The organism is Marinomonas sp. PE14-40 (genome assembly GCF_051623805.1).
Taxonomy (GTDB): domain Bacteria; phylum Pseudomonadota; class Gammaproteobacteria; order Pseudomonadales; family Marinomonadaceae; genus Marinomonas.
This window is the reverse complement of record NZ_CP130700.1, coordinates 3,772,672-3,888,014: the sequence shown is the minus strand read 5'-3', so window position 1 is coordinate 3,888,014 and position 115,343 is coordinate 3,772,672. Positions and strand designations below refer to the sequence as shown.

Below are 115,343 nucleotides of genomic sequence, written 5' to 3'. Positions count from 1 at the left end.
TAACTGAGACGTCATTAATCATCCTTACTAATCATCTCTGCCTATAAGCTTTACGCTATCGCACTTCGACCATTTTTATCTTATTAAACCCAAAACAAAAAGCGACTAACTCGCTTTTTGTTGCTTCATCGCCTGCTTTTCTGCGGTTTGTTTTTCCCTTTGCTCAATTGCTAATGAGGATACTGTCATTTTCAGCCCCTTACCTAGTTCAACCTTAGCTTCTATATTCAAACCAACTTGCGCCTTCTTAGGTAGCCCTAGCGAGGTAAAAATATCACCTGACCTTGCTGCTTCAAATTCAATTTGTGGCGGTACACCCGATACAGCAAATAAGGTTTTCGCCAGTTGTAATATGGATGTGGAATGTCCTGTACATACGTTAAAGATCTCGGCATTTTCCGTTGCTCGGCTCATTGACCTTACGAGGTGCCTGACAACATCTCCTACATAAACAAAGTCTCGCGTTTGCCCTCCATTTCCATAAATAGTGACCGCTTGTCGCGCTAAAATTTTATCGATGAAAATTGAAATCACCCCTGAATAAGGTGACTTAGGATTTTGTCTTGGCCCATAGACATTAAAAAACCTCATACCAATCGTAGGCACACTATGATTTAACCAAGCAACCCTAGCATGCAGTTCACTGCCAAGCTTATCTGCGCCATATGCACTGATTGGCGTTGGTGTGGCCTTTTCACTTAAGGGTAGAGTTGCATTATCTCCGTAGACAGCTGCTGATGAGGCATAAACAACGGGAACAGCGCCGCGCATTTTATTCGCTCTAGCAGCATCGAACACATTGATTGAGCCAGTTTGATTTATGCAGTGAGTACCAGACCAATCAATATTTGATTGCTCAACAGATGCCACTGCGGCGAGGTGAAAACAGCCATCTTTACCCTGCATCGCATTCACAACCGCTTCATGCTCTGAAACATCAGCAATAATCAGCTCAGCTTTAGCTGACAGATTTTTTCTAAACCCTGTAGAAAGGTTATCCAATACTGTGACCTCATGGCCTAATTCAATCAATGCATCACACAAATGTGATCCAATAAAGCCGCAACCGCCTGTTACTAAATATTTCATTGTTGTCTCCTAGTGTCTAAAAATTAGATTCACTAAGAAACAGCAAAAACAAAGCCAATTATTTATCTGTTAAAAATCAATAAGTTAAATAAAGACATTAAATACTAAAGTAAAAATGACTCGCAAAATGCAAATTTTTATTCATTTTGAATTTCAGCAGTATGAAACCCTCCTTCTTCTATTAACTAAACAAAGCAAAAACAAAATAAACAGACTTAAAACTTATACTAAAAATCATAAGCCACTGTTTTATAAAACGTTTAATTATATTGGCAAATTTATTGCTTATTAAAGTAGGAATAAAACCAATAGATACTAAGAGGATATGAAAATGGAGATTAACCAAACAAGAATATATCAACTGGTAGACTCGCGCTCTTGTGGCGGTATTGAATCTCACATCCTTGAACTCTCTAGCTGGCTTGTCAGTCACCAACTCAATGTCGAGATTATCTTCTTACAAGATCATGGCGAGCATCCCTTAAAGCAACAATTAGCATTGGCTAATGTGCCATGGAGTATCAAATCATCCTGGCCCTCTTTGATGAAAAAAATCAAAGCCAATCATGGTTTACTCGCTACCCATGGATATAAAGCCGGTATTATGGGCCGAATCATGGCAAAGATTTATCAAATACCTGTTGTTTCCACTTACCATTCAGGTGATTTAGGCAAAGGAAGACTCTACCTTTACAGTAAGTTAGATGACCTTACCGCAGGTATGGCAAATGAAGTTTTTTGTGTCAGCGAAGAAATTCAATCTCGCTTACCTGTGAAATCGAATCTCATTGCTAATTTCACTCAATTGGCGAATCCCCCTAAGCATCTTGGCTCTAAAATAGCCTTTGTCGGCCGACTGTCCCAAGAGAAAGGCCCTGATAGCTTTGTTCAAATCGCTCAAGAGGCCTTATTGAGAACCAATACAAAGCTTAGCCATGAACAAATTTGCCTTTACGGGCAAGGCCCTATGCACGAAGAGCTGGCCTCTAACTACCCAAAAGACTGGTTTGCAGGTTATAGCAGTATGTCTGAGCACTGGCATGATATTGGCCTACTTTGCATTACTAGCCGTCATGAAGGCTTACCCTTGGTTGCACTTGAAGCTATGGCCCATGGCATTCCTGTCATGTCTTTTAAAGTTGGTGCATTGCCTCAGTTAATCAGTGAAGGAAAAGACGGTTGGATCATTGAAAATCAGAACAAGCGAGACTTCATTGAAAAGCTAGTGGAATGGAGCCAACTAAATGACGATAGAAAGTGGGAGTTTAGTCAAAACACCCGTCAAAAAATTCAAACTCAATTTAGCAGCGACACTCTCATTCCACATATTTTGTCTGTTTATAACCAGGCATTACAAACTCATTAATCCAGTTTAAAGATTATGAGAGAGACGCATCAACAAGAGTCGAGGGATAGAATGATAAGCCAACAGGAAAACGTCAAAACAGAGCTAAGTGCCCAATTTAAAACCCACATAATGGCTTTAAACCCATTATGTTTAGTGGCCATATTAGCCATCATAAATGCGATTTTACCAGCCATGTTATTAAGCTTAAAAGACATGTCATTTGTTGACGCTTTTTTATCAGGCTTTGGACAAAGCTTTATCATTTGGTTTAGTTTATTTGTTTGCTTTCAGCTTTATTTCAAAGCACTTGGAGCATCCCCAGAAAGAGGCTCTTTTTCCCATTGGCATTACTTTTTTGCTTTCCTGTTAAGCTTAGGACTTATCTTACCTTTCTCTTTAAGCAGTTGGTTATGTGCCACACTAGCCGCACTCACTTGGCAATTTTCTCTCACACCAAAACGACGAAAAGGAACGCTCGGCTATGCCGCTATTTTAGTCTTTGCACTTGCGATTAGAGAGCCGAGTGCTCAGCTATTCTTACAAGTCATGGCCGAGCAGGTATTAGCGATAGACGCAAAGTTAGCTTTTTTGTTATTGGATTTATTTTCCGATCAAGTTAGCTTACAAAATAATATCATTGTGAATAATGATGGCACTAACCTCATCATACTCACTGGCTGCTCAGCCTTTGGGAACTTATCTCTGGCCATGCTTTTATATTTAAGTTTAAAGCTTTTCTGGTTCGAAAAATTAGCTCAAAGAGACATGTTTAACATTGCGCTATTAATCATACTCGTCCTCTTAAGTAACTCTTCTAGGCTCGCATTAATGACATTGTCTAATGAAGCTTATCACTTTATACATGATGGATTAGGCGCGGACGCCTTCGACTTAATTGTGTTATTTCTCCCCGTGTTAGTCCTATTAATATCAACACCAAAAAGGGCTTAAGCTATGAATAAACATTTACTTTGGCTCAGCCTCATTCTGATACCTGCAATCATTGCAGCACCTGCCAGCAGAGTTTATAAAAACAACCATTATATCTCTGAGGAAGTTGGTCTTAATAAACAACTTGTGATTCAAGGTCTTAATCAGATTAATGCGTTTAACCCAACCAACGCAGGCCCCTATCAGGTTCAGGAGTTTTCACCCCAATATTGTGATGGCAGCATTTTATTATTACCTGTGTACCGTAATGCGGAAGGCACTCATATTCTCAAGCATTTTGTCGATAATAATGCCTCCTCTCTAGAAGCATTAAAACTCAAGCAAGGCATTATTTTTCAGAGAGAGATTTTTACGCAATTACCCCAGTGGCGCTTTACTCTTTTTCAAGCAAAACACAAATTACAGCAAGTTTTACAGCTGCCACAAAACGACTTACCAGCGCTCGTTTATGCTGAGAAAGGTGAATGCGACATTGCCAATTATCTCGCAAATAACTCAGTGATAACTTTCTCAAAATAAGAATATCTCTGAGAATAAAAAGGGATTTTCTCATTCTGAGAAAGCATATTTCCACCTTAATCCTATTAAAACAATCATTTAGCTTTTGGCCCTTATTTTGCTTTTCTATAAAAAGGAAAAAGTGAGGTTAATAACATGAATATTCAACAGAAGTTTTGTCTTGCATTATCAGTCAGTCTCTTGCCTAGTGCTGCACTTGCAGCTGACGACGAAACAGACAATAGAGTCATGATTACGTTAGAAGATGGCCTATTGGATGACATGAATGCTGCTTTACCAGAAAGCCAAGTCGCCAACCAAGAGTTTCTTGATTTTAACTACAACCCAAATATAGAGCTACAAGATAACAGCCAAGTCGGTGTCACCTTTCTATTAGAAGGTGCAGGTTACAAGAACTCATTAGGTTACTTTACCTTCGAAGACGATACCTTTACTGGCGCAACCTTTAGCGACTTTGATACCGACTCGTCCGGTAATGTCGGCATTCAAGAGCTTAATAGTGTCGATGGTATCAGTGCCGGTATGATCTTTAATAACTCTTCTGCTCAAGGTAGCGGCGGTGTTTTACAAGCTGGTGATACTGTCGTGTTAGGGGGAGGTACAGCGAGTCTAGATGAAAGCGGTGAGTTTGGAATGGAAGGCGGTACTGTATTTGAAGAAGGTACCAATGTTGGCTTCTTCCTCATTCAAAATGCATATAACTCAAGAACGGATACCGTTAAAGGTTGGGATGACAACCGTGACCCTCTTACTTTTTACTCTGTTGATTTCTTAAACCCTGAGAACTTAGCTACCGCCTCATTAGAGGCAATAGATGGTGACTCCCGTCATGTTGCCATGATGTCTGATGCCAACGATGAAGGACTTATCTTAGGTTTTGAGGACTTACTAAGACCTTATGGTGATAACGACTTTAACGATTCCGTATTTCTCATCCGAACTGACCCAGTTGAAGCCTTATATGCAGATGTTCCGGGTGTCGAAACCGTTATTTCGTTACAAGCAGCACCATCAAAAGGAGCAGGATCCGGCATAGTGGGTGCACTTGCCTTGTTTATTTTCCTTATGAGATCACCACAAGTTAGACAAAGAAAAAGCATGATTAAATCTGACTAAATTCACTTAACCCTATGAAGAGGGACAAGGCTGTCGTAGCAGCTGAGAAAAACTAAGGAGAGCAAAATGATTAATAAAATTGCGAATCTACCTAAGCCTTTAAGAGACAGCTTAATTTATGCCTCTGCGCTCGCTTTCTCTAAAGGTCTTGCTCTTCTCATGGTGCCTGTGGCGACAAATTATTTATCCCCTCAAGATTATGGTCGCCTTGATGTATTACAAACCCTTGCTGATTTGCTTAGTATCATCATAGGCATGGGACTTGCCGAATCCTTGTTTCGCTTTGCAGGCAGTGCCGCTAATACCGAAGAAAGAAAGTATGCTGCAGCCAACCTATTTGGCATGTCTATCGTTTCAGGCTTACTCACTCTCATTATTACTCAAGCCTGCGCTCCTATCATTGCGAACGCTCTGCCCGGTGATGTGAGTATTTTAGAGGCAAGACTCATACTATTTAGTCTTGCTCTATGCAGTGTTGTTCTCGTTCCACTTGCCTGGTTAAGACTAGAAGAAAAAGCGGGGTTATATTTCTTAGGATCAGCTGGCATGGTGCTACTGCAAGTCAGTATTGCTATCCCTCTATTAATTTTAGGTCTAGGCGTTAACGGCGTATTAATTGGCACGCTTATTAGTACTTTAACCCTATCGTTTGTACTCATTTACCTGCAGTTTAAGGACACAGGGATAGCCTTCGACTTCGCTCGCTTTAAAAGCTATAGCTGCTATGGTGGCCCACTTATTTTTGTAGGGGTGGCTGGCTTCATTCTTGGTAGCTTTGATCGCTGGATTCTAGCGGATGAAGTAGGTACAGCCGCCATGGCAGAATACGCACTTGCCGCAAAATTCGGCCTAATGACAGCCGTACTGATTCAACCTTTTGACCTTTGGTGGCATGCCCGTCGTTTTAGCTGTTATAAAGAAGTAAATGGTGCTGAAAATTGCGCACGCTATGCCAGTCTAGGCATAGTCTTAGCCTTATTCTCCTGCCTACTTATCAGTATGTTAGGTCCAACCTTGGTAAGAATACTGACGCCAGAAAGCTATTATGGCGCTATCCAATACATTCCTTGGCTCGCACTGCTAGCGGCGATTCATAATGCGACTTCAACATTGGCCTTTGGGGCAATGAGTGCAACCCATACAATGAAACCAGCTTTAATTGACTGCAGTGCTGCGGCATTAGCGCTTGTCGCCTACTTAATACTTATCCCGATTTATCATGCTTGGGGCGCAATTGCTGCAACCTATATTGCTATGCTAAGCCGCTTATTTGTCATGTACCTAGTCAGTCAGAAAGAACGTTTTTTGCCTTTCCCGCTACTCAAACTCATGAGTTTAAGTCTGTTCAGCTTATGCCTGCTGATTTTAACCCCAACCACAGAGCTAAGCTTAAGCGTTTTCCTTCAAAGCCTGTTATTACTGCTATCTTTTGTAGGGGCTGCAATATTTTTAGGTTTTATCCCAGTTAATAAAATCCAACTGGTCCTACTTAAAAGACAAAGGAAATAGCAAACTCATAAAAAGTTTTTGCTCTGTTTTAGGAGGGGAACCATGCCAACCGACCAACAAACCGCGAAATTTAAACAGGCGATGATCGCCACGATCGCTTGCTTAATATTGGCTAGCATTTGGTTTTTCATTCCTCACCCTGCTGTTGCTGCCATTGCTATTTTACCTGTGCTTGTTGCCCTCACTCTTAAGCTGCCTTTCTTAGTATGTTTAGGGTTTATTGTATTTTCTTTTTTCCGTTTACATGAAGTCTTTCCGGCTATTTACCCATTACGCATACCGCAATTATTAGCGTTAGGCACTCTCGCCTCTTTGTCGATCAACCTTGTAACTAAGCGCCTACCTATGTTTTGGAGTAAAGAACTTTCAACCTACGCCATTTTTTTTATCCTTGTGGTTATCGGTGCCTTCATGGCCAGTAACCGTGGAGAAGCCATGGCCGCTCTCACTGGAACCTATGTAAAAATAGCGATTATGGTGTTAGCCATTGCTTGGTTAGTGAAGGAGGAAGGGCAATTTAAATTCTTACATCTTGCTATGGTGATTTGCGGAGCCTGTGTGGGCTTAGTCGCTTTGTACAACAAGAGCATGGGGCTTGAGTTAGTTGAAGAAACCCGTGTCACGATAGGGAGAAGTATTGGCTCAATGCTAGGTGATCCAAATGACTTATCTCTCGTACTTCTTTTCCCTACCAGTTTTGCTGGTGCCTTGTTTTTAACCCCAGGTTATAACCGGCTTTTAAGACTCCTAGGTCTTATTGTTTTCTGTGTAGTCATCGCTGCCATTATTGCGACTCAAAGCCGTGGAGGATTGCTTGGCATATGTGCTGTAACAGGTATTTTTGCTTGGCGCAGGGTAGAGAATAAATTCTTATTAATCAGTGTCGGTGTTTGCGCGCTTATGTTGCTCATGGTATTGGCGGGAGTGAGTGACAGAGCCTCTGGTGGCGCCCATGAGGAAGGTATAGATGAATCAGCAATGGGTCGAATTTATGCTTGGCAAGCAGCATTTGGAATGGCCTTACATAACCCATTTACAGGGGTAGGTATCGATAACTTTTTATCTAATTATTACGCTTATAGTCCCCATTGGGACGGCCAAAACCACTCAGTACACAGCACTTGGTTTGGTGTAATGGCTGAAACAGGATTCTTAGGCCTGATTGTCTTTATTTGTCTAATCGTCCAAATTGCCCGTATTGGCATGCAGAGCATTAAACGCTTCTCGCCAGAAGTGGCTGGCGAACACTATTCACCTGTGCTTTATGCTAGCGCTCAAGCCTTAGAAGCGGGGTTAGCTGGCTTTTGTATTTCAGGTACATTTTTGACCATGGGCTTTACTTGGCCTATTTATATTTTGCTCGCCATCGCAGTCGCTACCTCTCAATATCAACTCGTACCAACCACCAGCAAGCCCTCTTTATTCAGGTTTAAAGATAGACCAACACCTTCGTCCAAACTTTCTCGCAACACGCCTCGCAAATTGAGAGAAAAGCAAATTATAAGCAGCATAAACCGAGACAAAAACGCTAACTAGCTGATATTTAATATCTTTTCAATTGGCATAAGGCGTGCAAACAAAAGACATAGCAACGAACAAATTATTGGAGAAGAACATGTGCGGAATCGTCGGATCAATTAACAAAGAAAATGTGGTTCCTGAATTATTAAACTCTTTAGGCAATATAGAATATCGAGGTTATGACTCAGCTGGCGTCTCTGTTTTAACAGGCTCAGGTATCGCGACTAAAAAACGTCCTGGTAAATTAGAATCCTTACGTAATTCACTGCATGAACACCCTTTATTCGGCACGATCGGTATAGGCCACACACGTTGGGCTACTCATGGCGAGCCTAATAAAACCAATGCCCACCCACACTCTAATGATGATGTGGCGGTGGTCCATAACGGTATTATTGAAAATCATCGCCACCTTCGTTCATGGTTAGAGTCAGAAGGCTTTATCTTTCAAAGCCAAACAGATACCGAGGTAATTCCTCACTTAATCAGCCATTTCCTAGCTCAAGGCTGCGATCCAGACCAGGCAATGCACAGAGCATTACAGCACCTAGAAGGGGCGTTTGCATTAGGGGTTTTATTCAAACTGGATCAAGATCATCTCTATGCAGCAAGACGTGGTAGTCCACTCGTATTAGGCAAAGGGGATTTAAGCGCATGCCTAGGGTCAGATAGCATGGCTCTTACCCAATCAGCACAAAAAATTCTCTATTTAGAAGAAGGTGATCAAGCCCGAATTGGTATCAATACTATGGAACTGGTGGATCTTAACGGTCATAAGGTAACACGAGAATTATTGGATAATGAGGATGCTCTACTCGCTGCAGATAAACAGAATCATCACCACTATATGCATAAGGAAATCCATGAACAACCCATTGCAATTAACAAAACCCTTTTTCATACCCAGCAACAAATGCATGATATACCAGTAGATTTCACCAATATTTCAAGGCTCAGTATCATCGCCTGCGGTACCTCCTATTATGCCGCTATGGTAGCCAAATATTGGTTTGAGCAGTTTGCACAAATTCCTGTCGATGTGGATATTGCCTCTGAATTCCGCTATCGCCAACCAATCATGGCTAAAGACGGTTTATCACTTTTCATTTCTCAATCAGGAGAAACGGCAGATACCTTAGCAGCACTCAGTTATGCTAACTCAAAATTTCAAAAGACCTTCGCCATTACCAATGTGGCAAATAGCAGCATTGCCCGCCTTGCAGACCATGTTATCCAAACTCAAGCAGGCCCTGAAATAGGCGTCGCCTCCACCAAAGCCTTCACTACACAACTTGCCGTCCTTGCCACTTTAGCAGTGAAAATTGGCTTCAAGAAACAGCTCTTTGATCTAGTTAAAGCGTCTGAGCTCTGCCAAAGCCTAGCGGAAGTCCCAACCGCTATAGAGTCAGTCCTTAACCTTGAGGATGAATTTAAAGCCGTAGGCGATAGTTTAAAAGACTGCCGGGATGCTTTTTTCATTGGTAGAGGCAGTAGCTATCCTATCGCGATGGAAGGAGCTTTAAAGCTCAAAGAAATCAGCTATATACATGCCGAAGGATTTGGCGCGGGTGAGCTTAAGCATGGTCCCATCGCCTTAATTGAGAAAGATGTCCCCGTATTTGTGATTGCACCTAATGATGGACTCATCGAAAAAACGCAGTCCAATATGGAAGAAGTCATTTCTCGCGGCGGTCGCTGCATTTTAGTGGGAGATGAAGCCAGCACCCAAGGTTTAGCAGACGATAATATTCGCTGCCTCACTCTGCCCAATTCTAATGAGCTGATCAGCCCAATCATCTACGTAGTGGCCTTACAGTTAATCGCCTATTATGCCGCATTTGCCAAAGGTACAGATGTTGACCAACCTCGTAATCTTGCTAAATCGGTGACTGTAGAATGAACAAATTGCAGCAATTTAAACAATGGGTTAAACAAAGCAATAACCCATTGGCTGCCACCATTAAAAAAAGCTTTTTTGCGATTAAGTCGATTGAAGTGCCTGCAATTTCTCTCTTTTATACTCCTTTAAGAGTGGTGTATCAGCTTATTCGCAGCAGTATATCCAGTCTGACACGCATTCTATTTTGGACTCCCATGTTCAAAACCCAACTAAGACAGGTTGGTAAACGTCTATATCTATTTGGCGGTATGCCATTAGTACAAGGCGCCTTACAGATTGAGATAGGTGATGATTGTCGAGTATCAGGTCAAACCACCTTTTCAGGCCGCTGGGCAGGAGATAAAACGCCACAACTTATCATAGGAAGCAACGTCGACATCTCTTGGCAAACCACCATAGCCGTGGGCTCAAAAGTGGTACTAGGAGACAATGTCAGAATTGCCGGCAAAGGCTTTTTAGCTGGCTATCCAGGTCATCCTATTGATGCCGAAGATAGAGCAAAAGGCCTGCCAGAATTAGACAGCCAAGTCGGCGATATCATCTTAGAAGATGATGTCTGGCTAGCTTCAGGCGTCATGGTGATGAAAGGCGTCACTATAGGCAAAGGCACCATAGTAGCGGCAGGCAGCGTGGTCACCCAAAATTTGCCCAGTGGTGTCATCGCCGCTGGCGTTCCTGCCAAGGTAGTTAGAAAGATTGATCCATTAAAAGATAAAGGCGCTAAGGCGAGCTCTCACCTACACTCGGTTAAAGCCACAAAAGTGACATCTATCCACAAGGAGGTGAACAATGAATGTTGATATGTTGGTATTTGGCGAAGACTGGGGAGCATTACCAAGTAGTACCCAGCATTTAATCCGACATCTATTACCTGAGATGAATATTGTATGGGTTAACTCTTTAGGTTTACGTCGTCCCAAGTTGTGTAAAAGGGATATGATAAGAGCGGCTAAAAAATTAGCCCGCATGGTATCTAAAAGTAATGCCATCGCCACGGATTTTGAAGCAAGCGGACTTAAGCCACATATCGTGAATCCTAGAGTGATTCCTTGGCCCGGAAACCCGCTTGCAAGAAGGTTAAATGAATCTTTACTCACCAACTTACTGCAACCTATTTTAGCCAGTAATGATACTCGCCCTATACTTTGGACATCACTGCCTTCAGCGGCCGATGTGGTGGGTAAACTCGGCGAAAGAGCCTGCATTTATTATTGCGGAGATGACTTTAGTGCTCTTGATGGTGTTGATCATGAGCCAGTAGCCAAAATGGAACAAGACTTAGTAAAAAAAGTAGACCTTATTATTGCAGCAAGCCATAAGATCGCCTCTAAGTTTCCGCCACATAAAACCTTAGTACTACCTCATGGGGTCGATTTTGAGCGCTTTTCAACCCCATCAAACAGAGCGGATGATTTAGGGTCAGGGCCTGTCGCAGGGTTTTATGGCTCGATTGCTGGCTGGTTTGATAAGGAACTCATGTTAGAAACAGCCAAAAAGCTTCCCCATTGGCGCTTTGTTCTCATTGGCCCTGCACACACCAATATTAAAGAGTTAACTGATCAAGCTAATATTGAATGGCTAGGCCCTAAAGCTCATAAGGACTTAGTTCACTATAGTCAGCACTGGGATGTGGGCATATTACCCTTCAAAAACAATGCTCAAATTCAAGCTTGTAACCCATTAAAATTAAGAGAATACCTTGCAGCAGGTCAACCAATTGTAAGTACTCAGTACCCAGCAGTTGATGACTATTCAAGCTTAGTTTCTATTGCAGGAGAGTCTGCCTCACATTTTGCAGACAAGATAGAAGAAGCCTATAAATCAAACAATAAGGGAGATAATCAAAAACGCCAAGCCAGTGTCGAACAAGAAAGCTGGCATATTAAAGCGCAGCAACTAAAAGACATACTCCTGCACCTCTAGATAGCGTGAATCATTTATTCTTGATACAGGAGTCTTACAAGATGCCATCTAGACTTAGCTTCAACCTACTCAGCATTTTATGCTTTCTAATCCTGTTCATGAACAACAGGCTTGAAGCACAGGTTTTATTTGAAGGAAAAATACATTTCCCCTCGGAAGAAGTCGTATCGCATGCAAATGAAACATCACGTGATGACACCTCTTTAAGCCAGAATAAAAAGCCGCTTAAAGGCTTAATTCCAATCATTAAAGCGGATACGGTTTGGCAGCTCACTGGTATCAATACCAGTCATAAAAACACATTAATTATTATCGAAATTGGTAAACATAAGGCGGCTTACCGCAACCGAATCAACCAAGAAAGAGGTGTATTGCCAGGGCCTTTTAGCATCCAAGTTTATCCCTATGGTTTTAGAACACCGAAAGGCAATAAGCTCACTTTTAGCGCGCAGACACGGGTTAAAGTATTTACCCTAGATAAAGAAGCAGAAATTGCCGAGTTTAAACTCAAGCAGCTCAACGCTTCAGCATCTAAAGCCTTGTACGCTTTTGACTTAGGACCAGAAGATCAAACAGTTTTACAAGGGTTTGAGTCTATGACGCCTTCACACCCATTATTAGCCCACACGCTAAAAGTACGACAAAAAAAACTTAATCCTTTTACCCGCTTATCTCTCGATCCCCTAGTTCGTGATGGTATATCAGGCATAACAAGCCTCAAGCTTCCCTTACCAGCAGGCAAGTGGCGTCTACATCTTTGGACGGAAGATGTGGGCTATTGGCAAACCCTGCCAGAGCAAGTTGAAAGGCGTATCAGAATTAATGGCCAAGACAGGGAATATCAGCACAACCCGCCTTGGTACTGGGTTAAACAAAGGTACACACAAAATAAGTTTCGTCTAAGCCAGTTTGGTCAATTAACTAATTTAACGAGCTGGCGTGCGATAGGCCAATACCGTGGAGGTTATAAAACCTTTGATGTCGAGGCAGAAAATGGGGATCTCATCATCGAACTTGCTGGGGCGAATAAGATGTCGACCACAATCACAGGACTTATGATTGAAAAGCGTGAACAGCACTATCTCACTGACGTTAATTTTACCCGAGCACAATGGTTTAATGCTCGCTGGCCGCTTTTACCTTTCTCTCAAACAAAGCAACCCAATTCACCTCGCCATTATCGTATCACTAAAAATAACCCCTTGTTCATAGCGTTACCGCTCGCTCAAGGGATGTTACTCGATAATCTTAGCTGGCGAGCATCTCCTCTGATTATTGAAAAGCGCTTATACCTACCCCAGCTTGAAAGAAATCTAGGTTCTTTTAACGCTAACCCAGCTGGCTCTTTTTTAGCCATTAAACCCTTACTTATCACGGCCAGTAATATCTATAAACAACACTTAGGGAAGCTACATTTAACAATCAAAGCACCTAATTATTTAGCGCCCGGAACCTATAAGATTCAACTGATAGATAAGCTATCGCAACAGATATTACACACTCTCTCGATTCAATTATTAGATATCGATTTAGCAGACTTAAATAAGCCTATTGGCGTTTACCTTGACCTCGCCCCTCACCTATTCCTTAGCTATGAAAGAAAAGGAATGGCGGATAAGCAATTACAGTGTGACCTGGAGACATTAGCCAATTTAGATTTCACTGGTGTTGCCCCTCATTTCCCAGTCCCCAAAAACGAGGTCTTGCAGCAGAGCTATCAAACACGTATTCAACGCTTATTAAGCCTAGGATTTCGGCCCCCCTTTTTAGATTATGCAGGACTCAAAAACTTGCGATATCAATTCGGTCAAGATGAAACAAGCCAGAAGCTTAAAGCGCTTAGCCAAGTAATTGATCACAAACCCAGATCCTTAGCCATTAGCATTGCAGATGAACCCTCTAATGCTAGTAGTAAAGGCTTTGCCCTTACTCAGATGGCCTCCTTGGTCGACAAAAGTTATGTACAGACAGAGCAAGCTCCGGCCTTATTAAAGGCAGCCCATCTGAATAATCCCAAAGATAGGCGCTGGCTGGGGGAGTTAGACATTGCTTTAATTAATCATGGCTATGGTGTTACCCGTCAAAGTATTCAAAATATTCGTAATCAAGATGTGCAAGTCTGGCTCTACAATATGACTAACAAGCGTTTGGCTGCCGGCTTCTTTTTATGGAAATACAAGCTAAATGGTTATTTGCAATGGCACGCACGAATGCCAACTGCTGACCCTTTTGATCCAACCGATGGACGAGAGGACGATCAACAGCTTCTCCCTGTTATGGCAGAACTTTGCGCCAAGGTAGCTGATCTTCACCCAGATCTGATTGAAATTGCCGAGGGCATTACCGACCACAAGTGGCTCAACTGGTTAGATAAAATGAGCAAAACCTCACCCCCTGCATTCAAGTTACGCCAGCAACTTCTGCAAAAAGTTCCCAATAGCTGGCAAAGAGCTGAAAATCTTACATCACAACAACTACAAACTTGGCGGAATGAGATTGAGGAACTAGCTTTATCTATAACAGAAAGAAACTAGCCACTTTTATGGCGGTCGTTTGTATTTGTCATACTGGTTTTTAATTTGGATGATTTACAGGGAATTGTCAGGGAAGCTTACTCTTCACACGGTTGTTTTTTATACATGTTTTTAACTCGCATTTTGCGACACAAAATCATAAAAATACAAAAAGCCTGTGATCAGGGATAATTTAATGCTTTTTGGAAAGCTGTAAGCTACTAATTTTTATAGCTTTAATTTTCTTATTTTGCATTGGTCTAAAGCTTGCTAAATACCTTGTATCAATCGTATTTAGAGGTAATTGATAATGCCAATGCTAAGCAATAAGTACTTCTCATTAAAAATAATATGCTTATTAAATGTAAGTATCTTATTAAGTGCTTGCAGCCAAATACCTCAAATTAATAATGCCAATACTGCGCATTATGACTCAGACACAAGCCAAGGTATTAGCATTGAAGAATTATTAGCTAATGCGCGAAACAATCAGGTCGCAGCACCGACTTATTCTGCTCCTACTCCTCAAAGCGCTAATAAAACTCAGGAAACGCAAACCAATTCAAACGAAGAAAAATTCGCTCTCGCATTAGAAAGAGAAAAAATGCGAACCTTACTTAAGCAAGCGGAACAAGGCGCTATCAATACAACGCCCGTCGAAGCCTATAACCCAGACATAACACACACTCAGCAAGCACCGGCAAAACAAGAGCAAGAAAATACTATTTCAATTTCAAATCGCGCAGAAAGAAACACGCTATGGTCTCCCTATGCTGATCGAGATAAAGGCTTAAATCTTTACCATAGGCAAAGAAAAGCCAAGGAAGAGGAGCTTAAATCCTTTTTAATTACCCTGAGTTTTCAAACTAATAGTTCCTCTATTGACAAGATTTTAGAAGAGGAGTTAGACCTTTTCTCTCGCTTACATAGGCGAGAACAGCTTGTAATTAATTGCGCTATATCGAATGAAGCAGATGCACAGCTTGCTTATGAAACCGCTATGATTCGCTGCCTAAGTATTGAGACCTTTTTCAAACAAAGAAACCACGTGACCATGTCTCAGGTTCTTAGAGACATAGAGCCAAACCAAGTACTTATTTTTAGTGATGGACAGGGCTTCTAGTCATGACTCGTAGCATGCTAGTCAAAAACGTCTCCTATCTTTTATGGGCAGCTTGGCGTCGTCGCTATCTCATCATTATTCCGATTTTTTTAACGCCAATTCTCAGTATCAGTATTGGTCTGATTTCGCCTAAGAAATATGAAGCGTCAACGACTATCTTGTTTCAAGAGTCATCTCAACGTAACCCTTTTTTAGAAGACCTATCCATAGATACTAATTTAAAAGAACGTATGCCTTCCTTAACCGCACTCCTTCATAGTCGCCATATTTTGGCTAACGTGGCTTGGAAGATGGAGCTGATTGATAAAGAGATGCCAGAAAAAGAAAAATCTTACATTATCAGTCAATTGTCTAAAGCTCTTTCCGCTAGGTTAGTGGGAGATAACTTGATCAAAATTGCCTACCGCGCGAATGATCCAAATAATATGGCCGCCTTGCTTAACGCCGTCAGTATTCATTTTGTTGAACGTGTACTCGCGCCACAACGCTCTTCCATTATTCAATCTGAAAATTTCCTAGGTCAAGAACTAGAAAGTCGTAAAGCCAGCTTGTTAGAAGCAGAAAAAGCACTGGCTATTTATAAGGATAAATTTACCAATGAATTGCCGGTTGTTCATTCAAGCAATATCTCACGCTTATCCCAACTGCACTCAAAGTTAGCACTGAGTAAGATTGAGTTAGAAGGTGCTATTGCTGCCCATGGCAGTTTAGCAGGGCGCTTATCTCAAACGAATCCCGTCATTGGTAAAATGGAAGAAAGTATTGTGTTAGTCATGGCGGAGCTGGCTCAACTAAGGGCGAGATACACAGATGAACACAGCCGAGTTCAGTATGTTTTAGCTCGTCTCAATGCGCTTGAAGGAGAGAGAAATCGTCTTTTAGCCGCTGCGCCGCAGTTCGATGCTAACAATTTAGATCAAGATCAACTAAAACGTTTATGGGCAATTGCAGCAAACTCAACTCAAGCCAGTGATCAAGCCCCAAAACAGCACCCTCTTCTCGTCTCTCAACTTGAGCGTTTACAAAAAAGTGACGATCAAATTCAAAAGCTAAAAAAAGAAGTGGAATCCCTACAAAGTGAAATGAGTAAGTTACAAAAAAGAGTTAATGGTTATGGCCAACATGAGCAAAAACTTAACGAGCTTAAGCGTGAAATTTTGGTCAGAAAGAAAATCTTTGAAGATTTATCCGAACGACATGAGTTGGCCAGCGTGACTGGCTCTCTCAGTAAAAGTGAAGAAAATGAAAGTGTTAAGTTGATTGATGCCCCTTTTGATCCATTAGGCCCTATTAATATTCCGCTCATCATTTTTGCAATAGCAGGTGTGTTTGGTGGCTTTGCATTAGGTCTAAGTTTGGCATTTGTGGCTGAGTTACTCGACACCAGCGTACGCCGTAAAGAGGCTGTTTCAGACATTATTAATGCCCCTGTATTGGCTCGTATCCCCCCTTTTCCTTTAGCAAATAACAAGGAGTCTGCACAATGAAAAACGTCATAGTTCAGGTAGTACAACATTTACAGCCCGGCGGTATAGAAACTATGGCGCTGGATCTAATGCAGGAATATTCAAAACACAGTGATGTACATATTATTTGTCTAGAGGGAAACAAGGATGAAGCTATTAAAGCTTGGCCCCGTTTGCAAGAGTGGCAGAGTAAATTACATTTTTTGAATAAGCCAGCTGGCCTTAACCCACTACTTATTTTTAAACTGGCGAAACTACTTTATAAATTAAAAGCGAATATTCTTCACTCACACCATATTGGTCCCCTCTTGTATGGTGGCTTAGCAGCTCGTTTTATTGGCATTAAACACCTGATTCATACTGAGCATGACGCTTGGCATTTATCACAAACTGCTCGTCGTAAACTTCAGGGGCAACTTCTCTTTTTAGTCCGCCCTATCATAGTCGCTGACTGTGACGATGTGGCTTCTGCCTTATTAGAAGCATTCCCTAATAGCCGTCCAAATGTGATTCTAAATGGCATAGATACGCAAAGGTTCACGCCTGTAAACGATCAAAGAAAAGCCATTTTGCGTCGTCAATTTAACCTCCCTGAGCAAGTGTTTTTATTAGGATGTGCAGCTCGATTAGAAGCAGTGAAGGATCATAACAGTTTACTTCACGCCTTAAGTTTATTGCCTGAATATGTTTGTTTGGCTCTGGCAGGGCAAGGCTCTCTTAAAGACCAGTTAGTACAGACATGTGCACAGCTTGGTATTCAAGATAGAGTTTTTTTCTTGGGAGCACTGGACAATATGGCAGAGTTTTACCCTTGCATAGATGTCTTTTGTTTACCCTCGTTAAATGAAGGTTTACCACTATCACCTTTAGAAGCCCAAGCATGTGGCATCCCAGCCATTGTTAGTAATGTAGGCGGCTGCCGCAATATTGTTGACCCTTCGACCGGCATACTGACCCCGCCAAATACCCCAAGTGCCCTATACGAAAGCATCTTAAAAATAATGAGAATGAACCATAAAGGCAGTCCAAGAGAATTTGTTTTAAATACAGGAGACTTGGTTAAAACAGCTAAGGCTTATCAAGCCTTAATGGCACCAAGCAGAAATCTAGGAGCTTAATATGATATTTTCAAATTTACAGGGATGGCTACTTATACTTTTCGGGCTCACTTGGTTTTTGATTATTTATCATCATCTGGTGTACCCCATTATTTTAAAGCTTGTTTATCGTGAACCAGCAAACGACAAACAAGCAGCACCTATCAATTCAGGTGAAGATCAACCACTGCCTAGTATTTGCATTCTAGTGCCTGCCTACAATGAAGCAGATGTGATTGCGGACAAAATTCGAAATGTCGCATCACTTGACTACCCTAAAGATAAGTTATCGCTAGTCATTGCCTGTGATGGCTGTTGTGATAATACAGCCGAAATTGTCAGACAAACCATGCTTGAGACTGAGGTGAAAGAGCTAGACCTTGATCTCATTGAATACTCAGAAAACAGGGGCAAGGTCGCGGTTCTTAATCAAACTATCCCTAAGATTAACTCTGACCTAATCGGCTTAAGTGATGCATCCGCCCTGATATCCTTCGATAGTCTTATTATTTGTGCTCGTCAGTTTGCCGATGAAAAAATAGGGGTACTTGCCGCAACCTATAAGCTCCTCAATCCAGGTAGCCAAGGTGAAAGAAGCTACTGGAACTATCAAACCAAAGTAAAGCAAGTGGAGTCTAGTTTAGGCGCTCCCATTGGCGTGCATGGGGCTCTCTATTTTTTCCGTAAGCACCTTTTTACGCTGCTTCCATTAGACACAATTAACGACGATTTCATTATTCCAATGGAAATCGTCGCCAAAGGCTATAAAGCAGAATATGACACCAATATTATTGCCCTAGAGTTAGAGCAGGCCAGTAATGAGATGGATCAAAAAAGACGCATTCGCATTGCTGCTGGTAACTTCCAGCAAGCTGTTCGCTTAACAAAGCTATTACACCCTAAGCATAGAGGCACGGCTTTCACCTTCTTCTCGGGGAAAGCGATGCTAGCACTCATGCCAATTATTTTAGCCTTACAACTGGTCTTAAGTTTTGCATTATCAAGTGTTTCTCTGATGTTTTTGGGGTTTGCGTTATTACAGTTAGCTTGCATTGCACTCGCTCGTATTAGTAATCGAATTCCCAGTAACAAGATACCCAAAATATTCACTGTTATTTTTTATCTTATCAATGCCTATTTTAGTAGCTTGATTGGCGTCATGAGTTACCTACTGGGCAAACAAAAAGGCGCTTGGAAGCCCGTTTCCACTAAGGAGAATCATCATGAATAATCCAAATCAAGATATACCAATGAATACCAATGAAAACTATATTCCCATCTCTGTGTTAATCACTAAGAGACTATTAGACATTAGTGCAGCAATACTCGGATTAAGTATCGGCCTGTGCTTATTGCCCATACTCGCCCTACTTATCAAACTTGATTCTAATGGGCCTATCTTTTTTAGTCAGTTGCGCGTGGGACAAGTTACACCCGATACCAGCAAGATGTTCTCCATGTATAAATTTAGAACCATGAGAACAGATGCAGAAGAAGCGACTGGCGCGGTATTAGCCACTAAAAATGATCCACGCATTACTCGCATCGGTCGCTTTCTTCGCTTAACTCGATTAGATGAAATTCCTCAGCTGTATAACGTTCTTAAAGGAGATATGTCGCTCATTGGGCCACGTCCAGAAAGACCTGACTTCTACAAAAAACTTGAAGATGCTATTCCATTTTTTACGGAAAGAACATGGGGCTTAAAACCTGGTATTACAGGTCTAGCTCAAGTAAATCAGGGATATGACGAATGCATTGAAGATGTACGTAATAAGGTTTCCTATGATCATGCTTATGCCTTGAGCCTCAGTAGCTTTATTTCATGGCTAAGAGCAGATATAGACATTGTCTTTAAAACTATCGTCGTCATGGTTTGCGGTCGAGGCCAGTAATCAAGGTAAATAATACAGCGGTACAAAATAATCAGTGTGAGGCTTTTTATTTTGTATCGCATTTTGAGAAAGATGCATTTTAAAACGTAATTATTCTATTAAAGAAACAGAAAAATTCAGCTAAAACATTAAAAATCAATAAGTTACCTATTGGCATATGACTTGCTCTATCTAGTTATAGCAAACAAACTTTATAGGTAACGCCAATGTCATTATTTAACAGCACATCTCAAGAGCAAACCATCCCAACCCTCAACCAAACCGTCATAAAAACAGACCTTCACCTTGAAGGTGAGCTAGATGCCCTCGCGATAGAGTCAATAAGAAGTGAATTAGAGCAGCTTGGTAACAGAGCTCAAGATGTCGATTTAGACTTCACTTCGGTCACCTTTATCGATTCCTCTGGCATTGGCGCTTTAGTGTTTTTATTTAAACGCTTGAGAACCTCAAACTGCACCTTAAGACTCCATCAGGTGCATGGCCAGCCACTTGAGCTTATCCAATACCTTCGTATTGATAAGTCCATTCAGGTGAATGGGTAGTCCTATGAATAACATCATAAAGCTGTCCTTAACCTTGCTTATTCTGCCTTCTTTGACAGGTTGCTTTTATATGATGAAAGAAGGTTCTGGCGGTGCAGCAGAGCGTTATGCCTTAGCGCCTGAATTAGATTTAGCTAACACTAAAGCTGATTATTTTGATGCCGCACATATAGAGAACAATAAACGTTTTATTGCCCGTATTAAGGAATGTGACCGAGTTATTTTAAATCACACAAGCGTGGGTTTAAGCCAGATGTATCCCGCTCTATATGTGGAAATAAAAGACTTATTAATTGTCAGCCAAAGACAAAAGGTTGGTGAGTTCGAAGATCAAGCAGAGGGAGCCTTACAAAGAGCAGAAAGCCTGCTAATGCTGATTGTACACCGCCATCCTGAAATGGAGCTTTCTGTATTAAGGAATTGTTATAACTTGAGAAATTGGGAGTTATGCACATGAATATTCATTCTTTAGCCAGTATTGCATGCTTAACTTTAAGCTTAAGCCAGTTAAATAGTGCCGTGGCAGTAGAGTACACATTAAAGCCAGGCCAAGTAATTAGTATTAAGCCCTCTTCAGGTCAAGCAACCTACCGTTTTGATTCAAATGGTATCAATGAAAGCTTTTTACGCTCAGGCACTAAAAGCAAACAAAATCTGCAAAAACGCATTCATAAATGTGATCGTTTGTTATTAGCCCATCAAGATGCAGGCCTACATAAGCATCACCCTGAACAATACTTTCAGGTGGAGAAACTCTTATCGGTAAGTAAAAAATACCAATTTAAGCAGTATGAAGAAAAAGCAAAATCTTCAATCTTCCAAGTCGAAGAAATTCTTAGAGATATTGAAAGCAATTACCCTGAACAAAATTTTTCATCCATAAGGAACTGCTTTAATTTAACACGCTGGGAGCAATGCATATGAAATCTTCAATTAAACTTTGGCTGATCCTAATCATAATGACTATTAGTCAAGCCGTGATGGCCAACTCTCAACACACACTTCGCCCAGGTGATGTGCTTAACCTTAAATTCCCAGGTGAAGCCGAGTTTAATGATACATTTCAGCTAGATCCTCAAGGCTATGTCACCTTACCTGAAGTAGGCAGCCTTTTTATCGAAGGGATGAACCCTCCTCAAGCACAAGCATTTTTAATTCGACGCTTATCCGTTGTTTATCGTGACCTATCCAAGTTCGAATTATTTTTAGTTGAAAGACGCTTATCCGTCATGGTACTAGGCTTTGTACAAACCCCCGGAGAAATCGACTTACCTCAAAACTCTAATGTTCAAATGGCAATCAATAAAGCCGGTGGACTTTCACAAGGGGCGCAATTAGATAAACTCCAGATTCGTCGCGGAGAGCAAACGATTCAGTTCGATTACAAACAATACTTGGATACGGGTAATCAAAACGTATTACCTGCACTACAACCTAAAGACGTTATTTTTGTTCCAGCTTCTCCTTTAATTGGTAATGTACAGGTGGATTTCGATGCAAGAACATTAACCGCAGCAGGTGATGCTAGCGGACAAGAATCTATTAAAGTATTTGGTGAAGTTCATCGCCCTGGTACTTTCTCTTATAAAGGCAAGCCATCTGTATTAGACATGCTAATGCGTGCTGGTGGTGTTACACGTTATGCGGGTATTGAGCAGATTCGAGTCATTCAGAATGGCGAACCCTTCCCTTTTAATATGCGCGAGTTTTTAGACACAGGCCAAACAGGCTTGTTACCTGAAATTAAACCAGGTGATGTTATTTTTGTCCCTCAAGCATCTGAGCAAGTGGAAAAAGGGTCTCGTACTGTTTACATCATGGGTGAAGTATTTAAACCCGGAGCAATGGAAATGAAGGATGACACAGGGTTTTATGACATTTTAGCCACTGCAGGTGGACCAACTCGTTTTGCGGAGACCCGTCAAATTCGGATTATTCGAGCTGATGGTCAAGTCTCAGCCTTTGATCTACAAAGCTATGTAGATGGTAATAGTGATCAAGGTTTACCGACTATTTTTCCAGGAGACGCTATTCTTGTACCTGAAAAAACGGATATGAACGAAAAAAGCTGGTTGAAAATCCACCCTAATCGTTCGATTCGTATCATGGGAGCCGTGAATCGTCCGGGTCGGTATGAATGGGCAGATGAAATGGGCTTGATGGATATTATTGCCCACGCAGGTGGTCCAACCGCTAAAGCGGATACATCACACTTACAAGTACTCTCAAGTGATGACACACAACAAGTCAGTTCCACAGAGTTTGATTTAAAACGTTTCCTAGAAAGAGGTGGAGACTTAAATTCACTGCCTAAACTAAAAGCAGGGGATACGGTAGTCATGCCCGAATTACCACAAGACCCTAACGACAACCGTTCACAATGGACGCGCCAATCTAGCAAAAGCTCAATCTATATTTTTGGCTCTGTTGGTGCTCCCGGCCGTTATGCTTTTAACCGTGATTTGAATTTGCTGGATTTGCTTTCTGCAGCACAGGGCCCTACCCCCTCAGCAGACCTAACTAATATACGTATTGCACGCCGTGGTGGAAACGAAGCAGATGTTACCAAGCTAAACTTGAATCTTTATTTTGAAACCGGTGATGAATCCCTATTGGCTAATATCCAAAATGAAGACGTAATTTACGTACCTAGCTTAAATAAAGAATGGTTACAGAAACCAAAAGAGAGAGTTGTTAGGGTATTAGGAGCGGTAAATCGCCCTGGTCGTTACACCTTTAATGACAGCATGACAGTACTGGACTTACTGGCTGAAGCCGGCGGACCTACCGTTATGGCACTTCAAGATAGGATATCGGTTGTTAATCGAATTGATGGTGAGGTCCATGCTCGTCGCTTTGATCTAGTGAAGTTTGCAAAGTCAGGAAACTTTACTAACCTACCCGTTATTAGAGCAGGCGACACTCTCTACATTCCAAGTAAAGAACAAAGTGCTTGGTATCAATTCTTAGAAGGTCTAAAAGATTTGGTAACCGTGGCATCCTTTGCTGTTCTCGTTGGCTTATAGAGGGGAGAATCATTATGCGTAGCATGGAAAAAACATCCGCGGTGGAAGCGATTTACTCCACCATAGTCAGAGAGTCTATACAGCAAATATGTATTACTAGTCTTACTAAAGATTCAGGCAATACCAGCCTTTGCCACACTTTAGCCACACGTGCGGCGCAAGCAGGTAAACATGTATTGCTGATGGAGCTAAATTTAGAAAACCCAACCTTGGACAAACTTGAAGATATTCAACAGAACCAATGGTTACCTCTCACAGGTCATTGGGAACAAGCGGTACAGGACAGTCAGACACCGGGGCTAAAGCTATTATGTGCACCAAGTGAAACAGGCCGTTGTATTGAGTTTAGAGACATTGAGGTCATGTCCTTATTTTTCCAAAACGCCATGACTCAATATGACCTTATCATCTGTGATGTGTCGCCACTTCTATGCCAAGAAGCCAGTGTTATCCCAACAGAAGCATTGTCATTTACCAGTCAGCACACTTTTTTAAATGTATTAACGAATGTCACCACAGAGAGCCAACTTACTGAAGCGAAGGAAATGTTAGAGCAGAATGGCGCAAGTATCTCAGCAGTCATTATGAATGATAGGTTCTCACCTTCGTTAAAAGATGAACTCATAAGGGAAACTCATAGGTTTGAACGCTACTTACCAAAAAGCATGGCATTTTTCAGAAGGTTAATCGAACGCTCCCTATTACTTAATCAAGACTTATAAGTTCCGCACTAAAGTCTTGATTCTCAGTGCCACTATTTTCCAGCAGGATAATGGTACAGTCATCACGTCTTTTCTCTTGCTGGCTTTTGGCAATAAAGAAGGCCATGAGATTATCCGCTAAACTGTTTAAACTTAATTGATTACCCGCTAAAAGTAGCTCTTCAAGCTTCAAAGGCACCTCTTCTACTGCATCTAACAGGCCATCTGAATAAATTAACAGTCTTTGTTTTGGTTCTAAATAAACAGAGTTTGCTTGGTACATATGGTAGCTCAAGCCAGGCAAAGCCCCATCAACATTGACCTTAGACACACAAGAAGCACTAATTAATAAAGGCTTAGGTTGCCCTGCATTAGCGATTTTAAGTTCATTTTGATCAAGATTAATGACCATCACAGTAGCTAATGTTCCGGCGAGTACTTGATCGGTTTCAAAGCCTTTTGCGACTAATGTAAGTAACTCTTCAGCGGGCCTTAATGCTTGGCTTAGCCCACTAGATAATCCTCTTAGATAACCTGCTAGCGCAAACACATAGGTTTTTGCCATCAAGTCATGGCCCATTAGATCTGCAAATACAATCTGCTGCCTTTGCTTTGCCTCATCTTGATTAAGTAATACAAAGTCCCCTCCGCCTGCTTGCGGAGAATGATGACGAACAGCTGAATTAAAAGCACCTAGTTTTTTGGGCAATCTTGGCGTTAGTCCTAGTGAGGCTTTTTGATAAATTTCTCGCTCTACCTGATCAGCGAGATAATGACGACGCTGCAATGTTTGTCGAACTACTTCTAACAGCTTTTCTTTACTAATAGGCTTATGTATTAGTTCATCAATAGGTCGTGATAAGGCGTTCGTTAACAAGGCCTTATCTGTTAGGCCGGTTAAGAAAATAAAAGCGATTTTAGCAGCTTTAGGGGTTTGCCTTATTTGATCAAAGAGGACTGGCCCATCTGCATCTGGCATCTTAATATCACAAATCACCAAACTTGGGTTATGTCTAAGCAATGCATCATATGCCTGGCCAACTGAACCTGCTTCAATAACCTCAAAATCAGCTTTTAGGTATAGGGCGATTAACTTGCGATAAACTTGATCATCATCGACTAACAGTATGGTTTCTTTGGGCTCTGTGGCTGATATCGCTTTACGCACCAAGGTTAAGTTCTGTGCGTCTTCTCGATAACAAGCGGGAATATAAAATACATCATCAAATTTATCTCTTAAGAGCTTAAGCCCCATACCGCTTTCATCGGCTAGTAAGGGATCAAATTCATTCATAAAATGACTAAATGAGCGAAAGCTACCACCGTTATCTAAGATTTCTAAATTCAAAAAATAGTCACTTTGCTTTAACGCCAATTGAACTTGATTTGGTTTGGGGTCAGAGTGACGACAAAGATTAACAATCAACTCTGTCACTGCTAATAAAAAGTCCGCAGGGTTAATTTCAAGCGAGCTTGTCGCAAAAAACTGAGTAAGGTTTTGACGTGCAATTGAGGCACTTGCCAACTCAGGTTCAAGCTGCCACTGGGCTAATAATCGCTCCATAAATACTCCCTTTACTTATCTAGCTTAGTAAGACATGACTAAATATCACGAAAAATTACCCTATTGAAGAGAAAAAAGTGTTAAATCTATTATGAATATAAAGTCTCTAGATCAATGTCTTAAAGTACTTTTTTTAGAATAGTCTAAACTTAATATTAAGCACACATGGAACCATTCAATATAGGATATTTCACTATGCAGCCCAATACATTCACTCAAGTACTCCTAGTTGAAGACGATGCTTCTATGGCCGCGGTGTATCGCAGTTACTTAAATGGCTTGCCTTATCACATTACTCGTGCCGAAACTGGCAAAAAAGCTCTAGAGCTTCTTTCTAATCAAGCCTTCACTGGCGTATTACTCGATCTTAACCTGCCAGATATGCATGGCTTAGAAATCTTAGCTCATATTAAAGAGAATGAAATTGAGACAGAGGTCATAGTCACAACAGGTGATTGTTCTATGCAAACAGTGATAGATGCAATGCAAGCTGGAGCAAGAGATTATCTAGTAAAACCCTTTAACAAAGACAGACTTGTCACTACCCTAAAAAACTTTCTAGAAAGCCAAGAGCTAAAACGCAAACTGCAAACCTATCAAGAAGAAATCGACCGTAAAGAATTTTGCGGCTTTATTGGCTCTTCTTTAGCAATGCAAAGAGTCTATCAACTGATTGATAGTGCTTCGGCATCAAAAGCGACCATTTTCATTACGGGAGAAAGCGGCACAGGTAAAGAAGTCTGTGCTGAAGCGGTTCATCAAACCAGTGATAGAGCTAATGGCCCTTTCGTGGCACTAAATTGTGGGGCAATTCCTAAAGACTTGATGGAAAGTGAAATTTTTGGTCATGTAAAAGGTGCTTTTACTGGTGCCATTGGTGAGCGAGATGGTTGTGCAAAAGCCGCACACAAGGGCACGTTATTTCTCGATGAAATATGTGAAATGGACATGGCTCTACAATCTAAGTTATTACGCTTTTTACAAACCAGTACCATACAAAAAGTTGGCAGTGACAAGACAGAAAAAGTCGATGTTAGAATTGTTTGTGCGACTAACAAAGACCCTTTAGAGCAAGTACAGGCAGGTAACTTTAGAGAAGACCTCTATTACCGCTTGCATGTATTACCCATACACTTACCTTCATTACGAGAGCGAGAAAACGATGTGGTTGAAATCGCTAACTCCTTCCTCAATCAGTATTCAAGAGAAGAGCAAAAAGACTTTATTGGTTTTGATTCCGAGTCAGAGCTCATCCTTAGTCAATACGAATGGCCTGGAAACGTAAGACAACTTCAAAATGTAATTCGTAACATAGTCGTGCTGTGTAACGGTGAATCCGTCATACCTTCCATGTTGCCTGCGCCTTTAGACTCAGATCTGAGTAATATGAAGGTAAAAGCGCCAGTTCATACAGAAAGCAATCAAAACACAGCGGCGGCTCCTCATGAGCAAAACATGAATATGCCAATGGACCACTCTAGTAGTCAGGTGATCAGCGAACTTATTCGCCCTATGAGTGAAGTCGAAAAAGAAGCAATCGAGAGAGCAATCGATTTATGCGGCGGCAACATACCGACTGCAGCACATTATTTAGGCATCAGTGCAGCGACTATTTATCGTAAAAAAAATCAGTGGAAAGAAACGAGCCTATAACGCTTTCGCTTTCTTCTCAGCCAAAGCATGTAATGCTTTTACACTATCGAGAGAAAGCGAAACAAACACATCAACTTGAGTCCTAACCTTAGCCATATTTTGCTGACACAAGGCCTCAAGCTCCCTTCCTTTGAGATGCATAGGTTGTAAACCATAAATGGCACAACTGCTACTTAAAGTATGTAGATGGCGCTCAATCTCTTGATCTGCTTCATCGTCTTCTTGCTCAACGAACTCAGTTAATGAGCGGGTCCTTTCCATCACATCCTGTTCAAATATAGCAATTAGCTCAGGTAGCACTTCCATTGAAGTATCATTGATTAATTGCTGCAACCCTTGATCTTCGATAAGTGGCTGGTCAGGTGTATCAGATTGAGTGACAGTTGCTTCATTATTTGACTCAGCATGAGTGACTACTTCAGGGCGAATATAATCAGCCACACAAGCGAGCAATTTGTGTTTTTCAATCGGTTTATCTAGGTATGCATCCATCCCTTTTGCTAAGAAACTATCAGCATCATCTTTTAAAGCATAGGCAGTCATAGCAACAATTGGCGTCTCAGAATTTAGACTCTGGACTCTAATTTTTGCACTTGCTTCTATCCCATTCATTCTTGGCATAGAAATATCCATAAGAATCAGATCGTAAGTATTTGCTTGGCATATCTCAACCGCTTCGACACCATCATTAGCCGTTGTTACTTCAAGCCCTGCTGATTCCAACATAACTCTGGCAACTAAACGGTTAGTTTCTCCATCTTCGACTAATAAAACACGGCCATTAAAACGGCTTTGCTCTGTTACTAGGGGCAAGCATTTCGCATTAGGTAGATCCACTTCATGCAGGTATAAATCAAACCAAAACTGACTTCCTACACCTTCTTGGCTGGAGAAGCTTAACTCTCCTCCCATTAAGCCAGTCAGGTTTCGACAAATAGCCAAGCCAAGGCCAGTCCCTTCTGTGGGTGCTCGCTTAACATTAGAGGTGGTGAAGAACTCTTCAAATAAGTGAGCTTGATCCTGCTCATTAATTCCTTCACCTGTATCAGTTACGCAAAAACGTGTACGTCCATCTTCACACTTTTCCGCCTCTATGATGACTTCACCTTGATGAGTAAACTTAAGCGCATTACTCACTAAGTTCATCAGCACTTGTCTTAGCCTTTGGCCGTCTGCATAAATTCTATCTTCGACTTGCTGACTAATTTTAGTTTTTAAAGCAATCGACTTCTCATCAGCCCTTGGTTTGAAAAGTAGCTGAACACCCTGAACAATTTCTTGTAGCGAACAAATTTTAGGGCTGATGTCTAACTTATCCGCATCAATTTTCGAGAAGTCCAATATATCTGTAATTATGGTCAATAAGCTCATACCTGAACTCAAAGCGACATCAGCAAAGTGCTGCTGCTCTTGATCAAGCTTAGTATCTTGTAGCAGTTGTAACAGGCCTAATACGCCATTAAGAGGAGTACGTATCTCATGACTCATCATAGCCAAAAAGCGAGCCCTTGCTTCACTGGCTTCTTTAGCAGAGGCAAGAGCATCCCTTAAGCTAAATTCGTTTTTCTTTTTTGCTGAAATATCAATATGAAAGACGATAATACAATCATTCTCAGCTCGAGTTTCATGCACTTCTATCCAACGCCCTGGCTCTATTTCATATTCAGCTGACGTCTCATTCTTCGTATAAATAAGAAAGTATTCTATCCAGTTATTTGGGTCTGATTTGGCCTCAGCAAAAAGTCCGCTCGCAATGCAGTCTTGTAAAAAATCACGATAACTAACCCCCTCTTTCGGACCAATAGAGCAAGCTCGATAAAGATCTTGAAACTGCCTATTGCAACGAATCAAACGACCATCAGAGCCAAATAGAGCAAACCCATCTTTACTGCAATCTAAAGCTCTTAAAAGCTGTTTATTATCACTTTCCGCTTGCGCCCATGCTGTGATGTCGCGAAACATATAGATATAAAGCTCATCGTCTCCTGCCAATCTGTGAATATTCAATTCAACGGGAAAGGCATCGCCACTTTTACGACGGCCAACAATTTTTTTTGCATTCCCCATAGAGGAGGTATTTAAATAACCTAGTTCTCTAATTCGCTCTTCTCTTGATTGACCTGTATTTCGTGTCGGCATCAGCATATTGACATGCTGACCGATAAGCTCTTTACCCTGATAACCAAATAAGTCCACCATGGCGGGATTGATACTTAACAGTTCACCTTGGGCATTTAAAGTGGCTATACCATCTTTAATAGAGTCGAGAATGGTTTGATTCAACGCTGGATTATACTCACCCAATACTGCGATTTTTTCTGGGACAGGAGCAGAAGCGTCAGTTACATTTGTAGCCTTTTGGTTCGAAGTGTTATCCCCTTCATGTTCCAATAAACTATTTATTTGCTCGACTAAAACAGAATTAGTCCAAGGTTTCGCCAGATATCTATGCACAGAGCCAGAGCGAATGGCTTGAGTGACAATATCAAAATCGGCATGAGCACTTAAAATAATACGAATGGCATTTGGTTGGAGTTTTTCGATCTGGCTAAGTAACTCTATCCCTGTCATGTGAGGCATAAGATAATCAGAAATGATCAGATCTACGCTACGGTCAGCTAAAATCGCGAGAGCATCTCCTGCTGAATTAGCAGTTAGAACAGTATGGCCAGTGCTTCTTAAAGTCCGTTTAAGCGCGAGTAGGATGTTAACTTCATCATCAACAAGTAAGATAGTGCTTGGCATCTGCTCTATTCCTTTTTATCAGTTTACATCCTAATAACTTATCGTCAGGTTGCCAGCTCTTACCAACCTATTTAACGTGGCCAGATAAAGAAAACGTCATATCTATAAAAGGCTTAAACTACCCATCTCCCTTTTGGGTAATATTATCTAGGCTGGACAATATTTTGCTGCCCGATTCAAGAACATTATCAAGATGGTTTTTTTGATCCAAGTCTAACTCAGTACTTTTCAGCTGCTCTAACGGCTCCATCACATCATCTTTCATAGGTGTCAGAATGTTATTTTGAACACTGTTTAGTACTTCTGCTTTCTCATCTTTAGCCTGTTTGGCATCAATTAACGCTGCCTGCAATGAAAGCTGCATCTGCTTTTTCTCAGTAATATCAAAATGCAATAAAATTTTAGCGCCTTCTGGTGCTCTTGTGGCTTTGATTTTGATCCAACTATCATCAACTAAACGATGCTCATTACTCCCCTCATCAAAGGTGTAAAATTTATCAAACCAAACCTCTTCTTCGCCCACTGCATCAGGGAAAGCACCATTTTCGATACAAGTATTAATGAAGTCTTTAAAAGACTGGCTCTTTTCTGGTTGTGAAAAGGTTTGATAAACATCTAGTAACTTGTCATTAAAGTTTCGAATATTGCCTGACTTATCAATCAGTATATAGGGCCCTTGTATACTGTTTAAAATCGAATCTAAGCCTTTTCCTTTATGGGCTATTCCTTGTAGTGGGGTAATAGAGCAAATGATTTTTTCAGCAGTAAATGCCATAGCAAGTTCAATAGAGAGAAAAGAGTTATGCTGTGTTTTACCAATACGCTTTTTAACAGGGAGCTGCCAATCAGATTGACTAGAAATATTTTCTTCAATAAAAATGAGATGCTGCTGATAGGATTTCTCTGTAAACAAAATAGCAATATCTTCTCCACAAATATCGTCAGCATTATATTCAAATAACTCAGCTAACTCAGGTGCGATACTTGTGATTTTATTATCTAGGGTTAGAAAAATGTCAAATGTCTGATTAAAGGCTGACCCTGTTACTTTTGGTTGAGCTTTATCATTCATTTGGGCTTTATCTTGTCCATCATCTGTACAAGAGCCCGTATCTAATGCCTTATTAATTTGTTCAATCAGGACGTCATTGGTCCAAGGCTTAGCTAAAAATTTATGTACGACACCTTCTTTAATCGATTCAAGCACGGTTTGGAAATCAGAATGCCCACTCAAAATAATACGAATAGAATTAGGCTGAATTTTTTCGGCTTGAGTTAATAGCTCAGTACCTGACAAGCCTGGCATCATATAATCAGATAAAATTAAGTCGACTTCATGCTGCTTTAAAATATCTAATGCTTCATGTCCATCATTGGCAAATAAAATTGAGTAACTCTGCTTGCGTAAAGCTCGCTTTAAGGCACTTAAAATTTGCGGTTCGTCATCCACTACTAATATGCTTTTATCCATACATTTGCCATCACACTCTTTTAATGTCTTTATGAATCTGTTCTAACAGCCTCATTCGAGGATATGCATTTATCTTAACGATTAATCTAACCTGAATTACTAATACAGTATAGTCATGGGATTCAGCTTGAGTCGATAATCTCTTAAATATAAGAAAATATTTATAAGCAAAACAAGGATTAAAAAATTTAGACATAAAAAAAGCCAGCTTATCTTAGATAAGCTGGCTTTTTAAATTTCAAATGTCTTGCCTAATTAAAGATGCTCAACACTTTCAATTTCATAGACTACTTCACCACTTGGAATCTTGATGGCAACTTCGTCACCTTCATTCTTACCAATGAGTGCTTTAGCAATTGGCGAAGCATAAGAGATTTTTTTATCTTTCACTTCTGCTTCGTCATCACCCACAATGCGATAAGTCACCGTTTCTTCTGTGTCCACATTAAACAAGGTAACTGTACTGCCAAAAATAACCTTGCCAGTGTGTGCAATGGCTTTAACATCAATTACTTGAGAATCCGAAAGCTTACCTTCAATCTCTTTAATGCGGCCTTCTGCAAACCCCTGCTCTTCACGAGCGGCATGGTATTCAGCATTCTCTTTCAAGTCGCCATGTTCACGCGCAATTGCAATATCATTAATGATACGTGGACGCTCCACAGATTTAAGGTGACCCAGCTCTTCACGTAAACGTGCTTCGCCTTCTACCGTCATTGGTACTTTTCTCATTATTTCCCCTGGTGCAAATCTTGTAATCTACGAACTTTCGTTTCTTCATTCCAGCCCAGCGCATAGCTAGTCGCTTCAGCGCCAGTTAATGTTGTAGTGTAACAAACCTTACGCTGTAATGCTGTACGTCGGATCACAGAAGAGTCAGCGATTGCTTGAGTACCTTCGGTCGTGTTGACAATGTAATCAATTTCGCCGTTTTTCAACATATCAACGATATGAGGACGACCTTCGTTTACCTTGTTAATCTTACGAACGGCAACACCTTGCTCTGTTAGATAACTCGCTGTACCGCTTGTTGCTACCAACTCAAAACCATTTTCAATCAAACGTTGTGCCACAGAAACCAGTTTCGGCTTATCCATGTCACGCACACTGACAAATGCAGTACCACCGGTTGGCAATACAGTACCGCCACCAAGAACCGCTTTACCAAAGGCTTCAGCGAAAGTATCACCCACCCCCATGACTTCACCGGTAGATTTCATTTCAGGCCCAAGAATTGGATCAACACCTTGGAACTTATTGAATGGGAAGACAGCTTCTTTCACACTTACATAAGAAGGAATAATTTCTTTAGTAAATTCTAGTTCAGCTAATGTCTTACCAGACATAACTAAAGCAGCAACTTGAGCCAAAGAACGGCCTATGCATTTAGAGACAAAAGGCACAGTACGTGATGCACGAGGGTTAACCTCAATCACATAAATTTCACCATCTTGAATCGCTAACTGTGTATTCATCAAACCAATAACACCTAACTCTAGGGCCATTTTCGCGATCATCTCACGAATATCGTCCTGTTGTGTTTGTGTTAGAGAGTGTGGAGGCAAGGCGCATGCCGAATCACCAGAGTGAACACCTGCTTGTTCGATGTGCTGCATAATGCCGCCAATCACAACTTGCTCACCATCAGAGATACAGTCAATATCAATTTCAATCGCTGCGTTTAGGAAGTGATCTAAAAGCACAGGGCTATCGTTAGACACTTTAACCGCAGTTGTCATATAACGAGTTAATTCCGATTCGTTATAAACAATCTCCATCGCACGGCCACCTAGTACATAAGATGGGCGAACAACCAGAGGGAAGCCAATTTCAGCGGCTTTAATAAGCGCTTGATCAGTACTACGTACGGTTGCGTTGTTAGGCTGTTTGTAACCTAGACGCTGGATCATGCTTTGGAAACGTTCTCTATCTTCTGCACGGTCAATCGCTTCTGGTGTTGTACCAATAATTGGCACGCCTTCAGCTTCTAATGCACGCGCAATTTTAAGTGGTGTTTGTCCACCGAACTGAACGATAACGCCTTTTGGCTTTTCTTTACGAACGATTTCTAATACATCTTCAAGCGTTACCGGCTCAAAGTACAAACGATCAGACGTGTCGTAGTCAGTTGATACTGTCTCAGGGTTACAGTTAACCATGATAGTTTCAAAACCATTATCACGTAATGCTAGCGCAGCATGTACACAGCAGTAATCAAACTCGATACCTTGACCGATACGGTTTGGACCACCACCTAAGATAACCACTTTATCTTTATTACTTGGCTCAGCTTCACACTCATCTTCATAAGTAGAGTAAAGATAAGCCGTATCCGTTGCGAACTCAGCCGCACAAGTATCAACACGCTTGTACACTGGGTGTACATTCATCAAGTAACGGCGTTCACGCAATGACTTTTCAGTCACATCCATTAATTGAGCTAAACGTGCATCAGAGAAACCTTTACGCTTTAGACGACGGATGTAATCGTAATCAAGATCCGCTAAGCCTGCTTTCGCTAAGCCAGCTTCTTCTTTGATTAGATCTTCGATTTGTACTAGGAACCAATGGTCGACACCGGTTAGTTCATACAATTCATCGACAGACATTCCCATACGGAATGCATCACCTATGTACCAAATACGGTCAGCACCTGGCGACTTAAGTTCGTGAATTAGTTTGTCTTTGCTGTTTTCTTCGGCAAAGTTTAGCTGAGGATTAAAGCCATCAGCGCCCACTTCTAGGCCACGTAATGCTTTTTGTACTGACTCTTGGAAAGTACGGCCAATTGCCATCACTTCACCCACAGATTTCATCTGTGTCGTCAGGCGATCATTCGCTGTTGGGAACTTCTCGAAGGTAAAACGAGGTATTTTAGTTACAACATAGTCAATCGCAGGCTCGAAGCTTGCTGGTGTACGACCACCTGTAATGTCGTTTTGCAATTCATCTAAGGTGTAGCCAATCGCTAATTTAGCGGCGATTTTTGCAATTGGGAAACCCGTTGCTTTTGACGCTAGCGCTGAAGAGCGAGAGACACGAGGATTCATCTCGATAACAACTAGACGACCTGTTTTAGGGTCCATACCGAATTGAACGTTAGAACCACCAGTTTCAACACCAATCTCACGCAATACTGCCAAAGAGGCATTACGCATGATTTGATATTCTTTATCTGTCAGTGTTTGAGCAGGAGCAACTGTGATTGAGTCACCTGTGTGTACGCCCATAGCATCAAAGTTTTCGATGGCACAAACAATAATACAGTTGTCTTTCTTGTCACGTACCACTTCCATCTCATACTCTTTCCAACCGATCAAAGATTCATCGATTAGCAATTCGTTGGTTGGAGATAAGTCCAAACCACGAGTACAGATTTCTTCAAACTCTTCCGTGTTGTACGCGATACCACCACCAGTACCACCCATGGTGAAAGAAGGACGGATAATACAAGGGAAACCAACTTCACGCTGAACACCGTGAGCTTCTTCCATATTGTGCGCAATGCCGGCACGAGGACACTCAAGACCAATGGACTTCATTGCTTGGTCAAAACGGTTTCTGTCTTCCGCTTTGTCGATCGCATCCGCAGTTGCACCAATCATTTCCACGCCGAACTCAGCCAATACACCGTGACGCTCCAGATCAAGCGCACAGTTCAATGCTGTTTGGCCACCCATCGTTGGCAATATGGCATCTGGGCGTTCTTTTTCAATGATTTTAGCAACGGTTTTCCATTCGATTGGCTCAATGTAAGTTGAGTCAGCCATCGCTGGATCAGTCATGATGGTTGCTGGGTTAGAGTTAACCAGAATAACGCGTAGACCTTCTTCACGAAGCGCTTTACACGCTTGCGCACCAGAATAGTCAAACTCACAGGCCTGACCGATGATGATCGGACCAGCACCTAAGATTAAAACGCTTTTGATATCAGTACGTTTTGGCATAATAATTTGTTTCCTGCTTAGGCTTTAGTGGCTTTGATAGAGTCAATGAACTGATCAAACAAAGGTGCAACGTCATGAGGACCTGGGCTAGCTTCAGGGTGTCCCTGGAAACTAAAGGCTTGCTTGTCTGTTCGTGCGATACCTTGCAAAGAACCATCAAACAATGATTTATGCGTCGCTTCCAAGTTACTTGGAAGGCTATCTTCATCAACCGCAAAACCATGGTTTTGACTCGTGATCATCACAGTGCCAGCTTTAATGTCTTGCACTGGGTGATTAGCGCCATGGTGACCAAACTTCATTTTCTTAGTTTTAGCACCACTTGCTAATGCCAATAATTGGTGGCCTAGGCAAATACCAAATACAGGAATATCTGTGGTTAAGATTTCTTTTATTGCCGTGATCGCATAATCACATGGCTCTGGATCACCAGGTCCATTAGAGAGGAAAACACCATCAGGATTCATGGCTAGAACATCAGCGGCAGGTGTCTGTGCTGGTACCACGGTCACTTTACAACCGCGCTCAACCAACATACGCAAGATATTACGCTTCACACCGAAATCATAAGCAACAACATGGAAATCAAATTCACTTGGTGTTGTGTGACCTTTTACTAGGTCCCAAGTTGATTCAGTCCATTCACATTGCTCTTTAACTGTTACTTCTTTGGCGAGATCCATGCCTTTAAGTCCAGGGAAGGCACGTGCTGCAGCTAAAGCTTTAGCCTGAACTTCTTCAGATAAAACGTCATCGCCCGCCATAATGCAGCCAGCTTGAGCGCCTTTTTCTCGTAAAATACGAGTTAGCTTACGCGTATCTATGTCAGCAATGCCCACAACGTTTTTACGTGTCAGGTAAGCATCCAAAGTTTCTTGCTTACGCCAGCTGCTTGCAACAAGTGGCAAGTCACGAATGATCAAGCCGTTACACCAGATGCTATCTGATTCTTCGTCTTCTTCAGTCACACCAGTATTACCGATATGAGGATAAGTCAAAGTAACGATTTGTCGAGCGTAGGAAGGATCTGTAAGAATTTCTTGATAACCGGTCATAGAGGTATTGAATACCACCTCGCCAGTTGAGGAGCCATCTGCCCCGATCGACACGCCTTTAAATATAGTGCCGTCTTCTAGAGCTAGAATCGCTGATGTTGCCAAAGGAGCCTCCCGTTTTATGCCTATCTGGTTGCAAAAAAGCGAGACGCTCCATAAGGTGCATCTCGCTTTTCTGAATAGCGGTTTAATTGGACAATCCCGCAATGAGAAACTGCCCAAAAATCTGAACAATTTTACTCTTATCTGGCTCAAGGGTCTAGCAAATAACCAATTTAATCCCAGTTATTTCAACTCTTTTTTAAAGATTCTATTGACCTTTAGGTCAAGATTAGTATACACCCCATTGTTTTAATAATGTACAACTCTAAAGAGCGCAAAACCTGAGTAAAGCTTGATTAACACAGAAGACCAGCAGCCACTTCTTGCGTTTCTTCATAGCCGATCAAGTTAGCTAGCAAACTTAATGAAAATACCATAGCTGTCGCAGGCCCTTGGCTTGTCATAATATTCTCATCCATCACCACAGGTTGATCTGCAACATACTGAGCGCCTGTTAAACCTTCTTCAAACCCAGGGTAACAAGTAGCCTGTTTATCCATGACAAAACCATGAGTTCCAAGCACTAAAGCAGGTGCCGCACAAATAGCCGCTAAAATCGCATCATGAATATCATGTTTTTCTAAAATATCCACCAACAACTCAGAATCTCTTAAATGTTCAGCGCCTGGTAAGCCACCCGGTAAGGCAATGGCATCAAACATGACATTTTCATCCAGTGCTTCACCCACACTGTAGTGACTACCATCAGCAAAGGTATAGGTTTCCAGTTCAGACAAAAGCACATCAGCTTCTATCTTACTACCTCTTGCTGCGGTTATTTGTAGACTGTCATGCACGCTGGCTACAACCACTTCCACACCGCCACGACGTAATACATCAATAATCGTAATAGCTTCGATATCTTCACTACCATTAGCAATGGGCACTAATACACTTGGCATGAGTTAATCCTTCATTAAATTTAAATTCATTAGAATGGCGGCTTCTTTACCGCTCTTTGTGGCGTAATAATTTTTACGCAAGCCCACTTGAGCAAAGCCGAGTTTTTGATATAAGGCTAAGGCAGCTTGATTGGACTCCCTGACTTCTAACATACAAAGATGAACAGGTATTGATTCTATGCTCGCAAACCAAGCTTGCATCAAGCCTTGAGCTAAACCTTGCCGTCTAGCTTGAGGAGAGACCATGATAAGTTCGAGTTCTGATTCGTCAAAAAGCGTTGATGCAGTCAGCCAGCCACAAAGTGTTTGAGCCTGATCCAATACCAGAATATTAATACGTTTTTGAGGCTGATCAAAACTTTGAGTCACTAGCTTTTCACCCCAAGGATGAGGGTTCGCGATTTGATCGAGTAACAGGATATTCGCTAGATCATCCCTAGAGGCTGGACGATAAACATATGTCACTGAGCTATTCCGCGTCTTTTTTCAAACAAGCCACTAGGCCTTCAACCAATATGTAGCCCATATTATCAAATATGTAATCAATTGATTCTTGGCTTTCCATCGAGAACACCATTGGCCAACGTTCCGTAATACAGGCGGATTGATTCATTTTCTTGGAAGAAAGCGCAGTCACCCCATGACTAAGACTCCACGCCATAAAGGTGCCTAAGGCTTCTTTTTCATTTGTCAGAGGAATACCACGCTCAACCAAAAGATCCCGGATAACATTACGAGTTGTTGCTTCTGCCAACATGCCGGCTTCGATCTGTTCAACGCCCACATATTCCGGCGGTATCACATAGTCGAACAAAACACCTGCCATATGAGGGAATTCACAAGTGAAGGAATAATAGGCTTTACCTAAACTAATCAGCTGATCAATCGGCTTAGCATTCTCATTATGTCCTTCTTCAAGGTATCTAGCAAAACGCTTCAGACATTCAACAGATACTGCGGCTAACAAAGCGTGCTTATCAGCAAAGTGGTTATATACTGCAGTAGGAGTAACCCCTACATGCTTGGCCAATTTGCGTAACGAAATCTCTTCTAATGTTTGTACTTCTAATAAGGACAACATTTCAACCACTAGGGTTTCTTTCAGATTTCCATGATGATAGGCGACTCTTTTGTTCACAGGATTCCTTGCTTACCTTCTGCGGGTAATGTCTTTAATTGAGTTAAAAATGATATGAATAACGCAACTTTACCACATCTTGCTCACGATAAGCATATAAGTCATCTGACTCAGAATCCGCACGATAAACCACATATTCTGAACCAATACTCATTCCATCTTGAATATCATAGTCTGCACTTAGCCGATATATTTGCCCTTCTCCTCCCAAGAGGTTTAATACACTAAATTGACTCGTTAGTTGGTCATTGAGTGTGGTCCACCTTGCTCTCGCAAAGTAGCCAGTTGTGTGCTCCTTTGCCGCAATCGTATCTGAGTAGTCATGGGTATAACTTGAATCTAGTTCGAAAGTAAGCACCCACTCATCAATACCTGAATATTCAAGAATCAAGGCTGCTAAGGTTTGGTCATATTCCTGCCACGGAGCCGAAGTCACACTATCTGGCTGTAAAGCCTTATCCCAATGTCGAGCAAGATCATATTTAAATAAATAGTCACCTTTTACCCAACTACCAGATACCCCCAACACCTTTACTCTTGAAGACTGAAACACCAACTCATTCATATTGATAAAGGCAGCGCCACTTACATCATCCCAGTTCACATCTGCCAAAGTAATGGCAAAGTCACCACCATTAAAACTTCGATATAAACGCCCTACGAACTCCAAGGATTGATCAGGCTCTTTCTCGCTAACCTTCAAGCCTGCATTGGTATAATTAATGTAAGGATCAAAAGCCTCACCTGATGCAGCCGTTTCATTCGCATCTGCATCATAAACAAGAGCAATTTCGGCCTGCATACCTAACCAAGGGTGAGAGGCGAATAAAACAGGTGCTTGCAGTCGAATATCTTCTAAATCGGCCTGCCCTAATTGCGTGAGATCCCTTGGGTTCACCACATCCGTAATAGCCAAAACCTCCGACTCCCCCCAAGCAAGAATTTGATTACCCGCCCTTATCCATAAATCATCTTCAGCCCAATCTAGATATAGGTCACGCCAGACAAAATCAGTATCATCACTATTGTAATTAAGCTCACCTGTTTGCCAGTTAGTCCAATCAAGAGACAAATCAAATGAGGCTTTTATCAAAACCTCATCAGACACATCTTTTTCTAATGCTAAATAAAGGCTGGTATCTAGCTCTTCAACGCCTTTGTCATCACGATCAAACCCCGAAGTAGAAGGTTTTTGCAGACCATAACTTAAACCCTGTTTAAAATGCCCTGTAATGTAATAATCATCAACAAGAGACGATTCCTCATCTTCATATTCAACGTCTATGTCTGCAAAAAAATCATCATTGGCATAAACAAGATTTGATGAGCAAAGTATCAAGCTGGTTAAACAGGTCAAGGCATGCCAGCTGACCTGCTTGTTTAATACGAGTCTCTTCATTATAAACCTCGCTGTAAGCGATTATTCTCAAACATCTTGTCATCAACCTTGGTTTGATAATCCACTGCATTAATTTTTAATACACTAGAGTGCTCAAGTTTATTGCGCTTAGTCGTCACCATTTGTAAGGTTTTCGCGGTCCAGATACCCTGAATTTGCTCTATATCCTTGGCTTGAAAGTATTTCACTCGCTTGCCTTTTTTAACCTTAATAATGGCCTTAACCTGCATAAAGATATCTTTACGTATCCAAGAGGTTGTCGTGAGGTACCCTGTCTCTTTAATAACGACTTTACTCTTGGGTGTCGACTCTATCACCCAGCAGTCATGACCATTTACCTCTTCACTTTCTTTCACTAAGCGATAGGTAAAATCTTCCACCTCTACCCCGTCAATATCCGCATAAGAAAAGTCACTGCCCATAAAGGCGCCCGACTTATCGCTGGCAGCAATTCGATTGGTCTTTTGCAAAGCGGGTAAATAAAGCCAAGAGTCATCTTCTTTAGCATCGTCATCCCAATCAAACGACATATAAGCAGTATCTTTCACATCGGCTGGCGACATAAAAAAAGACACACTCTTATCCACTTGCTCGTACTCTTTAGAAAAGAGCTTAAGCTGCCTAATTCTTTGGCGCTTTTTCTTATCAATTAAAATCAAAGCACTTTCGGACACTATGGTTTCACCTGTATCCCTATCATCTACTTTTTGCATGATTTGCTTAGCACTAAGTTCAAGAGCAGACACAGGAAAGCTGGTAAGACTCGCAGTCAACAACCCAATACCAAAGACTTTCAACATCGCTTTGCTCTCAATTGCTTTGTAATTAAATAGTTTCATTTCAAATAACTCCTAAGTATTAAATAAGCGGTTTAGATAAAGGTCTCACTATTTAGATAAAGGCTGAGACTGGGTTGGATTTGATATTTTCGCGGCCAATGCCTGATCTTTTTTGCCATCTATCATGTAAAGCAAAGCAGGTAAGACGATAAGATCCCCAACTAAAGCAAGCCCCATAATGATGGCGGAGAATAAGCCGGTGTTGATGTAAGGAATAAAGGAGCCTAGCAACATAACACTAAAGCCAACCACTAAAATGAGAGAGGTAAAGACAACCGCACGACCCGATTCATTCATGGCACGCCCTATCGCCTTATTCACATCTGCTCCTTGGGAGCGGGCAAGTAAATAACGACTCACCACATGGATTGCATCATCTACAGCTATCCCCATTGTCATAGCGCCCACTATCATGGTGCCGAGATCGAGTGAGATTCCCATTAAAGTCACGACGCCACCCGCCATCAAAATCGGCACAACACTCGGAACGAGAGCAATCAAGCCATATTTCACCGAGCGAAACAGCACAAAAAAGCTGAGACCAATGAGCAACAGCGCTATGCTAAAGGAGTTAAACATACCTTCATTAATGTATCTGTCCTGCACGTTATACATCACCATAGGGCCTGTAATTACTACTGTAAGGTCTGGATATTCAGCTTCTAACTCAGTATTGATTTGCGTTAATAAAAGTGTCATCTGACTAGCTGACATATTGATAACTGGCACGGTTAACCTTAGATGCCTTTGGTCAAAGTCTTTTAAATCAGATAAGTCTTCATCTGGGCCAGAGTTTTCATAAAGTAATAAAAGTTGAGCCGTCATTTGTGCAGAGTCAGGCAGAATAAAAAACGCAGGATCATCTTCAGACACGGCTTGGCGAATTTGCTTTAAGAAGTCCAATAATGAATTGGCATCCCCCGCGACTGGCAAACCTTCTAAATAATCTTGTAAGGATTCAACTCGTCGTAAAAATTCAGGTTCTTTGACGCCACCTTCGATGCCGGAGTCGATCATAATCTCTAGATTAGAAATCCCTTTAAAATGCTCATCGAAATAGTGCATATCTTGGGTAATCCAACTGTCCTTCTTAAAGTAAGTAATAAAGTTGGAATCCACTGTTATCTTACTGACAAAGAACAAACTAAAGAGTAAGGCGAGTGCGCCAAACAGCACGATAGGTAATCGTCGACGATAGGTAAACCCGGGGATGCTTTGAGTAATTCGCCCGACTAAATCGTTTTCAAACGCGGCTTGCGTTCTTTTAGGCAACCAAGGGATAAAACTTAATAAAGCAGGCAGGCTAGTCATCGAGACTAAGAAGATAGTTAATGGCCCCATTGCCGCTAAATAAGCATATTGTTTCACTGGCAATAGCTCGGTAATTGCCAAAGCAGCAAAACCGATTGAGGTAGTTAAAGCGGTAAATAAAACCGGCTGAAATAGATGAACTATGGTTTCATAAGCTGCCTCTTTAGGCACCAAACCCTTAGCTCGAAAATGATAAAACTCCACCAATACATGAACGCTTACTCCCATCCCTATAATAATAAGCGTCGGTACCAAGGCAGAATTGACCGCCGTAAAAGGCCAAGCAAAATAGGCTTGTATGCCAGTAATACTAACAATGGAAAAACCGATGACCAGCCAAGGAACCAATGTACCAGTAATAGAACGGAAGGTGACAAAAAGGATAACCAACATAACCAAAGCCATTGTTGGATTTATCCAAGCCATATCCTCTTTGGTTAAGGTTTCAAATCGCTCACCTATGACTGGGTTACCCGCTAAACGTAGCTGATAACCTTGCTCCGCAAAGTTTTGCGTTTCAATAAATTGAATAAGATCAGTAACAATTTTTACCTTATGAGAATTATCGCCTGCTCGGTATTCTGTTCGCGCTAATACCCTAGTCTGCTGAAAGTCCTCTGTAATCAAGGTGTTTAGGGCTAAGGTTTCACCTGTCATGACATCTCTGGCATTTAACAAATCTGCCTGAGTTACCGCATCTGGTTCTTCAAACAGATCATCGGTTGCCAAAATACCCTCATCATTATGGGTATATTGGTATTTAGACAAACTTCTTACCTGAGTCACCACTTCATGCTCTTCAAGCATTTGAGTTAATGAATCAATTAAATGAATCGTGTCCTGACTAAAGACATCTTTATCTTGATCTCTAGCTTCTATCCCAATAGAAAGGTATTCCGAATCGCCAAACAGATCCGTTAATTCATTGAAAGCCAATAGGCTTGGATCATTGGGTAAGAAGTACATTTCATTAGAGTTATCATAAGGAATTGGCTTATTCACAATTGACATAATTGCCAATCCTAATAGCAATCCAGTGACAGCAAAAATAGGCCAAGGTCTATTCACCACGAAGTGTGCCCAGGCTAACTTAAAACGATTCATTCCAGTCTCCTTGAGAAATTAAAAACAAATATTTACATCGTTTATTTACAATGAATATTTACATCGTATATATAAAATTCACACTGTCAATATAAAGATTAGGAATAACTTAATTAAGTTTTTGGGCATATCTTGGGCTTGACGTAAAGAAGCAAAAGAAATCAATCGGTTAGATTAATGCTTATGGTTAAAAGGAGACGTTAAATAAATAAAGAAGGCAGAAGTAAAGGCATGATGAATCAGCGCCCAATACAGTGAATGAAAAAGTGACAACAAGGCATTTTCTTTTTAAGAGGTCTAAAAAGGCAAGAAAAGGAACAGTTTAATAGCCACTAACTAAGGCTGAATACTTAGACAAGTAAACCTTGCAGAGCTTTCCAAGCGTCTGCTTTTAACTCTGGTATACGGTATAACTGAGGTAAGCTAACAATACTGGCTTGTTTAGTATTGGAGAATAAAGGCTGTGTAGAAATTTCAGCAAACACTTGCTGAATATTTTGCCCTGCTAGCACAATCCACAAAGGGGAGTCTTTATCGAGAGAGTGATCACCTAAACGCGCTTGTATATGGCTTTCAAGTGCACCTAATAACCAATCACTTCTATCGGCAAAAAAAGGATTCCGCAACTGGCCTGGCCAATTAAAGCTGCCTGACTGCCACTCTCCCACTGTTTGCTTAAGTAAGGCCTGGGCCATTTTCATCGCCAACTTTTCAATCTCTACCTGATCATGGAACCCCATAGGCACATCAGAAAGAATCAAAAGCTTATTTTCGATGAGCAAACTAAAACAATGCAATTGCTGAGGTAAGCCTTCTACTATGACAGGGGCAGGCTCTATGGCAACAGATAGCTCTTCTATCGGCTGTAAGTCTTCAACTATGACACCCGCTTCCGCTTCAAGCTCCTGTTTTAAGCCTGCGACGGTTTTATTCTGACTATCAGAATCAATTTTTGCTTTCGCTTGAGCAGGTGCAAAGCCACCATCATGGCTAGGAGAAAGGCCTAATTCTTGAGAGAAACTATCTCTCTGACTAGTCTCTTCTTGGTTAACGTTGAGATTGGGGATTTGCCAAGGATTAAGCGGACGATGAACCACAAAGGTATGTTCAGTTACGGGTGTTTGCCACCGCGAGATTCCCATCTGATCTAAGCAATAAGCTTGCTCTGACGATAAGTTTGCAACTGATTTCATTCAATCGTAATCCACATAAAGAAGTAAATGCCTCTGTTTAATGCGCTTTAGCATTAAACAGAGGCAAGTCTATCATAAATGGTGCGGCTGAGGATGGGCCTTATCAACTTCATTCCAAAGTAGATTCAAAGCATTAATATACGCTTTAGCAGAAGCGGCTATCACATCCGTATCGGCACTCATACCATTTACAATACGACCATCACGTTCTAATCGAACTGTCACTTCCCCTTGAGCTTCTATTCCTTGGGTAACGGCATTCACCGAATACAAGCTCAGCTTTGCATGAGAATGCGCTAAGGACTCAATACTCTTAAAGAGAGCGTCTACTTGTCCATCACCTGTCGATTCAACACTGTGTTCTACCCCATCAACATTCATAACGATACTCGCTTTGGGTAAAGAACCTGTCTGAGAAGACGATGTCATAGACACGAACTTAAAGTGATCTTCATTATCACTAAAGCTTCGCTCCGCTGACATAAGCGCCGTTAAATCCTCATCATAAATATCATGTTTTTTATCTGCCAACTCTTTAAAGCGAGCAAAGGCGGCATTTAATGACTCATCTGATTCAAAGGTTATATCCAGCTCTTCCATCTTTGATTTAAAGGCATTACGACCAGAGTGCTTACCCATGACAAGTTTGTTGTTTTTCCAACCCACATCTTCAGCACGCATAATTTCATAGGTTTCCCTATGTTTTAAAATACCATCCTGGTGAATACCTGACTCATGGGCAAAGGCGTTGGCTCCCACAATAGCTTTGTTTGGCTGAACGGGAAACCCCGTCACACTGGAGACTAAGCGAGATGCTGGCACGATAAAGCTCGTATCAATATTAGTCTCAAGTTCTAGCAAATCATGGCGCGTTTTTAGAGCCATAACCACTTCTTCAAGCGATGCATTCCCTGCTCTTTCACCTAAACCATTAATCGTACATTCGACTTGGCGCGCCCCATTGGCAACCGCTGCAATTGAGTTCGCCACAGCCAAACCCAAATCATTATGACAATGCACAGAGAAGATGGCTTTATCTGCATTGGGGATATTATTAAGTAGGTATTTTATTTTATCGCCAAACTCATGGGGCAAGGCGTACCCAACCGTATCGGGAATATTAATTGTCGATGCGCCAGCATCAATTGCCGCTTCAATGATCTGACATAAAAAAGGAAGCTCAGAACGCCCAGCATCTTCACAAGAAAACTCAACATCTGCCACTAAATTACGTGCACGTTTTACCGCATGTACCGCTTGTGCAACCACGTCTTCTGGTTGCATTTTTAACTTGTACTGCATATGAATCGGAGAGGTTGCAATAAAGGTATGAATTCGCCCTGAATTGGCATTTTTAAGTGCTTCTGCAGCACGGTCAATATCTTTATCTAACGCACGAGACAAAGAGCAAATGGTTGAATCTTTTACACTATCTGCAATTGCCTTTACTGATGCGAAGTCTCCAGGACTTGCAATAGCAAAACCCGCCTCGATAACATCCACTCGCATTTTTTCTAATGTTTTCGCGATACGCAGTTTTTCTTCTTGCGTCATAGATGCGCCTGGACTTTGCTCACCATCACGCAAGGTTGTATCAAAAATGATTAAATTATTATCTGCCATAATACTCCACCTTCATCTAGCCTTTTCCTACCCGAAAAAAGAATAGCCTGTCTGTTTTTATTCTAGTGCGGTTTGATTAACCCATGTCAGATTAAATCTAACACAATGAATAAAGTAATATTCTCTTTAACGTGAATATTTATCTAGTTGGATAAGTTGCGATGGCCATTGCAAATGGTTACTCTCTCGCATAATTAAACTCATAAACGAGTTTATCGCGTTAGGTGCTTTAAGTTTGAATCTAAAAATAAGATTTTATTATCTGATTTAAACAAAAGTTAAACGGGAAACAGGTGCACTTCAGGAAGAAGTAAAGCCTGTACTGCCCCCGCAACGGTATATAAGAGCAAGTAGCACTGTTCAATTCCACTAGCTAGATTAAGTAGCTTCTATTTAATCTAAACTGGGAAGGAATGAACCTATCTTATAAAGTCCGGAGACCGGCCTATACGTACTTCAGGGCGAAATTCGCCACCCTTTTAACATCATACGGGTGTGTATGATCATGATAATTGGAGATGCAAAGTGCATATCGAACCAGAGATAGTGACAGGAACAAAACTGCTTCTTAGCTACGCTACCGCCACAGTTTCCTTTGGCTTAGTTGCTAAATCAGCCTATCAAAGTATTAAAGAAAGTGGCTTAAATACACTGATAATCAGAAGCATGCTAGCCATTCTAGCGGTATTCGTCTTTTTCCAAGTCTTCCCGCACCATCCAGTGGGTGTTTCAGAAGTTCACTTAATTTTAGGCTCAACCCTATTTCTTATTCTAGGCCCAGCAGCTGCCGCTATTGGCCTTATTGGTGGTTTATTAGCACAAGGGGTTTTCTTTGCCCCATTCGACCTTCCTCAATTTGGCATGAATGTCACCACCCTGCTATTGCCACTCTTTGCTATGTCTATCGTCGCTCGTAAAATTATCAGTGACAATACGGCTTATGTGGACATCAAATACTCTCAAGCATTCAAACTGTCTCTCACTTATCAAGGAGGCATTGTCGCTTGGGTCGCTTTCTGGGCATTTTACGGTCAAGGCTTTAGTGCCGAAAATTTAGCCTCTGTTGGCGCGTTCTCTGGCGCTTATCTAACGGTTGTGTTACTTGAACCTTTTGTCGATCTCGCTATCCTAGCGGCGACAAAAGCAATGAATGCGCTACAAGGCTCTGCCTTGGTCTATAAGCGCCTTTATCAAGCAAATTAGTCGCTAAGTATCTATTTGATGATTGGCAAATGTTAGGCATTGCAATTTGCTTTGCCTAACCCCTTACTCACCTTAGCGAAGCGATTATGTCCTTTATTAAAGCAGAGCAAATTAGCTTGACCTTAGATAATGGGAAGACCCTATTATCCGATGTCAACTTTGAACTTGCCAAGCAGCAAACCCTCGGCATAGTTGGCCCTAACGGTGCGGGTAAATCATCACTCATCCACTGTCTTCTTGGGCTTAATGCCAATGCGACTGGGCAGATAAGTATCCAAGGCAAAGTACTTTCTTCTTTTAAAGAAAAGTCACGTGCAAAGCTCATCAGCGCTGTAATGCAAGAGATGCCAAGTGATATTTATCTAACCGTCGAAGAGGTAATTGAGTCAGGTCGAACCCCCTATCGCCATTGGCTCTGGGGTCACGATGATGATGCTCAAAAGTGGATAGAATACGCGATCAATAAGCTTAAACTGGATAACCTTAGGCATCAGGTTTTTCACACACTATCTGGTGGTGAAAAAAAGCGCGTCTTAATCGCTCGTGCCTTAGCCCAAAACACCCAGATTTTAGTCTTAGATGAACCCGCCAATCATTTAGATATACAGCATCAAATAGAGCTTATGTATTTACTTAAGTCCTTACCTATCACCTTAATCATTAGCTTGCACGACATTCAATTAGCGGCAAGATTTTGTGACAAGTTACTGGTGATGAGCCAAGGTAAGGTAATACAGCAAGGTCCTGCTAAAGACATATTAACCCAGTCATTGTTTGAACAGGTTTTTAAAGTGAAAGCCACTACCTATACCAATCAACATGACTGTTTAAGCATTCACACAGAGCCACTCAATAGTTATTAACCTTTGACTCTGTTTATATTTTGGATACCTATGAAATCGTTTAAACTGCTAAAACTACCTCTCCTATCTATGGGAACACTTGCCCTAGGAATAAGCTTCCAAGCACAAGCTAGTGACTTCCCTGTCACAGTAACCAGTTGTGATAGAAGTATTACCTTTGATCAAGCACCAACAAGAGCCGTCATTCATGATCAAAACATGTCTCAAATGGCTTTTGCACTTGACCTTCAAGATCAAATTGTGGGGCTGACAGGCATTACGGGGTGGTACAAAACCTCTCCTAGTTTTGATAAAGATCGCCAAGGTATTCCTGAGCTTGCTAGCAAGAATCCAAGCTTAGAAAATATCTTATCGGCTAACCCTGACCTCTTTTTTGCCGGCTGGAATTACGGCATGCGTATTGGCGAAGATGTGACACCACAAGGGCTTGAACGCTTTGATATCAAAACCTTAGAGCTAAGTGAGTCTTGTGTTCATTTAGACAAACAAGGTGAAGATGCAAAAATGGCACTTTTATACGATGACATGATTCGTTTAGGCGCCGTTTTTGGGGTACAAGAAAAAGCAGAAAAACTGGTTAACACTTGGCAGGATGAAATCCAAGAAATTCAAACGTCAGTAAAAGACAAACCACCAGTTAAAGTCTTTTTGTATGATTCAGGAGAAGATAAAGTATTTACTTCAGGTCGATTTGGTATGCCTACCGCGTTAATCAGAGCGGCAGGTGGTATCAATGTGATGGATCACCTAGATACGAGTTGGGGCAAGGTGAGCATTGAAGCTATTATGGACACTAATCCTGACTTCCTGATTTTGGTTGATTATGACAAAGGTGGTTGGAAACAATCTTGGAACTTCTTACAAAACCACCCATTACTGTCTCAACTAAGTGCGGTTAAAAATGAACGTTTCTTACCACTTGAATATGGGGAAATCACACCAGGGCCATTAAACATTGGCGCCATAAAAAAACTTTCTCAACAAATGTTCGCAGAGTAACTTAGTGTGAGCTTAATTCAGTCTCAAGGATCTCACCCTAACACAACGATAAGTAAACACTTACTTATCGTTGTGTTACTGGGACTGCTATTACTCGGGCTCTTTTTGAATATCAGTGAAGGTGTTTCTAATATCACCTTCACTGATATTGTGAATATTTTTAAGATCAAACTGTATCACTTACTTCAGATTCCAATAGACCCAGAACTTGCCTCTGCTGTTAGCCCTATACATACCAGTATTATTTGGCAACTAAGACTACCTAGAAGCATACTAGCCATACTAGCCGGCGGTGGTTTAGCGGTAGCAGGTGCCGTATTGCAAGCCGTTACACGCAACCCTTTAGCTGATCCTTTTTTATTAGGAGCCTCTTCAGGTGCGTCTTTAGGAGCGGTAATAGTCATAGCTCATATAGGCTTATTTGCAGGTATTTACTCTCTCACCATAGCAAGCTTTTTAGGCAGCCTATTATCCCTTCTCTTCCTCTTTGCACTACTTAGCAAAAAGACCAACCAATCACCAGATAAAATCATTCTAGCTGGTGTCGCTATTTCATTTTTACTCATGGCTGGAACTAACTTTTTGATCTATCTAGGAGATCAAAGTACGGCTAATTCTATTCTTTTTTGGATGTTAGGTGGCCTTGGTCGTGCTCAATGGGGGAACTTGTTATTACCCTGTATCACAGTCATTAGCACTTGCCTCTGGTTAATTTGGCAGGCCCCAGTACTTAACACTTTAATGATGGGTAGCCAAAGCGCTCATACCTTAGGCATTCCGGTAAAACGTTACCAGATCATTTTCTTATTATGCACAGGCCTACTTACCAGTGTTATTGTCTCTTTAACTGGCTCAATTGGCTTCATCGGGCTAGTCATACCCCATATTTTACGTCACTGGATTGGTGGCAATAACCGTACACTGATTCCTCTGAGTTTCCTCGCTGGTGCAGGCTTCTTACTTTATATGGATCTATTAGCCAGAAACCTCACAGCGCCACAAGAACTGCCCATCGGCATCCTATCTGGTGGCATAGGTGGAGCCTATTTTTGCTACCTGATTTTAAAGAAGGATTAATTTAGTTTCAGGTTAATGAGTTAATAACAATTACCTTGACTTACACTCCTTTCTCTAGCAATGTCCACAAGTCAAAATAATGTCAACAAAATGTATAGGATATACCTTTTATGAAATCGCTTTTTAATATGGCATTGACCGCTGTTATTGCTATTACCCTAGTTGGTTGTAAAACTGTGCTCCCGTCTCCAACGGGATCAAATTCTACGCTTGTTTTAGCTCCATTTGCTGCTGATACTTCATCAAAAACCTCTAGCGCTTGGATGTATGAGTATGTACTAAACAATGATATTGAACAAACAATACGCTTTAATCCTGAACGTATAAGAGGCTCATTCTCTGTAGTAACAAATTTAGCCGAAGGCGAATATAAAGTTACTGGATTAAAATCAGTTGCTCATAACAAAGGTAGAACAAGAGCTATAGGTGAAGGGCAGCACTACCAATTTGATAAGGATGAGTATGTATCTTTTACTGTAAAAGCAGGAGATATCACTCTAATACCTGCTATTTTCACCATGACCAAAGAAAAAAGAAATCGTGAATATTACTATATTCGCCCACATTACGCTCCGTTAAATATGGAAGAGCTCCAGGAATTTAAAACGAAAGTTGAGCAACTAGAAGGGTATGATAACTGGGCTAATTAAGGTTAGTTTCATCTAAGGTTGGTTGTTTTATCTGCCAGCCTTACCTCTATAACATAAACATTTTCAGTTACTTCACAAAGATAAACTCAATTTCAATTTCAATTTCAATTTCAATTTCGATTTCGATTTCGATTTATAATAATGCAGAATCTTGCGTTTCAGCGTATTATTCCTCACCGAATTTGAACCCTCTTACAATGTCGATAGGAAGATTATGATCACTATGCCATTTAAACGTCTTTTAGCACTTACTCTCGCCTGTGTACCGACTGTCTTGATGGCAAATGATTTGCCTGATTTGAATGGTCAAACCATAGTAGCAGTCACTGAAAATGCCTACACGCCGCTTAACTTTGCTGACCCAGAAACGGGCAAAGGCATAGGTTGGGAATATGACGCCTTTAATGAAATTGCGCAGCGCTTAAATGCTAACGTAGATTGGCAGCTCAGTAGCTGGGATACCATGATACAAGCCGTCAAACAAGGCCAATTTGATGTGGGAATGGATGGCATCACTATCAATGAAGAGCGTGAGCAGCAAATTGACTTTACTGATGCTTATCTTGTATCTCAGCAATACATGCTAGTTCGTGCTGATGAAGACAGATTCAATAATGCCGAAGAGTTTGCCAAAGATGATGATTTTTTATTTGGCGCACAACCTGGCACAACAAACTTCTATGTTGCGGTATACAATGTATTAGATGGCAACGAAGCTAACCCTCGTATTGTCCTTTTTGACAACTTTGGACCTTCTGTTCAAGCCCTAAAAACAGGTGATGTTGATTCTGTGTTAATGGATTCCACGTCAGCACAAGGCTATATGGGTGCTAACCCAGGTACGTTTAAAGTGGTTGGCGGCCCACTAGGGACGGAAGAGTTTGGCTTTATTCTAACACCCGGTTCTGAGTTAAAAGGCCCTATCAATGCAGCCCTTGCTAGCATGAAAGCCGATGGCACATTAGAAGCCTTGAATAAAAAATGGTTTTTTGATTACAAGAACAAGTAATTAAAAAGAATTACACTAGCGCCCCTCTGTCTAAATACGTTTAGAGATTGGGACGCTACTTGTTTAGGTTTAAGGCCTCTTCATTTAGCCAATAACATCATTCTATATATGACATCTAAATACTCATTCAGCCGTCTACCCTGGTGGTTACTCGCAATCATTGTCAGTGGCATCTTACTGACTTGGAATATTGCAGCCGATACGGGCTACCAAAAAATCTTTAACACCCTAAGCCAAGGAGTCGTGACAACCGTCACGGTTACCTTAATTGCTTTTTTTATAGCCTGTGCCATTGGCCTTGTGATCGCACTTGCGGGCTTTTCTCGTTATCGATTAATCAGGGAAGTGGCGCGTTTTTATGTGGAAGTGATTCGTGGCGTACCTGTTCTCGTACTGCTTTTTTATATCGCTTTTGTGGGAGCGCCCGAGCTAGTCGACTTTTACAACTGGGTAATGCAAAAACCGATTGAGTGGCAGTGGCTAGATAAAGCCCGGACGCGAGATTTCAATATGGTTTGGCGTGCTATTTTAGCCTTATGTATAAGCTATAGCGCCTTTATTGCAGAAGTCTTTCGTGCGGGGATCCAAGAAGTCGATAAAGGGCAAATTGAAGCAGCTAAAGCGCTAGGCCTTAATAGTTGGCAGAGATTTCGTTTTATCATTTTTCCACAGGCTTTTCGAAAAATATTACCACCGCTAGGCAATGACTTTGTTGCCATGATCAAAGACTCTGCCTTAGTGTCTGCCCTAGGCGTACAAGATATTACTCAACTAGGTAAAGTCTATAGTTCATCCAGCTTTCAGTTTTTTGAAACCTATAATGTGGTGGCCTTTGTTTATCTTTGTCTTACCATCACACTGTCCTTGTTAATTCGGGGGTTTGAGCAATATCTAAACCGTAAACAGAAACAAGTGCTTTGACCTAATACGTCCTATTTTAAATCCCTAAGATAAAATAGGACAATAGAACAGATACCCGTATAATTAACACTCACTTTCAATCACTATTTAGTAGACAACCTCATGACAAATAACGACGTAATTCGCCGTATCCGCTACATCCTTGATCTTAACGATAACAGCATGATTAAAATTTTTGCACTTGCTGAACATACGGTAGATCGTGCTGAAGTGAGTAGCCTACTAAAGCATTATGCAGATAAAGACTTTAAAGCCTGTAATGACAAATTATTAGCCTACTTTCTAAATGGCTTGATCGTGTTTAAACGTGGCCAAAGAGACGGCCCTAAAGCGCCAGTGGAAAGTAAATTGAATAACAATATGGTATTTACCAAACTAAAAATCGCTTTTAGCCTGACTTCTGACGATGTTATGGAATTGATGGCATTAGCCAACTTTAAATTGAGTAAACATGAGTTGAGCGCTTTTTTTAGAAAGCCTACTCACCAACATTTCCGTCCTTGTAAAGATCAGATCTTAAGACAGTTTGTGAAAGGCTTGCAGATCAAACATCGCGGCCCCATTACTGACAATGAGTATGACGACTAGGGAACCTGCTAATAAGTTCTCCCGCCTCAGCGTGTGGATAAAAGAAGGCCTATTAGAAAACTAATAGGCCTTCTTTGATACACATCCTTTAATGGTCAACTCAGTTTTAATCCACTTCACTGACCCAAAGAACGCCCACCTCAATTTTATCCACTTTTACCAAGGTGCCCTTGCTAATCTCATGCTGACTTTTTAGCTGCCACATGATGCCAGAGTATTGATATTGACTCTCACCCTTAATATCCACATTTTGCTCTAATACAAACTCTTTATCATTAAACTCAGTCTTACTCTCACTCACTTCTACCTTATTTTGCATCGCCTTAAGTGGCTTCCAAAATAAAACAGAAAGCAGAAAGGTAATAGCTGTAGTAGATGAAAAAGCCCAGATCCAGCTCGTTTCGATCAACTCAAATACCATTAAGCTACCTGATAAAATCATAGCAACACCGGCAAAGAGTAAGACAAAGGTTGATAGCCCTAACACCAAAACCTCAACCGTTATCAGAATAATTCCCAAGATAATAAAACCTTGAGCGAGATATTCGAGCATGCCTAATCCTTTTTATTTAAGGTATTAATAATCGTCATCGCTGATGCCACCATACTTGTCGCATCTGTGCTTGATTCTGGCAATAATACGACGGAAGACTCTTTAGCAATGGCTTGCTTAGCTTCAATGGCTTTCGTTGCAAGGTCCAGCTGAATCGCTTTTTGACCCGGTGTGGTATTGGCTGATTCACCGACAAGCTGTAATGCTTCAGCTTGTGCTTGAGCAACCGCTAGAATCGCTTTGGCTTCACCTTCTGCTTTTAGTACTTGTTCAGCTTTATCCGCTTCTGCAGCTAAGACCTGAGCTTGTTTCTGACCTTCTGCAACGTTAATCGCCGCTTGCCTATCCCCTTCGGACTCAAGAATTTGCGCACGCTTCACACGCTCCGCTTTCATCTGAGCTTCCATGGATTCCATAATAGAATTAGGCGGTACGATATCTTTAATCTCATAACGCAGCACTTGAATACCCCAAGGCTCAGCCGCTTGGTTTATGGCAGTGACTATGCTGGCATTCAGTTGATTTCGCTCTTCAAACGTTCGGTCTAATTCCATTTTACCCAGCTCAGAACGCATGGTTGTTTGCGCAAGTTGAGTAACAGCAAAGGTGTAATCATCAACCCCATAAGTGGCCTTATACGGATCTAACACTCGAAAATAAAGCACACCATCAACCGCTAAAGAGATGTTGTCTTTGGTAATGACAGACTGACTCGGCACATCTTGGGCCTGCTCTTTCAAACTGCGATCCGCTGAAACTGCATCTATAAAGGGAATAATAAAATTTAAACCTGCTTCTTTGGTTGACTGATATTTGCCAAAACGCTCAATCACCCAAGCACGGTTTTGCGGTACAAACTTAATACCACTTTTTAGCACCACTAATACAAAGATAAATAAACAAACACTGATAATCGTCGACAACGACAAATACATTTCTAATTCTTGCACCTTAAATTTCCTTTTATTAACTATCCATAGCGTTATTTGACATAATGTCACGTGACATTGTTATACGTGAATTTAATGACAATAACACTTTCTTCACCTGAATAACTAACCAAGAACCAGTAAAAAGGAGTGTTTCAGAGTGAGCAATGTGAGCGAAGTTAAGCCATTTCTTCTCAGCCTTATCAGATGCCATAACCAACAGCCTTTAACTCACACTTTTCTTAGGGGCTAATCCGCCTTCCTCATTAGTCTGCTTCTTATTAATCAATAAAATAGCAGCGAGAATCAAACCAGTTGCACCAAGTTCATAAAGACCAATCGCCTCTCCAACAAAAGCGCCAATCACTAAAGCAACTACGGGTGGAATATAAGTAACTGACGAGGCTACAACAGCCCCAGACTTAGCAATAATAAAATAGTAAATAAGATAGGCTAGCCCAGTACCAAGCAAGCCTAAACCAATGATTAAGCCCAAACTTGCATGCAGATCACCAACTATCTGGCTAATACCCTGAAAAGGAGTAATAACACTTAACATAATTAGACTTAAAGCTAGCTGATAAGTAGTGAGTGATGCCGCTGGAATGTTCAGCGGTAAAATGAAACGTTTGGCATAAATAAAGGAGGCACCTACGCTTATAGAGCCCAGTGTCATATAGAGCACACCTTCAAGATTGGTCGCAGCAATATCACCGGCAAAAGGCTTAGCGATTAAAATAACACCCACCAAACCAGAAACAAGTCCTAACACTCGCATTAAACTGGCTTTTTCCTCAGCGAGAAATAAAACACTAAACAGCAAAGCAAAAAGAGGTATGGTGCCACTTAGTGCCCCAGCGATACCCGAAGGTAATAACGAAGCACCCTTAGCAAAGCTAAAGTAATATACACTGGTTGCTAACAAAGACATGACAACAAAGTGAGGCAAATGCTTAATGTGAGCGAGCTTTAACACACCCAAAAAATAAGCGTAAATAAACACAGGCACAAAGCCAAACGCCACTCGTAAAAAAACGATCTGCAATGGGCTAAGGTACTCAGCGGCCATCTTCATATAAATAAAATTACTGCCCCAAATGATACCAAGGAGCCAAAACGCCATTAGGGGTAAATACTTCATCTTCTTTCAACCTCACAATCAATCAGGCTCAAGCACTTTGCGCCTATAAATACTCTCTTCATTATTGAGATTAGGCCCCTGAGTACAAACGATTTATCTTGTCTTATAGAATAGATAAACTATTGTATAAAAATATTTTAATGAAAGAACTTGATGAAAGAGGCTTTATGCAAAAACCACTTCCACCCTTAAATGCACTCATTGCTTTTGAAGCTTCCGTGCGTTTTGCTAGCTTTAAACTGGCAGCCCAAGAGCTACATATCACACCGGGGGCGGTTTCTCAGCAGGTAAAAAAATTGGAGGATTGGCTAGGTTATACCCTATTTAATCGTCAAGTTAGACAACTAGTGGTAACAGAAAAGGGGCTGACATATTTCGCCCAAATTGCGCCTGCCCTAGAACAGGTTTGTGCAGCGAGTCAAAACCGTAAAACGGATAAAACAAACTCTGTTTATTTATCTCTTACCCAGACTTTAGCGGCAAAATGGCTAAGCCCTAGACTGAGCCATTTCATGACAAAATACCCAGACATAGAAGTGCACATCAATGCGTCTAACAAGCCAGTGAATTTTCAAAACGAAAACGTTGATCTCGCGTTACGTCACTTTGATGGAAAAGATAATAATCTAGCGGTACAACTCATACTCGATGATGAAATTCGCTTATTTTGCGCCCCAAATTATTTAACACGACGTAATATCAAAGAAACCAAACAGTTAACTAGAGCAACGCTCATCTTCAATTCTTTGCATCCTTGTTGGGATGAATGGCTAGATCACTTTAGTGAGATTAACCAAAGTGAGAGACAGGCTATTACCAAAATTCATTTCGACCAAACGTTACTGGCTATCGATGCCGCCAAACATGGCCAAGGCGTAGTTCTAAGTAATAGAGCACTAGTACAAAAAGAATTAGAGCAGAAGGAATTAATTGAGCCCTTTGGTCATTGCCTTGCCAACAATAAGAACTTCTATCTCGTTCATCCTAAGCAAACAAAACTGAGCCCAGCGGCACAACAATTAAAGGCTTGGTTATTAGATGAGTTTGAGCAATCGAAATACATTTGATAGATAAGAGGAAGAATGGCTGTCAAAATGTCAATTGACGCTGACAGCCATAAAGATCAAAGCCCCATTTGAATCAAGCCCTGCAAGGCTGCGAAGGCAAGAATGCCCGCCAAGACATCATCTATCATGATGCCAAAACCGCCATGAACATGCTTATCGACCCAAGAGATAGGCCAAGGTTTTAAAATATCGAAAATACGGAATAAGACAAAACCTACGATTATATATAACCAGCCAGCGGGCGCTAAAAACATCGTAATCCAATAACCGACAAACTCATCCCAAACGATACCTGGATGATCATGTACTCCTAGATCTTTACTGGTTTTATCGCAAAGATAAACACCAACAATAAAACTGGCTAACAAGAGCCAAAAATAGAGCTGATAATCTAGGTTTTGCATTAATAAGTATGCAGGAATCGCCGCGAGCGTACCAAAAGTACCCGGCGCTTTATCAACGGTACCTGACCCACAACCAAACGCTAAAAAATGTATTGGATTACGCCATACGGACTTAGGGACATCATTTGCCATTTGTTCTTTACCTTAAAAAATGATCAGTATTGTTATTTGTATTTATTCGTGGGGCTCTTAAACGCACCTTTTTATACACACTTAAAGCCTAGAAGTGCTGCCAACCTTCAAACTCACCCTCATAACCCTGTACCACAAAGCCAGAATCCGTGATCTGGCCAATCTTTTTACAAGGTAGATGCAAGGTTTGTGTGATTAAAGCAATCTCTTCACGTGCAGACTCTGGCGCAGTAAAGCAAAGTTCATAATCATCTCCTCCTGTTAAAGCTAACTTAAGTGCGGAGCTTGGTTGCCATTGTAATAAAGCCTCAGACACAGGGATTAACCCCGCATCAATTTGTGCACCGACAGAAGAGGCTTTAAGAATATGTTGAATGTCTTGAACCAATCCATCTGAGACATCTAGCATGCTAGAGACAACACGCTTAAGCGCCATAGCGGCGATAAGGCGTGACTCTGGGCGCCAATAAGCATCATAAAAATGCTCATATATATCACCTTTAACCATCATTTCGCCCGTCATGATGGGTACCGCAGCCGCCGCATCGCCTAAAACACCTGTGACATAAATATCATCACCTTGTTTTGCACCCGCTCGACTGATAGCAAACTCTGGCTCGATATAACCATGAACTTGTAAGCTAATAGTTAATGGACCTTTGGTAGTATCGCCACCCACAAGCACCAAACCAATTGGCTCAGCTAATTCAGACATACCTTGAGCAAAAGCAGATAACCATTGTGGGTCTGAGTCAGGTAAAGTCAAACCTAACGTAAAAAAGGCAGGTTTGGCCCCCATAGCAGCAAGATCACTTACGCAAGTCGCAACAGCGCGATAACCTATAGCAGCAGGATCCGCATCAAAAGGAAAATGACGCCCTTCAACCAAGGAATCCATTGAGAAAACAAGATGCTGACCCGCGGGGACTTGAACTTGCGCACAGTCATCCCCTATACCTAAAATCAGATCTTGGCGGCCCGCTATACTTGCCATTTGGGCATTCTTAAAAATATTTTCGATTAACTCAAATTCTTTCACTCATGCCACCTAAAGATCGAATCTGTTAAAGCACTAAACCAGATAAAAATTCATGACGCAGTATATTTTCTTTGAACCTAATTAACACCCTTTGTTAGGGCTAAATTGGAGTGAATAAACAGAGTAAAGCCAAGATAACCCACTAAACTTAGGCCGTGATGGAACATTTTTGCAATTTACGCGTCTGATAAATTTATTAGGAATTTGGTTATTACTATAAGAGGTGAGTGTGAAACATTTAATTCTGAGTTTTATTCTGTTATTCGGTTTTACATCCGTCAATGCAGCCGACAAAGTGCTTTTTTGGGGAGAACTAGAAGCAGACTTTCGCTCTTGGGGGTCTGATGCTGTCGAAGGAGATTGGCGAATTAGCGAAAGGGGTGGCAAGAAATACATTCAACTATTAGACAATTTTGAAGCTAAGGAAGGTCCAGATGTTAAAATTTTCTTATCCAAGCAAGATGCAGCCAGTGTCAATGGCAATAACGCCACGGACGATGCGGTATTTATTTCTTTAGTAAATACCTTTGAAGGTGGTAGTGAGTATGAAATCCCTGCTGATATTGATGTGAATAGCTTTAAGTCTTTGGTCTTTCATTGCGAGGCATACAGCAAATTATGGGGCACTAGCCAAATACGCTAGCGATAAAAATTCACCATAAAAAAAGCCCCTACTGCGAACAGTAGGGGCTTTTTAACACGCAACTTATAAGTCAGTTTTACTTATTCGCTCTGCGCGCTGCAATCTCTTCACGACGAACTCTTTGCGCTAGCTTGTCTAAAATACCATTAACGTATTTATGACTTTCAGATGCGCCAAAGGACTTCGCAATTTCAACAGATTCGTTAATTGCGACACGGTAAGGCACATCTAAACGCTCAGCTAATTCGTAAGAACCAATACGAAGCGTTGCTAATTCAATCGGGTCTAGCTCAGCTAGCGGGCGATCTAGTAACTCTTCAAATAAATCATCCAAACTTTTAGCTTTTGCCGTCACACCTTGTAGCAATTCACGGAAATATGCTTTGTCACAAGTGCCAAGGTCGTGGTCAACCGCAAATTGCGCTTCAATTTCATTTACTGGAGCGTGGTTCATTTGCCATTGATAAACAGCTTGTAATGCGAAGCTACGTGCTGCACTACGTAATTGAGAACGTGAAGGCTTCTTCGCTTTACGCTTAGGCTGCTTTTTCTGTTCCGATGTTTTATCCACTTCGCTCATTTTTGCCTCAATATTGCAAATAGATGTACACCTAATGCTTTAAAATGAAAGCTAGGTCTACATCAATACTTGTCTTAGTCTATTCGATTTTTCTGTTTGTGCTGCAAGAATTCACAGCCCAAGAAAGAAGATGGGCGATTGTAGCAATTTTCATGAGACATTTCTTGGAAAATTGCTACAAAAAACGATAAATCTGAGTAGATTTATGAATATTTTTTAATCAGCAGAAAACGAATACACTTAGCCCTCTTCTTCATCTTCATAACAGGGCTTAAGAGTTAATTTAATGTCCTTACCCAACTGGCTTAAATTCACCATCTCAAAATCCACTGCCTGATCCATAGAATCTAATGGCAGCTGCATTAAAGGTCGCGCATTCGAGCCCAATAATTTAGGTGCCATATAAAGTACAACTTCATCCACCAGCCCTTCTTGTAAGAAAGAACCAGCCAAAACTGCGCCTGTTTCCACTAAGACTTCATTAATGCCTTGATCAGCAAGGCTCTCCATCGCAGCAACAAGATCAATACCACCCTCTTCAGCCTCTTCAGCATAAGTAACCTCTACTCCTTTTTTGACAAGAGACTTTTGGTGGTCTGCTTCGACAAGATTTTCAAGGCAGAATATTTGAACCTCATTGCTCGGATACAAGATCTTAGACTCAGGCGGGATAGATAAAGCCGTATCCATAATAATACGTTTAGGTTGGCGCACATTTTTACTTTTCGCAGGGAGATTATCACTGTCGATACGCACGGTCATACTCGGATCATCAGAGATAACTGAACCTATTCCCGTCACAATCGCATCACTTTGTGCTCTCATTTTTTGCACGTCAAGACGAGCATCTGGCCCGGTAATCCATTGGGACTCACCCGATTCCATTGCCGTTCGTCCATCAAGACTCATGGCAAGCTTTAAGCGCACATAAGGAAGGCCATCTGTCATTCGCTTGATAAAACCAGGATTCAAAGCCAGTGCTTCAGCTTCCATAACAGGACCAATAACCTCAATACCCGCTTCTTTAAGCATAGCTAATCCACGACCAGCAACTTCAGGATTTGGATCCTGCATACCATAGACAAGTCGGCTTACTTTTGCCTTGATTAAGGCTTTTGCGCACGGGCCAGTTTTACCCTGATGACTACAAGGTTCTAACGTAACGTAAGCAGTACAGCCTTGCGTATCGCCATTCGCATTAGCGATGGCATTCACTTCAGCATGCCCTTCACCAGCAAACTTATGATAGCCCTCTGCCACCAATTGAGAATCTCTCACCAACACACAGCCAACCCTTGGATTTGGGTGAGTGGTATAAAGGCCTTTTTTAGCCTGTTGAATCGCCTTAGCCATCCAATAATGATGGTTGTGTTGGGGTGCAGTGCTCATAATTCACCTAATGGAAGTTAACTTTTTTTATGGCTTGAAAGGCTCTCTTGAGAGTCATTTTCAAGGCGTTCAATTTCATCTTTAAATTCGCTGATATCTTTAAAACTACGGTATACAGAAGCAAAGCGTACATAGGCGACTTGATCCAGTTTTTGCAGTTGTTTCATCACAGCTTCACCCACAGCACGGGAAGACAGCTCCCTTTCACCAGTCGCTTGTAAGGTTTCTTTAATTCGAATAATCGCTGTTTCTATATTTTCTATACTGACCGGCCTTTTTTCTAAGGCTCGTTGAATGCCACGACGCAGTTTTTCCTCATCAAAAGGTACTCTACTGCCATCGTTTTTGATTAATTTAGGCATTTGCAGTTCAGCGAACTCAAAAGTAGTAAAACGTTCTTGGCAGGCATTACAAGTACGACGGCGTCGAACCTGTGCTCCTTCAGATACCAATCTGGAATCTAAAACCTTAGTCTCTTGAGCGCCACAAAAAGGACATCGCATGACTCATCCTATCGATTTTATTGTAGGGTCTGGCTGCTTAAAAAAGTGAATAATCACAACCATTTAATTAAGATTGATAATATCAACCCCAGCATCAGATAGCTACTAGATGGCCGCTCTCACCTAGGCTAAAACCAGACAGATAAAAACCTAGAAATTAAACTTCGCAATTGCTACCTTGGACCAGTCATCAACGGCTTAAATAAAGGAAACGGAATGTCATTAGTTGAGCTATCAGGTCTTGTCGCGGCGTTATGTTGGACCATCACCAGCCTAATGGCCCCCAAGCTCATTATCGAATTTGGCATATTCCGTTTTAATACACTGCGTATTGTCATGTCCAGCATTGTGCTTTTGCTCATAGCTATGGTAACGCAAACCTTTGACGCCAGTTTATGGGAGCACAAGGGGCAACTGATAATTTCAGGGCTCATCGGCATATTTATCGGTGACACCCTACTTTTCAGCTCGGTACATAGACTCGGACCAAGACGTGCTGGCGTCCTATTTGCCACCAATGCCCCCATGTCCATCATCATTGCTTGGTTTATATTTGACGAATCCTTGAGCTATATAGAGCTATTTGCCTGTGCACTGGTGACCTCTGGTGCCATGATTGCCATTCTTTATGGTAAACGTAAGAACCTACTGGAAAATAGCAAAACGGCCTCTTTAGAAGAAACAAAAGGCAGTTTATGGGTTGGAGTGGCAATCGCCCTGAGTGCGGCTTTATGTCAGGTATTTGGCGCCATTTTAAGTAAACCTGCCCTCCTCGCAGGCGCCGACCCTCTGGCTGCGTCAGCCGTTCGATCCACCGCCGCGGCTCTTGCGCTGCTTGTTGCTTACAACCTTTATTTTCACAAACAAAATAAAACTGCATTGTTTTCTTGGAAAGCCATTTCGTTTGCTTCTTATTCAGGTGTCTTTGCCACAGGGTTTATTGGCATGGTGATTGGTATGAGTGTGTTAGTTTGGGGCATAGGTAACGGCGATGTAGGCATAGTCACCACTTTATCTGCCACAGTCCCTGTCTTAGTCTTGCCAGTGCTCTGGGTTACCACACGACAAAGACCCGCAATAGGCGCTTGGATTGGGGCCAGTTTGGTTGTCATTGGCGCGGCTCTTATTGTGCTTTATTAAGGAGCCTGCGATTAAGTTGCGCTACTCGCCATAAATCTAGCGGCTTTTATCCACACGCTGAGACGGAAGGACTTATTCGCAGGCTCCTTAACCTTCAAATTACAGGCTTTCACAGATTATTGCGGTTAAAATATTTTGACCGCATTGCCCCTGTGCTATCCTTAGTCCACTTTCATATTTGCAGCGGGTTCTCGACCTTTCAGATAACTTCGAGAACACATATCAACCCATTAAAAGTAAGTATTCACTCATGGCTCAATTCGTATATAGCATGAATCGCGTAGGTAAGATTGTTCCACCTAAACGCGAAATATTAAAAGACATTTCTCTTTCTTTCTTCCCAGGTGCAAAAATTGGTGTTTTGGGTCTAAATGGCTCAGGTAAATCCACCTTACTACGCATTATGGCAGGTGTTGACCAAGAGCACGTGGGTGAAGCTCGCCCTATGCCAGGCATCAAGATTGGTTACCTAGAACAGGAACCGAAACTTGATCCAACAAAAGATGTTCGCGGCATAGTAGAAGAAGCTTTCGCCGATGTAATCGAAGCCATGGCTCGCTTGGATGCCGTTTATGCAGAATATGCAGAGCCAGATGCTGACTTTGATGCCCTAGCCAAAGAACAAGGCCAACTTGAAGCCCTAATCGAAGCAAAAGAAGGCCATAACCTTGATCGCGCTTTAGAAGTTGCGGCAGATGCTTTGCGTCTTCCTGCTTGGGATGCGAATGTCGAGCACCTTTCAGGTGGTGAACGTCGCCGTGTTGCCCTATGCCGCTTACTACTAGATAAGCCAGACATGATCCTTTTAGACGAGCCTACTAACCATTTGGACGCAGAATCTGTGGCTTGGTTAGAACGTTTCCTAAAAGATTACCCGGGGACCGTTGTGGCCATTACCCACGACCGTTACTTCCTTGATAATGCAGCAGGTTGGATTCTAGAACTTGACCGTGGCCATGGTATTCCATACGAAGGCAACTACTCTTCTTGGTTAGAACAAAAAGATGCTCGTCTTGAAATGGAAGCTAAACAACAAGCCTCCCATAAACGTGCTATCAAATCTGAACTTGAATGGGTTCGTCAAAATGCGAAAGGACGTCAGTCTAAGTCTAAATCTCGTTTAGCCCGTTTTGAAGAGATGAACTCTAAAGATTTCCAAGAGCGTAATGAAACTAACGAACTTTACATTCCACCTGGCCCACGCCTAGGTAGCAAGGTAATTGACATCGAAAATGTCAGCAAAGGTTTTGATGGCCGAGTACTCATCGAAGATCTAAACCTATCTATGCCACAAGGTGCAATTGTTGGGGTTGTGGGTGGTAACGGTGCCGGTAAGTCGACTTTATTTAAAATGATCACAGGCCAAGAGCAACCAGACTCAGGCACAGTGACTTTAGGTGAAACCGTACAGCTTGCCTATGTCGATCAAATGCGTGAACTAGATGGTGAGAAAACGGTATGGGAAGAGATCTCAGACGGTTCTGACATGATAATGATCAACAACTTTAAAGTATCATCACGTGCTTATATCGGCCGTTTTAACTTTAAAGGGTCTGATCAGCAAAAATTAGTGAAACACCTATCCGGTGGTGAGCGTAACCGTTTACACCTAGCAAAACTGCTAAAAGAAGGCGGCAACGTTTTGCTATTGGACGAACCGACCAACGACTTAGATGTGGAAACATTACGTGCTCTGGAAGACGCTCTACTGGCTTTCCCAGGCGCAGCGATTGTTATTTCCCACGACCGTTGGTTCCTAGACCGTATCGCCACTCATATTCTTGCATACGAAGGTGACTCTAAAGCAGTCTTCTTTGAAGGTAACTATGCTGAATACGAAGTTGACTACAAACAACGTACTGGTAACGAAGCAACACCAACTCGTATCAAGTACAAGCGTATTGATGCTTAAGCCACTTTGAAATCACAGCTAAGTCGCTAGATTAAGCCCTCAAACATGATATGTTTAGAGGGCTTTTTTTATTTTGGCATTCAGTAAACATTGATATTCATATACTCAAACACCTTAGTTCGTTTTTTTGAAAAGGATTTTTATGCAGCTATCCGCGCAAGAAGTTAAAGCAGCACTGCCATGGCAAGATCTTGTTGAAGCCCTAAGAGATATTTTCACTCGCAAGGTTACCTCACCTGTTCGTCATCACCATGTGCTTAATGTGCCTCAAGAAAAAGACGCCATGTTATTGTTAATGCCCGCTTGGCTTGAAGGTGAATACTGCGGAGTGAAACAAGTTTTTGTTTTTCCCAGTAATAATGATAAAGGGCTACCGGGTCTTACCAGCAATTACTTATTGAGTTCAGGTAAAACCGGTGCCAATCTCGCTCAATTAGAAGGCAACGAACTCACCTCACGTAGAACCGCCGCCGCTTCGGCGTTAGCCTCTTCCTATTTATCAAGACAAGATGCATCCCGTCTGCTTATGGTGGGCTCTGGGCGTATGGCACGTAACCTGATTGCCGCACATAAATCCGTTCGCCCTATTACCCACGTCAGTGTGTATAACCGCAATTTAGCCGGCGCAGAGAAACTCGTTGAAGAACTGATACAAGCAGGCATCACAGCCTGGGTTTGCAAACCAGACGAATTAGCCCAAGAAGCCGCAAGCGCCGATATCATTAGTTGTGCCACCATGAGCAAAGAGCCAATCATTAAAGGCGACTGGTTAAGCTCAGGCTGTCATCTTGATCTAGTGGGCGGTTTTACCCCAGAAATGCAAGAAGCCGATAACACAGCATTGAAAAAAGCCAAGGTGTTTGTTGATACCAGAGCAGGAGCGTTTAGCGAAGCAGGCGATATTATTATCCCATTAGAAGCCGGTGTGATTCAAAAAGAAGACATTCAAGCCGAGTTTACTGAGCTTTGCTCCAATACCCATAAAGGGCGAAACGCGTATTCAAACCCAAAAGAAATCATCACTGTCTTTAAGTCGGTAGGTGATTCAAGAGAAGACCTTGCCGCAGCGATATTAGCTTATCAAAGTTTAAGTAAATAGCAGCCTATAACAGCTTAAGTAAATAGAACCTAAAACCTCACCATAAAAAAGCCTGATTAAGTGACTTAATCAGGCTTTTTACTTTTCATGCAAACATGCAAGCAGTAACTAAAAGCTCGTGACCGCTAAAAGCTTCTCAGCGATGTAATCTATGTGAGCTTCTTGCATGCCAGCAATATTAATTCGCCCGCTATCAACAAGGTAAATAGCATGTTCCTGTCTCAAGGCTTGTGCATGTTCTGGGGTAATACCTAAAACCGAAAACATACCTTTATGCTGAGCAATAAAGTCAAAGTGTGGGTTACCACTCTTCTCTCTTAAAGCACCGGCTAGTTGCTCTCTTAAACCTTGCACTCGATGACGCATAACATCCACTTCATCAAGCCAATTCTGCTTTAGCGTTTGATCTCGCAAAATTATGTCCACCAAGGCAGCACCGTGATCAGGTGGCATGGTATAGGTACTTCTCGCACACTCTAACATGCGTGATTTGATCTTATTGCTTTGATCTAGGTTTTTGCCCACTATCACAGCCAGACCCGTACGTTCACGATAAAGACCAAAGTTTTTAGAGCAAGAACTTGCCACTAAGTAAGATTCAACTCTTTCAGCTAGGTAACGAAAGCCAGCGACATCAGCGTCCATACCATCGCCAAAACCCTGATAAGCAATATCAATAAAGGGTAAAAAGCCCTGTTTCTGAGCTAACTCAGTCACAGCTTGCCAATCTTCAAAAGATAAATCAGCCCCTGTCGGGTTATGGCAGCAGCCGTGTAATAACACCACATCATTCGCACCCGCTTGACTAATATCGGCCAACATAGCTTGGCTATTGACCAACTTAGTTTCAGGGTCAAAGTAGGCGTAATAACACACTTTGAGGCCCGCTGTTTTCATAATTGGCGCATGATTAGCGTAACTAAGGTCTGACAACCAAACGGTTGCATCTGGAGCAGAAAGTTTGATCACATCTGCCAACATTCGCAGCGCACCACTCGCTCCTGGTGTTTGAACCCCAACCGCACGAGCTTTACTCTCGCCCTCACCAATTAATAAGTCCATCATGGCAGCATTAAAGGATTCGTTTCCTGGCATGCCAACATAGACTTTAGAGCTTTGCTCTTCAAGCAAGCGCGCTTCAGCCTGTTTGATCGCCTGCATAACCGGAGTGTCACCTTGATTATCGCGATAAACCCCTATGCCTAAATCAATTTTATGCGTTCTTTCATCAGCGCGACAGGCTACCGACAAGGATAAAATCGGGTCTGCGGCAGCAGCATCCAAATTGTCTAAAATCATCTTATTACCTTAACAAGCTAATTATTTATTTTTTTAAAAACCAAATTTTGTTTAGTTTTACACCACTAGCACACAGAACACCAAAACAAATCAATGACATAGAGAGCACGCCGTTAATTGATAGAGTTTCAGCCAAAATAGGATAAGCCGCAATCGATGCAATCACAGGCGTTAAAGAACCAATAGCTGCCGTATTTTCTGCTCCAATTTGGCGAATAGCGAAACCATAACTAAAGCCAGTCACCAAGCCCACCATGACACCTTGAATTAAAAACTGAGTACCGATCAAAGTCATGTCCAATGCTTGAGTTGCACCGAACACACCAGAATCGAGTACACCTAAGGCAAAAAGAAGCATCAATAAACTACAAGAGACCAAGCCTAATAAGCCAGTGGCGGCAAGTGGAGGAAGGCCAGAAACACGCAGACTAACGGTAAATAAAGCCCAGCAAAAGCTTGCCCCTAAAAAGTATAAATCACCCGTTAATACCTGACCTGATCCGGCAAAAAATGATTCAGCAAGCAAGGTAACTATGCCTATCGCTATAGCAGCAAGTCCCATAAAACGCTGCGAACTTAAAGGCTCCTTGTATATCAGTACGGCAATTGCAGTCACAAATAGAGGGAAGGTGCCCGGTATCAAAAGCCCGGCATGAGAAACTGGCGCAAAATGCATACCTTGGGAGGCAAGGTAAAAGAAAGGCACTCCCGCACCTAGACTTATTCCACCTAAAATGTGCAATGGTACTTTACGAATTTGCGCGCGGGCTTGATAAGTGAAGTACGCAAACATCAGGGCAGGCATGCCGTAGCGCATCATAGATAGGTCAAACATGGTCAGGCTAGAGGTCGCTCCCATTTTGACTGAGATAAGCCAACTGGCCCAAATACAGGCGGTCACTAGGGCTGACATAACACCTAAATGATACTGTCTACCTTGGGCAAGAACGCGATAAGCAGGAACAGTGTTGGAACTAGACATGGCACACCTCAAGGTCGAAATTGACTTAACAAAAGACTTAAGTAAACTTTTTTAAAGCAAACTGAATTGACCTCATTATCAATCAAACTCGACGAGCATGTCCTTGCTAAGTTAGCCAGTATAAAACCCATAATTGGCAGATATCACTCATTTTAAATGCTAGAATCATCAAACATGCCAATATTCAATAGATAAGAGAGAAGTGAGATGGATGCAATTGATTTTAATATCATTCAAGCACTGCAAGAAGATGGACGCTTAAGCAATGTTGAATTGGCTGAAAAAGTAAATTTATCTCCCTCTCCCTGTTTACGTAGAGTAAAACGATTAGAGCAGGATGGCGTGATAACAAGTTATAGAGCCAATTTGGACAGGGAAAAGTCAGGTCTTCCCATGACAATCTTCGTGGACGTCACTTTAGATAACAATAAAGATCACGCCAGCACTGAGTTTGAACAGGCAGTCCTTGAAAAAGACTATGTTATTTCTTGCTTTCTCGTCTCAGGTAGCGCCGATTATCGTCTTGAAATTGTGACTAAAGATTTAAAAGGTTATGAAAAAGCCCTTAACCAAACCCAAGCACTACCCCATGTGAAAAGTATCAATAGTAATTTTGCCATCAGGGCAGTGAAAACAGCCGCTAGCCTGCCACTTGTTTTTGAAGGCTAGCGGTTCGCCACATAAGGAGTCTTGAGCTTAAGCTTCCTTATTAAAATTAGCCTCTAACTTGATACCCGATGGGTCATGAAAAAACACTTGGTATATCCCTATTTGAGACACTTCTTGAAGATGGTATTCAACACCAAGCGTTTCTAGTTTGTGGGTAAAAGTTTCAAGCCCTGTGAGGCTAAAAGCGATATGATCTAGCGCACCTAGAGCATGTTTTCTATCTTCATCCTGTGTTAAGTGCAGTATGGGGTTAGCGTCGAAATATAACCAATACCCTTGGTTAGAGAAGTTAGGCCTAAACCCCACCTCAAGTCCAAACAATTGAATATAAAAGTCTTTTACTTCCTCTAGCAACGCTTTAGGGGCAGAGATATTAAAATGTTCAAACTGCATTTTTTTAGTCCATTTAAGTTATAAGCAACACAATAAAATAGACTCATACAGAATGCAGCTTTTATTTAGCCAATGTTTAACCTAAACAGATTTTATTTTTTCCTTCCTCTTTAGCTTGATAAAGCGCTAAATCTGCCGCTTGGCACATTTGAGTAAAATCTTGAAAATCACTACATTTTGTCCAGCCTGCACTAAAACTCACATTGAACTGAACCTGATTGTGGTGAAACACCAAATTAGAAAAAACCTCTCTAATTTCATTCATAAATTGAAGCTGCTGTTTATGGCTATCTCCTTTTAAAACCAACATAAATTCTTCGCCACCGTAACGTCCAATCTTATCTGTTTTGTTCAAACGGCCCTTTAACAATTGGCTTAGGGCAACTATCACCTTGTCTCCGGCCGCATGACCATAGGTGTCATTCACAAACTTAAAGTTATCAAGATCGATCATCATGATGGAGGTCGACATTTGAGTCTGCCTAGATAAATTGAATGCTTTAAAGGCTGCTGCCACAATATTTTTATGGTTGAGAAGGCCTGTTAAACTATCTTGCATCGTCAGTTTACGAATATTCAAACTACGCTTAATGCGGCTTTTAACTTGCAGTACGATGGCTTCTATCGGTAAGTTCTTGGGTAATAAGTCATCACATTCCCCCTTAATCGCCTCAAGCTTATTATCCAGGGAGTTATCCGAACTCAAAAAGATAATAGGGACCGCACTAAAATGCTCAAATTGACGAATAATCTGAGCTAATTCTATTCCCGTAATTTCTGGCATATTAATGTCAAAAATAAATAAATCGGGTTCAAACGACTGCATCTCTTTTATCAAGACAATGGGATTGGTCGTGGCAAACACATCCAGACCTTCATGCTCTAACGTTGATTTTAAATAGTTTAATACTGAGGTTTGATCATCAACGATACACACCCTAGAGTTTTCACTTTTATCAAGCTTCAGCTCGGTACGGATATGATTAACAACTCGCGTTAACTCAAGCGGCTTCACATAATGCTTGCGAAAGTGTGATCTCACACTTCTTAAGCGGCTATAAAAGTCATCATGGGTCAAATATAAAAAGCAGGGAATCTTCTCTTGATGTAAGCGTTCAGCAAGGACAAATGCCTCCTCGTCTAGCCTATCTATGGCAGACTGGCCAATAATGACTAGATCAGGAGTTCGCTGCTTTATTGCTTCATTCATTTCAAAAAAGTCAGCAAACGCCTGCGCATCAAAACTAAATTCTGTGAGGGATTGAGCTAAACCTTGAGCCTCAGAAAAAATATTATCTATGATGGCGATAAAGATAGAAGAGTCAGTTACAGGTGCAGATGAGTCAATTTTCATTCAATGATCCTTTTGATAAACAAAACCATTCCTTGTCTCTAAAAATATAGTCTTTCTAAAGAGAAACGCTGAAAGTATTTAAAGATTAGTAAAATTTATAGTTTTGAGTATTCAAAAGGAGAAAAAACTGAATTGTTTTACAAAAAATCACCCGGATCGTGAAAAGAGCCACACTGTCATTATCCTTCAGTGTGGCATACGCTTATTACTTAGAAAGTACTCTTAAGCGGCTTTCAAATTCACCTCTATCCACATAACAGCCATGGAGGTAACGCGCGCCGGATTGAGGGTCAAATGCATCCCGGCCGTGCAACACTCGTCGATTATCAAACACAACCATTTCCCCCCCTTTAAGCATCACAGACACTTTATAATCAGGACTTTTAGTCATTTTCATAAAGGTTTGATAGGCCCGATAGTAGGCATGCATCAACTCAGGCGCAATATCCAAGGTGCTGGCCAAATGAGGGTTAAAGCAAATTTCATTTACCTGCCCTTGATCATCAAGGTTAATGACGGCTTTGCGGCTACGAATATCATAATCTTCGTCATGAAAACGACAAGGGATTTGAGTGTTCACTAATAAATCAAAAGCGACAACATCCGCACGGCGTAAATCTTCTGCCACAGCAAAACCATCGCAAAAGATGGAACCGCCTCCTTCTGCCTCATTGGTTAGACAATGTAGGAATTGATAGCCTGGTGGTAGCTCTTGATTGGTGAGATCCGTATGTAATGGCAAGGCGATAGAAGTATAAGCAAGATTATTTGGCTTAGGTTTTGACTTAACCTCAAACTCTACACCAAAATTGGTCTCTCTTAGAAAGCCAACTTTTTGCGCAACTTGAGTACCCGCTTTAACATCGTCTGCCAAGCCTTCAACAATTGATAGCCCATAAGCTTGGGTATCTCTTAGCCAAGATAATAAAGCACTATCCTGGGTTAAAATGTCGTCAGCATTGGAGCGAGGAATATCCACCCCAGTCAACTCGCTACGCCATAAAGCAGCTTCACTCAAAGCCGGGTCTGACACAGTTTTACCCGGTTGGTTTGCGTATAACCAAGCCAAACTAAATTCTGCAGTATAGGCTTCTTCTAACCAACTAAGACGTATGCTTTCTTGCTCTAAAGCAAAGTCACAAATATCGTCATCCAGATTAATACTGGTTAAATCAAACTGACGTTCTTTTGTGTCTGGATGAAAACCAGCAGGGTCATTATCTCTAAGCCAAACATAAGGAAAATAGCTAGACTCAGTGTCAGTCCAGTGAATCACTAGCATACGAAGTGAGGGGTCAAGCTGTGCGTTTAATACAGTCGGCACAGTACCGTTAAATAAAGAAGTTGGCATGAGACACCATTAAATAAATTGATTAATAAGAAAAATGTAAAAGATTCGCACAGGGGCGAAGTAAGCAAATTAATGCTGTGGAGAAGGCCACCAGTCGCTGGCTTTGAGATGAGGATGGCCTGCTCGTTGGCCAATCACAGTAATCATATCAATTCATTACTCTGTCATAAGGTATCTAAGTTTTTGAATGTAAATTTTCGCCGCTAACAAGTCAATCCATTATCTCTGATGATTTCACTTTTAAGGCGAAATTAAACATAAAAAAGAAACTAGGTTAAAGCTGCCAATTAAAGCAATTTCTATATTGGCGCTTCGTCAGCCCTAAGGGTTAATACTTCATAGCCAGTTTCTGTTACTAAAATAGTATGCTCCCACTGTGCTGAGAGTTTTTTATCTCTGGTGACCACAGTCCAACCGTCTTTTTTGGTTTTTACCTTTGCCTGACCTTGATTGATCATAGGTTCAATGGTGAATGTCATACCTGCTTCTAACACTTGCCCTGTTCCTGACTGGCCATAATGTAGCACTTGAGGTGCTTCATGCATTTCACGACCTATGCCATGGCCGCAGTATTCTTTGACGACAGAATAACCTGACGCTTGTGCATGAGCTTGAATAGCGGCGCCTATATCGCCAAGACGAGCACCAGGCTTTACTTGACGAATACCAAGACAAAGGCTTTCGTAAGTTTTTTTAACCAAGTTTTTAGCCATTACACTGGCATTCGGCATAAGGTACATTTTGCTAGAGTCAGCAATAAAGCCGTTCTTTTCTAAGGTGACATCAATATTGACAATATCAGCCCCTTTTAAGCGATAAGTACTTGGTACCCCATGACACACCACCTCATTAACGGAAGCATTTAAACTAAACTGATAGTCATATTGCCCTTTACTAGCAGGACGAGCATCAAGCTCATTTCGAATATAGCTTTCGACTTTTTGGTCTATTTCTAAGGTAGTTACACCAACGTTTATATAGTCATCCAGCATACTAAATACTTTAGCTAACAATTGGCCTGATTCACGCATCAGATTGATTTCTGCTTCAGACTTAATGTTCCCTTTATCCATTTTTCATTCCTTATGAAAACCCTTAGATTAAAGCCCGTAACTGAATATCTTCAACTTGCTCGGTTTGGCTGATTTCATCTTCTAACTTCAACTGCATTTGAATGATGTCATTAAAGGTTAAAGTTGGATTCATCTCTGCTAAACGCCCCATTTTTAACCAAAACTCAGCCTGTGAATTAATTGACCGTGACATGACATTGCTTGTCTTGCGAATTTCATCATGCAAGGGGTCCGAGATTTTTACTATACCCATAATCAAACCTTTTATACGATATGCTACACTTTATATATAAAACGAATCATAACGCTATATTTTATATTTAGATATAGTTTTGATCCTTTCATTCATTCAAAAGTTAAGTTGCAGAAAAAGTTAACCTTTTTGCAAATACTGAACTAATCTTAAATTACACAGCTTAGCTGGCGCGACGAAGCTTTTGAGTTTGCCTATCAAATAACAGGGAAAAATAAGAGCTTTAATTATTGATATGGTTTCCTTAGTTCACCTCTTCTTGCCCTCTATATCACTGATATAGAGGGCTTTTTTATATTAGATAAACAAAATATTGGCATACTAACTCTCGTTCTCATTAACAGCTGAGATCAGTCCTCATAATGATAACGAAAATCATTCGTAAGAGATTGAAAAATAACGTTTTTTTATAAAATTTCACTTCCTTTATTTATATTTAGCACTATAATTGCGTACAAACTTTAAACAATCATATCTGTGTTGCGAGGGTATTATGCAAGGTAGCAAGCAGGTCATTACGGCCTTAAACAAAGTACTTAAAACTGAGTTAACCTCGATTAACCAGTATTTTTTGCATGCACGCATGTGCAAGAATTGGGGCTTAGATGCACTTAATTCTAAAAATTACAAAAAATCGATTAAGGACATGAAGCAGTCTGATGACCTTATCGAACGTGTTCTTTTCTTAGAAGGTTTACCTAACCTTCAACAACTCGGTCACCTTAATATTGGCGAATCTCCAGTAGAGATCATCAGCTGTAATCTTAAATTTCAAACAGAGCAAATTACTGAGCTGAAAGACGCTATTGCCCTGTGCGAAAAAGAACAAGACTATATTAGCCGTGACCTACTAGAAGACATTCTTGAATACGAAGAAGAACACTTAGACTGGCTTGAAACACAAGAATATCTTATTGCCAATACTGGCTTAGAAAACTACTTACAATCTCAAGTTTAACAAGGAGAGCTTAGATGAAAGGCAACCAACAGGTTATCGATGCATTAAATAAATTGCTTGCCAACGAGCTGACAGCAATGGATCAATATTTCATTCACTCTCGTATGTATGATGATTGGGGTCTAAGCAAGTTGTATGAGCGCATTGACCACGAATTCGATGATGAAAAAGGCCATGCGGCTAAATTAATCGAACGTATTCTTTTCTTGGAAGGCACTCCTAACCTAGTCACACGCGAAGCTATCCGTGTTGGTAAAGATGTTCCTGAAATGCTAGAAAACGACCTTAAAGTCGAGTATGAAGTAGCAGCAATGCTAAAAGAAACCATCAAGATCTGTGAAGATGTACAAGACTATAACACTCGCGAAATGCTAGAAGTTTTGCTTGATGATACAGAGATTGACCACGCTTACTGGCTTGAAAAGCAACTTGGCCTTATCAAGATGCTTGGCTTACCAAACTACCTTCAGTCACAAATGTAAACTGAAAGTCAGTCTTTTTTAGCGATTAGACAATAAAAAGCCACCTTATGATCGAGATTCATAAAGTGGCTTTTTTGTGCCTGCTTGTTAACCAAGCTGCAACACTTTTTGACCTTTTGCCCTATATAACCCCTAAATAGGGCGACCTAACAGGCGGTTTAATTCTTGGTGTTTTTGCGACATAAGGTCTGCACATTTTGACATCAGAGCAGGCACATCACTTTCACTTAAGCCCTTCGTTGAAATAGGCGTCAGCATCTCAACTAATACCTTGCCATTATTCCAACGGTTCCAATTCACTTGTTTATGGGTATTACTACAAACGACAGGCACAATAGGTACACCAGCCTGAATAGCAGCATGAAAAGCACCGGCTTTAAAAGGCAAAAAGCCACGTCCTCGGCTTCTTGAGCCTTCAGGAAACATCCATATGGATAAGCCTGTCTCACGCATTTTATTAACAACTTGATCTATCGTTGCGATGGCTTGTTTACGATTAGATCGATTCAGTAAAAAGTTGCCTGTGATCCAATATAAAAGCCCAAAAACAGGAATCCAAACAATGCTTTTTTTACCGATAGTAACAGTTCTCTTTGGGACGGCATGAACCAAAGTACATAGATCAAAATTGTTTTGATGATTTGCGATATAGACAGCTTGTCCTACACTTTCAGCAACTTGATCTTTAATAACATTTACCTGCAAACCAAATACTCGGCTTGCTTGCTGAAACCACTTAGTAACAAGGTATACCCTGTTTTTAGACTTAAAATAAAAAGGAAATACCAATAGGCCATATAAAGTCACAGCCAGTAATAATAGAGTAAGTAGAATCACCCTAATAAGAAATAACATAAAACAACCTAATTAAAACTAATCAAGCATTATAGCGCCATTCAGTTTTATACATAAGTTTAAATGAATGTTAAGTAATAAAAAGTACTGGTTTGACACAAAAATAACACAAAGCAGCATTAAACCTACCTTTCGCAATAAAAAGGTACATAAGATTTCAAACTGTAAAAAAAATACAATTATACTTATGACTTAGTCATGGACATGACGTTATGATTATTAACATAATGTTAATCATTTTTAGGTAATGTCTAAATTGTCATTATCAGTTATCTTTTACACTATAAATCAATAATCTAATTGAGATATTAACCATGCTTAATCGTATTAAAATTGCTCATAAAATATATTTTTTAGGCGCTTCTTTACTAGGCCTTATTCTCCTTGTGGGGGTTATTGGTTTAAGTCAAATGAAGAAAGTTGGCGTTGAAGTTGTAGATATCGCTGAAGTTGATATCCCTTTAAATAATCTGATGACACAAATTACTGAGCACCAACTAGCTCAGGTGATCGAGTTGGAAAGATCTGTTTTATACGGCGTTTTAATCGAAACAAACAGCAGTGACTATAAAAAAGACAGAGATAAACACATCAAAAAAATGAAAACTCTTTCTAAAAAAATAGAACATGAAATTTTTGAAGCAGAAGAGTTGATTCAAGCTGCATTGAGCATTGCTCACTCACAAGCGGCCATTGAAAAACTTGAATCTTTAGCAGTTACTATGAAAGTAATTGAAAAAAGCTTTTTACAAACTGAAAAAGAGTCTTTTCAGGTTGCTGACTTATTGGTAGATCATAAAATGAAAGAAGCGTTAACTCTTCTGCCTACCTTAGAAAAGCATCAAGATGAACTTGATCATGAGCTAATCAGCGTTTTAGCCGATATTCAAGACTTTACAGCAAAGTCAGCACTGAAAGCAGAGCATGACGAAATTGAAGCCATTAAATTGATCACAGTGGCATTAGTGATTTCCAGCATTTTTGCGCTAATATTGTCTATTACTATCGGTCGCTCGATAGTGAATCCAATTAAAAACTTACAACATCGTTTAACAGAAATATCAACAGGTGACGGTGACCTTACATTAAGAATAGGCAGTAAGAGTCTTGATGAAATAGGTATGGTATCAAATTCTTTTGATACTTTTGTCGAAAGTTTGGCAAGTACTATTCGAAGAATCACAGATTCTTCCACAGCGCTCGCTGACTCATCAAATACTGCCTTAAGAATTATGGAAGAGACACACCAGTCCATTCAAACGCAACAAGGTGAAACAAGTATTGTTTCTAATGCTGTCTCTGAGATGAATACAGCCACTCAAGAAGTTGCACTTAACACAGCATCTGCAGCGCAAATCGCCGAGAAAGTGAAAGAAAGTGTCGATAAGGGCAAACGTTCTGCCAATGAAACACAAGAAATCATCCGAGAAATGGCAGATGAAGTGACACGTACTTCGAAAGACATTGAAACCCTAGCCAAAGAAACAGAAAGTATCGGAACCGTACTAGATGCCATTAGAGGCATAGCAGAACAAACTAACTTACTCGCACTTAATGCTGCGATTGAGGCAGCCCGCGCAGGTGAGACAGGTCGAGGATTTGCAGTTGTTGCCGATGAGGTTCGCTCTTTAGCGCAAAGAACACAAGAATCAACGGTTGATATACAGGAGTTAGTTGAAAAGCTACAACGTGAAGCAAGTCAGGCAGTTGCCAGTATGCAAAACGGTAATACCACCACAGAAGCTTGTTTAGCAAAAAGTACTGAAACCAGCCACTCATTTGAAGAAGCGTATGAAGCAGTTAGCCAAATATCTGATCTCAATACTCAAATTGCGGCAGCCGTTGAAGAGCAATCTCAGGTGACATCAGAAATTACCATTAACCTGAATAATATCCAAGAAATTGCATTAAGCACCACAGAAGGCGCCGAGAATACTACAGTCGCTAATCAACAAATATCTAACCAAGTAATTGAGTTAAATAATAATATCCATCAGTTTAAAATCTAATTATTTGTTAATAGAATTAAAGCCAGCTATGCCATGCATAGCTGGCTTTTTTAATGCGCTCTAATCACCTATTCCTTTCAAATATAAACCTATTTACTTTGACTTCTTCAGAGACAAGTATCTAATTACGTCAATATATTGCAGTATTATGACAGTAACGACATAGACACTGTTTATATCAATTAAGTTTGTTATGTAATAGAAGTGACATCTTTTGCGGTTTAAATAGCATCACTATTTCGTGTCGCAAGATGTTTACTAAGAAAAGCGTTACCTGACATTCAATAAGCGTCATACAAAATAATCATAAAAAAACAATCAAACGTTTGTAAGAGGGATATATGAATAAGCTCAGTAAAGCACTATTAACCGGAACCCTAATAGCTAGTTTACCAATGACATCTGTCGCATCAGAGATCAAAAATGTTATCTTGATGATAGGCGATGGCATGGGGCCTCAACAGGTAGGTTTATTAGAAACCTATGCCAAACATGCGCCAAACTCCATTTATAAGGGACGCACAACCTCCCTTGCTCAATTAGCAAAAGAAGGCGTTATTGGCGCCTCTCTGACTAATCCAAGTGATGCCATAGTCGTTGACTCGGCGTGCTCAGCAACCCAACTGGCAACCGGTATTTACACCGGTTCAGAAGTCATAGGGATAGATGAAGACGGCAACCATGTTGAGACCATACTAGAAAAAGCTCAACGTCTTGGTAAAGCAACAGGACTTATTTCAGATACTCGCCTGACTCATGCGACACCCGCTGCCTTTGCAGCACACCAACCCCATAGATCACTTGAGAACGAAATTGCTGTCGACATGCTAGAAACAGGTGTTGATGTGATGCTATCAGGCGGACTTAGGTATTTCATTCCGCAATCAACAAATGAAAAAGGTGCGGTTTATAACGAGTTAAAAGACATGACAGAAGGTAGTGTTCGCCTTAAGTCAAAACGTAAAGACGAACGTAACCTTTTGGTTGAAGCCGAAGATGCAGGTTATGACCTTGCCTTTAACCGCTCTCAATTAAACGCTCAGTCAGGTGATAAACTACTCGGCCTATTTGCATACTCTGGTATGGCTGATGGTACCGAACACCGCATGAAAAAAGACTCAGCGGATCGTACTCAGCCGACTCTAAAAGAAATGACTGAAAAAGCCCTATCTGTATTAGAGAAAGATGAAGACGGTTTCTTCCTTATGATTGAAGGTGGCCAAATTGACTGGGCTGGCCACTCAAACGATGCTGGCTCCATGCTAAATGAGTTAGTTAAATTTGATGAAGCTGTCGGCAGTGTTTACCAATGGGCAGCAGGACGTGATGATACGCTTATCATAGTCACTGCGGACCATGAAACAGGCTCATTTGGTTTTAGTTACTCTTCTGAAAACCTACCAGAAGCACAAAAACGTTCTGGTGAAGCATTTGAAGATCGCGACTACAAGCCTAATTTCAACTTTGGTAGCTTTGATATTCTAGATGCTTTGTACAATCAAAAAATGAGCTTCTATGCAATGACAAGCAAGTTTGGCAAGCTAGATAAAGCAGAGCAAACACCCGCAAACTTCGTCAAGATTGTTAACGCTAACTCAGATTTCAAAATTGATGAAGCTCAGGCTAAGCGCATCCTTATGGATAAACAAAACCCTTACCATACAGAAGGTCACAAGTACTTATCTGCTAAGACAATCCCTGCTATTACTGATTTCGATGCCTTCTTCCCTTATAACGATAGAGGCAACCTAATTGGTCGTGAACTTGCTACTTCACAAAACGTTGTTTGGGGCACAGGGACTCATACTGCTGTTCCGGTCAACATTTTTGCTTGGGGACCTGCAAATAAAGTCCTACCTGTCTCTTCTATCATGCATCACTCTGAACTGGGTCAATACATGAAGAATCAGATTAACTAATCTCAGTTTGAGGTTTTAACTTCCTCAAGCATGCGTTAAAAAGGTCAACTTAGGTTGGCCTTTTTTTATGGCTTAACAAATCTTTTATTAGCTAAATCAATAAGAAAAAGCTGTAACAAAAGTATGTTAGTAAGTTATTTAAACCTTGCTATTAAGGTTAAAGCTAGTTAGATTTATAAGTATTGTTAATTTTATAAACTTTTGTTAGCGAGATACTTTATGTCTGAACAAGAAACCAGAGTATTAACGGCTGTCAAAAAAAGCCCATTAGCTTCCCAGCAAGAACTCGCCAACCAATTGGGTATGAGTCGAGAGTCGGTTGCAGGCCATATCATGCGTCTGACCAATAAAGGCTTCATTCTAGGTAAAGGCTATATTGTTCCGGAAGACAATAATATCGTGGTCATCGGTGGCTGCAATTTGGATATTTGTGGTCGCTCTCAATCTGAGCTACGACTTGAAGATTCAAACCTTGGCCAGATACATCAAAGCCCAGGTGGTGTTGGCCGCAACATCGCTGAAAACTTATCCCGTCTAGGCCAAGATGTCTCGCTTGTCAGTGCGATTGGCCAAGATAAGTCAGGCGATTGGCTATTAGAGCAATGTCGTACCAGTGGTATTAATATGGATGCCGTAATACGCCATCCTGACTTTAGTACCAGTTCCTATTTAGCTATCAATGATCCCCAAGGTCAGCTAGTGACTGCGGTTTCTGATATGGCCATTATCGACACGCTTGATGGTGCACAGCTAAGCAACAAGCAGTCCTTATTACTGTCTGCTCAAACACTATTACTTGAAGCAAACTTGAGTGAGTCCTGCATCAGTTGGTTAGCTCAGCTTAATTGCCAAGGCAAACTTTACGCAGATGCAGTTTCCGTTCAAAAATCGACTCGCCTTAAGCCAATACTAAAAAGACTGACCGGCTTGAAAGTTAACCGTGATGAAGCAAAAGCGATCACAGGCCTAGCAGACGCCCATGACTCAGCTCTCATCCATGCGCTTCTCTCATTGGGTGTGAAAAACATCTTACTTAGCCTTGGGTCAGAAGGTGTGATCTTTGCAAATGCTCATCAAAGCGTTTCTTATGGCGTATTTGATATTGATGCTGTCAGTGATACAGGTGCAGGTGATGCGCTGTTTGCAGGTTTCATACATGCTCAACTCAATGGTTGGGAAGTGGATAAGTCATTAGAGTTTGCCAGTGCTTGCTCTGCCATGACATTAGAATCCGATGCCGCCAACAACCCAAATATTAGTCAAAAAAATATTGAAAAATGGATAGCCAAGAAATGAAACAGTATCTAGATATCAGCCCAGAAGTGGCAGAAGCTCTTGCTAATAACAAACCTGTTGTAGCCTTAGAAAGCACCATTATTTCGCATGGTATGCCTTGGCCTCAAAATGCTGAGACAGCAAAAAAAGTAGAACAAATTATCCGTGATAATGGCGCAGTACCTGCTACCATTGCCATCCTAGACGGTCGTTTAAAAGCAGGCCTTAGCCATGACGAGATAGACACACTAGGTCAAGCTGGCCTTTCTGTGATCAAATGTTCTCGTCGTGATTTACCTTTTGTTGTGGCAACTAAGCAACATGGTGCAACCACAGTGGCAGCAACCATGATAGTCGCAGCAATGGCGGGCATTAAAGTCTTTGCGACAGGCGGTATTGGTGGTGTTCATCGTGGTGCTGAAACCAGTTTTGATATTTCTGCAGACCTACAAGAATTAGCAAAAACTAATGTTGCTGTTGTTTGTGCTGGCGCTAAATCTATTCTGGACCTTGGTCTTACTCGTGAATACCTAGAAACTCAAGGTGTCCCTGTACTAGGTTTTAACACAGATAAACTGCCTGCATTCTATACACGTGAAAGTGATCACACGGTTGATTACAACCTAAGCAGTGCAACGCAAATTGCCGATTTCCTAAAAGCAAAATGGGATATGAAGCTAGAAGGTGGCGTGGTTGTAACTAATCCGATTCCACATGAGTTTGCTATGGATAAAGCGGCGATTGATCAAGCGGTTGAACAAGCCTTGGCGGAATCTGTAGAACAAAACATTGGCGGTAAAGAATCAACACCTTTCCTACTAGCCCGTGTTGCTGAGTTAACTGGCGGTAACAGCCTTGCTAGTAATATAGAGCTCGTTTTTAACAATGCTAAACTTGCCTCTAAAATCGCTGCTGACTTGGTCACTGACTAAGACTAAGCCATAAGCGATAAGCGATAAGCGATCGCGTTAAAACGAAAAAGGCGCACCCTGCTATAGGATGCGCCTTTTTTTATAGACTCTAACACTGGCTGTTTATTTCCAGTAATTATCCGCCCAATAATCTCTTTGGTCTGGCATTAAAAAGGTCCAAGCGACAAAACGACTAACCTTTTGACCTTGGGCCATTTCAACCGTTTTCACTTCCTTAGCACCCACTAGCTTTAACTTGCGGTATATACCCGTTAAGTTCGCTTGTTTAGAGACTAAACTGGTAAACCAATAACATTGCTCACCAAAGTCGACGCTCTGAGTAATCATGTCATTAATAAAGCGCTCTTCCCCACCTTCACACCAAAGTTCATTATCTTGGCCACCAAAGTTAAGACCTTGTTTAGATGGCACTTGTTTACCTTGGTTTAGACCTTTCCACTTACGCTGGGACTCAGCCTGCATTTTTGCATTAGAGCTATGAAAAGGAGGGTTACATAATGTCAGATCAAAGCGTTCATCCGCTTTCCAAATACCTTCAAACATTTGTCGATTAGACGTCTGTAAACGACAATCGATATTGCCATTGAGACATTTGTTCGAAGCCACTATGGCATTAGCGGTATCTATTGCGACCTTGTTAATATCACTTCCAACAAACTGCCACTGATATTCCCTATGACCAATAATAGGGTAAACACAGTTAGCACCGACACCCACATCCAAGGCTTTTATTCCCTTGCCTCTAGGTATTTCACCTTGATTACTCGTAGCAAGAAGATCAGCTAGGTGGTGAATATAATCAGCACGACCAGGAATAGGTGGGCACAAGTAACCTTCTGGGATATCCCAAAAGCTGACACCATAAAAATGATTCAAAAGGGCGCGATTAAGTGCCTTTACCGCTTTAGCATCCGCAAAATCTATCGACTCATTACCAAACTTATTGGTTCTGATAAAAGGCGCGAGCTCTGCACTAGAGTCTGCCAATAGTGCAAAATCATACCTCGCCCTATGGGGGTTACGAGGATGCAACTCTAGCTTCTGATTACGAGAACCACGTTTTGGCTGATGTTTAGCTTTGGTCATAAAGGCATCAATAACAATAAGAAAGGCCTAGTATACCCCATCACCAGTCTCTCTGGCAGGTTATAAAAAATACACAGCTCAAGGCCCTTAATTTTGTTCCAATCTCACAAGCCCAACCCAAATCAACAAAAACCCTTAACAGTTAAAAACTATTAGCCTTATTTATAAAATTTTAGTTTTTGACAAGGCATTTTAAGCCGACACCCTCTAAACTTAGGTTTAGGACAACTCTTACATATCAAGCTCTAAAAGGAGAAACAGTGTATGAAAGAGACATTGCAAATACGAGATATCATGTCTAGAGATGCTTATTATGTGACTCAGCAGACTAGCATCAACGACCTTATCCAAGGTCTTTCAAGACATAAATTATCGGGCGCGCCGGTGGCTGACAAATACGGTAATCTGATTGGGTTTGTATCAGAGCAGGATGTGTTGCCACAACTTCTACAGAATGCCTATTATTGCAACCAGCCCAATTCAATCGAGTCTGTCATGCAAACGGATGTGCTAACGGTAAAGCCAAGTGATACTGTGATGACTTTGGCAAAAATGATGTTAGATAGAAAGCCAAAAGTGTATCCCGTCGTAGAAGATAGACGCATTATTGGCATAGTGACTAGGCACCAAATAGCGGTCGCTTTAATTGAAAGCCAAAAGAATTGTGTGCCTGTCTAGACCATCAAGGTCTTCTTGGCTTTAGGCAATCAAACTAGCCAAAAAGGCCAAAGGGTTAAGCCCAGTACAAAGACGATGGCAACTAGGGTAAAGCCAAACTCAACCGGATTATGGCGGCATTGTCGCCATAAGGAAGGCAGCAGTCTCATATCAGGCATATTGGCTTGATAGGCTTCTCGCCTTTCTTTTTGATCCGCTTCAATTAGCGCTCTGGCCTTATCAAAGTCTTCATTATTGCGAATCCAAATGGCCGCTAATGAAATTTGCCAGCGACCTGCTGTGGTTTCATAAAACTCAATTTCATTCTCCATAAGCAACTGACGAATGTCATTCGCTTCATCCTCTTCCACATATTTTAGCGAGAAGATTATTTTGGCCATGCTGGAGATTCCTTCGACTGAGTTCTAAGGCGCACATAATAAGCAAAAGCCCCTGATAAAGGTATCTCTAAACATTCAATAGCAAAGGAAAAACATAAAAAAGGCCCATAGAGCAAACACTATGGGCCTTTGAAACACGTCTCTATTATTTTAGTAAGGCTTCAACCCCATCCGCATAGGCTTGATCCGCTTTGGCAAATTGCGCCAACATACGGGATTGAATCGACTCATTGGCTTGAGATAAACCACCAGCAATATTGTTTGTTAGCTGCGCTTTTTGATCATCACTCATCAAACGGAACAAGTCTCCAGCTTGAGTGTAATAGTCTTCTTCATCTTGGCTATGAGCCCCTATCCAAGCATCTTCAAGCACTGGCATCATAGGCGCTTGTATACTGGCGTTTGGCTTAGGTTCATTTGCTCTATCATTAGGATAGAAGTTCACCTCTGGTTGTGAACCATGACCATAAGGACAAGCGCTCGCTCCTGCATTGACACCCGCATAAGCCCCATCTCTTTGGTAATGGTTAACCGGACACTTAGGTGCATTAACCGGGATATGACTCGCATGCGCACCCACACGATATCTATGAGCATCTTGATAAGCTAATAATCTTGCCTGTAGCATTTTATCTGGAGAAGCCCCTATGCCAGGCACCAGATTACTTGGTGCAAACGTCGCTTGCTCTGTCTCAGCAAAATAGTTATCAACATTACGATTAAGCTCTAGTTTACCGACTTCGATCAAGGGCACATCAGCATGTGGCCACACTTTGGTCAGGTCAAAAGGATTAATGGCAAAGTTAGCCGCTTGGCGCTCTGTCATCACCTGCAGCTTGACCGTCCAACTAGGAAAGTCACCACTATCTATCGCTTCAACGAGGTCTTGCTGAGCACCATGGGCAGGTTTTAAAGCCGCCTCTTCTGCGGTTAAAGTTTTAACCCCTTGATCCGTTTTTAAGTGCCATTTAACCCAAACTCTTTCCCCATCTTGATTCCAAAAACTTAAGGTATGAGAGCCAAAGCCATGCATGTGTCTAAGGCTGGCTGGAATACCTCGATCCGACATTAGTATCGTCATCTGATGTAAAGATTGAGGGTGGCTTGCCCAGAACTCAAACATGTTAGCTGGGCTAGGCAAGTTCGTTCTGGCATCTTTTTTCTGTGAATGAACAAAATCAGGAAACTTAATCGGATCATTCAAAAAGAACACAGGCGTATTATTCCCAACTAGGTCAAAGTTACCTTCTTGGGTGTAAAACTTAACGGCAAAACCTCTAGGGTCGCGAGCATAATCTGACGAATCTTGGCCACCGCCCACTGTCGAGAAGCGAACAAATACAGGAGTTTGCTGACCTTCGCTTTGCAGGAAGTTTGCTATGGTTAAATCCGTAAGGCTTTTATTTAACGTGAAGGTACCATAAGCACCTGTACCACGGGCATGAACGACACGTTCCGGTAATCTTTCACGGTTAAAGTGCGCTAGCTTTTCAAACAAATAGTGGTTGTCGAAAGTTAACGGGCCACGGGCACCTACGCTAATGCTGTTATTATCATCTGCCACTGGCGCACCATTAGCAGAGGTTAGCTGTACATTTTGAGATTTATTATCTTGCATCTTGATTCCCACCTTATAGAAACGTTAATCCGCTGTAGCAAACCAGATAAGCCCTGATACGCTGCGACAACGTCACTATAAGATGAGAGATAAAATAGATAAAATTAATTATACAAATACATTCAATAGCAAAAAACTAACAACAACAAATAGCCATTAACTAAAAGCTCGTTTTTAACGACGAGCTAAAGGTTTCAGAGTATTCAGCCCTTAGCTTTGCCTTTTGTACCTTACCCATAGTATTCCGCGGTAACTCATCCAAAAATAAGATAGATTTAGGTCGTTTATAAGCAGCTAAAGATGTGTTGCACAGCGCCCTTATTCCCGCTTCGTCTTGGCTATTACCTTTAGCGACAACGATAGCCACAACCACCTCACCAAAGTCTGTGTGAGGCACGCCAATCACAGCACTTTCAAGCACAGATTCATGTTCATCAATCACAAGCTCAACTTCCTTAGGATAAACATTGTAACCACCAGAAATGATCAAATCTTTAGAGCGACCCACTATGGTCAAATAAGCATCCTCATCAAGGCAGCCAAGATCACCTGTGATAAACCAACCATCCGGTCGTACCTCTTCGGCGGTTTTTTCAGGCATCTGCCAATAGCCGGTAAATAAGTTAGGGCCTCTTACTTCTATTTGCCCCACCTCGCCATTAACCAAGCTCAAACTTGTTTCTGGGTCCGTTATTTTCACTTCGACTCCTGATAAAGCCTGCCCTACCGTACCAGGGCGTCGCTCACCGTCATAAGGATTAGAAGTATTCATATTGGTTTCTGTCATACCATATCTTTCTAAGATGGCGTGCCCTGTTTTTTGCTGCCAAGCCTGATGAGTTTCCGCTAATAAAGGAGCAGAGCCAGAGACGAAAAGACGCATATTAGCGACCCTGCCTTTAGTTAGTTCAGCATGCTTTAACAAGCGTACATAAAAGGTTGGAACCCCCATTAAGACACTCGCTTTAGGCAGACACGCCACAATGTCATCAAGATCAAATCGCCTTAAAAAGTACAAAGAAGAGCCGGCACACAAGGTAATATTTAAGGCGACAAATAAGCCGTGGATGTGAAAGATAGGCAAAGCATGGATCAAACGATCTTGCGGGCTAAACTGCCAATGTTCGACTAAAGTTTGCGCATTTGCGGCCAATGCCCCATGAGATAACATGGCTCCTTTAGAACGGCCTGTCGTGCCAGAAGTATACAAGATGGCCGCAAGGTCATTTGCCTCTCTTGGCACTGCATCAAACCCAGCGCTTTCTGATTCTCTTCGTTCAAACAAGGTCCCAGCCAAACCAGAGGCATCAAGTGTCAATAACGCCTTTACCTTAGCACGAGAGGCTATTGGGTCCATGGCCTGTTTAGCGTCTTGATCACAGACAAATACCTTAGGGCTGGCATCCGTTAAAAAGTACTCAACCTCGGTTATTGTATAGTCGGTATTTAAAGGAAGAAAAACACCGCCGGCTAAAATACAGCCTAGATACAGTTCAACAGTGGTGATGGATTTTCCCACCTGTACTGCGACTCTATCACCTGGCTCAACACCGGCTTTAATTAAGGCCTTCGCTGTTTTTTCGGCATTGGCAAACAAAGCCCTATAAGTCACTTCTTCGCCCGATTTAAGATAAGCAAAAATGGCGTCATCTTGCTTTAATGATGCCGAACGCAAAATACTTGCTAAGTAATTCGAATGATACAAGGTTCTCTCCATTAATCTGCGTTACCTAAACGTTTCACCTCTGACGACGCACTCACTATGCCTTCACATAAGAAAGCCTCATGGTTCTTCTCGATATAATCTAAATCATACTCATAGTTCACCATCACGCCCCAAGAGTTCGCCTGTCCCCGCTTAGATGGATCAGCCCAAACATTAATCTGCTGTAATCTAGCACCATTTCCTAAATGAAAGTTAGACACTGGGTCATAAGGTCTGCCTTTTTTATTTTTCGCTTCTAATAAGAAACGCGCCGCCAAGTGGGAAACAGAAGCCTTTTGTTGTGTCATAAAATCAAGGTCAAACAGTGTTTCTTGCTGATCCAATGTCTCAATCAAATCTTTATATTGTTCAGTCAATTCATCATCAGAGTGAGCCCAGCGCCTTAAGCCAGGAACAGGTGACATGGTGACAAAACGCTTAAGCTCTGGCAGTTCACGTTTTAATTCTTCCACTACCTGCTTAATTAAGAAGTTACCAAAGGAAATCCCTCTCAAGCCTGCCTGACAATTTGAAATGGAATAAAATACCGCCGTACTGGCTTCTTGTGGCATCAAGTTATCTCTTTCTTCCGCGAGAATCGTACCTATGGTGTCTGGCATATCCGAGGTTAAGGCGACCTCAACAAAGATCAGCGGCTCATTCACTAAAGAAGGATGAAAGAAGGCATAAAGCCGCCTATCTTGCGCTGCGACACGGCGCCGTAAATCATCCCAGCCCTGTATCTCGTGTACAGCTTCATAAGCAATGATCTTTTCTAGAATATTGGCAGAGGTTGACCAATCAATTCTTTCTAAGCGTAAAAAACCACGATTAAACCAAGAGGAGAATAAGTGACGTATATCTTTATCTAAAGCTGCTAGAGTTGGCTCTTCTTTCATATGTCGAATCAGATCTTCACGCATACGTACTAAAGCGGCTGTGCCGCCTGGAGCTAGATTTAAACGCCTGACTAATTCTTGCGATCTAGGCTCTGAAGCAAAGTGAATATTACGAGTACGTTCATCATCTGGATTTTCTTGCCAAGCTTCTAGCGCGGCTTTAAGAGTCGCTTGATCAACGCCAAACTCTTGGCAAATAGTCTGAAAGAAAGCCAGCTTTTGTGTTTGGTCTAACGCTTTAAAGTCATCAAGAATTTCTTTAGAACGGGCAAGCCCTGTGGCTTCCCCTAAGTTTGATAGCAGGGCTTCACACTTTTGCGTAAGTGTTTGCTCATTTGCCTGATTATTATCTAACATGGCACTGCCGATTTCAGTCACTCTCGAGACTAAATCTTCAATCATATTACTCCAACGTGGCATAAGCCTTACCCCTTGTTCAAACAATTTATCCTCTTACCTGAGTTTAACGGATTGTGCCGCTAACTTAACTAGAAGTTAACACGTCATCATAAATATTGATTATCACACTTATTAAACCGTGAAAAAGATTAAGGAAAGCGCCTAGAGAACCTGACTAACCCTTTGTTATAGCCAGTAATTTAGCGGGCATATTAGTGAAACTTAATTAGGGTTATACTCATTATTCTTCTATTGAGATAAACAAGGTTGCTTGTGACAAACTCAACAAAAAAAATTGCCATCTTTGTCGATGTTCAAAACATCTATTACACCTCAAGGCACACCTTCGCGAAGCATTTCAACTATCAAAAATTTTGGGATGAGATAGCTGCCCAAGGAGATATCGTTGCGGCTTACGCCTATGCCATAGACAGGGGCGATACCAAGCAAGCTCAGTTTCAGCAGATCCTTCGTGGCATCGGTTTTGAGGTAAAGTTAAAGCCCTTTATTCAGCGCCGCGATGGTTCTGCAAAGGGTGATTGGGATGTCGGTATTACTATTGATGTGCTCGCTGCTGCACCAGATGTAGATATTATCGTCTTGGCCTCTGGCGATGGTGACTTTGCCTTATTACTCGATGCAGCGAGAGAAAAGCACCAATGCCAAAGTCATGTTTATGGGGTTGATAAACTGACCGCTGCAGGCCTGATTGATTCATGCGATTACTATCGTCAAATCAACAGCAGCCTCTTAATGTGAGAAGAAGGTAAGGCGAAAATCGATCTCGTTTCCTCACAAAATGGCCTATTATTGAAATTAGCCAATCATGTTTTAATGCCGTCATTTTATAGGGGCTTATCTTATGTCGAACCATGAAAAGATTAACTATGTCGAATTACCTGCAAAGGATTTAGCCGTCACAAGAACTTTCTTCTCGACGCTCTTTAATTGGTCTTTTACCGATTACGGCCCTGAGTACACCGCCTTTTCAGATACAAGCGCAGGACTGAACGGCGGCTTTTTTAGGTCAGATCTTGCTAGCAATAGCCAGCATGGCGGTGCCTTGATTGTGCTTTATAGTGAAGACTTAGAAGAAACGCTGGAAAAAATAGACGCCTTTGAAAGTGGCAGTATCAATAAAGACATTTTTCATTTCCCTGGTGGCCGTCGTTTCCATTTTTTAGACCCTAATGGTAATGAGTTTGCGGTTTGGTCTGACATTGGCATCGAAGTCGCTTAACCCCTAATCACCTGATTAAGCTCTGATCTTATGTTATTTATACTGAACCATGCTCATTAACACTTTATGAGCTGATTTCGCTCACTTGTCGATAAATACTTTAATCGGGTAAACTTCGCTTCCATTTAGGGATCCTGTTCCACCTAGGGAGCCTGTTTTATCGACAAGAGAACCCCATGACTGCCCCTAAACTTGCCTATCAAAACAAACTCAAGCAATCTGATTTTATCGCGGACACAGCGCAACAAGAGGCACTTGAAGCACTCGAAGTTCGATATTGGCAGATCATAGAATCGTTAAAGCAAGCAGACCAAACTAGCCAAGTACAAAGTCCCGACACGCAAGCCGGCGCTCAGCTAGATTCCCAAAAGCCTTTGGTACCAATACAAGGCTTGTATATGTGGGGAGATGTGGGCCGAGGCAAAACCTTTTTGATGGATATTTTTTATCAAGGTTTACCCGAGCAAGGTAAGCTACGATTGCATTTTCACCACTTTATGGCTCATGTCCATAAGGAGATGCGAGCAATTAGCGGCCAATCTGACCCGCTACTTCAAGTTGCTGATAAACTCGCAAAGCAATATCAGATTATTTGTTTTGATGAGTTTTTTGTTTCGGATATTGCTGATGCCATGATTCTGGGCCAGCTTTTTAAAGGTTTGTTTGATCATGGGGTAACCTTAGTCGCCACCTCCAACATTCCCATCAATCGACTCTATTGGGAAGGCGTACAACGCCAGCAATTTGAGCAAACTATCGCGTTACTAGAAAACCATTGTCAGCAGATCAACCTACAAGGTAATGAAGACCATAGGTTGCGCCATCTTGACCAAGCTAAAACCTATTTTGTAAACGATGAAATCGACTTCTCGGCACTCTTTGCACAGCTCAATCAACAGCCTGATAGTCTGATTGAAAAACAGCAAAGTATCAGTATCTGCAATCGCCCTATTCCCACAGTACAACATGCTAAAAAGATAGTTTGGTTTGACTTTAATAGCTTATGTAATAGCCCTAGATCGCAACTAGACTATATCGAAATTGCCGATAAATATGACACCATCATGCTCTCTGGTGTACCTGCTCTTGGTGGCGAAGTTAGCGAACAGATTAAAGCCAGAGGCACAGAAGATGGTAGCTTTGAACCAAACCAAACCAGTGAAAGAAAGATTTCTTTTGCGCCAGAAGATGACTCGGCTCGCCGTTTTATCAGCCTAATTGACGAACTTTATGATTGCCATAAAACCCTCTATTTAATGGCAGAGGTTCCTTTGGATGAACTCTATCATGGTGGTGCATTAAGCTTCGAATTTCGCCGTGCTATTAGCCGCCTAGTCGAAATGCAAAGTAAACAATACCTTTCTAATCAGACATAAATAGACACAGACGTCTTCGTCTTTACCATGGAGCAGGCATACTTGAATCTGCTCCGTGACATAATTTAGCCATTAAACTGACACATTTTTGTCACCTCCCACCGCTAGCCTAAAGATTCGTCTTTTTCGATAGTGCTAGGAGCATGACAGTGATTCAAGTTGAACAGATTTTAGAAACTAGAAATCCTTACTTGTTATCTAAGTCCCCTTTACTGAAAAGTTCAGCGGTCAGTATTTTGAAACAACTGCTCCATCAAGATGAAGTCAACGCCTTTCTCGATGAACACAAAGAGGCTTCGGGTTTTGAGTTTATCGATAAGGTACTAGAGCACTTTAATTTTGCTTATCAAGTTAGCCAATTAGATAGACCAAATATTCCAGCAACAGGTCGAGTGCTTATCATAGCGAACCACCCATTAGGTGCCTTAGATGGGCTCGCGTTGGTTAAACTGATTAGCGAAATCAGACCCGATGTTAAAATCATTGCCAATGACCTCTTAGCCGCGTTTGATGCTCTAAAGCCCTTGGTTTTACCTGTAAATAACATGGAAGGCAAAGCGGGTAGAAAGCAGATACAAGAGATAATGCAAAGCCTGCATAATGACGAAGCCGTTATCATGTTTCCCGCAGGGGAAGTATCACGTTTATCGGGTCGAGGCATTCAAGATACTAAGTGGAACCAGAGTTACTTAAAGCTCGCTCAAAAAACGAATAGCCCTATCTTGCCGGTACACATCAGCGGCCGTAACTCATTCTTGTTTTATACCAGTTCCTTGCTGTATCGACCTTTATCGACCATACAACTGGCAAACGAGATGTTTAAGCAAGAGAATCGCAGCATCAACTTTAAGATAGGTCAGGCGATTGAGATTCAGCAGCTCGCTGGTCTTCCTATCTCAATTAAAGAAAAGAACAAACTGGTTAAACGCCATTTATATCGTATAGCCAAAGGGAAAAAGCCCTTATTACAAACCCAAAAAACCATCGCTCACCCTCAAAGTAGACAACAGATTAAACAAGAATTAAAGCAGGCTGAACTGCTAGGAAAAAGTAATGATGGCAAACTCATTTACCTTTTTGACTACCACTCTCAATCAGCCACTATGCAAGAAATTGGTCGCCTCAGAGAGATATCCTTTCGCCAAGTAGGGGAAGGTACAGGCGAAGCCTACGACCTAGATGACTATGACAAAATCTACCGACATTTGGTGTTATGGGATGATGAGGAATTAGAAATTGTTGGAGCTTACCGCATTGGTGAAACAGCACGTTATTTGGAAGAGGGTTTAGAGCACAGCATATATAGCGCTGAACTATTCAACTATGACAAAAAAATGGCCCCTTATTTTGTCCAAGGCATAGAATTGGGTCGCAGTTTTGTACAACCTAAATACTGGGGAAAACGTAGTTTAGATTACCTCTGGTATGGCATTGGCGCTTATTTAAACCAACACCCAAATATACGTTATTTGTTTGGCCCTGTGAGTTTAAGCAATCACTATCCGACTTTTGCCAAGGACCTGATCGTCAGTTTTTATCAACGCCATTTCATGGATAATGAAAAGCTTGCGCATTCATTTACGCCTTATCATATTAGTCATGAAAATAAGGCCGTAATAGATACGTTATTCAAAGGTGAATCCTACAAGGAAGATTTCACCACATTAAAAGAGCAGCTCAAGCATTTAAATGCCGTCGTTCCAACTCTGTATAAGCAATACAGTGAAATTTGCAAAGAAGGTGGTGTGAGGTTTTTAGATTTTGGGGTGGACGCTGAATTTGGCTATTGCATTGATGGTCTAGTGTTAGTCGATATCAATATGATCAAAGCCAGTAAAAATCAGAGGTACAGAGGCGAAAAATAAGCCTCTGTTGTGCTGTTAGGTTGGCCCGATATCTTCTGTCGGGCTTTTTTCTTGGGCTAGCTCATCTTGCTCAACCTTTTTGATCACGCGCTTGTAGACCACATAAACAGCCAACTTAATAACGATTAAAACAGCAACAACTGTATAAGCAATACTTTCAGGATCCATGACCATCTCCTCTAAACAGATGCCTTAAACATAAGATAAATTTATCTTTGAAACATTGATCTATAACAGAAAAAGCTAATATAAGATTAACACTGACTGAATCGGGTTAAAATAACTTCAAATCGCTTGACGCAAATTACCAAATCATTACGTACTGTCGAGTTATTCGATTTTAACATAATTGCTATTATCAGAGCTTATTGGGAAGCTGGATTATTAATGTTTAAGCTGGTGAAAAAAATAACAATTAAAGTGAGACAAAATGAAAGCGGATTTACTTATTCAAGTCGTGCTGCCAGCAGCCCTATTTATCATAATGCTAGGTATGGGTCTGACACTAAAGCCTATTGATTTCAAGCTGGTTGTCGCAAAACCCAAGGCCGTATTATTAGGCGCGTTAGCACAAATGCTAATGCTCCCCATACTGGCCTATCTCATTATTCTAAGCCTCAATATCCAAGGCCCTTTAGCATTAGGCTTGATGATTCTGGCTCTATGTCCTGGCGGCACTACCTCAAACTTATATACTTATCTCGCCAAAGGGGATGTGGCCTTATCCGTTACACTCACTTCTGTGGTTAGTCTGATTGCACCTTTTAGCGTGCCCTTCGTGCTACTTATTTTTATGGACTTATTGTTAGGCAGTGGCGAAGAAGTCAGCCTACCTGTGCTTAAAACGGTTATTCAACTGCTTGTGATTACAGTATTACCCATTTGTTTAGGCATGCTAATTTATCGTGCTAAACCCAAGTTTGCGATAGCCGCTGAAAAGTTTGTCAAAATATTCTCAGTCGCCTTTTTACTATTAATTGTGGCGGGAATTGTCGCGAAAAACATTAACCATATGGGCACTTACTTCGCACAAATGGGGCTTGCAACCTTACTACTTAATGTTATCTGCATGCTATTGGGCTTTACCTTGGCAAGACTGGCAAAACTCAACTTCGCACAGCAAAAGTCCATTGCCATAGAGGTTGGTTTTCAAAATGGTACCTTAGCCATAGTTATCGCTCTCACCTTGTTAGAGAACACGGAAATGGCCATCGCTGCTACCTGTTACTCATTACTCATGTTTGTCACAGGTGCTGTCTTCACCTTTGTTCTTGGCCGTTTCAACGGGTCTGAAACACCCAAACTAGCCAGTTAATAATCCTTTGCATTGGCTAGCTCAAGAGGATGGTAAGTATTCCACTTGTCGTCCTCATTGCCTTATTTGTGGGCAATCAAACCAAAGCTCAGTCTTTTTGCCCCAGTTTTTGCAATTTCTTTTAAACAAGAAAAATGCTCAGCGCTGCTTTTCTATTATCAATTCCCCACTATCATAATATTGTCCCTAATCTGTCACATTGACTAGATACCATCGATAAGGATTGCCTTTATCTGGCGCGAGAATTGCAGTAAAAAATCTAGGTATTTCTTGTTTTGTCACGACATGGAGTTAAGCATGATTGAAAAAAAATATTTAAAAAGTAAGCCTGTTTGCAAAGTAAAGTTCGCCCTGAGTAAAGAGCAGGTAGCCGATGCGAAAAGCATAACGCTAGTGGGTGAGTTTAATAATTGGGATGAGGCTGCCACACCAATGCGCAAACAAAAGTCAGGCGTCTTTGCCTCCACCATAGATTTAGCCGTTGATCAGACTTACCAATTTCGTTACCTGATAGATGGTAATATCTGGCTTAATGATGACAAGGCAGACGGTTATGTGGCCAGCCAAGTCAGCCATGAATCCAACTGCGTTGTTAATGTCTAACGCACAAATTGGCTGTCTTAAAATCAAACCCAGAGCGTTTGCCTCTTAGCTGCCTAAGAAGACATAAATAAAGACCACCTTTTGACATATCAATAGGTGGTTTTTTTGTGCCATTAAAAGGTTAATCTGAATGACAAAATTACGACCTAAGCTTAGCTATTAACACCAAGATTTAAACTGGAATTTCTTGCAGGACTTACCTAAAGCCAAAAACCGTGTACAATGTTTTTATTAAATGAGCGTTTAACAAAAGATATTTTTCTTAAAAATAGTCTAACGTAAAACGTATCTAACCTATTTTTGTCGACTCGCAAGCTTTCGTCAGGAGATTTTTATGACAACTCAGCAACAGTATATTCACGGTCAGTATCAAGCCTCTACTAGTGGCGAAACCTTCGATACGATCAACCCAGCCACTGGCGAAGTTATCGCAAGTGTCGAACTTGCTTTAGCTGCGGAGCTTGAAGCGGCTGTTGAATCAGCAAAAGCGGGCCAAAAAGTTTGGGCGGCGATGAGCGCAGTAGAACGTGGCCGTATCCTAAAGCGTGCTGCTGAACTGTTACGCGAGAATAACGAAGAGTTGGCTAAGCTAGAAGTGCTAGACACAGGCAAGCCAATGCAAGAAGCAAACTGTGTTGATATTTTAAGTGGTGCAGATGTTATCGAATATTACGCAGGCCTTTGCGACAAGATCCAAGGTGAATACCAAGACCTAGGCGACGGCAACTTTTTCTACACCCGCCGTGAAGCACTAGGTGTATGTGCCGGCATTGGTGCTTGGAACTACCCGATTCAAATCGCTTGTTGGAAATCAGGCCCAGCTCTTGCTGCAGGTAATGCGATGATTTTCAAACCATCTGAAGAAACGCCTTTAACCGCTCTTAAGCTCGCAGAAATCTATACCCAAGCAGGCTTGCCTGATGGCGTATTTAACGTGCTTCAAGGGGATGCTAGAACAGGGCAACTTATTACAGCTCATCCAGGCATTTCGAAAGTGTCTTTCACAGGTGAATGTGGCACAGGTAAAAAAGTCATGACCTCTGCAGCACAAACATTGAAGCAGGTCACCATGGAATTAGGTGGCAAATCACCTATGATTATCTTCCCTGATACCGCGGTAGATGTGGCTGTTTCTGGTGCAATGTTGGCAAACTTCTACACCCAAGGTGAAGTCTGTACTAATGGTACCCGTGTCTTTGTTCACGAAGATATGATGGAAGCGTTCAAAGCTGAGCTAAAAGAACGTACAGAAAAAATGATCATTGGCGACCCTCAAGACCTTGATACTCAGGTAGGCGCTTTGATTTCTAAAGATCACATGCACAAGGTGCTAGGTTTTATTGATGCCGCTAAAGATGCTGGCGCAACCCTGCTTTGTGGTGGCCATCAAGTCACAGAGAATGGCCTTGATAAAGGTGCTTTTGTTGCACCTACCGTATTTGTTGATTGCACAGATGACATGCCACAAGTTAAAGACGAGATCTTTGGCCCTGTCATGTCTGTTTTATCTTTTAAAGACGAAGACGAAGTCATCGCCCGTGCCAACGATACTAAATATGGTTTGGCTGCTGGTGTCTTTACCAAAGACTTTAGCCGTGCTCACCGTGTTATTGCGCAACTAGAAGCAGGTATCTGCTGGATCAATAACTGGGGCGCGTCACCTGCAGAAATGCCAGTGGGTGGTTATAAAGAGTCAGGGATTGGCCGTGAAAATGGCGTAGAAACACTGCACCATTACACTCAGGTTAAGAGTGTGTATGTCACATTAGAAGACATTGAGTCTCCTTACTAAGTAGCACATCCACTCTCTTTTCGAGTCCCAAAAGAATTATTATGCATTCATTCAACAGGATGAATGCAAGTAGGTTAAAGCATGGCAAACGAAACATTTGATTACATCATAGTCGGTGCAGGTTCAGCAGGTTGCGTCTTAGCAGACAGGTTAACCGCATCAGGCGAGCATAAGGTACTGCTACTAGAAGCAGGCGGTTCTGATAAAAGTATTTTTATCCAGATGCCGACCGCACTTTCTTATCCTATGAATACAGAAAAATATGCATGGCAGTTCCATACGGATAAAGAACCCGATGTTGATAACCGCGAAATGCACTGCCCTCGCGGCAAGGTATTAGGTGGTGGTTCATCTATCAATGGCATGGTGTATGTTCGTGGTCATGCGTGTGATTTTGACGAGTGGCAAGAACAGGGTGCACAAGGCTGGGATTACCAGAGCTGTTTACCTTACTTTAAACGTGCTGAAACTTGGGTGAAAGGAGCTGACACTTATCGTGGTGGCAATGGCCCTGTTGGAACCAACAATGGTAACAACATGAGCATGAATCCTCTCTATCAAGCCTTTATCAATGCTGGTGTTGATGCGGGTTATGGCAGTACCGATGATTACAATGGCTACCGTCAAGAAGGCTTCGGCCCTATGCATATGACGGTAAAAGACGGTGTTCGTGCATCCACTTCGAATGCGTATTTAAGAACTGCAATGAAGCGTAGTAACCTAACACTACGCACAGGTGTACTGACCCATAAAGTGATCTTTGATGGGGATACAGCAACAGGCATTCAATTCGAGAAAAATGGCAAGGTCGAAGTCGCGAACGCAAGTAAAGAAGTCATCTTGAGCGCAGGCTCTATTGGCTCTCCACAACTATTACAACTGTCTGGCATTGGTCCAAAAGATGTTTTAGAAAAAGCGGGTGTACCGCTTTTCAAAGAGCTACCTGGTGTGGGTGAAAACCTGCAAGATCACCTTGAAGTTTACTTCCAATATGAGTGTAAGCAGCCTGTTTCTCTTAACTCTAAGTTAGGTTTAATCAGCAAAGGCATGATAGGTACTCGCTGGATTCTATTTAAAGATGGTTTGGGTTCTACCAACCACTTTGAATCTTGCGCCTTTATCCGTTCTCGTGCGGGTCTTAAATGGCCAAATATTCAATATCACTTCTTACCTGCTGCTATGCGTTACGATGGTCAAGCTGCGTTTGATGGCCATGGTTTCCAAGTACATGTGGGGCCAAACAAGCCAGAGAGTCGCGGTAAGGTTTGGATTGAAAATGCCGACCCTAAAGCCAAACCTCGCATTGTGTTTAACTATTTAAGCACAGAGCAAGACAGACAAGACTGGCGCGATACTATCCGTCTTAGCCGTGAAATCCTTCAGCAGGATTCTCTAACCGAGTTTCGTGGTGAAGAAATTCAGCCAGGCATGGCAGTTGAGTCTGATGAGCAAATTGATGCTTGGGTTAGACAGAATGTCGAAAGTGCTTATCACCCATCTTGTACCTGTAAAATGGGGGCTGACTCAGACCCAATGGCAGTGCTCAATGCCAATTGTGAAGTACGCGGTGTGAACTCACTAAGAGTGGTAGATTCTTCAATCTTCCCTACCATCACGAATGGTAACCTTAACGGCCCTTCTATCATGGTGGCTGAAAAAGCAGCTGACATGATCCTAGGCAAAGCACCTCTTCCAAGTGAAAATGTGCCTGTCTGGATCCATGATGATTGGCAGAATAGCCAAAGGTAAACCGCTAGTTTGTGTAAAGAAGGCCGATTATTCGGCCTTTTTTTATGCTTGCTACTAGTCAGAAACCTTAAGATAGTCATATGATGACAGGTAATAGTTAAATATAACAAAATAACAAAAACACATTTACCCTATTCAAAAGGAAGCGCTATGTCTGACGTTAAATTAATCGATGATCGTGATATTGAATTTTTACTCTACGAATTTCTGGATACCCAAGCATTACTGGAACGACCTAGATATCAAGAACACTCACGAGAAATCTTTAACACCACATTAGACACAGCAAAAACCATAGCGCAAAAATACTTTGCTAATCACAACAGCAAAGGCGATGAGAACGAACCTAGCTTTGATGGAGAGAAAGTCCACCTGATTCCTGAGACGCAAGCCGCTTGGGATGCTTATGCTGAAGCAGGCTTTTTAGGTGCCGCTTATGATTTTGAAGAAGGTGGCTCGCAAATGCCAGAGATTATTCTGCGCGCGGCCATGGGCTATATTACGGCTGCCAACCCTTCTACTACCGTATATCCGTTTTTAACCCTTGGTGCTGCTAACCTAGTACGTAGCTTTGCTAGTGACGAGCACAAAACCACCTACTTGCCGCCTATGATGGATGGCCGTTTTGCAGGCACTATGGCGCTTACAGAGCCCGGCCAAGGTTCAGCCCTTGCGGATATTACCACCAGCGCAAAACCACAAGCGGATGGCACTTATCGCATCTTTGGTCAGAAGATGTTTATTACGGGTGGCGATCAATCTCTCACAGATAACATCATACATATGGTTCTTGCCAGAGTTGAAGGTGCGCCAGCGGGCACAAAAGGCATTTCCATGTTTATCTGCCCAAAAGTACTTCTCAATGAGGATGGCAGTTTAGGCGAGCGTAACGATGTAGCGCTAGCAGGCTTACTGCATAAAATGGGCTACAAGAATGCCACTTCTACCGTGCTTAATTTTGGTGAAAAAGACGGTGCTGTCGGCTATCTAGTCGGTGAAGAAAATAAAGGCCTGAGCTATATGTTCCAGCTGATGAACGAGGCTCGTATTAGCGTGGGGTCAGGTGCGAGTTTATTAGGTTACCAAGGTTATAACTACTCCCTTGAATATGCTCGTAACCGACCTCAAGGCCGCCCACCAACAGACAGAGACCCTAGCAGTAAGCAAGTGAATATTGTCGAGCATGCGGATGTGCGTCGTATGTTACTGGCCCAAAAAGCCTATTCAGAAGGCTCTCTCGCATTGTGTTTATATGCTTCCTCTTTGTTTGAAGACAGCCAAACAGGGGCAACAGAAGAAGACAGAAAAGCCGCGTTTACTCTATTGGATCTCATCACACCTATCGTAAAAAGCTTCCCTTCTAAATACGGTTTAAAAGCCAATGAACTGGCGATACAAATTTTAGGTGGCTCAGGCTATATCCGTGAATACCCAGTGGAACAGTATTATAGAGATAATCGCCTTAATGCTATTCACGAAGGTACTGACGGCATCCATGGGTTAGACCTATTGGCCCGTAAAGTACCCATGAAAGACATGGCGGGCTATCAAGCCATGTCGAAAGAAATGAAGAAAATACTCAAAACCATTAAGCAAGATGTCAACCTGCAAGAAGGCCGTATCCGCGAGTTTGCAGACGCACTCAAAGCCGCACTGAAAACCTTAGACAATACCACCATGATGTTGATGATGACCCTAGGCAAAGGGAAAATCGATCTAGGCCTTGCCAATGCGAATCTATACCTAGACATGTTTGGTCGCGTATTAGTAAGCTGGGTATGGCTTAAACAAGCGGTACTCGCACAGCAAGCCCTTGATCTCAAACCGCACGAAGCAGATGAGCATTTCTATCAAGGTAAACTACAAGCAGCGCAATACTATATTCGTTGGGAATTACCTGAAATAGAGCATCAAGCCAAACTTTTACAAGCCAATGACGATACTTGCTTAGCCATGCAGGATGATTGGTTTTAGACTCTTTAATTAGCTAATTACTCTAACTAAACCGAATCAGGAAGCTGGTTCGGTTTTTTTTATATCAACAAACGATTTATTTCTCTTTCCTAACATCAGCCGCCAGATTGGTGTTCACGTCATTCAGATCAGAGCCTAAAGTTATAGCGTCATCTTTATGCTCAATACCTGACTGGGAAACTTCGGAAGCAGCGAGCGTAATCGCTTTTTGCTCTGGCATGTCATCTGTCACTAATACTGACATGAGTACCTTGTCATAGAAGCCACCATGCCGGAAACCAGCTTGACGTTGAATGCCTTCATGATGGTAGCCTGCATTTTCATAAGCTCTGATAGCAGCCTTGTTATCCACAAAGGCGGTCAGCTCTACTCTATGTAGTCCCAAATCACGAAAAGCATAGCCTGTGACTAACTGAGTCACATTGGTCGCAACACCTTTGCCCCAATAATGTTTGTCGCCAATGAGGATAAAGTGTTCGGCACTGCGGTTTATTTGGCTCATAGACACTAAGCCTGTGTAGCCCACTAACTTGCCTGTTTTAATACAGCAGATACCAAACAAGACCATTTTCGGGTCCTGATTTACCTTGCTTAACCAAACACCAATATCACTCTGAGATTGAGGGTAAGCAAAAGAAGAGGTACTGAACTGGGTGATTTCTCTGTCTTGTGACCAGAGATAAAACACTTCGGCATCTTCAGCTTCGAGTGATCTAAGCGTAACCGCTTGGCCTTTCATAAACATACCCTTCTCCTTGTACTCATTATATTTTCTCTAAATGTCTTCCTTCTAAATTAGCCTGAAGCACAAGTGAAGTCACGTTCCTCTCAAACTTTACGCCAATAAAAAAGCCTTATTGGGCATGATTACACCCAATAAGGCTTTTCTTACTTAACTATATTGTTTCGCTTATTTTAATAAGAACTGAGCAAAACCATCATCGAGGTCTTTATCAAATTCAAGATTGTCTGACGCAACCGCTTTACCTTTAGGTGAGGTTTTAAACACGACTTTTGCATTCGCTAGTGTGTCTGCAAAGTGCCAGTTACCATCCGCTTTAGGCGAAATTGTTGTTTGCGATAATAAGTAGTTCGCGACCACATCACGGTTCTTATCTGGTGCATCAATCACAATTGTCGAACCATCTAGATTCGGGAAATGTCCGCCACCGCCAGCACGATAGTTATTGGTCGCAACCAAGAAGTCTTGCTTAGGATCAATCGCTTTACCTTGGAAGGTAACATTCGTGATTCGGTGATTATCCGCACTCACCATGACACCTTTACTTTCATAACGAGCAGGCTGAGTCACATCGATTTGATAATTAATGCCATCAATCACATCAAAGTTATAAGTTGGGAAACTGGTGTTCACCAATTGCTGAGCAGTACTCGTATTAGTCGTATCGATTTGATTAAACTGACCCGCAGAAAACTCAAGCCACTCAACGATTTGAGCACCGTTTAACTTAACCACTTTTAGATCGTTCGGATAAATATAAAGGTCGCTGACATTTTTAAGGGCGATATCCCCTTTTTTCACATCCGTATAATAATCTGCCCCACCTCGGCCACCCGCTTTAAATGGCGCGCCAGCCGATAAAATAGGCAATCCGTCAAATGAGGTACCTTGCACGATATTTTTCACATACCAAGTTTGCGCTTGGTTCACGACTTGAATAGAAGGGTCATCTTGTACTAACGCAAAGAAGCTATTGATATCCGCTGTGGTTTCGCCCACTTTCTTACGCATATAAGCCAAGGTACCTTGATGATCTTCTTCTACCACATTGTTGATGTCAGCCGCGGCTTCAACCAAAGAAATACTCTTACGCCCTTCACGCTTTGCAATAGCACGTACTGAACCAGTACCGTCAACCACTTCCCATTTACCGTTTTCCTGCGATAGTGTCAGATCAACCACACCTAGGTGACTTCCCCAAAAACCAGGCATAGTGGCAGCAACACCAAATACCGTGCCTTTTTCTGAATCAACCCCGTCGTAGGCATCAAGCGCTTTATCACCAGGGAAAACACGGTGAGAGTGACCAAACATGATGGCATCAATTCCTTCGACCTTTGCGAGGTAATAGGTCGCATGCTCATCCATGCCTTCACGAGGTGTGTCATACATACCAGAATGAGGGATAGCAACAATCACATCCGCACCCTTGGCTTTCATTTCTGGTACAAATTTTCTCGCTGTTTCCACGATATCTTTAGAGATAACCTTACCTGTTAGATTTGCTTTATCCCAAGTCATGATTTGTGGTGGGGTAAAGCCTATATAACCTATCTTGATGGTTTGCTTGTTACCATCAGAGTCGATCACTTCCTTATCTTTGATGATATAAGGCTGGAAGTAGTTTTGATCGTTGCTAGCGTCATCATCACCGTCATCAAAGTAAACGTTAGCCACCACATAAGGGAAGTTAGCGCCGTTTAAAGACTTCATCAAAAAGTCTAAACCATAGTTAAATTCATGGTTACCAATATTAGCAGCGTCATAACCCAGTAGATTCATGGCTTTGTATGCTGGGTGAGTTTCGCCAAACTTAAGCACCTTACCCTTAGCCACATAATCACCTAATGGTGTGCCCTGAAGTAGGTCCCCGTTATCAACCAAGACAGAGTTAGCGACTTCGGCACGTGCTTGGCGAATCAGGGTTGCCACTTTAGATAAACCCACTGAGTTACTTTGGCTATCTTTGTAGTAATCATAATCTTGGATATGCATATGAATATCCGTGGTTTCCATAACTCTTAACTCTACTGTTTGAGCTAAAGCACTCTGGCTTAGCAAAAGAGAGCCGGCAATAGCTGGACCCATTAAAAATGGTAAAGATTGACGCAACAAAGACATATATGAGCTCCGATTAAATCGTATTTATTATTATGTTAGCGATAGATTAATTTATGATTGATTTACTTTTATTAATTCTGACTAAAGAGACAGACTAACAGTAGAATTATCTAATGTGAACTCTTGTCATGACAATAATCTGACAGAATCATGAATTTTTATATTCAGATTCAAGTTCTTAAACAGGCATCACACTAGGGCTTTCTCGTTTAATCAAATTAACCAGTTGCGTCAAACCAAATTGGAATGCAGCGTCATCTGCGATCGCCATCAAAGAGATTCGAATACAAGAACTTTGCTTACCTTGAGCTTCAAAAAACACACCGCTACTTAATAATATTCCATGCTCTTTAGCCGTTTGCACCAAAGCTTCCACCAGCCAACTAGGCGGTAAGGTTAGCCAAATATGATAACTAGATGCTTGGCACTGAAAGATTACATCGGGCAAGGCTTGGCTTAGCATTTGCTGTGCAATTGCTTGCCTTCGTTGCGCAATCATTTTTTGCTCTGTTGCCATATCAAAGGCCATACCTGAATCAATTAACCTTTGCGCGCACTCGAACATAAAAGCAGAAGCATGCCAAACCATGGTACGGATATACTCACTCACATGAGACACCTGACTTTGCGGCGCTTTAATAAAGCCACATCTTAAACCTGGACTAATGGCTTTTGACAAACTACTGATATAAAAGCTTTTTTCAGGTACCAAGTTAGTAATTGCCGGCACGATTTCTTGGTTCAAAAAAGCATAGATATCATCTTCTAATAACCAGACAGGATGTTGCTGAATCACTTGAGCGATCGCCTGTCTTCGCGCCTTAGGCATGGTTACTGTGGTGGGGTTTTGGTGAGAAGGTACGACAACAACGAGACTAGGCTTAAATTGCTGACATATCTCATCTAGCGCCTCAGCTTGCATCCCATACTCATCCATAGAGACAGCGATGGGTTTGCGCCCTAAGCTTTTTATTATGGCAATCACACCAGGGTAAGTTTGTGCCTCTAAGGCAATGTAATCTCCTTCCTTGCTATAACATTCGATCAAACTAGATAAGGCATGTTGGGCACCATTACAGAGTAATATTTGCTCTGCACGGCTTACCTCTAAACCATAGGCTTCACACCATAAGCGCCCTGCCTCTTTATGGACTATAGAGCCTGTATCTTCTCGATAAGAGAAAAGCTGAGTCTGTATTTGTTGGCTAAAGATCTGACTAAAGGTAGCTTGCAATTGGCTTAATTGCTCTTTAAAGCAGGGCTGTAAAATAGAAAAGTTTTTATCTTTTTCTTCTCGCTCAGATTGAATCACTTGTTTTAATTGAGGTAATTTTTTGACATAACTACCACGCCCAACGAAAGACTCCACCAGCCCCATTTCTGTTAACAAATTATAGGCTTTTGCCACAGTCACAGCGGTAGTTGAAAAGGCATCAGCCAATGACCTATGAGTCGGTAGTTTGCTGCCTTCTGGGTATTGACCTACTTCAATTCTCGACTCTATTTTTCTAGCAATTTCGACATACTTTGCGGCTGTCACGGAATCTAGCCCCTCACATCTGACAATTTCAATAAGAATTAGCGTATTTTACTTGCACTATATGCAATTAAAACCTCTTCAAAGTGCTATCTAAATACAAATGACATAAAAAATCTATGGCAATATAACAATTGACATAGGTTAATTTGAAAATTAACCTTTACGCATCATCTAACTAGTCACTTTCAGCATAAGGAACTCACATGAAGACAATTAAAACTGCATTTATCGGCTTAGGCGTTATGGGCTACCCAATGGCAGGCCACCTAAGTAAACACGACTACCCTGTTACTGTCTTCAATCGCAGTCAAAGCAAAGCAGAAAAGTGGGCCACAGAGTTTACTGGCACATTTGCTAGCACGCCAAAGGAAGCTGCTGCAGGTGCTGATATGGTCTTTGTCTGTGTGGGTAACGATAATGATGTTCGCAGTGTTATCTATGGTGAAGATGGTGTACTTGCAGGTCTTAAAGCAGACAGCATATTGATCGACCACACCACCACGTCAGCAGACCTTGCGATTGAATTACAACAAGCCTGTGAAAAGCAAAACGTTAGCTTTATTGATGCACCGGTTTCTGGAGGCCAAGCAGGCGCTGAAAATGGGGCTTTAACCATTATGTGTGGCGGCTCTCAAGCAAGTTTTGATCAAGCATTGCCTGTTATGAATAGCTTTGCCAAGCAAGCTCAGCTACTTGGTCCGAATGGTCAAGGCCAACGTTGTAAAATGGTAAACCAAATCTGTATCACTGGGGTGTTACAAGGTTTGAGTGAAGCCTTGATGCTAGCGCAAAAAGCCGATCTTGATATTGCTCAAGTGGTTGATACCTTAAAGCATGGTGCTGCAGGTTCTTGGCAGATGGCCAACCGCCTAGAGACGATGGCAAAAGATGAGTTTGATTTTGGTTTCGCCATTGATTGGATGCGCAAGGATTTAGCCATATGCCTTGAAGAAGCAGAGCGCCACAATATCAAGCTACCTTTAACTGAAAAAGTAGACGCTAGCTATAAGAGCCTACAAGATCAGGGCTTAAATCGTATGGATACATCAGTACTAGTAAAAGCCGTTAAAGCTGAAAACAGCTAATCTGGCTTTTCTTATTAGCGCCTAAACCAGCGCCAGAAAAAGAGCACATTTAAAAGAGCTTGTGCCACATAAGTTAAGGCACACGCTGTCAAGATTTGCTTAATTTTAGGGTAGTCTTTTGGCGCTAAGTAACGTCCTTCCAACAAGATGGGTAATGCCTTGTTAAAACTGGCATCCCATTCTTCTGGTAACATAGCCAAATACACAAAGGCTAGACAAAAACCGCTAAGAAATACCATCATGGCATGTAAAGGCACGGCATAAGGAATATGGATAACCACAGAAATGGCCGGCCATAACATGAGTAAGAATAAGGCTAAACTTCTGACTACCCTAGCCAATGGCGCATAACGTTTACTCAGCAAGGTGACCTTATCATTATTATGATAAGCCAGAGCATGACCGACTTCATGTGCGGCCACGGCAACTGCGGTTAAGGATTTTGCTTGGTAGGATTGAGGGCCTAAACGCACTGTTTTCGAATTTGGATCATAGTGATGTTTATCCTTATCTAGGGATTCCACTTTTACATTATCCGCACCATGCTTATCCAATAAATGACGAGCGAGTTCATCCCCAGTACCGGCTAAATCTGGCCTGATATTACTATGTCGCTTTAAAACGTACCTCACCCACAGGGAAGGTGCGATAATCAACACCAGTAGGACAATAATTAACAGTGGCACACAATCTCTCCGAGGTTTCTTCTATCATAGGTTATTTTATTATGCTTGGCTTAGCCTAAACCCGAGCTAAGAAAAAATTTAACAAGCTAACCAGTAAGATAAGTATAAAAAATCAGTTAACCTCTTCATACCTTACTTAACAAAGGCTAAACAAAATTCACTTTTTTAAACCTTTTCCTGTCTTACACTTAGGTTAACTGCTTTATATATATTTTAGGTGAATATGTGAATAACCCATTAATTCAACCCATTCTTAGCATTCTCGAAGCCAACAGCCAAGGCATTAGTGAGTTTGAATTATTACGCTTATTAGAGCGAGAAACACCTATATTTGATGATTTAGGTGATGACCCAGACTTAAAACTCTTCCGCAAACACTTTTTAATTATGAATGCACTTTATCAATTGCAAAGACAACTTTGGCAAGAAGATGAAGTTCGACTATCTATCTCTCCTTTACAAATTCAGTTAGAGGCCGTAACTCAAATTGAGATCAGCCAATCCAGTGAAGTGGAAGACGGCGCCGAAGCTAAACTTGCCGCTTACTACCTAGATTGGGATGAGTATGACAATACGGATGCAGAAGATGTCGCGGCATTGCTAAAAGGCTTTTATAACAAGCTGTTTAATCATGAAGATACTGAGCAAGCCTTAGAAACCCTTGGTATCAAAGAAAACCCAACAAAATCAGAGATTAAGCAAGCTTATCGATTATTAGTGAAAAAAGCACACCCGGATAGAGGAGGCGATGCAAAAAAATTTATTAAACTACGAAAAGCCTATGAACACCTTATAAGTCAATCATATGCATAAAAATCACATGCATTAATACGAGTATTTAACGGCTTCTCCTACTTTAGTCCCTGTTGCAAAAAAGATTCTTAACTACACTTGAAATATGGTCTTTACAATTCTTTGACCAAACTTAAGGGAATAACGGCTAACCCCTTGATGATGAGGGTAAGCTTTAAATAAAGTTACCATTGGATGGTGTTAAATGTATAAGCTTCTCTTCCTATTTGTATTCGCTTTTTATGGACACATAAACGCGCAAGCGCAAACCTACCCCGTGCTTGATGGTAACTATGCTAATCAAGACTTACTCACAGCAAAAGAAGTTGAGTACCAAAAAAGTCTAAGAGAGCTCAATCAGAATACTCAATTAAGTGGCAGACAAGCATTGCAGCAACTCAGTTTTTCTACTGACACTTATGCTGAGTCACAAGGTTATTCAGATATTGCGTTTTGGCACCAGATCTCACTTCCTAAGGCTACAAACGAGACTCAAAAAATCCATTTGAAGTTCGCCAATGTCATGATTGATGAGCTAAATTTTTATCTCATCAGAGATGGACGACAAATTAAAGCTTGGCAAAGAGGCGCTCAACAAGAGTGGTTACCTGGCAATGATAAAGACGCTATTTGGCTAACCATTCCCCTATCTGATCAACTCGAATCTAGCTTATTAATCCGAAAAAGGTCCAACTCCAGCTTACTGTCTCCCATTGCCTTTTTCGAAGATAAAAAGGTAGCTGCTGCCAAACTAAAACAAAAAGTCACTTGGACTGTATTAACCTCGGCTCTGATCTTATTGCTCTTTTATAATATTGCGGTGTATTCATTCTTTCGCGCACCGGCCTTTATTTATTACATACTGCTTAATTGCAGCTTGATCCTAGGTATAAGTGTGACCAATGGCATGGGAATATGGCTTTTCCCCGATTCGGTATTCAGTTCTTTACATCAGTTTAAAGCGACAATTAATGCGATTAGTCTCTGGAGTGTTTTTCGCTTTAGTCTGCTGTTTTTCAACACTAAAAACAGCTTCCCCATCTTATGGAAAAAGCGTTTTTTCGGAGATACTATTCTGATAAGTTACATCTTTGCTAGCCTCGTTTTTAATTATCAGGAATTGATCACCAGCTTTTTAAGCCTACAGCTCATCGTCAGCTTTATGTGCATTTTTGGTTTAGTGCACACAGGCGCTCAAAAGAATTGGGCCATTAAGAGCTACCTTGTCGCTTGGTCTTGCGTCATCTTTGGTGCCAGTGTGGAGACACTTATTTTCTTAAATGTCATACCTTATACAGAATTTAGCTCTAATGTTTACCCTGTTTGCACCATTATTGAATTAATTGGTTTCTCCCTGGCTTTCGCAGAGAAAGCCCACAGCAATGAAATTAACCGTAAACATCAACTCATCACAGACCTACATACGGGGCTACCAAATCGCCGTTTTTATTTCACCCAGTTAGAAACCAAGCTAAAGAAATTGGCGCTCACTCAAGATAGCTTTGCGCTGGTGACGGTTCAGTTTACTAGCCAAGACTCGATGAACCATGTGTTTGGACCTGAGAAAGCAGACATTGCCATTCGCCAAACCGCACTAGTACTTAACTTGACTCTGCTACAAGATGATAAAGCGATTACCTTTACCATGCCGAATAAGGACATAGCCTGCCTAATTAAGACAAGCACCAATACCTTGGCTTTTCTTTGTAAGGATAAACATAAGCTGGATGAGATAGTCCACCAGCTATTAGACGTACTGGATGGCGTGGTTACCATAGAGCATTTTGATATGCAGCATCAATACAGCATAGGGGCTGCACTTTACCCTGAACATACCAACAATATTGATACTCTATTTCGTTATTCTTTAATTGCTGCAGACATTAATAACTTATGCAGTGACTCTTGGAGTCTGTTTAATCAGAAGTACCAGATTAATCATATTTATCAGCACAAGTTACTGGCTCGTTTAAAAGAGGATGTAAGAGAAGAAAGACTCACCTTTGAAATCCAACCACAGGTGGAGCTCAACAGCGGGCGTATTATTGGCGGCGAAGTACTCATTCGCTGGAACAATGAAGAAATGGGTAAAATCGGGCCAGATGAATTTATTCCTTTAGCTGAAAGTGCAGGGCTAATTTATATGGTCACCCAGATGATCGTTAATAAGGTATTTGCTTGGGTGGCAGATAATCGTCATATCATCGAAAACAAACACCTCTCAATTAATATTTCTGCGAAAGATATTTTGCGTAGCGACTTTGCCATGCAACTGATTAATGCCAGTGTTTGTCATGGGGTACCACCAGAAAGTTTTATTTTAGAAGTCACTGAAAGCAGCTTCTTTGAGCACAATAAGACGGTTGAGAATAATATAAAAACCTTAAAAGACGCGGGGTTCAGACTCTCGATTGATGATTTCGGCGCTGGCTATAGCTCTATGCACAGTGTGATGATGCTTTCTCCCGCCGAAATTAAAATTGATCGGATGTTTATCCAAAACCTACATAAGGATGAGACCAGTTTTACTCTGTGCAAAACCTTGGTCACACTGATTACTGAGCTAGGCGCACAGACGGTTGCAGAAGGTGTTGAGGGCCAACAAACCATTAATCAATTACTCGAATGGGGTTGTCAGGTTGGCCAAGGCTTTGGTTTATATAAACCTATGGCTCCCAGCCAATACAGTGAACTACTAAACAAAAACAATAACTTAAGCTTCATACATCTAAAACAAGAAATTTAGCTTCATATAAAGAAGCGCAGCACTTAACTAAAACTTTTTGCGTAATGCATAGTCCTATTTAGACGCTGTCGTATGGAAAGGACTTGTCCCTTACTAGTCATACGTCTATTCTGTTTTTCTTTTTTTAGTATTATTTAATATGTCTATTTCCAATCGCGCTATCAAGTATTTAAGTGTTTTCACCTTAGCCCTACTTACCTTCGCCTGTAGTAAGCAAGAGATACATGACAGTAATGACTTTGCTAATAATGGTCGGGATACCGAAGCCTTCGCCCGTCAAAGCCTGTACTTAGAAGAGCGACTTCCACCTGCTCTCGCCTTCCCTGAAGCTAGCTTTTTGGAAGGCCTTAAACAACAAGCCAGTTTTTTATCCCGTAAATCCGAGTCCGATAGCTATTTGTTAGAAGACTTCCAGGTGGATAATAAGGCACTTAATCAATCTATCTCTTTAATTGCAGATTGGCTGGCAAACCCTAAACAAGCTCACAATATCAAAGCCTATCAATTACGCGGCCAAGACGGCCGAGGTAATGTTCAAGTAACAGGTTATTACGTGCCCGTTATCGAAGTACGTAAAGAAGCTCAGGGTGAGTTTATCTACCCGCTTTACCGTAAACCACAAAAAAACAAAGGCGAACGGTTACCCGATAGAGATGAGATAGATTTCGAAAACGTACTAGAAGGTAAAGGTCTTGAAATCGCTTATAGCAGTAGCTTGATCGATAACTTTTTTCTACAGGTCCAAGGCTCAGGCGTAGTGCAATATGAAGATGGTAGTCAGGCACTCTTATCTTGGGGTGGCGTAAATGGCCATGAATACCGAAGTCTTGGTAAGGTACTTATCGAAAAAAATGAGATTCCCAAAGAAGATATGTCAGCACAGGCTATTAAAGATTGGCTGATTGCTCATCCAGAAAGGCAAAGAGAAATACTGACAACTAACCCAAGCTATCTCTTCTTTAAAGAAGGCTTGAGTAAACCTGTTGGCGCAGCGAACGTGCCTCTTACACCTAAATACTCCATTGCAGTTGACCCTAAAGTCATCCCGCTTGGCTCAGTATTGTTAGGCGAGCTGCCTATTTTGAATGATCATGGTGAGTTAGTCAGCCACGAATACCGTCTGCTTTTAGCACAAGATAAAGGCGGGGCTATCAAAGGCGCCGGACATATAGACTGGTATCAAGGCATAGGTGAAGAAGCCCACCATTATGCCAGCCAATTAAAGCATTATGGTCGCCTCTGGTTATTACTGCCCGATTAGATATAGCGACTGCACAAGATTGTTTTAAAAGATTGTCATCAGATTGCAAAACCTCTGAATTAAACTCTTTCCATAAACTAAATCAGGCTTGTGATAAGCCTGATTTATCTTCTTAGTAAAACAAAGCTTAAACTCACAAAAGCAATACCAATTCCCTATACGCCTTAACACCGCTTTGCTTTATCATTGATTTATCAACCTTTATTAGTCATGGAATGTTATGGAATTTATTTGGATATTATTTGCTTTCGTGTGCGGCTTGTTAGTCAAGCTGATCAACCTGCCTCCTCTTATTGGCTTTCTCATTGCAGGTTTTGCTCTTAATGCATATGGCATCCAACCTAGCGACTCATTAAATACCATTGCTGACCTAGGCATCACTCTGATGCTCTTTACCATAGGATTAAAGCTCCACGTAAAAGATCTACTCAAACGTGAAATATGGGCGGGTACCCTGTCTCATATGGTGCTCTGGTCAGGTCTCTTTATTGCCATGTGTCTTTTTGGGTTTGCCTTAAGTTTGCCTTACTTTACCTCTTTAGACTGGCAAACCTCGGCCCTTGTGGGCTTCGCTCTAAGTTTTAGTAGTACGGTTTGTATCATTAAACTGTTAGAGGAAAGTGGCGAACTTAAAACCCGCCATGGTCAAATATCCCTAGCGATTTTGGTTATGCAGGACATAGTTGCCGTCATCTTCTTAGTTGTTGCCACAGGTACCATTCCAAGTATTGGCGCTCTTGCCCTATTCGGCTTGATCTTCGCGAGGCCTTTATTTGGTATCGTGTTGAATAAAGCTGGCCACGGAGAAATGCTCCCTCTTGCGGGTATCTTCTTAGCACTCGCTGGCTATGAGCTCTTTTATTTATTCAATGTGAAAGGCGATCTTGGCGCGCTTATTTTCGGCATATTATTAAGCTCTCATCCTAAAGCAAGTGAGCTGACCAAGTCTCTTATGGGCTTTAAAGACCTTTTCTTAATTGCCTTCTTCCTATCGATTGGTTTTACCGCACTGCCAACTTTCGACATGTTAGTGTCCGCTTTCCTTGTCTCTTTTGCCTTGATCCTAAAGTTTGCCCTTTTCTTTGGTCTTTTCATTTTATTAAGACTAAGGGGACGTACCGCATTCTTAACCGCCCTTGCGTTAAGTAATTACAGTGAGTTTGGTCTAATCGTCGCTCAATTAAGTGTTGATTCTGGTTGGTTAGATAAAGAATTTCTTGTCATTTTAGCCTTGGCTGTTTCCATCTCCTTTGTGGCAACTAGTCTGCTTTATCGACGTGCTCATGATATTTACCATACTTACCAACGTCTCATTCGCCGCTTTGAAAAAGCAGAACCTCTCGCAGTGGATACCTTTGTACAACCTGCAAAGGCGGATGTATTAGTCGTTGGTTTAGGGCGTGTAGGTTGCGGTAGTTTCCATTCCCTTAATCGCATTATGCCTAACAGTGTTGTCGGTATGGATGCAGACAGACTGAGAATTAACCGTCTCCAAGCTGAAGGCCATAATGTTTTCTTTGGCGATGGTGAAGATGCAGATCTATGGGAGAAGTTTGATGTCTCTGAATATAAATTAGTCTTACTGGCACTGCCTTCCATTGAAGACTGTAGCAATATCACGATTCAACTTCGTAAAGCAGGTTTTCAAGGCAAGGTAGCCGCCATAGCGCGCTATCAGGATGAAAGAGAACCTCTTATGGCCTCTGGTATTGATAATGTCTTTAACTTCTATACCGAAGCAGGTAATGGCTTTGCAGAAGAGAGTATGCAATTGCTCAAAGACTATCACCCAGCTAACCGAGTAAACGTCTAGGCGAGCTAGAAAATCTAGAGGCTTTTATCCACCTGCTGAGGCGGGAGGACTTCTTCGCCAGGCTCCCTAAATAAGCAGCACATAAAAAAGGTCGAACAATCACAATTGTTCGACCTTTTTTATAATAGATTTCAAACAGTTTTAAAGACTATTTAAATACCACTGTCTTGTTACCGTCCAAGAAAACTCTGTGTTCGATATGCAGTTTTAACGCACGCGCCAAGGCAACGGTTTCTGTATCACGACCAACAGAGACAAGCATTTCAGGACTGTAGGTATGATCTACTGGCTGTACCGATTGCTCAATGATTGGGCCTTCATCTAGATCTGGCGTGACATAGTGAGCAGTCGCACCAATCAATTTAACACCGCGATGGAATGCTTGATGATAAGGTTTCGCGCCTTTAAAGCCAGGTAAGAAAGAATGGTGAATATTAATCGCACGACCACTTAGTTCTTTACATAGGCTATCAGACAGAATCTGCATGTAACGAGCTAACACAACAAGGTCAGTGCTTGTCTCCTTAACGATATCCAATAGAGCAAGTTCTTGCTCGCGTTTGTTCTCTTTATTAACAGGTAAGTGAACAAAACGGATACCTTCACGTTCAGCCATAGGACGAAGGTCCTTATGGTTAGAAACGATTGCTGTAATTTCCATCGGCAATTCGCCTTTACGATGGCGATACAACAGGTCATCTAAACAGTGGTCAAACTTACTCACCATCAGAAGAACACGTGTCATAGTTGATTTAGCGTGCAGACCCCATTTGATATCAAAAGGTTCTGCTACAGCAGAAAACCCATCACGGATTTCGTCTACTGTTTTTTCGCCGGTTTCAATACGGCATACAGCTCGCATAAAGAACTGTTCACTGTCTTCATCTACATACTGATTGAGCTCGGATATATAACAGCCTTGTGAGGCGATATAAGAGGTCACTGCGGCTACTATACCGCTTTTAGCAGTACAAGATGCTTTCAATACAAATTCGTTAGAATCAGAGTTTTGAATTGCCATATTTGAATAACCTTTAACTAATGCTGTTCATTGAATGCCCCAATATATTGAGGCGAGAAAAGTTTGGCAAATAAGCGAGGAGGATTTGTCTATTTTGGACAACTAGGCAGGGCAATCAGATAAAAACAGGTCGTTTAAGACGTTTTTAGAAAGGTGCTTCTACACCTTGTTTTCTGAGTTGTCGCTATCTGATACGGTTTTTTGGGCTGCTGCTTTTTGAGCCGCTTTCCATTCTCGCATCTCTTCATAGTAAGTATCCCACACACAAGGAGTGCAAGATGATTCACAACATTCCCATTCTTCTGGTCTAGTGGGTTTTTCAGCCATGACATCCTCTCTTGAATTCGCCATTTCTTGCTTACACATAGTAAAACAGCCGTTATTGAAAAACAAAAAAACCGCCCCTTATTTTGCTAAGAAAACGGTTTTTTTGTAAATATAATTTAGCCCTGTAAGTTAGGCTATTTGGGCGTTTAGCCTAACTAAACAAGACCCTATATATCTAGGTAATCCATGATACCTTCAGCCGCTTTTCGACCTTCATCAATGGCAGTTACCACTAGGTCAGAACCTCGAACCATGTCACCACCAGCAAAGATTTTTTCGTTGGTTGTTTGGTACATGAACTTATTGCACTTAGGTGCAATAACACGTCCGCGAGCATCTGTATCTATACCAAATTTCTCAAACCATGGCGCTGGACTTGGCTGGAAGCCAAAGGCAACCAATACTGCATCAGCAGGTAGAATTTCTTCACTACCTTCAACCACTTCAGCTGAGCGACGACCGTTTTCGTCTGGCTCACCCATTTGAGTTTGAACAACCTTGATGCCTTCTACCTTACCATCACCCACAATTTCAACAGGCTGGCGATTAAATAGGAAATTTACACCTTCTTCTTTGGCGTTTTGTACTTCTTTACGTGAA

General features: G+C 41.6%; 100 protein-coding genes, 1 pseudogene and 1 riboswitch (1 of these 102 running past the window's edge). Of the genes and pseudogenes, 56 read left to right on the top strand and 45 right to left on the bottom strand.

Going from position 1 to position 115,343, the window contains the following annotated elements:
- Window positions 1-105 precede the first annotated feature (105 nt).
- Entirely contained in the window at window positions 106-1,089 is a 984-nt protein-coding gene (locus tag Q0A08_RS17965; RefSeq protein WP_438462844.1) for an NAD-dependent epimerase/dehydratase family protein, read from the bottom strand.
- A 331-nt stretch (window positions 1,090-1,420) separates the two neighbouring features.
- Between Q0A08_RS17965 and Q0A08_RS17960 the strand changes: the two genes are divergently transcribed.
- From Q0A08_RS17960 to Q0A08_RS17865, 20 genes are all read left to right on the top strand, one after another.
- Complete coding sequence (locus Q0A08_RS17960) at window positions 1,421-2,455, top strand: glycosyltransferase family 4 protein (RefSeq protein ID WP_438462843.1); 1,035 nt, start codon at window positions 1,421-1,423, stop codon at window positions 2,453-2,455.
- A gap of 51 nt (window positions 2,456-2,506) precedes the next feature.
- A complete protein-coding gene (locus Q0A08_RS17955; RefSeq protein ID WP_438462842.1) occupies window positions 2,507-3,388 on the top strand; it encodes a hypothetical protein in 882 nt (293 codons plus the stop codon).
- A 3-nt stretch (window positions 3,389-3,391) separates the two neighbouring features.
- Window positions 3,392-3,907 carry a hypothetical protein gene (locus tag Q0A08_RS17950; protein ID WP_438462841.1) on the top strand — a complete coding sequence of 172 codons (516 nt, stop codon included), beginning with the start codon at window positions 3,392-3,394 and terminating at the stop codon, window positions 3,905-3,907.
- A 135-nt stretch (window positions 3,908-4,042) separates the two neighbouring features.
- Window positions 4,043-5,023, top strand: a complete 981-nt coding sequence (locus tag Q0A08_RS17945) for a DUF4114 domain-containing protein (RefSeq protein ID WP_438462840.1) — start codon at window positions 4,043-4,045, stop codon at window positions 5,021-5,023.
- Between the two features lie 66 nt (window positions 5,024-5,089).
- Window positions 5,090-6,532 carry a lipopolysaccharide biosynthesis protein gene (locus Q0A08_RS17940; protein WP_438462839.1) on the top strand — a complete coding sequence of 481 codons (1,443 nt, stop codon included), beginning with the start codon at window positions 5,090-5,092 and terminating at the stop codon, window positions 6,530-6,532.
- 42 nt (window positions 6,533-6,574) lie between these two features.
- Entirely contained in the window at window positions 6,575-8,068 is a 1,494-nt protein-coding gene (locus Q0A08_RS17935) for an O-antigen ligase family protein (protein WP_438462838.1), read from the top strand.
- A 79-nt stretch (window positions 8,069-8,147) separates the two neighbouring features.
- A complete protein-coding gene (gene glmS / locus Q0A08_RS17930) occupies window positions 8,148-9,953 on the top strand; it encodes a glutamine--fructose-6-phosphate transaminase (isomerizing) (protein WP_438462837.1) in 1,806 nt (601 codons plus the stop codon).
- Window positions 9,950-10,753, top strand: a complete 804-nt coding sequence (locus Q0A08_RS17925; protein WP_438462836.1) for an acyltransferase — start codon at window positions 9,950-9,952, stop codon at window positions 10,751-10,753. The genes glmS and Q0A08_RS17925 overlap by 4 nt, the downstream gene beginning before the upstream one ends.
- Entirely contained in the window at window positions 10,743-11,876 is a 1,134-nt protein-coding gene (locus Q0A08_RS17920; RefSeq protein WP_438462835.1) for a glycosyltransferase, read from the top strand. The genes Q0A08_RS17925 and Q0A08_RS17920 overlap by 11 nt, the downstream gene beginning before the upstream one ends.
- A gap of 41 nt (window positions 11,877-11,917) precedes the next feature.
- Complete coding sequence (locus Q0A08_RS17915; protein ID WP_438462833.1) at window positions 11,918-14,410, top strand: hypothetical protein; 2,493 nt, start codon at window positions 11,918-11,920, stop codon at window positions 14,408-14,410.
- A 289-nt stretch (window positions 14,411-14,699) separates the two neighbouring features.
- Window positions 14,700-15,512, top strand: a complete 813-nt coding sequence (locus Q0A08_RS17910; protein WP_438462832.1) for a hypothetical protein — start codon at window positions 14,700-14,702, stop codon at window positions 15,510-15,512.
- 2 nt (window positions 15,513-15,514) lie between these two features.
- Entirely contained in the window at window positions 15,515-16,999 is a 1,485-nt protein-coding gene (locus Q0A08_RS17905; protein ID WP_438462831.1) for a GumC family protein, read from the top strand.
- Window positions 16,996-18,096: a glycosyltransferase gene (locus tag Q0A08_RS17900; RefSeq protein ID WP_438462830.1), complete on the top strand. Its 1,101-nt coding sequence runs from the start codon at window positions 16,996-16,998 to the stop codon at window positions 18,094-18,096. Before Q0A08_RS17905 ends, Q0A08_RS17900 begins: the two co-directional genes overlap by 4 nt.
- Window position 18,097: 1 nt before the next feature.
- Window positions 18,098-19,306: a glycosyltransferase family 2 protein gene (locus Q0A08_RS17895; protein WP_438462829.1), complete on the top strand. Its 1,209-nt coding sequence runs from the start codon at window positions 18,098-18,100 to the stop codon at window positions 19,304-19,306.
- Window positions 19,299-19,970: a sugar transferase gene (locus Q0A08_RS17890; protein ID WP_438462828.1), complete on the top strand. Its 672-nt coding sequence runs from the start codon at window positions 19,299-19,301 to the stop codon at window positions 19,968-19,970. The genes Q0A08_RS17895 and Q0A08_RS17890 overlap by 8 nt, the downstream gene beginning before the upstream one ends.
- 206 nt (window positions 19,971-20,176) lie before the next feature.
- Window positions 20,177-20,512, top strand: a complete 336-nt coding sequence (locus tag Q0A08_RS17885; RefSeq protein ID WP_438462827.1) for an STAS domain-containing protein — start codon at window positions 20,177-20,179, stop codon at window positions 20,510-20,512.
- A gap of 4 nt (window positions 20,513-20,516) precedes the next feature.
- The gene (locus Q0A08_RS17880; protein WP_438462826.1) at window positions 20,517-20,969 is read left to right on the top strand and encodes a hypothetical protein; all 453 of its coding nucleotides are present in this window, start codon (window positions 20,517-20,519) and stop codon (window positions 20,967-20,969) included.
- A complete protein-coding gene (locus tag Q0A08_RS17875; RefSeq protein WP_438462825.1) occupies window positions 20,966-21,436 on the top strand; it encodes a hypothetical protein in 471 nt (156 codons plus the stop codon). Before Q0A08_RS17880 ends, Q0A08_RS17875 begins: the two co-directional genes overlap by 4 nt.
- Window positions 21,433-23,538 (top strand): SLBB domain-containing protein, encoded by a 2,106-nt coding sequence (locus Q0A08_RS17870; RefSeq protein WP_438462824.1) that lies wholly within the window; start codon window positions 21,433-21,435, stop codon window positions 23,536-23,538. The genes Q0A08_RS17875 and Q0A08_RS17870 overlap by 4 nt, the downstream gene beginning before the upstream one ends.
- Window positions 23,539-23,552: 14 nt before the next feature.
- A complete protein-coding gene (locus Q0A08_RS17865; RefSeq protein WP_438462823.1) occupies window positions 23,553-24,260 on the top strand; it encodes a tyrosine-protein kinase family protein in 708 nt (235 codons plus the stop codon).
- Here the strand turns inward: Q0A08_RS17865 and Q0A08_RS17860 are convergent.
- Entirely contained in the window at window positions 24,244-25,803 is a 1,560-nt protein-coding gene (locus Q0A08_RS17860; RefSeq protein ID WP_438462822.1) for a SpoIIE family protein phosphatase, read from the bottom strand. The two genes, Q0A08_RS17865 and Q0A08_RS17860, sit on opposite strands and share 17 nt — an antisense overlap.
- 195 nt (window positions 25,804-25,998) lie before the next feature.
- Here Q0A08_RS17860 and Q0A08_RS17855 point away from each other — a divergent pair, with 195 nt between their 5' ends.
- Window positions 25,999-27,456, top strand: a complete 1,458-nt coding sequence (locus Q0A08_RS17855; RefSeq protein ID WP_438462821.1) for a sigma-54-dependent transcriptional regulator — start codon at window positions 25,999-26,001, stop codon at window positions 27,454-27,456.
- On the opposite strand, the gene Q0A08_RS17850 is transcribed toward Q0A08_RS17855, so the two are convergent.
- The 13 genes from Q0A08_RS17850 to Q0A08_RS17790 form a co-directional block, all read right to left on the bottom strand.
- The gene (locus Q0A08_RS17850) at window positions 27,451-30,201 is read right to left on the bottom strand and encodes a response regulator (protein ID WP_438462820.1); all 2,751 of its coding nucleotides are present in this window, start codon (window positions 30,199-30,201) and stop codon (window positions 27,451-27,453) included. The two genes, Q0A08_RS17855 and Q0A08_RS17850, sit on opposite strands and share 6 nt — an antisense overlap.
- 118 nt (window positions 30,202-30,319) lie before the next feature.
- Complete coding sequence (locus Q0A08_RS17845; protein ID WP_438462819.1) at window positions 30,320-31,672, bottom strand: response regulator; 1,353 nt, start codon at window positions 31,670-31,672, stop codon at window positions 30,320-30,322.
- 255 nt (window positions 31,673-31,927) lie between these two features.
- Entirely contained in the window at window positions 31,928-32,404 is a 477-nt protein-coding gene (greA, locus tag Q0A08_RS17840; protein WP_438462818.1) for a transcription elongation factor GreA, read from the bottom strand.
- A complete protein-coding gene (gene carB / locus Q0A08_RS17835; RefSeq protein WP_438462817.1) occupies window positions 32,404-35,619 on the bottom strand; it encodes a carbamoyl-phosphate synthase large subunit in 3,216 nt (1,071 codons plus the stop codon). Before carB ends, greA begins: the two co-directional genes overlap by 1 nt.
- A 17-nt stretch (window positions 35,620-35,636) precedes the next feature.
- Window positions 35,637-36,779, bottom strand: a complete 1,143-nt coding sequence (carA, locus tag Q0A08_RS17830) for a glutamine-hydrolyzing carbamoyl-phosphate synthase small subunit (protein ID WP_063339436.1) — start codon at window positions 36,777-36,779, stop codon at window positions 35,637-35,639.
- Between the two features lie 293 nt (window positions 36,780-37,072).
- Window positions 37,073-37,678 carry a DJ-1/PfpI family protein gene (locus Q0A08_RS17825; protein ID WP_438462816.1) on the bottom strand — a complete coding sequence of 202 codons (606 nt, stop codon included), beginning with the start codon at window positions 37,676-37,678 and terminating at the stop codon, window positions 37,073-37,075.
- A 3-nt stretch (window positions 37,679-37,681) separates the two neighbouring features.
- On the bottom strand, window positions 37,682-38,143 hold the full coding sequence (gene rimI, locus Q0A08_RS17820; RefSeq protein ID WP_438462815.1) for a ribosomal protein S18-alanine N-acetyltransferase: 462 nt from the start codon (window positions 38,141-38,143) through the stop codon (window positions 37,682-37,684).
- 4 nt (window positions 38,144-38,147) lie between these two features.
- Window positions 38,148-38,816 carry a TetR/AcrR family transcriptional regulator gene (locus tag Q0A08_RS17815; RefSeq protein WP_438462814.1) on the bottom strand — a complete coding sequence of 223 codons (669 nt, stop codon included), beginning with the start codon at window positions 38,814-38,816 and terminating at the stop codon, window positions 38,148-38,150.
- Window positions 38,817-38,859: 43 nt separating this feature from the next.
- Complete coding sequence (locus tag Q0A08_RS17810; RefSeq protein ID WP_438462813.1) at window positions 38,860-40,215, bottom strand: hypothetical protein; 1,356 nt, start codon at window positions 40,213-40,215, stop codon at window positions 38,860-38,862.
- Window positions 40,215-41,054: an outer membrane lipoprotein-sorting protein gene (locus Q0A08_RS17805; protein WP_438462812.1), complete on the bottom strand. Its 840-nt coding sequence runs from the start codon at window positions 41,052-41,054 to the stop codon at window positions 40,215-40,217. The genes Q0A08_RS17810 and Q0A08_RS17805 overlap by 1 nt, the downstream gene beginning before the upstream one ends.
- 48 nt (window positions 41,055-41,102) lie before the next feature.
- Window positions 41,103-43,469, bottom strand: a complete 2,367-nt coding sequence (locus tag Q0A08_RS17800) for an efflux RND transporter permease subunit (protein WP_438462811.1) — start codon at window positions 43,467-43,469, stop codon at window positions 41,103-41,105.
- Window positions 43,470-43,819: 350 nt separating this feature from the next.
- Window positions 43,820-44,662 (bottom strand): hypothetical protein, encoded by an 843-nt coding sequence (locus Q0A08_RS17795; RefSeq protein WP_438462810.1) that lies wholly within the window; start codon window positions 44,660-44,662, stop codon window positions 43,820-43,822.
- 72 nt (window positions 44,663-44,734) lie between these two features.
- Window positions 44,735-46,285, bottom strand: coding sequence for a 2-isopropylmalate synthase (locus Q0A08_RS17790; RefSeq protein WP_438462809.1), 1,551 nt, complete (start codon window positions 46,283-46,285; stop codon window positions 44,735-44,737).
- A 233-nt stretch (window positions 46,286-46,518) separates the two neighbouring features.
- Window positions 46,519-46,747: riboswitch (cobalamin riboswitch) on the top strand.
- A gap of 63 nt (window positions 46,748-46,810) precedes the next feature.
- Here Q0A08_RS17790 and Q0A08_RS17785 point away from each other — a divergent pair.
- From Q0A08_RS17785 to Q0A08_RS17750, 8 genes are all read left to right on the top strand, one after another.
- Window positions 46,811-47,488, top strand: a complete 678-nt coding sequence (locus Q0A08_RS17785; protein ID WP_438462808.1) for an energy-coupling factor ABC transporter permease — start codon at window positions 46,811-46,813, stop codon at window positions 47,486-47,488.
- An 86-nt stretch (window positions 47,489-47,574) separates the two neighbouring features.
- Window positions 47,575-48,351 carry an ABC transporter ATP-binding protein gene (locus tag Q0A08_RS17780; RefSeq protein WP_438462807.1) on the top strand — a complete coding sequence of 259 codons (777 nt, stop codon included), beginning with the start codon at window positions 47,575-47,577 and terminating at the stop codon, window positions 48,349-48,351.
- A gap of 30 nt (window positions 48,352-48,381) precedes the next feature.
- The gene (locus Q0A08_RS17775; RefSeq protein ID WP_438462806.1) at window positions 48,382-49,350 is read left to right on the top strand and encodes an ABC transporter substrate-binding protein; all 969 of its coding nucleotides are present in this window, start codon (window positions 48,382-48,384) and stop codon (window positions 49,348-49,350) included.
- 6 nt (window positions 49,351-49,356) lie between these two features.
- The gene (locus tag Q0A08_RS17770) at window positions 49,357-50,427 is read left to right on the top strand and encodes a FecCD family ABC transporter permease (protein WP_438462805.1); all 1,071 of its coding nucleotides are present in this window, start codon (window positions 49,357-49,359) and stop codon (window positions 50,425-50,427) included.
- A 110-nt stretch (window positions 50,428-50,537) separates the two neighbouring features.
- Complete coding sequence (locus tag Q0A08_RS17765; RefSeq protein WP_438462804.1) at window positions 50,538-51,077, top strand: hypothetical protein; 540 nt, start codon at window positions 50,538-50,540, stop codon at window positions 51,075-51,077.
- 223 nt (window positions 51,078-51,300) lie between these two features.
- Window positions 51,301-52,086: a substrate-binding periplasmic protein gene (locus tag Q0A08_RS17760; protein WP_438462803.1), complete on the top strand. Its 786-nt coding sequence runs from the start codon at window positions 51,301-51,303 to the stop codon at window positions 52,084-52,086.
- A 108-nt stretch (window positions 52,087-52,194) separates the two neighbouring features.
- Window positions 52,195-53,007 carry an amino acid ABC transporter permease gene (locus Q0A08_RS17755; RefSeq protein WP_438462802.1) on the top strand — a complete coding sequence of 271 codons (813 nt, stop codon included), beginning with the start codon at window positions 52,195-52,197 and terminating at the stop codon, window positions 53,005-53,007.
- Between the two features lie 102 nt (window positions 53,008-53,109).
- Window positions 53,110-53,595: a DUF1456 family protein gene (locus tag Q0A08_RS17750; protein WP_438462801.1), complete on the top strand. Its 486-nt coding sequence runs from the start codon at window positions 53,110-53,112 to the stop codon at window positions 53,593-53,595.
- 106 nt (window positions 53,596-53,701) lie between these two features.
- On the opposite strand, the gene Q0A08_RS17745 is transcribed toward Q0A08_RS17750, so the two are convergent.
- Genes Q0A08_RS17745 through Q0A08_RS17730 form a run of 4 tightly spaced genes read right to left on the bottom strand, consistent with a single transcriptional unit; the run spans window position 53,702 to window position 56,218 of the window.
- Window positions 53,702-54,148 (bottom strand): NfeD family protein, encoded by a 447-nt coding sequence (locus tag Q0A08_RS17745; RefSeq protein ID WP_438462800.1) that lies wholly within the window; start codon window positions 54,146-54,148, stop codon window positions 53,702-53,704.
- A gap of 2 nt (window positions 54,149-54,150) precedes the next feature.
- On the bottom strand, window positions 54,151-55,083 hold the full coding sequence (locus Q0A08_RS17740; RefSeq protein ID WP_438467664.1) for an SPFH domain-containing protein: 933 nt from the start codon (window positions 55,081-55,083) through the stop codon (window positions 54,151-54,153).
- Window positions 55,084-55,114: 31 nt separating this feature from the next.
- Window positions 55,115-55,291: a hypothetical protein gene (locus tag Q0A08_RS17735; protein ID WP_438462799.1), complete on the bottom strand. Its 177-nt coding sequence runs from the start codon at window positions 55,289-55,291 to the stop codon at window positions 55,115-55,117.
- A 12-nt stretch (window positions 55,292-55,303) separates the two neighbouring features.
- Complete coding sequence (locus tag Q0A08_RS17730; RefSeq protein ID WP_438462798.1) at window positions 55,304-56,218, bottom strand: DMT family transporter; 915 nt, start codon at window positions 56,216-56,218, stop codon at window positions 55,304-55,306.
- Window positions 56,219-56,385: 167 nt separating this feature from the next.
- Between Q0A08_RS17730 and Q0A08_RS17725 the strand changes: the two genes are divergently transcribed.
- Window positions 56,386-57,285 carry a LysR substrate-binding domain-containing protein gene (locus Q0A08_RS17725; protein WP_438462797.1) on the top strand — a complete coding sequence of 300 codons (900 nt, stop codon included), beginning with the start codon at window positions 56,386-56,388 and terminating at the stop codon, window positions 57,283-57,285.
- Window positions 57,286-57,341: 56 nt separating this feature from the next.
- Here the strand turns inward: Q0A08_RS17725 and Q0A08_RS17720 are convergent, their stop codons facing one another.
- Together Q0A08_RS17720 and thiL are read right to left on the bottom strand one after the other, a co-directional pair.
- Complete coding sequence (locus tag Q0A08_RS17720; RefSeq protein WP_438462796.1) at window positions 57,342-57,821, bottom strand: phosphatidylglycerophosphatase A family protein; 480 nt, start codon at window positions 57,819-57,821, stop codon at window positions 57,342-57,344.
- Between the two features lie 88 nt (window positions 57,822-57,909).
- On the bottom strand, window positions 57,910-58,860 hold the full coding sequence (gene thiL / locus Q0A08_RS17715; RefSeq protein WP_438462795.1) for a thiamine-phosphate kinase: 951 nt from the start codon (window positions 58,858-58,860) through the stop codon (window positions 57,910-57,912).
- A 229-nt stretch (window positions 58,861-59,089) separates the two neighbouring features.
- Here thiL and Q0A08_RS17710 point away from each other — a divergent pair, with 229 nt between their 5' ends.
- Window positions 59,090-59,503: a DM13 domain-containing protein gene (locus Q0A08_RS17710; RefSeq protein WP_438462794.1), complete on the top strand. Its 414-nt coding sequence runs from the start codon at window positions 59,090-59,092 to the stop codon at window positions 59,501-59,503.
- A 76-nt stretch (window positions 59,504-59,579) separates the two neighbouring features.
- Here Q0A08_RS17710 and nusB read toward each other — a convergent pair whose 3' ends face one another.
- From nusB to nrdR, 3 genes are all read right to left on the bottom strand, one after another.
- Window positions 59,580-60,083: a transcription antitermination factor NusB gene (gene nusB / locus Q0A08_RS17705; RefSeq protein ID WP_438462793.1), complete on the bottom strand. Its 504-nt coding sequence runs from the start codon at window positions 60,081-60,083 to the stop codon at window positions 59,580-59,582.
- A 240-nt stretch (window positions 60,084-60,323) separates the two neighbouring features.
- Window positions 60,324-61,472, bottom strand: a complete 1,149-nt coding sequence (gene ribD / locus Q0A08_RS17700; RefSeq protein WP_438462792.1) for a bifunctional diaminohydroxyphosphoribosylaminopyrimidine deaminase/5-amino-6-(5-phosphoribosylamino)uracil reductase RibD — start codon at window positions 61,470-61,472, stop codon at window positions 60,324-60,326.
- Between the two features lie 17 nt (window positions 61,473-61,489).
- Window positions 61,490-61,975 carry a transcriptional regulator NrdR gene (gene nrdR / locus Q0A08_RS17695; RefSeq protein ID WP_438462791.1) on the bottom strand — a complete coding sequence of 162 codons (486 nt, stop codon included), beginning with the start codon at window positions 61,973-61,975 and terminating at the stop codon, window positions 61,490-61,492.
- Window positions 61,976-62,191: 216 nt separating this feature from the next.
- Between nrdR and Q0A08_RS17690 the strand changes: the two genes are divergently transcribed.
- From Q0A08_RS17690 to Q0A08_RS17680, 3 genes are all read left to right on the top strand, one after another.
- Window positions 62,192-63,115, top strand: a complete 924-nt coding sequence (locus tag Q0A08_RS17690; protein WP_438462790.1) for a DMT family transporter — start codon at window positions 62,192-62,194, stop codon at window positions 63,113-63,115.
- Between the two features lie 250 nt (window positions 63,116-63,365).
- On the top strand, window positions 63,366-65,027 hold the full coding sequence (gene ettA / locus Q0A08_RS17685; RefSeq protein ID WP_438462789.1) for an energy-dependent translational throttle protein EttA: 1,662 nt from the start codon (window positions 63,366-63,368) through the stop codon (window positions 65,025-65,027).
- 142 nt (window positions 65,028-65,169) lie between these two features.
- Window positions 65,170-66,126, top strand: a complete 957-nt coding sequence (locus tag Q0A08_RS17680; protein ID WP_438462788.1) for an ornithine cyclodeaminase family protein — start codon at window positions 65,170-65,172, stop codon at window positions 66,124-66,126.
- Window positions 66,127-66,234: 108 nt separating this feature from the next.
- Here the strand turns inward: Q0A08_RS17680 and Q0A08_RS17675 are convergent, their stop codons facing one another.
- On the bottom strand, window positions 66,235-67,425 hold the full coding sequence (locus Q0A08_RS17675) for an aromatic amino acid transaminase (RefSeq protein WP_438462787.1): 1,191 nt from the start codon (window positions 67,423-67,425) through the stop codon (window positions 66,235-66,237).
- A 25-nt stretch (window positions 67,426-67,450) separates the two neighbouring features.
- Complete coding sequence (locus tag Q0A08_RS17670; RefSeq protein WP_438462786.1) at window positions 67,451-68,407, bottom strand: DMT family transporter; 957 nt, start codon at window positions 68,405-68,407, stop codon at window positions 67,451-67,453.
- 207 nt (window positions 68,408-68,614) lie between these two features.
- On the opposite strand from Q0A08_RS17670, the gene Q0A08_RS17665 reads away from it, so the two are divergent.
- A complete protein-coding gene (locus Q0A08_RS17665; protein WP_438462785.1) occupies window positions 68,615-69,076 on the top strand; it encodes an Lrp/AsnC family transcriptional regulator in 462 nt (153 codons plus the stop codon).
- 27 nt (window positions 69,077-69,103) lie between these two features.
- Here Q0A08_RS17665 and Q0A08_RS17660 read toward each other — a convergent pair whose 3' ends face one another.
- The 5 genes from Q0A08_RS17660 to Q0A08_RS17640 form a co-directional block, all read right to left on the bottom strand.
- Window positions 69,104-69,469, bottom strand: coding sequence for a VOC family protein (locus Q0A08_RS17660; RefSeq protein WP_438462784.1), 366 nt, complete (start codon window positions 69,467-69,469; stop codon window positions 69,104-69,106).
- 76 nt (window positions 69,470-69,545) lie between these two features.
- Window positions 69,546-70,823, bottom strand: coding sequence for a diguanylate cyclase (locus tag Q0A08_RS17655; protein WP_438462783.1), 1,278 nt, complete (start codon window positions 70,821-70,823; stop codon window positions 69,546-69,548).
- 205 nt (window positions 70,824-71,028) lie between these two features.
- A complete protein-coding gene (locus Q0A08_RS17650) occupies window positions 71,029-72,174 on the bottom strand; it encodes a TauD/TfdA family dioxygenase (RefSeq protein ID WP_438462782.1) in 1,146 nt (381 codons plus the stop codon).
- 299 nt (window positions 72,175-72,473) lie between these two features.
- Window positions 72,474-73,247, bottom strand: coding sequence for a type I methionyl aminopeptidase (gene map / locus Q0A08_RS17645; protein WP_438462781.1), 774 nt, complete (start codon window positions 73,245-73,247; stop codon window positions 72,474-72,476).
- Between the two features lie 22 nt (window positions 73,248-73,269).
- Complete coding sequence (locus Q0A08_RS17640) at window positions 73,270-73,500, bottom strand: ParD-like family protein (protein ID WP_438462780.1); 231 nt, start codon at window positions 73,498-73,500, stop codon at window positions 73,270-73,272.
- 493 nt (window positions 73,501-73,993) lie between these two features.
- Here Q0A08_RS17640 and bfr (Q0A08_RS17635) point away from each other — a divergent pair, with 493 nt between their 5' ends.
- Both bfr (Q0A08_RS17635) and bfr (Q0A08_RS17630) read left to right on the top strand, forming a co-directional pair.
- On the top strand, window positions 73,994-74,458 hold the full coding sequence (gene bfr, locus Q0A08_RS17635) for a bacterioferritin (protein ID WP_438462779.1): 465 nt from the start codon (window positions 73,994-73,996) through the stop codon (window positions 74,456-74,458).
- A gap of 14 nt (window positions 74,459-74,472) precedes the next feature.
- The gene (gene bfr / locus Q0A08_RS17630; RefSeq protein WP_046016005.1) at window positions 74,473-74,940 is read left to right on the top strand and encodes a bacterioferritin; all 468 of its coding nucleotides are present in this window, start codon (window positions 74,473-74,475) and stop codon (window positions 74,938-74,940) included.
- A gap of 132 nt (window positions 74,941-75,072) precedes the next feature.
- On the opposite strand, the gene Q0A08_RS17625 is transcribed toward bfr (Q0A08_RS17630), so the two are convergent.
- Window positions 75,073-75,795 carry a 1-acylglycerol-3-phosphate O-acyltransferase gene (locus tag Q0A08_RS17625; protein ID WP_438462778.1) on the bottom strand — a complete coding sequence of 241 codons (723 nt, stop codon included), beginning with the start codon at window positions 75,793-75,795 and terminating at the stop codon, window positions 75,073-75,075.
- A gap of 1,016 nt (window positions 75,796-76,811) precedes the next feature.
- On the opposite strand from Q0A08_RS17625, the pseudogene Q0A08_RS17620 reads away from it, so the two are divergent.
- The 4 genes and pseudogenes from Q0A08_RS17620 to Q0A08_RS17605 form a co-directional block, all read left to right on the top strand.
- Window positions 76,812-77,804 (top strand): annotated as a pseudogene (locus Q0A08_RS17620) (methyl-accepting chemotaxis protein); the annotation flags it as partial.
- A gap of 341 nt (window positions 77,805-78,145) precedes the next feature.
- Window positions 78,146-79,723: an alkaline phosphatase gene (locus Q0A08_RS17615; RefSeq protein WP_438462777.1), complete on the top strand. Its 1,578-nt coding sequence runs from the start codon at window positions 78,146-78,148 to the stop codon at window positions 79,721-79,723.
- A gap of 219 nt (window positions 79,724-79,942) precedes the next feature.
- Entirely contained in the window at window positions 79,943-81,019 is a 1,077-nt protein-coding gene (locus tag Q0A08_RS17610) for a carbohydrate kinase (RefSeq protein WP_438462776.1), read from the top strand.
- Complete coding sequence (locus tag Q0A08_RS17605; protein WP_438462775.1) at window positions 81,016-81,930, top strand: pseudouridine-5'-phosphate glycosidase; 915 nt, start codon at window positions 81,016-81,018, stop codon at window positions 81,928-81,930. The genes Q0A08_RS17610 and Q0A08_RS17605 overlap by 4 nt, the downstream gene beginning before the upstream one ends.
- Window positions 81,931-82,032: 102 nt before the next feature.
- Here the strand turns inward: Q0A08_RS17605 and rlmF are convergent, their stop codons facing one another.
- Window positions 82,033-83,016: a 23S rRNA (adenine(1618)-N(6))-methyltransferase RlmF gene (gene rlmF / locus Q0A08_RS17600; protein ID WP_438462774.1), complete on the bottom strand. Its 984-nt coding sequence runs from the start codon at window positions 83,014-83,016 to the stop codon at window positions 82,033-82,035.
- A 264-nt stretch (window positions 83,017-83,280) separates the two neighbouring features.
- Here rlmF and Q0A08_RS17595 point away from each other — a divergent pair, with 264 nt between their 5' ends.
- Window positions 83,281-83,694: a CBS domain-containing protein gene (locus Q0A08_RS17595; protein ID WP_438462773.1), complete on the top strand. Its 414-nt coding sequence runs from the start codon at window positions 83,281-83,283 to the stop codon at window positions 83,692-83,694.
- 29 nt (window positions 83,695-83,723) lie between these two features.
- Here the strand turns inward: Q0A08_RS17595 and Q0A08_RS17590 are convergent, their stop codons facing one another.
- The 4 genes from Q0A08_RS17590 to Q0A08_RS17575 all read right to left on the bottom strand — a co-directional run bounded on the left by Q0A08_RS17590 (window position 83,724) and on the right by Q0A08_RS17575 (window position 88,716).
- Window positions 83,724-84,074 carry a DUF6164 family protein gene (locus Q0A08_RS17590; protein ID WP_046016076.1) on the bottom strand — a complete coding sequence of 117 codons (351 nt, stop codon included), beginning with the start codon at window positions 84,072-84,074 and terminating at the stop codon, window positions 83,724-83,726.
- 145 nt (window positions 84,075-84,219) lie between these two features.
- Complete coding sequence (locus tag Q0A08_RS17585; protein WP_438462772.1) at window positions 84,220-85,692, bottom strand: catalase; 1,473 nt, start codon at window positions 85,690-85,692, stop codon at window positions 84,220-84,222.
- A 160-nt stretch (window positions 85,693-85,852) separates the two neighbouring features.
- Window positions 85,853-87,397: a malonate--CoA ligase gene (locus tag Q0A08_RS17580; protein ID WP_438462771.1), complete on the bottom strand. Its 1,545-nt coding sequence runs from the start codon at window positions 87,395-87,397 to the stop codon at window positions 85,853-85,855.
- Between the two features lie 11 nt (window positions 87,398-87,408).
- Window positions 87,409-88,716: a malonyl-CoA decarboxylase gene (locus tag Q0A08_RS17575; protein WP_438462770.1), complete on the bottom strand. Its 1,308-nt coding sequence runs from the start codon at window positions 88,714-88,716 to the stop codon at window positions 87,409-87,411.
- Window positions 88,717-88,962: 246 nt separating this feature from the next.
- Between Q0A08_RS17575 and Q0A08_RS17570 the strand changes: the two genes are divergently transcribed.
- From Q0A08_RS17570 to Q0A08_RS17555, 4 genes are all read left to right on the top strand, one after another.
- Window positions 88,963-89,454 (top strand): LabA-like NYN domain-containing protein, encoded by a 492-nt coding sequence (locus tag Q0A08_RS17570; RefSeq protein WP_046015989.1) that lies wholly within the window; start codon window positions 88,963-88,965, stop codon window positions 89,452-89,454.
- A 103-nt stretch (window positions 89,455-89,557) separates the two neighbouring features.
- Window positions 89,558-89,935: a VOC family protein gene (locus tag Q0A08_RS17565; RefSeq protein ID WP_438462768.1), complete on the top strand. Its 378-nt coding sequence runs from the start codon at window positions 89,558-89,560 to the stop codon at window positions 89,933-89,935.
- 176 nt (window positions 89,936-90,111) lie between these two features.
- Window positions 90,112-91,311 carry a cell division protein ZapE gene (gene zapE / locus Q0A08_RS17560; protein WP_438462767.1) on the top strand — a complete coding sequence of 400 codons (1,200 nt, stop codon included), beginning with the start codon at window positions 90,112-90,114 and terminating at the stop codon, window positions 91,309-91,311.
- Window positions 91,312-91,454: 143 nt separating this feature from the next.
- Window positions 91,455-93,176, top strand: a complete 1,722-nt coding sequence (locus Q0A08_RS17555) for a lysophospholipid acyltransferase family protein (protein ID WP_438462766.1) — start codon at window positions 91,455-91,457, stop codon at window positions 93,174-93,176.
- A 15-nt stretch (window positions 93,177-93,191) separates the two neighbouring features.
- Here the strand turns inward: Q0A08_RS17555 and Q0A08_RS17550 are convergent, their stop codons facing one another.
- The gene (locus Q0A08_RS17550; RefSeq protein ID WP_438462765.1) at window positions 93,192-93,344 is read right to left on the bottom strand and encodes a hypothetical protein; all 153 of its coding nucleotides are present in this window, start codon (window positions 93,342-93,344) and stop codon (window positions 93,192-93,194) included.
- 262 nt (window positions 93,345-93,606) lie between these two features.
- Here Q0A08_RS17550 and Q0A08_RS17545 point away from each other — a divergent pair, with 262 nt between their 5' ends.
- From Q0A08_RS17545 to Q0A08_RS17525, 5 genes are all read left to right on the top strand, one after another.
- A complete protein-coding gene (locus Q0A08_RS17545; RefSeq protein ID WP_438462764.1) occupies window positions 93,607-94,491 on the top strand; it encodes a bile acid:sodium symporter family protein in 885 nt (294 codons plus the stop codon).
- A gap of 297 nt (window positions 94,492-94,788) precedes the next feature.
- Window positions 94,789-95,094: an isoamylase early set domain-containing protein gene (locus Q0A08_RS17540; protein WP_438462763.1), complete on the top strand. Its 306-nt coding sequence runs from the start codon at window positions 94,789-94,791 to the stop codon at window positions 95,092-95,094.
- A 334-nt stretch (window positions 95,095-95,428) separates the two neighbouring features.
- Window positions 95,429-96,886 (top strand): betaine-aldehyde dehydrogenase, encoded by a 1,458-nt coding sequence (betB, locus tag Q0A08_RS17535; RefSeq protein WP_438462762.1) that lies wholly within the window; start codon window positions 95,429-95,431, stop codon window positions 96,884-96,886.
- An 81-nt stretch (window positions 96,887-96,967) separates the two neighbouring features.
- The gene (betA, locus tag Q0A08_RS17530) at window positions 96,968-98,635 is read left to right on the top strand and encodes a choline dehydrogenase (RefSeq protein WP_438462761.1); all 1,668 of its coding nucleotides are present in this window, start codon (window positions 96,968-96,970) and stop codon (window positions 98,633-98,635) included.
- 150 nt (window positions 98,636-98,785) lie between these two features.
- Window positions 98,786-100,609, top strand: a complete 1,824-nt coding sequence (locus Q0A08_RS17525; protein WP_438462760.1) for an acyl-CoA dehydrogenase — start codon at window positions 98,786-98,788, stop codon at window positions 100,607-100,609.
- Between the two features lie 76 nt (window positions 100,610-100,685).
- Here the strand turns inward: Q0A08_RS17525 and Q0A08_RS17520 are convergent, their stop codons facing one another.
- From Q0A08_RS17520 to Q0A08_RS17510, 3 genes are all read right to left on the bottom strand, one after another.
- Complete coding sequence (locus Q0A08_RS17520) at window positions 100,686-101,354, bottom strand: GNAT family N-acetyltransferase (protein WP_438462758.1); 669 nt, start codon at window positions 101,352-101,354, stop codon at window positions 100,686-100,688.
- 165 nt (window positions 101,355-101,519) lie between these two features.
- Window positions 101,520-103,472: a bifunctional 2',3'-cyclic-nucleotide 2'-phosphodiesterase/3'-nucleotidase gene (locus tag Q0A08_RS17515; RefSeq protein ID WP_438462757.1), complete on the bottom strand. Its 1,953-nt coding sequence runs from the start codon at window positions 103,470-103,472 to the stop codon at window positions 101,520-101,522.
- A gap of 178 nt (window positions 103,473-103,650) precedes the next feature.
- On the bottom strand, window positions 103,651-105,012 hold the full coding sequence (locus tag Q0A08_RS17510; RefSeq protein WP_438462756.1) for a PLP-dependent aminotransferase family protein: 1,362 nt from the start codon (window positions 105,010-105,012) through the stop codon (window positions 103,651-103,653).
- A 203-nt stretch (window positions 105,013-105,215) separates the two neighbouring features.
- Between Q0A08_RS17510 and Q0A08_RS17505 the strand changes: the two genes are divergently transcribed.
- On the top strand, window positions 105,216-106,097 hold the full coding sequence (locus tag Q0A08_RS17505; RefSeq protein ID WP_438462755.1) for an NAD(P)-dependent oxidoreductase: 882 nt from the start codon (window positions 105,216-105,218) through the stop codon (window positions 106,095-106,097).
- 14 nt (window positions 106,098-106,111) lie between these two features.
- Here the strand turns inward: Q0A08_RS17505 and Q0A08_RS17500 are convergent, their stop codons facing one another.
- Window positions 106,112-106,783 carry a zinc metallopeptidase gene (locus Q0A08_RS17500; protein ID WP_438462754.1) on the bottom strand — a complete coding sequence of 224 codons (672 nt, stop codon included), beginning with the start codon at window positions 106,781-106,783 and terminating at the stop codon, window positions 106,112-106,114.
- Between the two features lie 225 nt (window positions 106,784-107,008).
- On the opposite strand from Q0A08_RS17500, the gene Q0A08_RS17495 reads away from it, so the two are divergent.
- From Q0A08_RS17495 to Q0A08_RS17480, 4 genes are all read left to right on the top strand, one after another.
- The gene (locus Q0A08_RS17495) at window positions 107,009-107,596 is read left to right on the top strand and encodes a DNA-J related domain-containing protein (protein ID WP_438462753.1); all 588 of its coding nucleotides are present in this window, start codon (window positions 107,009-107,011) and stop codon (window positions 107,594-107,596) included.
- 184 nt (window positions 107,597-107,780) lie between these two features.
- A complete protein-coding gene (locus tag Q0A08_RS17490; protein WP_438462752.1) occupies window positions 107,781-110,321 on the top strand; it encodes an EAL domain-containing protein in 2,541 nt (846 codons plus the stop codon).
- A 139-nt stretch (window positions 110,322-110,460) separates the two neighbouring features.
- A complete protein-coding gene (mltA, locus tag Q0A08_RS17485; protein ID WP_438462751.1) occupies window positions 110,461-111,582 on the top strand; it encodes a murein transglycosylase A in 1,122 nt (373 codons plus the stop codon).
- A gap of 220 nt (window positions 111,583-111,802) precedes the next feature.
- Entirely contained in the window at window positions 111,803-113,395 is a 1,593-nt protein-coding gene (locus Q0A08_RS17480; RefSeq protein ID WP_438462750.1) for a cation:proton antiporter domain-containing protein, read from the top strand.
- Between the two features lie 148 nt (window positions 113,396-113,543).
- Here the strand turns inward: Q0A08_RS17480 and purU are convergent, their stop codons facing one another.
- The 3 genes from purU to Q0A08_RS17465 all read right to left on the bottom strand — a co-directional run.
- A complete protein-coding gene (gene purU, locus Q0A08_RS17475) occupies window positions 113,544-114,416 on the bottom strand; it encodes a formyltetrahydrofolate deformylase (protein ID WP_438462749.1) in 873 nt (290 codons plus the stop codon).
- Window positions 114,417-114,575: 159 nt separating this feature from the next.
- Window positions 114,576-114,809: an oxidoreductase-like domain-containing protein gene (locus Q0A08_RS17470; RefSeq protein ID WP_238326160.1), complete on the bottom strand. Its 234-nt coding sequence runs from the start codon at window positions 114,807-114,809 to the stop codon at window positions 114,576-114,578.
- A 101-nt stretch (window positions 114,810-114,910) separates the two neighbouring features.
- Window positions 114,911-115,343: the 3' portion of a glutamate synthase subunit beta gene (locus tag Q0A08_RS17465; RefSeq protein WP_046015970.1), read on the bottom strand. It continues 989 nt past the right edge of the window; 433 of the gene's 1,422 nt are visible here — the last part of the coding sequence; the start codon falls outside the window, past its right edge; its stop codon occupies window positions 114,911-114,913.

Bases quoted from the DNA above. Each gene is read 5' to 3' on its own strand.
- Q0A08_RS17965 (WP_438462844.1), bottom strand. From the start codon at position 1,089: ATGAAATATTTAGTAACAGGCGGTTGCGGCTTTATTGGATCACATTTG.
- Q0A08_RS17960 (WP_438462843.1), top strand. From the start codon at position 1,421: ATGGAGATTAACCAAACAAGAATATATCAACTGGTAGACTCGCGCTCT.
- Q0A08_RS17955 (WP_438462842.1), top strand. From the start codon at position 2,507: ATGATAAGCCAACAGGAAAACGTCAAAACAGAGCTAAGTGCCCAATTT.
- Q0A08_RS17950 (WP_438462841.1), top strand. From the start codon at position 3,392: ATGAATAAACATTTACTTTGGCTCAGCCTCATTCTGATACCTGCAATC.
- Q0A08_RS17945 (WP_438462840.1), top strand. From the start codon at position 4,043: ATGAATATTCAACAGAAGTTTTGTCTTGCATTATCAGTCAGTCTCTTG.
- Q0A08_RS17940 (WP_438462839.1), top strand. From the start codon at position 5,090: ATGATTAATAAAATTGCGAATCTACCTAAGCCTTTAAGAGACAGCTTA.
- Q0A08_RS17935 (WP_438462838.1), top strand. From the start codon at position 6,575: ATGCCAACCGACCAACAAACCGCGAAATTTAAACAGGCGATGATCGCC.
- glmS (WP_438462837.1), top strand. From the start codon at position 8,148: ATGTGCGGAATCGTCGGATCAATTAACAAAGAAAATGTGGTTCCTGAA.
- Q0A08_RS17925 (WP_438462836.1), top strand. From the start codon at position 9,950: ATGAACAAATTGCAGCAATTTAAACAATGGGTTAAACAAAGCAATAAC.
- Q0A08_RS17920 (WP_438462835.1), top strand. From the start codon at position 10,743: ATGAATGTTGATATGTTGGTATTTGGCGAAGACTGGGGAGCATTACCA.
- Q0A08_RS17915 (WP_438462833.1), top strand. From the start codon at position 11,918: ATGCCATCTAGACTTAGCTTCAACCTACTCAGCATTTTATGCTTTCTA.
- Q0A08_RS17910 (WP_438462832.1), top strand. From the start codon at position 14,700: ATGCCAATGCTAAGCAATAAGTACTTCTCATTAAAAATAATATGCTTA.
- Q0A08_RS17905 (WP_438462831.1), top strand. From the start codon at position 15,515: ATGACTCGTAGCATGCTAGTCAAAAACGTCTCCTATCTTTTATGGGCA.
- Q0A08_RS17900 (WP_438462830.1), top strand. From the start codon at position 16,996: ATGAAAAACGTCATAGTTCAGGTAGTACAACATTTACAGCCCGGCGGT.
- Q0A08_RS17895 (WP_438462829.1), top strand. From the start codon at position 18,098: ATGATATTTTCAAATTTACAGGGATGGCTACTTATACTTTTCGGGCTC.
- Q0A08_RS17890 (WP_438462828.1), top strand. From the start codon at position 19,299: ATGAATAATCCAAATCAAGATATACCAATGAATACCAATGAAAACTAT.
- Q0A08_RS17885 (WP_438462827.1), top strand. From the start codon at position 20,177: ATGTCATTATTTAACAGCACATCTCAAGAGCAAACCATCCCAACCCTC.
- Q0A08_RS17880 (WP_438462826.1), top strand. From the start codon at position 20,517: ATGAATAACATCATAAAGCTGTCCTTAACCTTGCTTATTCTGCCTTCT.
- Q0A08_RS17875 (WP_438462825.1), top strand. From the start codon at position 20,966: ATGAATATTCATTCTTTAGCCAGTATTGCATGCTTAACTTTAAGCTTA.
- Q0A08_RS17870 (WP_438462824.1), top strand. From the start codon at position 21,433: ATGAAATCTTCAATTAAACTTTGGCTGATCCTAATCATAATGACTATT.
- Q0A08_RS17865 (WP_438462823.1), top strand. From the start codon at position 23,553: ATGCGTAGCATGGAAAAAACATCCGCGGTGGAAGCGATTTACTCCACC.
- Q0A08_RS17860 (WP_438462822.1), bottom strand. From the start codon at position 25,803: ATGGAGCGATTATTAGCCCAGTGGCAGCTTGAACCTGAGTTGGCAAGT.
- Q0A08_RS17855 (WP_438462821.1), top strand. From the start codon at position 25,999: ATGCAGCCCAATACATTCACTCAAGTACTCCTAGTTGAAGACGATGCT.
- Q0A08_RS17850 (WP_438462820.1), bottom strand. From the start codon at position 30,201: ATGCCAAGCACTATCTTACTTGTTGATGATGAAGTTAACATCCTACTC.
- Q0A08_RS17845 (WP_438462819.1), bottom strand. From the start codon at position 31,672: ATGGATAAAAGCATATTAGTAGTGGATGACGAACCGCAAATTTTAAGT.
- greA (WP_438462818.1), bottom strand. From the start codon at position 32,404: ATGAGAAAAGTACCAATGACGGTAGAAGGCGAAGCACGTTTACGTGAA.
- carB (WP_438462817.1), bottom strand. From the start codon at position 35,619: ATGCCAAAACGTACTGATATCAAAAGCGTTTTAATCTTAGGTGCTGGT.
- Q0A08_RS17825 (WP_438462816.1), bottom strand. From the start codon at position 37,678: ATGCCAAGTGTATTAGTGCCCATTGCTAATGGTAGTGAAGATATCGAA.
- Q0A08_RS17810 (WP_438462813.1), bottom strand. From the start codon at position 40,215: ATGAAGAGACTCGTATTAAACAAGCAGGTCAGCTGGCATGCCTTGACC.
- Q0A08_RS17805 (WP_438462812.1), bottom strand. From the start codon at position 41,054: ATGAAACTATTTAATTACAAAGCAATTGAGAGCAAAGCGATGTTGAAA.
- Q0A08_RS17800 (WP_438462811.1), bottom strand. From the start codon at position 43,469: ATGAATCGTTTTAAGTTAGCCTGGGCACACTTCGTGGTGAATAGACCT.
- Q0A08_RS17795 (WP_438462810.1), bottom strand. From the start codon at position 44,662: ATGAAATCAGTTGCAAACTTATCGTCAGAGCAAGCTTATTGCTTAGAT.
- Q0A08_RS17790 (WP_438462809.1), bottom strand. From the start codon at position 46,285: ATGGCAGATAATAATTTAATCATTTTTGATACAACCTTGCGTGATGGT.
- Q0A08_RS17780 (WP_438462807.1), top strand. From the start codon at position 47,575: ATGTCCTTTATTAAAGCAGAGCAAATTAGCTTGACCTTAGATAATGGG.
- Q0A08_RS17775 (WP_438462806.1), top strand. From the start codon at position 48,382: ATGAAATCGTTTAAACTGCTAAAACTACCTCTCCTATCTATGGGAACA.
- Q0A08_RS17765 (WP_438462804.1), top strand. From the start codon at position 50,538: ATGAAATCGCTTTTTAATATGGCATTGACCGCTGTTATTGCTATTACC.
- Q0A08_RS17760 (WP_438462803.1), top strand. From the start codon at position 51,301: ATGCCATTTAAACGTCTTTTAGCACTTACTCTCGCCTGTGTACCGACT.
- Q0A08_RS17755 (WP_438462802.1), top strand. From the start codon at position 52,195: ATGACATCTAAATACTCATTCAGCCGTCTACCCTGGTGGTTACTCGCA.
- Q0A08_RS17750 (WP_438462801.1), top strand. From the start codon at position 53,110: ATGACAAATAACGACGTAATTCGCCGTATCCGCTACATCCTTGATCTT.
- Q0A08_RS17745 (WP_438462800.1), bottom strand. From the start codon at position 54,148: ATGCTCGAATATCTCGCTCAAGGTTTTATTATCTTGGGAATTATTCTG.
- Q0A08_RS17740 (WP_438467664.1), bottom strand. From the start codon at position 55,083: ATGTATTTGTCGTTGTCGACGATTATCAGTGTTTGTTTATTTATCTTT.
- Q0A08_RS17735 (WP_438462799.1), bottom strand. From the start codon at position 55,291: ATGGCATCTGATAAGGCTGAGAAGAAATGGCTTAACTTCGCTCACATT.
- Q0A08_RS17730 (WP_438462798.1), bottom strand. From the start codon at position 56,218: ATGAAGTATTTACCCCTAATGGCGTTTTGGCTCCTTGGTATCATTTGG.
- Q0A08_RS17725 (WP_438462797.1), top strand. From the start codon at position 56,386: ATGCAAAAACCACTTCCACCCTTAAATGCACTCATTGCTTTTGAAGCT.
- Q0A08_RS17720 (WP_438462796.1), bottom strand. From the start codon at position 57,821: ATGGCAAATGATGTCCCTAAGTCCGTATGGCGTAATCCAATACATTTT.
- nusB (WP_438462793.1), bottom strand. From the start codon at position 60,083: ATGAGCGAAGTGGATAAAACATCGGAACAGAAAAAGCAGCCTAAGCGT.
- ribD (WP_438462792.1), bottom strand. From the start codon at position 61,472: ATGAGCACTGCACCCCAACACAACCATCATTATTGGATGGCTAAGGCG.
- nrdR (WP_438462791.1), bottom strand. From the start codon at position 61,975: ATGCGATGTCCTTTTTGTGGCGCTCAAGAGACTAAGGTTTTAGATTCC.
- Q0A08_RS17690 (WP_438462790.1), top strand. From the start codon at position 62,192: ATGTCATTAGTTGAGCTATCAGGTCTTGTCGCGGCGTTATGTTGGACC.
- ettA (WP_438462789.1), top strand. From the start codon at position 63,366: ATGGCTCAATTCGTATATAGCATGAATCGCGTAGGTAAGATTGTTCCA.
- Q0A08_RS17680 (WP_438462788.1), top strand. From the start codon at position 65,170: ATGCAGCTATCCGCGCAAGAAGTTAAAGCAGCACTGCCATGGCAAGAT.
- Q0A08_RS17675 (WP_438462787.1), bottom strand. From the start codon at position 67,425: ATGATTTTAGACAATTTGGATGCTGCTGCCGCAGACCCGATTTTATCC.
- Q0A08_RS17670 (WP_438462786.1), bottom strand. From the start codon at position 68,407: ATGTCTAGTTCCAACACTGTTCCTGCTTATCGCGTTCTTGCCCAAGGT.
- Q0A08_RS17665 (WP_438462785.1), top strand. From the start codon at position 68,615: ATGGATGCAATTGATTTTAATATCATTCAAGCACTGCAAGAAGATGGA.
- Q0A08_RS17660 (WP_438462784.1), bottom strand. From the start codon at position 69,469: ATGCAGTTTGAACATTTTAATATCTCTGCCCCTAAAGCGTTGCTAGAG.
- Q0A08_RS17655 (WP_438462783.1), bottom strand. From the start codon at position 70,823: ATGAAAATTGACTCATCTGCACCTGTAACTGACTCTTCTATCTTTATC.
- Q0A08_RS17650 (WP_438462782.1), bottom strand. From the start codon at position 72,174: ATGCCAACTTCTTTATTTAACGGTACTGTGCCGACTGTATTAAACGCA.
- map (WP_438462781.1), bottom strand. From the start codon at position 73,247: ATGGATAAAGGGAACATTAAGTCTGAAGCAGAAATCAATCTGATGCGT.
- Q0A08_RS17640 (WP_438462780.1), bottom strand. From the start codon at position 73,500: ATGGGTATAGTAAAAATCTCGGACCCCTTGCATGATGAAATTCGCAAG.
- bfr (WP_438462779.1), top strand. From the start codon at position 73,994: ATGCAAGGTAGCAAGCAGGTCATTACGGCCTTAAACAAAGTACTTAAA.
- bfr (WP_046016005.1), top strand. From the start codon at position 74,473: ATGAAAGGCAACCAACAGGTTATCGATGCATTAAATAAATTGCTTGCC.
- Q0A08_RS17625 (WP_438462778.1), bottom strand. From the start codon at position 75,795: ATGTTATTTCTTATTAGGGTGATTCTACTTACTCTATTATTACTGGCT.
- Q0A08_RS17615 (WP_438462777.1), top strand. From the start codon at position 78,146: ATGAATAAGCTCAGTAAAGCACTATTAACCGGAACCCTAATAGCTAGT.
- Q0A08_RS17610 (WP_438462776.1), top strand. From the start codon at position 79,943: ATGTCTGAACAAGAAACCAGAGTATTAACGGCTGTCAAAAAAAGCCCA.
- Q0A08_RS17605 (WP_438462775.1), top strand. From the start codon at position 81,016: ATGAAACAGTATCTAGATATCAGCCCAGAAGTGGCAGAAGCTCTTGCT.
- rlmF (WP_438462774.1), bottom strand. From the start codon at position 83,016: ATGACCAAAGCTAAACATCAGCCAAAACGTGGTTCTCGTAATCAGAAG.
- Q0A08_RS17595 (WP_438462773.1), top strand. From the start codon at position 83,281: ATGAAAGAGACATTGCAAATACGAGATATCATGTCTAGAGATGCTTAT.
- Q0A08_RS17590 (WP_046016076.1), bottom strand. From the start codon at position 84,074: ATGGCCAAAATAATCTTCTCGCTAAAATATGTGGAAGAGGATGAAGCG.
- Q0A08_RS17585 (WP_438462772.1), bottom strand. From the start codon at position 85,692: ATGCAAGATAATAAATCTCAAAATGTACAGCTAACCTCTGCTAATGGT.
- Q0A08_RS17575 (WP_438462770.1), bottom strand. From the start codon at position 88,716: ATGCCACGTTGGAGTAATATGATTGAAGATTTAGTCTCGAGAGTGACT.
- Q0A08_RS17565 (WP_438462768.1), top strand. From the start codon at position 89,558: ATGTCGAACCATGAAAAGATTAACTATGTCGAATTACCTGCAAAGGAT.
- zapE (WP_438462767.1), top strand. From the start codon at position 90,112: ATGACTGCCCCTAAACTTGCCTATCAAAACAAACTCAAGCAATCTGAT.
- Q0A08_RS17555 (WP_438462766.1), top strand. From the start codon at position 91,455: ATGACAGTGATTCAAGTTGAACAGATTTTAGAAACTAGAAATCCTTAC.
- Q0A08_RS17550 (WP_438462765.1), bottom strand. From the start codon at position 93,344: ATGGATCCTGAAAGTATTGCTTATACAGTTGTTGCTGTTTTAATCGTT.
- Q0A08_RS17545 (WP_438462764.1), top strand. From the start codon at position 93,607: ATGAAAGCGGATTTACTTATTCAAGTCGTGCTGCCAGCAGCCCTATTT.
- Q0A08_RS17540 (WP_438462763.1), top strand. From the start codon at position 94,789: ATGATTGAAAAAAAATATTTAAAAAGTAAGCCTGTTTGCAAAGTAAAG.
- betB (WP_438462762.1), top strand. From the start codon at position 95,429: ATGACAACTCAGCAACAGTATATTCACGGTCAGTATCAAGCCTCTACT.
- betA (WP_438462761.1), top strand. From the start codon at position 96,968: ATGGCAAACGAAACATTTGATTACATCATAGTCGGTGCAGGTTCAGCA.
- Q0A08_RS17525 (WP_438462760.1), top strand. From the start codon at position 98,786: ATGTCTGACGTTAAATTAATCGATGATCGTGATATTGAATTTTTACTC.
- Q0A08_RS17520 (WP_438462758.1), bottom strand. From the start codon at position 101,354: ATGTTTATGAAAGGCCAAGCGGTTACGCTTAGATCACTCGAAGCTGAA.
- Q0A08_RS17515 (WP_438462757.1), bottom strand. From the start codon at position 103,472: ATGTCTTTGTTGCGTCAATCTTTACCATTTTTAATGGGTCCAGCTATT.
- Q0A08_RS17505 (WP_438462755.1), top strand. From the start codon at position 105,216: ATGAAGACAATTAAAACTGCATTTATCGGCTTAGGCGTTATGGGCTAC.
- Q0A08_RS17490 (WP_438462752.1), top strand. From the start codon at position 107,781: ATGTATAAGCTTCTCTTCCTATTTGTATTCGCTTTTTATGGACACATA.
- mltA (WP_438462751.1), top strand. From the start codon at position 110,461: ATGTCTATTTCCAATCGCGCTATCAAGTATTTAAGTGTTTTCACCTTA.
- Q0A08_RS17480 (WP_438462750.1), top strand. From the start codon at position 111,803: ATGGAATTTATTTGGATATTATTTGCTTTCGTGTGCGGCTTGTTAGTC.
- purU (WP_438462749.1), bottom strand. From the start codon at position 114,416: ATGGCAATTCAAAACTCTGATTCTAACGAATTTGTATTGAAAGCATCT.